General features: G+C 51.5%; 123 protein-coding genes (1 of these 123 cut by a window edge). 48 read left to right on the top strand and 75 right to left on the bottom strand.

What is annotated here, in order from left to right; genetic code table 11:
• Positions 1-25: 25 nt before the first annotated feature.
• The 10 genes from IZU99_03685 to IZU99_03640 form a co-directional block, all read right to left on the bottom strand.
• Positions 26-898, bottom strand: a complete 873-nt coding sequence (locus IZU99_03685) for a hypothetical protein (GenBank protein ID UOO38366.1) — start codon at positions 896-898, stop codon at positions 26-28.
• Positions 895-1,830 (bottom strand): hypothetical protein, encoded by a 936-nt coding sequence (locus tag IZU99_03680; protein ID UOO38365.1) that lies wholly within the window; start codon positions 1,828-1,830, stop codon positions 895-897. The genes IZU99_03685 and IZU99_03680 overlap by 4 nt, the downstream gene beginning before the upstream one ends.
• A complete protein-coding gene (locus IZU99_03675) occupies positions 1,827-3,158 on the bottom strand; it encodes a CpaF family protein (GenBank protein ID UOO38364.1) in 1,332 nt (443 codons plus the stop codon). Before IZU99_03675 ends, IZU99_03680 begins: the two co-directional genes overlap by 4 nt.
• Positions 3,155-3,910 (bottom strand): hypothetical protein, encoded by a 756-nt coding sequence (locus IZU99_03670; GenBank protein UOO38363.1) that lies wholly within the window; start codon positions 3,908-3,910, stop codon positions 3,155-3,157. Before IZU99_03670 ends, IZU99_03675 begins: the two co-directional genes overlap by 4 nt.
• Entirely contained in the window at positions 3,888-4,655 is a 768-nt protein-coding gene (locus IZU99_03665) for a hypothetical protein (GenBank protein ID UOO38362.1), read from the bottom strand. Before IZU99_03665 ends, IZU99_03670 begins: the two co-directional genes overlap by 23 nt.
• 13 nt (positions 4,656-4,668) lie before the next feature.
• Complete coding sequence (locus IZU99_03660; protein UOO38361.1) at positions 4,669-5,031, bottom strand: hypothetical protein; 363 nt, start codon at positions 5,029-5,031, stop codon at positions 4,669-4,671.
• A gap of 52 nt (positions 5,032-5,083) precedes the next feature.
• Positions 5,084-6,025, bottom strand: a complete 942-nt coding sequence (locus IZU99_03655) for a helix-turn-helix domain-containing protein (GenBank protein ID UOO38360.1) — start codon at positions 6,023-6,025, stop codon at positions 5,084-5,086.
• A 72-nt stretch (positions 6,026-6,097) separates the two neighbouring features.
• Positions 6,098-7,036 carry a ParB/RepB/Spo0J family partition protein gene (locus IZU99_03650; protein ID UOO38359.1) on the bottom strand — a complete coding sequence of 313 codons (939 nt, stop codon included), beginning with the start codon at positions 7,034-7,036 and terminating at the stop codon, positions 6,098-6,100.
• Positions 6,993-7,814: a ParA family protein gene (locus IZU99_03645; GenBank protein ID UOO38358.1), complete on the bottom strand. Its 822-nt coding sequence runs from the start codon at positions 7,812-7,814 to the stop codon at positions 6,993-6,995. Before IZU99_03645 ends, IZU99_03650 begins: the two co-directional genes overlap by 44 nt.
• A 119-nt stretch (positions 7,815-7,933) precedes the next feature.
• The gene (locus IZU99_03640) at positions 7,934-8,320 is read right to left on the bottom strand and encodes an RNA methyltransferase (GenBank protein ID UOO38732.1); all 387 of its coding nucleotides are present in this window, start codon (positions 8,318-8,320) and stop codon (positions 7,934-7,936) included.
• Positions 8,321-8,644: 324 nt separating this feature from the next.
• Between IZU99_03640 and IZU99_03635 the strand changes: the two genes are divergently transcribed.
• The gene (locus IZU99_03635) at positions 8,645-9,616 is read left to right on the top strand and encodes a hypothetical protein (protein ID UOO38357.1); all 972 of its coding nucleotides are present in this window, start codon (positions 8,645-8,647) and stop codon (positions 9,614-9,616) included.
• A 45-nt stretch (positions 9,617-9,661) separates the two neighbouring features.
• On the opposite strand, the gene IZU99_03630 is transcribed toward IZU99_03635, so the two are convergent.
• Positions 9,662-9,808: an integrase gene (locus tag IZU99_03630; GenBank protein ID UOO38356.1), complete on the bottom strand. Its 147-nt coding sequence runs from the start codon at positions 9,806-9,808 to the stop codon at positions 9,662-9,664.
• Between the two features lie 211 nt (positions 9,809-10,019).
• Between IZU99_03630 and IZU99_03625 the strand changes: the two genes are divergently transcribed.
• Both IZU99_03625 and IZU99_03620 read left to right on the top strand, forming a co-directional pair.
• Positions 10,020-10,319, top strand: a complete 300-nt coding sequence (locus IZU99_03625; protein ID UOO38355.1) for a nitrous oxide-stimulated promoter family protein — start codon at positions 10,020-10,022, stop codon at positions 10,317-10,319.
• 104 nt (positions 10,320-10,423) lie between these two features.
• Positions 10,424-10,786, top strand: coding sequence for a hypothetical protein (locus IZU99_03620; protein ID UOO38354.1), 363 nt, complete (start codon positions 10,424-10,426; stop codon positions 10,784-10,786).
• 103 nt (positions 10,787-10,889) lie between these two features.
• Here the strand turns inward: IZU99_03620 and IZU99_03615 are convergent, their stop codons facing one another.
• The 6 genes from IZU99_03615 to IZU99_03590 form a co-directional block, all read right to left on the bottom strand.
• Entirely contained in the window at positions 10,890-11,648 is a 759-nt protein-coding gene (locus IZU99_03615) for an ABC transporter permease (protein UOO38353.1), read from the bottom strand.
• Entirely contained in the window at positions 11,638-12,411 is a 774-nt protein-coding gene (locus IZU99_03610) for an ATP-binding cassette domain-containing protein (protein UOO38352.1), read from the bottom strand. The genes IZU99_03615 and IZU99_03610 overlap by 11 nt, the downstream gene beginning before the upstream one ends.
• Positions 12,411-12,779, bottom strand: a complete 369-nt coding sequence (locus IZU99_03605) for a DUF1048 domain-containing protein (GenBank protein UOO38351.1) — start codon at positions 12,777-12,779, stop codon at positions 12,411-12,413. Before IZU99_03605 ends, IZU99_03610 begins: the two co-directional genes overlap by 1 nt.
• Positions 12,780-12,783: 4 nt before the next feature.
• Positions 12,784-13,104 (bottom strand): helix-turn-helix transcriptional regulator, encoded by a 321-nt coding sequence (locus tag IZU99_03600; GenBank protein UOO38731.1) that lies wholly within the window; start codon positions 13,102-13,104, stop codon positions 12,784-12,786.
• Between the two features lie 172 nt (positions 13,105-13,276).
• Positions 13,277-15,418: a ferrous iron transport protein B gene (gene feoB / locus IZU99_03595; protein UOO38350.1), complete on the bottom strand. Its 2,142-nt coding sequence runs from the start codon at positions 15,416-15,418 to the stop codon at positions 13,277-13,279.
• Between the two features lie 75 nt (positions 15,419-15,493).
• Entirely contained in the window at positions 15,494-15,742 is a 249-nt protein-coding gene (locus tag IZU99_03590) for a ferrous iron transport protein A (GenBank protein UOO38349.1), read from the bottom strand.
• 127 nt (positions 15,743-15,869) lie between these two features.
• On the opposite strand from IZU99_03590, the gene IZU99_03585 reads away from it, so the two are divergent.
• The 4 genes from IZU99_03585 (at position 15,870) to IZU99_03570 (ending at position 18,734) form a co-directional block, all read left to right on the top strand.
• Entirely contained in the window at positions 15,870-16,349 is a 480-nt protein-coding gene (locus tag IZU99_03585) for a DtxR family transcriptional regulator (GenBank protein ID UOO38348.1), read from the top strand.
• Positions 16,350-16,529: 180 nt separating this feature from the next.
• Positions 16,530-17,321 (top strand): flagellar motor stator protein MotA, encoded by a 792-nt coding sequence (gene motA, locus IZU99_03580; GenBank protein ID UOO38347.1) that lies wholly within the window; start codon positions 16,530-16,532, stop codon positions 17,319-17,321.
• A 6-nt stretch (positions 17,322-17,327) separates the two neighbouring features.
• On the top strand, positions 17,328-18,104 hold the full coding sequence (locus tag IZU99_03575) for a flagellar motor protein MotB (GenBank protein ID UOO38346.1): 777 nt from the start codon (positions 17,328-17,330) through the stop codon (positions 18,102-18,104).
• A gap of 105 nt (positions 18,105-18,209) precedes the next feature.
• Complete coding sequence (locus tag IZU99_03570) at positions 18,210-18,734, top strand: hypothetical protein (GenBank protein ID UOO38345.1); 525 nt, start codon at positions 18,210-18,212, stop codon at positions 18,732-18,734.
• 189 nt (positions 18,735-18,923) lie between these two features.
• Here IZU99_03570 and IZU99_03565 read toward each other — a convergent pair whose 3' ends face one another.
• The 3 genes from IZU99_03565 to rsxC are packed head-to-tail and all read right to left on the bottom strand — an operon-like array spanning position 18,924 to position 22,446.
• Positions 18,924-19,805, bottom strand: coding sequence for a methylenetetrahydrofolate reductase (locus IZU99_03565; protein ID UOO38344.1), 882 nt, complete (start codon positions 19,803-19,805; stop codon positions 18,924-18,926).
• Between the two features lie 57 nt (positions 19,806-19,862).
• The gene (locus IZU99_03560) at positions 19,863-20,480 is read right to left on the bottom strand and encodes a methylenetetrahydrofolate reductase C-terminal domain-containing protein (protein UOO38343.1); all 618 of its coding nucleotides are present in this window, start codon (positions 20,478-20,480) and stop codon (positions 19,863-19,865) included.
• Position 20,481: 1 nt separating this feature from the next.
• Positions 20,482-22,446, bottom strand: coding sequence for an electron transport complex subunit RsxC (gene rsxC / locus IZU99_03555; protein UOO38342.1), 1,965 nt, complete (start codon positions 22,444-22,446; stop codon positions 20,482-20,484).
• A gap of 422 nt (positions 22,447-22,868) precedes the next feature.
• Here rsxC and IZU99_03550 point away from each other — a divergent pair, with 422 nt between their 5' ends.
• Positions 22,869-23,285, top strand: coding sequence for a hemerythrin family protein (locus IZU99_03550; protein UOO38341.1), 417 nt, complete (start codon positions 22,869-22,871; stop codon positions 23,283-23,285).
• Between the two features lie 59 nt (positions 23,286-23,344).
• Positions 23,345-26,404, top strand: a complete 3,060-nt coding sequence (locus IZU99_03545; GenBank protein ID UOO38340.1) for an EAL domain-containing protein — start codon at positions 23,345-23,347, stop codon at positions 26,402-26,404.
• Positions 26,405-26,513: 109 nt separating this feature from the next.
• On the opposite strand, the gene IZU99_03540 is transcribed toward IZU99_03545, so the two are convergent.
• The 4 genes from IZU99_03540 to IZU99_03525 form a co-directional block, all read right to left on the bottom strand.
• Positions 26,514-27,656 (bottom strand): aldo/keto reductase, encoded by a 1,143-nt coding sequence (locus IZU99_03540; GenBank protein UOO38339.1) that lies wholly within the window; start codon positions 27,654-27,656, stop codon positions 26,514-26,516.
• 222 nt (positions 27,657-27,878) lie between these two features.
• Positions 27,879-28,688 (bottom strand): dihydropteroate synthase, encoded by an 810-nt coding sequence (locus IZU99_03535; GenBank protein ID UOO38338.1) that lies wholly within the window; start codon positions 28,686-28,688, stop codon positions 27,879-27,881.
• 14 nt (positions 28,689-28,702) lie between these two features.
• The gene (locus IZU99_03530; protein UOO38730.1) at positions 28,703-29,338 is read right to left on the bottom strand and encodes a cobalamin-dependent protein; all 636 of its coding nucleotides are present in this window, start codon (positions 29,336-29,338) and stop codon (positions 28,703-28,705) included.
• 151 nt (positions 29,339-29,489) lie between these two features.
• Positions 29,490-30,650 (bottom strand): hypothetical protein, encoded by a 1,161-nt coding sequence (locus IZU99_03525; protein UOO38337.1) that lies wholly within the window; start codon positions 30,648-30,650, stop codon positions 29,490-29,492.
• A gap of 239 nt (positions 30,651-30,889) precedes the next feature.
• Here IZU99_03525 and IZU99_03520 point away from each other — a divergent pair, with 239 nt between their 5' ends.
• From IZU99_03520 to leuB, 15 genes are all read left to right on the top strand, one after another.
• Positions 30,890-31,558 carry a TetR/AcrR family transcriptional regulator gene (locus IZU99_03520; GenBank protein ID UOO38336.1) on the top strand — a complete coding sequence of 223 codons (669 nt, stop codon included), beginning with the start codon at positions 30,890-30,892 and terminating at the stop codon, positions 31,556-31,558.
• A gap of 200 nt (positions 31,559-31,758) precedes the next feature.
• Complete coding sequence (locus IZU99_03515) at positions 31,759-32,658, top strand: RluA family pseudouridine synthase (protein UOO38335.1); 900 nt, start codon at positions 31,759-31,761, stop codon at positions 32,656-32,658.
• A gap of 68 nt (positions 32,659-32,726) precedes the next feature.
• The gene (locus IZU99_03510) at positions 32,727-33,956 is read left to right on the top strand and encodes a DnaJ domain-containing protein (protein ID UOO38334.1); all 1,230 of its coding nucleotides are present in this window, start codon (positions 32,727-32,729) and stop codon (positions 33,954-33,956) included.
• Between the two features lie 76 nt (positions 33,957-34,032).
• Positions 34,033-34,599, top strand: coding sequence for a GTP cyclohydrolase I FolE (gene folE, locus IZU99_03505; protein ID UOO38333.1), 567 nt, complete (start codon positions 34,033-34,035; stop codon positions 34,597-34,599).
• Positions 34,600-34,643: 44 nt separating this feature from the next.
• Positions 34,644-35,462 carry a dihydropteroate synthase gene (gene folP / locus IZU99_03500; GenBank protein UOO38729.1) on the top strand — a complete coding sequence of 273 codons (819 nt, stop codon included), beginning with the start codon at positions 34,644-34,646 and terminating at the stop codon, positions 35,460-35,462.
• Entirely contained in the window at positions 35,455-35,817 is a 363-nt protein-coding gene (folB, locus tag IZU99_03495; GenBank protein UOO38332.1) for a dihydroneopterin aldolase, read from the top strand. The genes folP and folB overlap by 8 nt, the downstream gene beginning before the upstream one ends.
• Entirely contained in the window at positions 35,814-36,761 is a 948-nt protein-coding gene (gene folK / locus IZU99_03490) for a 2-amino-4-hydroxy-6-hydroxymethyldihydropteridine diphosphokinase (protein ID UOO38331.1), read from the top strand. Before folB ends, folK begins: the two co-directional genes overlap by 4 nt.
• A gap of 382 nt (positions 36,762-37,143) precedes the next feature.
• Entirely contained in the window at positions 37,144-38,805 is a 1,662-nt protein-coding gene (gene ilvB, locus IZU99_03485) for a biosynthetic-type acetolactate synthase large subunit (GenBank protein ID UOO38330.1), read from the top strand.
• A gap of 15 nt (positions 38,806-38,820) precedes the next feature.
• Positions 38,821-39,321, top strand: coding sequence for an acetolactate synthase small subunit (gene ilvN / locus IZU99_03480; protein UOO38329.1), 501 nt, complete (start codon positions 38,821-38,823; stop codon positions 39,319-39,321).
• Between the two features lie 73 nt (positions 39,322-39,394).
• On the top strand, positions 39,395-40,393 hold the full coding sequence (gene ilvC / locus IZU99_03475; GenBank protein UOO38328.1) for a ketol-acid reductoisomerase: 999 nt from the start codon (positions 39,395-39,397) through the stop codon (positions 40,391-40,393).
• A gap of 150 nt (positions 40,394-40,543) precedes the next feature.
• Positions 40,544-42,205, top strand: coding sequence for a dihydroxy-acid dehydratase (ilvD, locus tag IZU99_03470; GenBank protein UOO38327.1), 1,662 nt, complete (start codon positions 40,544-40,546; stop codon positions 42,203-42,205).
• 59 nt (positions 42,206-42,264) lie between these two features.
• The gene (locus IZU99_03465) at positions 42,265-43,833 is read left to right on the top strand and encodes a citramalate synthase (protein ID UOO38326.1); all 1,569 of its coding nucleotides are present in this window, start codon (positions 42,265-42,267) and stop codon (positions 43,831-43,833) included.
• 107 nt (positions 43,834-43,940) lie between these two features.
• Positions 43,941-45,194 (top strand): 3-isopropylmalate dehydratase large subunit, encoded by a 1,254-nt coding sequence (leuC, locus tag IZU99_03460; protein UOO38325.1) that lies wholly within the window; start codon positions 43,941-43,943, stop codon positions 45,192-45,194.
• 18 nt (positions 45,195-45,212) lie between these two features.
• Positions 45,213-45,695 (top strand): 3-isopropylmalate dehydratase small subunit, encoded by a 483-nt coding sequence (gene leuD / locus IZU99_03455; protein UOO38324.1) that lies wholly within the window; start codon positions 45,213-45,215, stop codon positions 45,693-45,695.
• Complete coding sequence (gene leuB, locus IZU99_03450; GenBank protein UOO38323.1) at positions 45,692-46,765, top strand: 3-isopropylmalate dehydrogenase; 1,074 nt, start codon at positions 45,692-45,694, stop codon at positions 46,763-46,765. The genes leuD and leuB overlap by 4 nt, the downstream gene beginning before the upstream one ends.
• Before the next feature lie 68 nt (positions 46,766-46,833).
• On the opposite strand, the gene IZU99_03445 is transcribed toward leuB, so the two are convergent.
• The 4 genes from IZU99_03445 to IZU99_03430 all read right to left on the bottom strand — a co-directional run bounded on the left by IZU99_03445 (position 46,834) and on the right by IZU99_03430 (position 49,204).
• A complete protein-coding gene (locus tag IZU99_03445; protein ID UOO38322.1) occupies positions 46,834-47,250 on the bottom strand; it encodes a transcriptional repressor in 417 nt (138 codons plus the stop codon).
• Positions 47,247-48,071: a metal ABC transporter permease gene (locus IZU99_03440; protein UOO38321.1), complete on the bottom strand. Its 825-nt coding sequence runs from the start codon at positions 48,069-48,071 to the stop codon at positions 47,247-47,249. The genes IZU99_03445 and IZU99_03440 overlap by 4 nt, the downstream gene beginning before the upstream one ends.
• The gene (locus IZU99_03435; protein UOO38728.1) at positions 48,071-48,748 is read right to left on the bottom strand and encodes a metal ABC transporter ATP-binding protein; all 678 of its coding nucleotides are present in this window, start codon (positions 48,746-48,748) and stop codon (positions 48,071-48,073) included. The genes IZU99_03440 and IZU99_03435 overlap by 1 nt, the downstream gene beginning before the upstream one ends.
• 153 nt (positions 48,749-48,901) lie before the next feature.
• Positions 48,902-49,204 carry a Dabb family protein gene (locus tag IZU99_03430; protein UOO38320.1) on the bottom strand — a complete coding sequence of 101 codons (303 nt, stop codon included), beginning with the start codon at positions 49,202-49,204 and terminating at the stop codon, positions 48,902-48,904.
• A 262-nt stretch (positions 49,205-49,466) separates the two neighbouring features.
• On the opposite strand from IZU99_03430, the gene IZU99_03425 reads away from it, so the two are divergent.
• The 8 genes from IZU99_03425 (at position 49,467) to tlp (ending at position 55,923) form a co-directional block, all read left to right on the top strand.
• The gene (locus IZU99_03425; GenBank protein UOO38319.1) at positions 49,467-50,045 is read left to right on the top strand and encodes a TetR/AcrR family transcriptional regulator; all 579 of its coding nucleotides are present in this window, start codon (positions 49,467-49,469) and stop codon (positions 50,043-50,045) included.
• 155 nt (positions 50,046-50,200) lie between these two features.
• Positions 50,201-50,956: an ATP-binding cassette domain-containing protein gene (locus IZU99_03420; GenBank protein UOO38318.1), complete on the top strand. Its 756-nt coding sequence runs from the start codon at positions 50,201-50,203 to the stop codon at positions 50,954-50,956.
• Positions 50,937-51,854 carry a SufD family Fe-S cluster assembly protein gene (locus tag IZU99_03415; GenBank protein UOO38317.1) on the top strand — a complete coding sequence of 306 codons (918 nt, stop codon included), beginning with the start codon at positions 50,937-50,939 and terminating at the stop codon, positions 51,852-51,854. The genes IZU99_03420 and IZU99_03415 overlap by 20 nt, the downstream gene beginning before the upstream one ends.
• Positions 51,855-51,899: 45 nt before the next feature.
• Complete coding sequence (locus tag IZU99_03410; GenBank protein ID UOO38316.1) at positions 51,900-52,058, top strand: rubredoxin; 159 nt, start codon at positions 51,900-51,902, stop codon at positions 52,056-52,058.
• A gap of 48 nt (positions 52,059-52,106) precedes the next feature.
• Positions 52,107-53,174 carry an MBL fold metallo-hydrolase gene (locus tag IZU99_03405; GenBank protein ID UOO38315.1) on the top strand — a complete coding sequence of 356 codons (1,068 nt, stop codon included), beginning with the start codon at positions 52,107-52,109 and terminating at the stop codon, positions 53,172-53,174.
• A 178-nt stretch (positions 53,175-53,352) separates the two neighbouring features.
• Positions 53,353-54,282: a hypothetical protein gene (locus tag IZU99_03400; protein ID UOO38314.1), complete on the top strand. Its 930-nt coding sequence runs from the start codon at positions 53,353-53,355 to the stop codon at positions 54,280-54,282.
• 103 nt (positions 54,283-54,385) lie between these two features.
• Positions 54,386-55,672, top strand: coding sequence for a cysteine desulfurase (locus IZU99_03395; protein UOO38727.1), 1,287 nt, complete (start codon positions 54,386-54,388; stop codon positions 55,670-55,672).
• A 20-nt stretch (positions 55,673-55,692) separates the two neighbouring features.
• Positions 55,693-55,923, top strand: a complete 231-nt coding sequence (gene tlp, locus IZU99_03390; GenBank protein ID UOO38313.1) for a small acid-soluble spore protein Tlp — start codon at positions 55,693-55,695, stop codon at positions 55,921-55,923.
• A gap of 42 nt (positions 55,924-55,965) precedes the next feature.
• Here tlp and amrS read toward each other — a convergent pair whose 3' ends face one another.
• The 6 genes from amrS to IZU99_03360 all read right to left on the bottom strand — a co-directional run bounded on the left by amrS (position 55,966) and on the right by IZU99_03360 (position 61,285).
• Positions 55,966-56,790: an AmmeMemoRadiSam system radical SAM enzyme gene (amrS, locus tag IZU99_03385; protein UOO38312.1), complete on the bottom strand. Its 825-nt coding sequence runs from the start codon at positions 56,788-56,790 to the stop codon at positions 55,966-55,968.
• Positions 56,787-58,169, bottom strand: coding sequence for an AmmeMemoRadiSam system protein A (gene amrA, locus IZU99_03380; protein ID UOO38311.1), 1,383 nt, complete (start codon positions 58,167-58,169; stop codon positions 56,787-56,789). Before amrA ends, amrS begins: the two co-directional genes overlap by 4 nt.
• 81 nt (positions 58,170-58,250) lie before the next feature.
• Positions 58,251-58,871, bottom strand: coding sequence for a DUF47 family protein (locus IZU99_03375; protein ID UOO38310.1), 621 nt, complete (start codon positions 58,869-58,871; stop codon positions 58,251-58,253).
• A gap of 5 nt (positions 58,872-58,876) precedes the next feature.
• Positions 58,877-59,929: an inorganic phosphate transporter gene (locus IZU99_03370; protein ID UOO38309.1), complete on the bottom strand. Its 1,053-nt coding sequence runs from the start codon at positions 59,927-59,929 to the stop codon at positions 58,877-58,879.
• A gap of 18 nt (positions 59,930-59,947) precedes the next feature.
• Complete coding sequence (locus IZU99_03365; GenBank protein ID UOO38308.1) at positions 59,948-60,394, bottom strand: divergent PAP2 family protein; 447 nt, start codon at positions 60,392-60,394, stop codon at positions 59,948-59,950.
• A 114-nt stretch (positions 60,395-60,508) separates the two neighbouring features.
• Complete coding sequence (locus tag IZU99_03360) at positions 60,509-61,285, bottom strand: HAD family hydrolase (GenBank protein ID UOO38307.1); 777 nt, start codon at positions 61,283-61,285, stop codon at positions 60,509-60,511.
• A gap of 333 nt (positions 61,286-61,618) precedes the next feature.
• On the opposite strand from IZU99_03360, the gene IZU99_03355 reads away from it, so the two are divergent.
• A complete protein-coding gene (locus IZU99_03355; protein UOO38306.1) occupies positions 61,619-62,776 on the top strand; it encodes a zinc ribbon domain-containing protein in 1,158 nt (385 codons plus the stop codon).
• 56 nt (positions 62,777-62,832) lie between these two features.
• On the opposite strand, the gene IZU99_03350 is transcribed toward IZU99_03355, so the two are convergent.
• The 4 genes from IZU99_03350 to IZU99_03335 form a co-directional block, all read right to left on the bottom strand.
• Positions 62,833-63,945: a hypothetical protein gene (locus IZU99_03350; GenBank protein ID UOO38305.1), complete on the bottom strand. Its 1,113-nt coding sequence runs from the start codon at positions 63,943-63,945 to the stop codon at positions 62,833-62,835.
• Between the two features lie 204 nt (positions 63,946-64,149).
• Positions 64,150-65,322, bottom strand: coding sequence for an ABC transporter permease (locus IZU99_03345; protein ID UOO38304.1), 1,173 nt, complete (start codon positions 65,320-65,322; stop codon positions 64,150-64,152).
• Positions 65,309-66,448 (bottom strand): ABC transporter permease, encoded by a 1,140-nt coding sequence (locus tag IZU99_03340; protein UOO38303.1) that lies wholly within the window; start codon positions 66,446-66,448, stop codon positions 65,309-65,311. Before IZU99_03340 ends, IZU99_03345 begins: the two co-directional genes overlap by 14 nt.
• Positions 66,449-66,453: 5 nt before the next feature.
• The gene (locus IZU99_03335; GenBank protein UOO38302.1) at positions 66,454-67,392 is read right to left on the bottom strand and encodes an ABC transporter ATP-binding protein; all 939 of its coding nucleotides are present in this window, start codon (positions 67,390-67,392) and stop codon (positions 66,454-66,456) included.
• Between the two features lie 640 nt (positions 67,393-68,032).
• Between IZU99_03335 and IZU99_03330 the strand changes: the two genes are divergently transcribed.
• Both IZU99_03330 and IZU99_03325 read left to right on the top strand, forming a co-directional pair.
• Positions 68,033-68,641, top strand: a complete 609-nt coding sequence (locus IZU99_03330) for a two-component sensor histidine kinase (protein ID UOO38726.1) — start codon at positions 68,033-68,035, stop codon at positions 68,639-68,641.
• Complete coding sequence (locus IZU99_03325; GenBank protein UOO38301.1) at positions 68,638-69,264, top strand: response regulator transcription factor; 627 nt, start codon at positions 68,638-68,640, stop codon at positions 69,262-69,264. The genes IZU99_03330 and IZU99_03325 overlap by 4 nt, the downstream gene beginning before the upstream one ends.
• A gap of 81 nt (positions 69,265-69,345) precedes the next feature.
• Here IZU99_03325 and IZU99_03320 read toward each other — a convergent pair whose 3' ends face one another.
• The 3 genes from IZU99_03320 to IZU99_03310 all read right to left on the bottom strand — a co-directional run bounded on the left by IZU99_03320 (position 69,346) and on the right by IZU99_03310 (position 73,038).
• Positions 69,346-70,728 carry a PhoH family protein gene (locus IZU99_03320; protein ID UOO38300.1) on the bottom strand — a complete coding sequence of 461 codons (1,383 nt, stop codon included), beginning with the start codon at positions 70,726-70,728 and terminating at the stop codon, positions 69,346-69,348.
• A 164-nt stretch (positions 70,729-70,892) separates the two neighbouring features.
• Positions 70,893-72,047 carry a transglutaminase domain-containing protein gene (locus tag IZU99_03315; GenBank protein ID UOO38299.1) on the bottom strand — a complete coding sequence of 385 codons (1,155 nt, stop codon included), beginning with the start codon at positions 72,045-72,047 and terminating at the stop codon, positions 70,893-70,895.
• A 172-nt stretch (positions 72,048-72,219) separates the two neighbouring features.
• A complete protein-coding gene (locus IZU99_03310) occupies positions 72,220-73,038 on the bottom strand; it encodes a DUF4163 domain-containing protein (protein UOO38298.1) in 819 nt (272 codons plus the stop codon).
• A 723-nt stretch (positions 73,039-73,761) separates the two neighbouring features.
• Here IZU99_03310 and IZU99_03305 point away from each other — a divergent pair.
• From IZU99_03305 to IZU99_03290, 4 genes are all read left to right on the top strand, one after another.
• Positions 73,762-75,177, top strand: a complete 1,416-nt coding sequence (locus tag IZU99_03305; protein ID UOO38297.1) for an MBOAT family protein — start codon at positions 73,762-73,764, stop codon at positions 75,175-75,177.
• Between the two features lie 15 nt (positions 75,178-75,192).
• A complete protein-coding gene (locus IZU99_03300; GenBank protein UOO38296.1) occupies positions 75,193-76,383 on the top strand; it encodes a hypothetical protein in 1,191 nt (396 codons plus the stop codon).
• Between the two features lie 8 nt (positions 76,384-76,391).
• Positions 76,392-77,186: an amidohydrolase family protein gene (locus IZU99_03295; protein UOO38295.1), complete on the top strand. Its 795-nt coding sequence runs from the start codon at positions 76,392-76,394 to the stop codon at positions 77,184-77,186.
• Positions 77,187-77,255: 69 nt separating this feature from the next.
• Positions 77,256-77,651 carry a helix-turn-helix transcriptional regulator gene (locus tag IZU99_03290; protein ID UOO38294.1) on the top strand — a complete coding sequence of 132 codons (396 nt, stop codon included), beginning with the start codon at positions 77,256-77,258 and terminating at the stop codon, positions 77,649-77,651.
• Positions 77,652-77,729: 78 nt separating this feature from the next.
• Here IZU99_03290 and IZU99_03285 read toward each other — a convergent pair whose 3' ends face one another.
• Genes IZU99_03285 through IZU99_03275 form a run of 3 tightly spaced genes read right to left on the bottom strand, consistent with a single transcriptional unit; the run spans position 77,730 to position 79,998 of the window.
• Entirely contained in the window at positions 77,730-78,212 is a 483-nt protein-coding gene (locus IZU99_03285) for a hypothetical protein (GenBank protein UOO38293.1), read from the bottom strand.
• Between the two features lie 43 nt (positions 78,213-78,255).
• Entirely contained in the window at positions 78,256-79,449 is a 1,194-nt protein-coding gene (locus IZU99_03280) for an HDOD domain-containing protein (protein UOO38292.1), read from the bottom strand.
• Positions 79,450-79,491: 42 nt separating this feature from the next.
• Entirely contained in the window at positions 79,492-79,998 is a 507-nt protein-coding gene (locus IZU99_03275) for a nitroreductase family protein (protein ID UOO38291.1), read from the bottom strand.
• A gap of 176 nt (positions 79,999-80,174) precedes the next feature.
• Here IZU99_03275 and IZU99_03270 point away from each other — a divergent pair, with 176 nt between their 5' ends.
• Positions 80,175-80,444, top strand: coding sequence for a hypothetical protein (locus IZU99_03270; GenBank protein UOO38290.1), 270 nt, complete (start codon positions 80,175-80,177; stop codon positions 80,442-80,444).
• A 48-nt stretch (positions 80,445-80,492) separates the two neighbouring features.
• On the opposite strand, the gene IZU99_03265 is transcribed toward IZU99_03270, so the two are convergent.
• Together IZU99_03265 and IZU99_03260 are read right to left on the bottom strand one after the other, a co-directional pair.
• Positions 80,493-80,849: a DUF1634 domain-containing protein gene (locus IZU99_03265; protein ID UOO38289.1), complete on the bottom strand. Its 357-nt coding sequence runs from the start codon at positions 80,847-80,849 to the stop codon at positions 80,493-80,495.
• A complete protein-coding gene (locus IZU99_03260; GenBank protein UOO38288.1) occupies positions 80,846-81,679 on the bottom strand; it encodes a sulfite exporter TauE/SafE family protein in 834 nt (277 codons plus the stop codon). The genes IZU99_03265 and IZU99_03260 overlap by 4 nt, the downstream gene beginning before the upstream one ends.
• Before the next feature lie 193 nt (positions 81,680-81,872).
• Here IZU99_03260 and IZU99_03255 point away from each other — a divergent pair, with 193 nt between their 5' ends.
• Positions 81,873-82,790: a substrate-binding domain-containing protein gene (locus IZU99_03255; GenBank protein UOO38287.1), complete on the top strand. Its 918-nt coding sequence runs from the start codon at positions 81,873-81,875 to the stop codon at positions 82,788-82,790.
• A gap of 9 nt (positions 82,791-82,799) precedes the next feature.
• A complete protein-coding gene (locus tag IZU99_03250; protein ID UOO38286.1) occupies positions 82,800-84,335 on the top strand; it encodes a WG repeat-containing protein in 1,536 nt (511 codons plus the stop codon).
• Positions 84,336-84,597: 262 nt separating this feature from the next.
• Here IZU99_03250 and IZU99_03245 read toward each other — a convergent pair whose 3' ends face one another.
• Entirely contained in the window at positions 84,598-86,616 is a 2,019-nt protein-coding gene (locus IZU99_03245) for a diguanylate cyclase (GenBank protein UOO38285.1), read from the bottom strand.
• 233 nt (positions 86,617-86,849) lie between these two features.
• Here IZU99_03245 and IZU99_03240 point away from each other — a divergent pair, with 233 nt between their 5' ends.
• The 3 genes from IZU99_03240 to IZU99_03230 all read left to right on the top strand — a co-directional run bounded on the left by IZU99_03240 (position 86,850) and on the right by IZU99_03230 (position 88,308).
• Positions 86,850-87,110: an enolase gene (locus tag IZU99_03240; GenBank protein UOO38284.1), complete on the top strand. Its 261-nt coding sequence runs from the start codon at positions 86,850-86,852 to the stop codon at positions 87,108-87,110.
• A 217-nt stretch (positions 87,111-87,327) separates the two neighbouring features.
• Positions 87,328-87,720 (top strand): transcriptional repressor, encoded by a 393-nt coding sequence (locus tag IZU99_03235; protein ID UOO38283.1) that lies wholly within the window; start codon positions 87,328-87,330, stop codon positions 87,718-87,720.
• A gap of 42 nt (positions 87,721-87,762) precedes the next feature.
• Entirely contained in the window at positions 87,763-88,308 is a 546-nt protein-coding gene (locus tag IZU99_03230) for an NADH peroxidase (protein ID UOO38282.1), read from the top strand.
• Positions 88,309-88,489: 181 nt separating this feature from the next.
• Here the strand turns inward: IZU99_03230 and IZU99_03225 are convergent, their stop codons facing one another.
• Positions 88,490-88,930: a zinc ribbon domain-containing protein gene (locus IZU99_03225; GenBank protein UOO38281.1), complete on the bottom strand. Its 441-nt coding sequence runs from the start codon at positions 88,928-88,930 to the stop codon at positions 88,490-88,492.
• A 244-nt stretch (positions 88,931-89,174) separates the two neighbouring features.
• Here IZU99_03225 and IZU99_03220 point away from each other — a divergent pair, with 244 nt between their 5' ends.
• Positions 89,175-89,984 carry a DUF975 family protein gene (locus IZU99_03220; protein ID UOO38280.1) on the top strand — a complete coding sequence of 270 codons (810 nt, stop codon included), beginning with the start codon at positions 89,175-89,177 and terminating at the stop codon, positions 89,982-89,984.
• A 15-nt stretch (positions 89,985-89,999) separates the two neighbouring features.
• Here the strand turns inward: IZU99_03220 and IZU99_03215 are convergent, their stop codons facing one another.
• Positions 90,000-92,381 carry an EAL domain-containing protein gene (locus IZU99_03215; protein UOO38279.1) on the bottom strand — a complete coding sequence of 794 codons (2,382 nt, stop codon included), beginning with the start codon at positions 92,379-92,381 and terminating at the stop codon, positions 90,000-90,002.
• Positions 92,382-92,691: 310 nt separating this feature from the next.
• On the opposite strand from IZU99_03215, the gene safA reads away from it, so the two are divergent.
• Complete coding sequence (gene safA, locus IZU99_03210) at positions 92,692-93,300, top strand: SafA/ExsA family spore coat assembly protein (protein ID UOO38725.1); 609 nt, start codon at positions 92,692-92,694, stop codon at positions 93,298-93,300.
• 118 nt (positions 93,301-93,418) lie between these two features.
• Complete coding sequence (locus IZU99_03205; protein UOO38278.1) at positions 93,419-93,958, top strand: hypothetical protein; 540 nt, start codon at positions 93,419-93,421, stop codon at positions 93,956-93,958.
• Between the two features lie 9 nt (positions 93,959-93,967).
• Here IZU99_03205 and IZU99_03200 read toward each other — a convergent pair whose 3' ends face one another.
• From IZU99_03200 to IZU99_03075, 26 genes are all read right to left on the bottom strand, one after another.
• Entirely contained in the window at positions 93,968-94,702 is a 735-nt protein-coding gene (locus tag IZU99_03200) for a glucose 1-dehydrogenase (protein UOO38277.1), read from the bottom strand.
• Between the two features lie 358 nt (positions 94,703-95,060).
• Complete coding sequence (locus IZU99_03195) at positions 95,061-95,285, bottom strand: hypothetical protein (GenBank protein ID UOO38276.1); 225 nt, start codon at positions 95,283-95,285, stop codon at positions 95,061-95,063.
• 137 nt (positions 95,286-95,422) lie between these two features.
• A complete protein-coding gene (locus IZU99_03190) occupies positions 95,423-95,641 on the bottom strand; it encodes a hypothetical protein (protein UOO38275.1) in 219 nt (72 codons plus the stop codon).
• 20 nt (positions 95,642-95,661) lie between these two features.
• The gene (locus tag IZU99_03185) at positions 95,662-97,026 is read right to left on the bottom strand and encodes a hypothetical protein (protein ID UOO38274.1); all 1,365 of its coding nucleotides are present in this window, start codon (positions 97,024-97,026) and stop codon (positions 95,662-95,664) included.
• Between the two features lie 325 nt (positions 97,027-97,351).
• Entirely contained in the window at positions 97,352-97,816 is a 465-nt protein-coding gene (locus IZU99_03180) for a hypothetical protein (GenBank protein UOO38273.1), read from the bottom strand.
• 9 nt (positions 97,817-97,825) lie between these two features.
• A complete protein-coding gene (locus IZU99_03175) occupies positions 97,826-98,152 on the bottom strand; it encodes a hypothetical protein (GenBank protein UOO38272.1) in 327 nt (108 codons plus the stop codon).
• A gap of 688 nt (positions 98,153-98,840) precedes the next feature.
• Entirely contained in the window at positions 98,841-99,086 is a 246-nt protein-coding gene (locus IZU99_03170) for a hypothetical protein (protein ID UOO38271.1), read from the bottom strand.
• Positions 99,070-99,795, bottom strand: a complete 726-nt coding sequence (locus IZU99_03165) for a hypothetical protein (protein ID UOO38270.1) — start codon at positions 99,793-99,795, stop codon at positions 99,070-99,072. Before IZU99_03165 ends, IZU99_03170 begins: the two co-directional genes overlap by 17 nt.
• A gap of 245 nt (positions 99,796-100,040) precedes the next feature.
• The gene (locus tag IZU99_03160) at positions 100,041-100,439 is read right to left on the bottom strand and encodes a hypothetical protein (GenBank protein ID UOO38269.1); all 399 of its coding nucleotides are present in this window, start codon (positions 100,437-100,439) and stop codon (positions 100,041-100,043) included.
• A 26-nt stretch (positions 100,440-100,465) separates the two neighbouring features.
• A complete protein-coding gene (locus tag IZU99_03155; protein ID UOO38268.1) occupies positions 100,466-101,266 on the bottom strand; it encodes a hypothetical protein in 801 nt (266 codons plus the stop codon).
• A gap of 215 nt (positions 101,267-101,481) precedes the next feature.
• Complete coding sequence (locus tag IZU99_03150) at positions 101,482-101,691, bottom strand: hypothetical protein (protein UOO38267.1); 210 nt, start codon at positions 101,689-101,691, stop codon at positions 101,482-101,484.
• A gap of 19 nt (positions 101,692-101,710) precedes the next feature.
• Positions 101,711-102,535 carry a hypothetical protein gene (locus IZU99_03145; GenBank protein UOO38266.1) on the bottom strand — a complete coding sequence of 275 codons (825 nt, stop codon included), beginning with the start codon at positions 102,533-102,535 and terminating at the stop codon, positions 101,711-101,713.
• Between the two features lie 41 nt (positions 102,536-102,576).
• Positions 102,577-102,945, bottom strand: coding sequence for a DUF2185 domain-containing protein (locus IZU99_03140; protein UOO38265.1), 369 nt, complete (start codon positions 102,943-102,945; stop codon positions 102,577-102,579).
• A gap of 10 nt (positions 102,946-102,955) precedes the next feature.
• The gene (locus IZU99_03135) at positions 102,956-103,789 is read right to left on the bottom strand and encodes an HNH/ENDO VII family nuclease (protein ID UOO38724.1); all 834 of its coding nucleotides are present in this window, start codon (positions 103,787-103,789) and stop codon (positions 102,956-102,958) included.
• 2,562 nt (positions 103,790-106,351) lie between these two features.
• Positions 106,352-107,182 carry a hypothetical protein gene (locus IZU99_03130; protein ID UOO38264.1) on the bottom strand — a complete coding sequence of 277 codons (831 nt, stop codon included), beginning with the start codon at positions 107,180-107,182 and terminating at the stop codon, positions 106,352-106,354.
• Positions 107,183-107,443 (bottom strand): hypothetical protein, encoded by a 261-nt coding sequence (locus IZU99_03125; GenBank protein UOO38263.1) that lies wholly within the window; start codon positions 107,441-107,443, stop codon positions 107,183-107,185.
• Between the two features lie 11 nt (positions 107,444-107,454).
• Positions 107,455-108,162, bottom strand: coding sequence for a CHAP domain-containing protein (locus IZU99_03120; GenBank protein UOO38262.1), 708 nt, complete (start codon positions 108,160-108,162; stop codon positions 107,455-107,457).
• Positions 108,152-108,418 carry a hypothetical protein gene (locus IZU99_03115; GenBank protein ID UOO38261.1) on the bottom strand — a complete coding sequence of 89 codons (267 nt, stop codon included), beginning with the start codon at positions 108,416-108,418 and terminating at the stop codon, positions 108,152-108,154. Before IZU99_03115 ends, IZU99_03120 begins: the two co-directional genes overlap by 11 nt.
• Before the next feature lie 332 nt (positions 108,419-108,750).
• Positions 108,751-108,882 (bottom strand): XkdX family protein, encoded by a 132-nt coding sequence (locus IZU99_03110; protein UOO38260.1) that lies wholly within the window; start codon positions 108,880-108,882, stop codon positions 108,751-108,753.
• Between the two features lie 2 nt (positions 108,883-108,884).
• Positions 108,885-109,073 (bottom strand): hypothetical protein, encoded by a 189-nt coding sequence (locus IZU99_03105; GenBank protein UOO38259.1) that lies wholly within the window; start codon positions 109,071-109,073, stop codon positions 108,885-108,887.
• A gap of 12 nt (positions 109,074-109,085) precedes the next feature.
• Positions 109,086-110,681 carry a tail fiber protein gene (locus tag IZU99_03100; GenBank protein ID UOO38258.1) on the bottom strand — a complete coding sequence of 532 codons (1,596 nt, stop codon included), beginning with the start codon at positions 110,679-110,681 and terminating at the stop codon, positions 109,086-109,088.
• An 11-nt stretch (positions 110,682-110,692) separates the two neighbouring features.
• Positions 110,693-112,702 carry a hypothetical protein gene (locus IZU99_03095; GenBank protein ID UOO38257.1) on the bottom strand — a complete coding sequence of 670 codons (2,010 nt, stop codon included), beginning with the start codon at positions 112,700-112,702 and terminating at the stop codon, positions 110,693-110,695.
• 21 nt (positions 112,703-112,723) lie between these two features.
• A complete protein-coding gene (locus tag IZU99_03090; protein ID UOO38256.1) occupies positions 112,724-113,113 on the bottom strand; it encodes a hypothetical protein in 390 nt (129 codons plus the stop codon).
• Positions 113,114-113,175: 62 nt separating this feature from the next.
• On the bottom strand, positions 113,176-114,228 hold the full coding sequence (locus tag IZU99_03085) for a chitobiase/beta-hexosaminidase C-terminal domain-containing protein (GenBank protein ID UOO38255.1): 1,053 nt from the start codon (positions 114,226-114,228) through the stop codon (positions 113,176-113,178).
• Between the two features lie 19 nt (positions 114,229-114,247).
• Positions 114,248-115,003: a hypothetical protein gene (locus tag IZU99_03080; protein ID UOO38254.1), complete on the bottom strand. Its 756-nt coding sequence runs from the start codon at positions 115,001-115,003 to the stop codon at positions 114,248-114,250.
• 78 nt (positions 115,004-115,081) lie between these two features.
• Positions 115,082-115,343: the end of a hypothetical protein gene (locus IZU99_03075; GenBank protein ID UOO38253.1), read on the bottom strand. It continues 1,442 nt past the right edge of the window; the window shows 262 of its 1,704 coding nt (coding positions 1,443-1,704); its start codon lies off the right edge, out of view — the gene reads right to left on this strand; its stop codon occupies positions 115,082-115,084.

The following is a 115,343-nucleotide window of genomic DNA, read 5'->3' as shown; positions in this document are numbered from 1 at the left end:
CTGCCTTGGTAAGCGGATGGATTGTTTACATGCCCGCGGCTTGCAGGTTCTCCAGAATCATCAGAACCAGCGGCACCATAAACATCAATATCATCAATACTGTGAGAATAAACGAAGCCGTCTTAATGCGTCCGGGCTTCTTCTCCATGACGCGCCGGAGGGCTTCGCGCTCTTTTGTACGCAAATCCTGTTCCAGCACCAGCAGGCTGACACGCTGATCCACGCCCTGATGCACGCCGCAAAGAATCGCGCACAAAGCGGAGAAGGACGGCAGGCCGAGCCGCGCGTCCATTCGGCGCAGAGCCGCTTCCTGATTGCCGGTTTTCATGTTGGCTAACAGGCGGTCAAGCTCCGTACCCAACGCCTTTCCCGCCACGCGGCGGTACTTCTCAAAGAAAGCAAGCAGGTCGCGGCTGTCCTGCAAGGCGTAATTGAGGGTTTCCACAAGGCGCGGAAGCTCCGCTTCGATCTCGCGGTTCAGCGCCTCCGCTTGTTTTCGGATAGACTGTATCGCCTGAAAGTATGCGAGTAGGGCAGCAAAGGCGGTGATAAATGTCAGCCACGGAACGCCCAAAGGGACAAACAAAAGGCCGGTCAGGGCAAGCAGCATGGATTTTGCCATGGCCGCGCCCACATATTCCGATGGGTTTTGTGCCAAACCCAAGCGGGAAAAATCAGCCTCCATCCGCTTTGCCTTGTATTCGCTCATGGGAAACCGTTTTGAGAAAAACCGCGCCACCGGCAAAAGCGCAGACTGCAAGTGCTGGGCTATATCGCGCTTTCCGTGGATATTGCGTATCGCGTTCACCGCTTTGCGGTCGGGCAGCGCCGTTTGCGCAATACGGAACAGACCAAAGGCGATGAGCAGACCGGGCAGTCCGTAATATAGAACTGTCATAGCTTTTCACCGCCTTCCGCGACCACCGGGCGGTATAGCCGTGCCACCCAAACGGCCGTTGCCAGCACAGCGGCCAGTACCACGGCCAGCGTGATTTTCCCCGCCGCCGTCTGCGAGAGCATGGTGTACCAATCCGGCATCATGGCGGCCATCAGGGGGATGGAGCCGAGAACGATCAGAACCGTGAGGATGTAATCGCTGATCTGCTTTTGTATGGCGGTATCCGCTTCCATCTGTGCCCGGCGCATTTCGCCCAACCGGTTCACAATGCCGGGCAGCGCGTACCGGAGTTGCCGGTCACGCTGGCATTGCACCAGCACGTCGCACCAGTCCCGCCAATACCGGTTATCAATCCGGGTGCGCAGCCTTCCAAGAGCCTTTACCACATCGGAATCAATGAGCTGGATTTCCCTATGGAACTGCCGGAATACGCCGTCCAACGGGGTCGGGAGCAGATGCAGGCTGCTTTCCACCGCGCCGATCAGGTCGCCAGAGGAAACATAGCTGTTGGTGACGGTGCCCATTGCGCTTTCCAGCTTTTCGTGCAGGCTTCGGATATAATCGCCGGTGCGGATACGGATCACGATCAGCGGCGAGCAACCAAGACCGACAGCCAGCACCAGTCCGGCAAGAACGTTATCCAACACCAGTCCGATAAGCAGTCCAATGGATGCCAGCAGCACCGCCGCCAGCTTGTATGAGCCGATCTTTTCGCCCATATTGGCTGCCGTCAGCATTTCTCTGGCATTGTCCGCAGCGGCGGCCAGTCGGCCTTTACGTTTGCCGGTGATACGGCGTATTTTCTTTTTCCGTTCATGCTGCCGCTGGAAGGGGTTTACGAGCCAGCCGATCATATCCGAAACGCTGAGGCCGTGCATCAAAAAAAGCCCCGCGATGATGAGCAGGGCACAAAGTATCTGAACGAGAATCATGTCTTTACCTCCCTGAAACGGGCTACGGCAGCTTGTTCCGCGCCGTTTTCCAACAGCGAGTCCGCAAGGCTTTCGGATATGCCGCCCGCCTGAACAAAGCTGCCGGTCGCGGTATCGTAGCGAAAAAGCGTGCTGGCCTGTACCGCGCCGTCCCGCACGCCGGTGGCCTCCACGATCTCCATGATACGGCGTGTGCCGTCTGGCGATTGTTTTTTGAATGCCATAACGGGGAACGCCTCGGCCACGAAGCCCATGAGAATATTGGTAGAGATATGGGTACCCGACATCTGGCACATGGAGAGGATACGCCCATAGGCTTTCCGTGCGGAGTTGGCGTGCAGACTGGTCACTACCGTATGCCCGGTTCGGGCCGCCTCCTGCGCGGTCATGGCTTCCGCGCCGCGCATTTCCGCAACCACGATGATATCCGGTGAAAAGCGCAGGGCTTTGCGCAGCAGGTCGTTCATATCCACGTCGGCGCTTTCCATGTCGCTGGGCCGGGTGCAGGTATGGATCACGCGATTTTGCGCGTTCCCCTGATCGTCCACGCTAAACAAATCCAGCTCCCGCGTTTCCTCTATGGTATAGATGCGCTTAGCTTTGTCGGCAGCCCCCAGCAGATAGGAAATATCGGTGGTCTTGCCGCTCCCGGTTTTACCTGCCAGCCCGATGGATACGCCGAAGTTTATGCAAAGCGCGAGAAAATCCAGCATTTCCGGCGTCGCCGTGTTCCAATCTACAAGCTGCTGTTTCGTCACGCGCGCCATGCGCTGGCGTCGGATCGAGAACACCGCGCCGCTGCGCCTGTCGGTGACGGGCGGGATGATGGCTGATATGCGGATGCCCTGCGTGATGTAGCTGTCCACCGTTGGGTTTGTGCCGTCCAGCACCAAACCACCCAGGCGCACCATCTTGCGCAAGGTATCTTCGGCGTGCTGTGGAGAAAGAAAACGCTCCGGGATTTTTCTCCACCCGGAACGCGTGACGATCTCGATATCCCGCCAGCTATTCCCGTTGATTTCTTCAACGTCCGGGTCGGCAATATACCGATCCAGAAACCCGAAACCCGCCATGTCCCTGTAAATCCGGTCGGTCAGCTCCTGTATGGAGCATCCGTCCACACGCAAATGCTGGGTTGTAACGTATTCTTCGATCAACCGCTTGATGGATTCCGTTGCGGATTTTTCGGTAAGGCTTTGAGCAAGGGTTTCCGCGTGGGTTTCCGACACATAGCCGCGCACCTGTTCCAGCACGGCTTCATAAGCGTCCTTTTCCTGTACGCCGGTGTTCTGTTCTTCGTAAACCAGTTCCCGAAGCGTATGGTTCATGTGCCCACCTCCTTCAGCAGCCCGCAGAGCTTTCGTACCTGCTTGGCGTATCGGGCAGCGGCGCGCGTAGTACCGTCCAGCGGGTCAGCGCCGGTATCCTGTATTTGCCGAAGTTCCCGAACATAGGGCAATTCGGCGGCGAATCGCAAATCCAATATCTTTTCCACGGCATCGACGGCATGGTGATCCACCATGGCCGCAACCGGCAGCACACGCCCCTGGGCGTTCATGGCTTCCAGCAGCGGCTTTACGGCGTTAAACCAGCAGACGCCCTGCACATCCGGCGTAATGAGGACGATCACTTTTTCCGCACGGGCAAGGGCGCAAGGAATAAAGGGGTCGGTGCGCTGTCCCGAAAGGTCAAGGATCACCGTATCCGCAAGCCCCGCGCACTGGCTGATGAAATCCTGTGCCGCGTCCTTGGCTTCCAGCCCGATCTCGTAAGTCATGTATTCGTCCGTATCGGTCAGCCCCGCATAAAACAAACTCTTGCGGCGCGGGTGACGATGCAGGTAATGGGCGATGCCGCCGGTTATGCCGCCGGATATGGCCTTGCCGAGCGACGCATCCCCAGCGAGCTTTTTACCGTTTACCCGCATGGGCAAGGTAGGCTGGGTGAGGTCGGTGTCGAGGATGGCCGTGACGCTCCGTTTGGCAAGCTGCCCGCCCAACGCGTCGCTGAGCGCGCTTTTTCCGGTGCCGTCCCGTCCCCATATGGCGATGAGCATGTCAATCCACCTCCGTTCCCGCAAGAACGGCGTCGGAGATGTATTTCGTTACGGATTCTCCGCGGGCAACAAACGCGATATGGAAAACGCCCTGCTGTTCCAGCTCGGCCAGCCGGACGGCCTGTTCCTGTGTAGCGTAGAAGGACACGGTGACGGGCAGGCTGTTTTCCATATCTTCCTCCGGGTTGGCAGTAACCTCCGCGTCCGCGCCGGTACTGTCGGTTATCATGCAGACCTCGATATATTCCAGCTCGGGGTAAATGACCGCGCCGGAGGAATCGACCGGCTCCGTTTCCGGGTCGATACCAAGCGTCTGGTTTGTGTTGCCTTTGGGAATGGCGATAACCGTCACCACATCACCGGGAAGGATGCGCCCGGAAACACCGGAGGCCAGGGAAGGCAAGGTGACGGATACCACTGTCCTGCCCTTGGCTTCGCCCGCCGAAAGAAGGCTGCGTTCCGGCAACTCCTGAGAAAGCTTTGCGGCGGTGAGATAATCCCCGGCGTAAAGGTCGGCGTTGGCGTATTGTCCAACCGCCGAAGCGATGTCGCGCAGCAGGCCCGACGCTAAATATTCCGGCACGCTCACGATCTCCACCATTTCGGCGGTGATCTGTTCTCCGGCCTGCACGGGCGTTTTCATGCGGACTACGCTGACGGCTGTGTCCTGCCCACCATCAAACAGGGCGGGCAGGGCGACAAAACTGAATAGCAGGCCCAGCAGGATGCACAGGGAGCCGATAATGAGTTTGTTTTTCAATAGCTTCATAACTGTATTCCTCCTAAAGATTTTTGGACTGCGGGTCTTTCCGGCCCTGCCGTTTCACGGTCAGGATGCCGTCCAGCGTCGTGGCCGTGATGTTCAGGCGCTGGGCAACGGCGATGTCGTTTTTCACCTGCTCGTCCACGGTATGCCCGCAGACCACCAGTACATGGGCGCGGCGCAGCAGGTCGCGGGCCATGTCGATACCGTCCTTATGCTCCTGCGGGATATCGTCCGCGAGAAAGAGCGGCAGCCACAGGATCGGGCAGATGGGGGCAAAGCCCGCGTCGTACACGGCCCGGCAGTATTTCGCGGCGGCTTCCGTGTTTTCAAACTCGTTCGCGCCCCAGGGGGCGGTGATGTAGGCAAAGGGTCGTTTCATACAAAGGTTCTCCTTTCTGTTTTGAGGATAAAAATAGGCCCGCGATGAACGTTTACCGTCCCCGTGAGCCGTCGCCATACAGATCGTGATTGACCAGCGCCGAATAATAGCTGTCGATGGTGCTGGGTGCGTTGAACAGGGTAGCCAACAGGTATTTCTTGATGTTGCGAACATAGGTGGTGTTTTTGTCCAGGCACTCAAAAACGTAATCCATGTGGGTGCTGGTCAACCGCAGCAGCTTTTCCTTCACAAGCGAAGCGGGGTAATCGTCCCCTGAAACGCAGATTGTCGGCTTGGTGGAGCAGAGCGTTTCTACGATGAGGTCTACAATTTCATCTAACCGTTCCCGGTTTGTTTTTCGGTCTTGCACCAGCAGGTCGTATTCGAGGTTCTCCAGAACCATTTCCCTGTATCTGGACGCCTCATCGTATCCCATCTCATCCCATCCGGCAGAGTTTTCCGAACCGGTTGCCCGATAGGATGGATTCGGATTTGATGGATAAGGATTTGCTCCATGAGGATTTACTGTTTGGGTATTTTCTGGATAAGTTTTTAATCCCTTAGTATTTAATTGCGTTGGATTTTCCTGTATAGGCTCGGCCAATGCAGGAGAACCCAGCATAGGCTTTTCCTGCGTTGGATTATCCAATGTTGGATTTTCCTGTGCAGGGTTTTCCCCTCCAGGTGGGGCTTCGGACGAATGAGGCTTTTCGTAGATCACATATTCCGTACCCTTGAGCTGCCCTTTGCCGTTGCGTTCTCTGGAACGGATGATATATCCGGCGCACTCCAATTCCCTGACCGCCTCGCGGATCGCGTCGATGCCCTCCACGCTGATAAGGGATAGCCCTTTCAGCGTATAGTCCCAATCTTCCGGCAGGGAGAGCATTAAGGACAAAAGTCCTTTTGCTTTGAGCGTTAAAGCCCGGTTTTTTAAATGATGATTTGCCATAACCGTGTAATCCCTCGTTTTCTCCACGCGAAATACAGCCATAGGCAGGCACCTCCTTTCCGTGGGCGGGCATGAAAAAAGACGTTCCTGTCAGAACGCCCGAAACGCCGCGTGTTACCGTTCCTGTTCCCGCTGTCGGCGCTTTTGCCACTGCTCCAGCAATTTAAAAATGGTTGCCTCCATCTGTTGCGGTGTATATGACTTGGGGAAATACTTGCGGAGCTTGTCGCTCGGCAGCGTTACCTTATCCAGTTCGCTTTTCTTTTCCTCCGACATAATGGCCCGCATCACGTCGATGGAAAGCGTACCTTCCTGACTGAACTTTTTAAGTCGCTGTGCCTGTGAGAGTGAAGGGGTCGCCTGTTCGCTGTCCATTGCGTCCAGCAAAAGCGTCTGTTCTTCCGGCTTAAGATAAGATAGTTCCACAGCGGGGTTAAAGGCGATTTTCTTTGTGTCCACCATTTCAAGAATGATGGGAGTTAACTCGGTTAGACGGATATACCGCTGTATTTGATTGCGACTATCCGGGGCATTTTCAGCAATGATTTCCACACTCCGCTTGCCAAAAGAATTGTGCCCAACTTGGTCACCATTTTCTTTGGATGGTCTGCCAGCCTGTCTCTTGATAGCTTCCAGCTTCAATTTGTAGGCAAAAGCCCGTTCGCTGGGAAGCAAACTGTCTCTCTGTAGATTACTGTCAACCATGATAATTGTGGCTGCATCGTCGTCCAGATTGCGGACGATGACCGGCATAGTTTCCTTGCCAGCCAACTCACAGCCGCGCTTTCGCCGGTGCCCCGCCACAAGTTCATACCCGCCCTCGGCACGGGGGCGCGCAATGGCAGGAACAAGTACGCCGTATTTCTCAATGCTCTCGGCTGTATCCCGCATGGCCTCATCATCCACAACTCTAAACGGATGGTTTTTAAAGGGATAAAGCTCGGCCAACGGCAGTTCCATGACTTTTTCCCGGTTTGCGTCCGCGCGGGATTCTTCCGTGGAAAAAATTTCATCTACCGAGGTCAGCTTTATGTTTTTGGCGCTGCTTTTCAAGCTTTAACACCTCCTTGGTAAGTTCTCGGTACGCCTCAGCTACTTTGCCGTTCGGATCATGGGCATAGATGCTCTTGCCTTCGGCGCTGATTTCGGCGGCCCGGACAGAATGTGGGATATCTGTACCGAAAACTTTGATTTTGCCGCCATAGGTTTCCCGCAGCAGAGCGCTGATTTCTTTGGCGTAGTTAGTACGGGTATCTACCATGGTTAGCAGAATCCCGTCGATCTGGAGCTTGGGGTTGATCTGCCGACGCACTCTGCCCACGGTCTGTAAAAGCTGCTCAAGCCCTTTTGCCGGAAGATACTGTGCCTGCACGGGAATGAGTACGCTGTTTGCGGCGGCCAGCGCGTTGACCGTCAGCATACCCAAAGAGGGCATACAGTCCAGAATGATGTGGTCGTATTGGCGTTTTACGGTATCCAGGTATTGCCTCAGGATGGTTTCACGGCTCATGGCGTTCACCAGCGAAACCTCCATTCCGGAAAGCTCAATGTTTGCGGGCATGAGGTCAACGCCCTCCGCATGACGAAGGATTCCTTCCTCTGGAGATATAGGTTCTTCGGACAATACCTTGCCCATGACGGTTGCCAACGTTACCGGAAGACTGTCCGGTTGAGAGTATCCCAGGCTGATGGAGAGCGAACCTTGCGGGTCGCAATCCACCAGCAGCACCTTTTTCCCTTCCTGTGCCAGTCCGATGCCGAGATTGGCACAGGTGGTGGTCTTGCCCACACCGCCTTTTTGATTGGCGCAGGCAATTATGTTTGCATTCAATTTTCTTTCCTCCTTTTGATTTCAGCGATAAGAACAAGCAACATAAAGCTGATTTGCTATATAAAAAATTGCCCCTTACAGAATGTAAGAAGCAATTTTTATATTCCTATTCAATTTCTCTATATTATTTCAAAATGAGTAAGCGCATCTTTGATAGCATCTACATGAACAGGAGTGGGATGTTTTCTTGGTCTTTTTAATGTTTCAACCGCATTAGGTGCATCGTACATTGGCAAACCTAAACCGCGTTTCACCTCGGCAATATATGCCGTATGAACGTTGAAACCGTATTTTCCGACGATATATTCTTTAATCATTTTGTAAGTAGTTCGTGGTTTTGGCTTGTATGCGTCTGCCCTTTCAGCTATATTATTAAGGGTAAGCCTATTGTCAACCTTACCTAATGGTATCATCCCATCCCCATTGCCAAAGACTACCGTTACGTTAATATAGCTATCTGGAGTTTTGTGGGACTTTGGTAATACCGTTGAGACGGTGGTGTGGATGTCAAGGGTAAAAGATTAAATGTACGGAAAACCCAGTAAATAAGCCATTTCTGTGTTTTTGTGGTTTTCAAACTGTACACTCAAAATGTGATTTTACATGTGCAAGGGAATAAGTCTATCGGGTCGGATTCCGTTCGTGAGAGAACAGGATTAATAACAGCCTTTCACGACAGGACAGAATAGATGTTTTGCGTTTTTGGGGCTTGGTGAGAGAACAGGATAGATGTTTTTTGAGTTTTGGCGTGTGCGTGGGAACAGGTCGAAGTTTTGGCATGCACGTCACTATTTGCAAATACAGTTGTCTGGAAAGGAGGCAATGGTTTAGTGATAACAGTGGATTTTGTTAATGACACACCCAACGAATTAGTGGAAAAATTTTCAGAATATTTTAGAATAGATGCAGGTGCACTAAAGTCTTATTTCTTGACTGTGAATCCGGATACACTTATCCCCGAGGTTATCGTGAAAGAATTCGATTTAAGCCTTAATAAATATAACAGCAGTAATCTTGCAATAATGTGTCGCCATATAACAACAGCCAATGAGGAAGGTCTGAATTTCTTTCGGACAAACGGTATTCTCAATCTGCGAGAAATGCTTCAGAAAAAAACGCCTTTATCTGATTTCCTATTGGAACATGAAATAAGAATTAATGTTGACGAAGCAATCATTGAAGTAAAAAACAAGGAATACCCTATACTCCAAAGCAAAGAAATATGCCCGTACTGCTATACCGGAAAAGAAACAGTGTGTTCTACCTATTCTAGATGCGACTTATTTGATAAGATTACAATATTAGCGACAAAACTATATTATTATGGCGCAACTGTTGAATGCTTTATTAATTCACCATTGTCTAAAATGAAACGGTATTCAACAATTTGCAGGTATCCGGAAATATTAGATACTCTGGATAAAATACTATCCAAGGCAAGAGGCTTATACGATACTACATACGCGCTCTGTATGGACTGGATTGCTGAGAAAAAAGATTGCTACTTGCTTGTATATCCTTCATTATTATCAGATATGGAAACATTTGCGCCTATTTCTTTTCAGGCTGCATACGAAGATATCAAGGGGTGTTTAACGTATTGCGGATATACTTATACTGATTATTATGAAAAGAAAGTTCCACAGAACTTCTTTGATAACTATCACTTTATAAGGAAATTTGTTTCCATTTATTTTTATAACTCTGAAGAATACGGTTCATTATTACCTAATATGTCAGTTGCACCGAAGATTGTTAAATATTATAGAGTGGTTGGAGATAATTTAATAGAAGTTCAATAATAAAAAAGCACTGCTGACATAATTGGCAGTGCTTTTTTATTCCCCTTATTCATCCACATTCACCGTCACGCCGGACTTGAATTCCACAGTGAATTTGTCCTCGTAGACGGTGACTTTTTCAATCAGGCGCCGAACAAGCGGCTCGTCGTATTCGGTCAGGGCGGTTGGCTGTTCCCGTAGGAAAGTGCCCATGTCGGTGATGCGTTTAACACGTCTGCCTAACCCTTTCCAGCGTTTTTGCCTTCTCCCACGAATAGGTGGACATTTCTCTAATGCAGGATATAATGTAAAATAAAATCATCCAGACATATGAATAGCTGATTTTATTTGCAACTGTGATTTTCTTGAACGGGACAGCGGAAAAATGTGCTTAATCATGAGCTCGGATGGAGCGGGCAGGACGATGAAAAATACACGGATTGAAAGTGAAAAAGAAACACTGCGCATTATGATTTCTCTTTATTGTCGCGGCCAGCGGCACGGTGAACCCTTATGCGCGCATTGCCGCGACCTGCTGGACTATGCTGCCAAAAGACTGGAGGCGTGCAGATACGGCAACGCAAAACCAGCCTGCTCGAAATGTACGGCGCACTGCTATAAGCCCGTTATGCGCGAAAACATCAGAAAAGTGATGCGCTATTCCGGCCCGCGGATGATCATCCATTTTCCGCTTCGGGCGCTGAAGCATCTTTTCGGCACTTAAAACGGCGTTTTTAGAACAAAAGGTTTAAATAAGCGATGAGATTTTAATTTGTTAAGGTGGTGTTGATCATCACAGACAAAGCCGGACTGTTGAGGTAAAAGAAATTGGGCAATTATTCGACAGAAGAAATTGAAAATGCGCTGCTCATGGTATCGTCACTGATCCGGCGCTGTGAAAAGCAGCAGCCGAAATTTGCTGTGGGGACGTCTCAGTACACACTCCTTCAAAACAGGATAAAAGCCCTTTACATATCGAAATCATTCTTGCAAGGAGAAAAAATAACCGGCACATACACAAAGGAAGATTTGGCGAAAGCGCTGCCGCCTATCATATCCATCATCAGCAAGTGTGAAAAAGCACAGCTGAATTGTACGGAGGGCACCGCGCAGTACAAGCGCTTTACAAAAATAATCGAGGCCATGACGATCTCAAAATCATTGATTGAAGAAGAAATCAGTGAAAGATAGAAAAAATTAAGTATAACAAGGCACCCGACGTCTGAAGCGCCGGGTGCCTTGTTTGTTTTGTGAACCTGCCAGTGCTGCTGCCAGTCTGAATATGCTGTGACGTTTAGGCGATTTTGCGTTTATACACCATCATGGCGATGATATACGCAACGATCAAAATCCCAACGCACCATATAAGCGCGACCCAGATATCATTGCCAACCGATTGGTTCGTCAAGAGCGCCCGGATGGCGTCCACAATCGAGGTCACCGGCTGGTTTTCGGCAAAGGCGCGTACGACAGGCGGCATTGTTTCGGTCGGGGTAAAGGCGGAGCTGATAAAGGGCAGAAATATGAGCGGATAAGAAAAAGCGGTTGCGCCTTCCATGGATTTTGCCGTGAGGCCCGGCAGAACCGCGACCCACGTCAGCGCCAGGGTAAACAGCGCCAGAATCCCAGTGACGGCCAGCCATGAAAGGATGCCCGCGCCGGAACGGAAGCCGATCAACAAGGCTACAAGGATAATCACAGCAACAGAAATTGCGTTGGAAACAAGCGATGTGAGGACATGCCCCCACAGTATTGACGCGCGTTTGATGGGCATAGCGCTAAAGCGCGCGAAAAGCCCGCCCTGTATATCCATAAACAGGCGCAATGCGGTGTAGGCAATTCCGCTGGCGATGGCCATCAACAGGATGCCCGGCAGCAGATAGGTGACGTAATTCACATTGGGGTCCATACTCATTTTGATTGCGCCGCCGAAGACGTAGACAAAGAGCAGCATCATCATGATCGGGACAATCGCGACTGTGATAATCGTATCGGGGCTGCGCAGAATGTGCCGCATGGAGCGCCCGAACAGGACAACTGTTTTATTTTTCATCGGAAGCACGCTCCTTTTTGCCGACGATGGCGAGGAAAATTTCTTCGAGCGTTGGTTGTTTTTCGATGTATTCGACCGTTGCGGGCGGGAACAGCTGCTTTAAGTCATCAAGCGTCCCGCTCACGATGATTTTACCACCGTGCAGGATCGCGATTTTGTCGGCAAGCTGCTCCGCTTCCTCCAAATGCTGCGTCGTCAGAAATACCGTTGTGCCATTTGCCGCCAGCTCCTTCACCATTTTCCAAACCTCCATACGCGCCTCGGGGTCAAGCCCGGTCGTCGGCTCGTCCAGAAATATGACGGGGGGCGACCCAATAAGGCTCATGGCGATATCGAGCCGACGCGTCATGCCGCCGGAATACGTTCCTGCCCGACGGTCCGCCGCATCGCGGAGGCCAAAGCGCTCTAGCAGTCTGTTGGCAACTTCTTGGGGATTGGCTGTATCGCGTAATTTGGCAATAAGAATAAGGTTCTCCCGCCCGGTTAGAATGCCGTCCACAGCGGCAAATTGCCCCGTCAGGCTGATGGACTGCCGCACCTTGTCGGGCTCGCGCCCGACGTCAAAGCCGCAGACGCGCGCCGCGCCGCCGTCGGGCCGAATGAGCGTTGAAAGGATTTTTACGATCGTCGTCTTTCCCGCGCCGTTTGCGCCCAAGAGGGCGAAAATCTCACCGCGCCGTACTGCGAAATCGACGCCCTTCAGAACGTCCGTCTCTTTGAAGGATTTTCGCAGACCGTTAGCTTCTATGGCTGTTTCCATCATTATGAATCTTTCCTTTTTCCAAGTTTTTTCTGTATGTCGCGGTTGAGCGTTGCACGCCAGTCTCCCGTGTATGTTCTGGCGCTGCGTAAAAGCTCATCACAGAACGAGGCCACGTCCTCGCCGGTCATCTCCAAAACAGGCTTGCCTTCTGCCGCACCGGATTCGAACAGATCGATCAAATCTTCATGAATTTTCAGCATGTCGTAGCCGGCACCTGAGGCAAACATCCACATATGTGACTGAATTTTCTTGAAGACGTATCGATAATCCTCCGGCAGCGCGGCAACCCTCGCCATCTGCTGCTTGTATGCCCGCTTGCTGTCAATCATTTTCTTAATATTAAAATAGTTATCAAAGAATTCAGACATTTGATTACCCCTCCTTTAAATGATCCAATTTTGACACAACGAACTCCCATTTTTCCCAGAATCGCCGCAGCTCTGCACGTCCCGCGTCGTTGAGCATAAAAAACTTGCGCGGCGGCCCCATGTCGGACTGCTTTTTTTCGATGTCCACAAGCTTATTCTTCTCAAGCCGCACCAAAATGGTGTACACCGTTCCCTCCACAACATCTGTAAAACCGAGGGAATTCAACCGCCGCGTGATCTCATAACCGTACGTTTGCTCGCGGCTGATGATTTCAAGGACACAGCCCTCAAGCACCCCTTTGAGCATTTCAGTGAGATTATCCAGTACTATCACCCTTTACTAGTCTATATAACCGATATGAAGTATTACTTACTACCGGTATATCGTACTACATAGTAGCGGAGCTGTCAAGTGGGCTGATAAAATTTTTGAAGCCTGGAAGGCTTGTCCGCCCGCGCCCTTCGGGGCTGCGGCAAGCATCCTATTAAAAGTGCCGTCAGGCGAGGCCGAGAAGACGCGCGGTGTTTGCGACAAAAAAACAAATCGTCAACCCCGTTATTGTCGGCACGGCGACTGACACCGCCGTCCATTTTAAGCTTTGCGTTTCCTTGCGGATTGTCATACACGTCGTGCCGCATGGCCAGTGCATCAGTGAAAACAGCATGACGCAAACGGCCGTCAGCCATGTCCAGCCGTTATGAACAAGCAGCGTATGCAGGTCGGCCAAGCTGCTCAGCTCCGTCAGCGACCCTGTGGCCAAATAGCTCATGATGATGATAGGCACGACGATTTCATTTGCCGGAAATCCGAGTATGAAGGCCATCAGAATAATGCCGTCAAGCCCAAAGAGTTTGGCAAAGGGATCTAGTAATGCCGCCCCGTGGGCTAACAAGCTCATATTCCCGACATCGACATTGGCGAAAACCCAAATGACAAGACCGGCCGGTGCGGCGACGACGACAGCTCTGAACAACACAAACAGCGTCCTGTCGAAGACGGAGCGGACGATGACCTTGCCGATTTGCGGCCGCCTGTACGGCGGCAGCTCCAGGTTAAAGGCAGAGGGCATCCCCTTGAGTATTGTTTTCGACAGCAGCTTTGACATCACAACGGTCATCGTCACGCCTAGGACGATGACGGCCGTCAAAATAAGCGTTGAGACGACGGACGCCCCGGCGCCGCCCATGGCAAAAAACATGGATATAATGGCAATCAACGTGGGGAAACGCCCGTTACAAGGCACAAAATTATTGGTAATGGTCGCAATCAGGCGCTCGCGGGGCGAATCAATGATGCGGCAGCCGATAACGCCCGCGGCGTTGCAGCCGAAGCCCATACACATCGTCAGGGCCTGTTTCCCGTGCGCGCAGGCTTTGCGGAAGAAATTATCGAGATTAAAGGCAATCCGCGGCAGATAACCCGAATCCTCCAGCAGTGTAAACAGCGGGAAAAAAATGGCCATCGGCGGCAACATCACAGAGACGACCCAAGCCAGCGTGCGATAGATGCCGTCGACAAAAACGCCCTTGAGCCACACAGGCGCCGACATCCATACAAATAATTCGTTCAGCCGATTTTGAAGCCAGAAAAGCCCGTCAGCCAGCCACCCGGATGGAATATTGGCGCCTGCCATCGTGATCCAAAACACGCCGAATAACAGTAACAGCATGATGGGAAAACCGGTCAGCTTTGATGTGAGGATTTTATCCATCTTCCGGTCCCGTTCGGCGTGATCTTTTCGGCTGTAGGATATGACGCCGCTTGCAATGTGCTCACCTGCTTTGATCATTCGCGTCACAAGATGATCCCGAAGCACCTCAGCCGAATAGCCGGCCTCTTTTAAAAGCACCTCGGCTTGACATAGGCTCGGCGCGACAAGCCCTAGGAAGTCGCCGCCGATATTGTCTATCAAGGCGCTTTTGAGACTGCTGTCCCCTTCCAGGAGCTTGAGTGATAGCCATCTGCTGCGAACGCGCCTGTCTGTAACACGCGCGATGACGGGCTCCACCATCGAAATGGCCTTCTCGATCTCATCGTCGTAAGTTACCCTTACCGGTGTTGTTTCAACGCTGCCGTCAGCAATCGAGGCCACGGCTTCCATCAGGCAATCAAGGCCTTTCCCGCTGCGGGCAGAAGTCCCAACAACTGGAATGCCAAGGTCAGACGACAGGCGGCCGAGGTCCAGTCGTATCTTCTTTTTGTCGGCCTCATCCATGAGATTGACACAGAGCACCACCTTGTCGGTCATTTCCAAGGTTTGAAGCACGAGGTTCAGGTTTCGCTCAAGGCAAGTGGCATCGGCGACAATGACGACGGCGTCGGCTCCGCCAAAGCAAATAAAGTCGCGGGCAATCTCTTCTTCCGCTGTGTTTGCCATCAGCGAATACGTCCCCGGGAGATCAACCACAATGAAGTTTTGATCCTGAAAACGGCATTTTCCGACGGCGAGCGCGACGGTTTTGCCCGGCCAGTTACCCGTATGCTGGTTTAGTCCTGTCAGGCTGTTGAAAACGGTGCTTTTGCCGACATTCGGATTGCCTGCGAGCGCAATTATTTTATCCTGCGACGTTTCTCTTTCAATATGTAGACCGACGCGGCTTATGACTCCCGCGCCGGTTGATGTGCCAGTGAGTCCCATACGTTTCTCCTTATATGAAGGTGCGGGGCGGCCGCCGCTTTGATATGTACCGTCAAGACGACAGCCGCCCCGCACTCATAATAATACTGATACCACAATATTTTTGGACACGTCTGCCCGCAGGGCAATGACGGCACCCCGTATCGCATATGCAATGGGGTTTCCGGACGGGCTTTTATACAGCGGTTCTATCTCCGTCCCGTCAATAATGCCGAGGTCCAGCATGCGTCTTCTTGTATCACCGTCTGAAAGGAGCTTCGATACATACGCTTTTTGACCAATCGGAAGCTGCGTGAGCGGTATGTGATCGATATTCACAATCATCCTCCTTACGTCCTGTTTTCTGAGTGCGGGTGAATTTTGTTACCCGCTGCTAATATATGGTCATGAATGCGAGCGTGTGACGAATAAACTATACAACCTAGAGATTTTATTTGAAGGGTCTGAGCCTATGAAAGACGAAAGTGTCTCAGATTTTAGAACGGTTCGGGGCTATCAGCTCCTCAATCGGCAGGTGGGTAATTTGACACCCGCGATGGAAGATTATCTTGAAATGACGTATCGGCTGTGCCTATCCAACAGCTACGCCCGCGTCGGGCAGCTTTCAGAGCTTTTAAACGTCCGCCCGCCGTCGGCATCCAAAATGATTTCGAAGCTGACGTATTACGGTTATTTGAAATACGACCGCTACGGCATTATCCAGATGACAGAGCTTGGGCTTGATGCCGGGTCATATCTGCTCAAAAGGCATGAAACGGTCGAGAATTTTTTGCGCCTCATCGGAAACCTCACCCCTTTGAAAGAGGCGGAGCTTATTGAACACAGCTTAAGCCCTGAAACGGTCAATGATCTCAACGATATTCTCACTTTTTTTCAAAACGATGACGACGTCCGCAGAAAATTTTTATCCTTTAAAGAACAAAAGAAATAATAAAGCGCCCACTTAACCGGCAGAGACTTAAAACGTCCCTGCCGGTTAAATTATGCGTTTTTCTCCTATATTTCAGCAGTTTTTTAACGATAAATAATATTGAACACTTTGTCGAAAAATGATAATTTAAAAGGCAGATAACGTTCAATTCGGTTATAATCATAAGGAGAAGCACACCGTATGGATTTGACATCACTTCTCGGCGTTCTCATTGGTTTTATCGCGGTTATCGGGGCCATGATCTTTAAGAAAATCAGCTTCACCGTATTTTTGAATCCGGCGGCTTTTTTTGTTATTTTCGTCGGCACCGCTGCGACAATTCTCAACTCTTTTACTGGCAAGCAATTAAAAAGCCTTGGTGCCTTGTTCGGTATCATCATGAAAAAAACGAAAGGCCTTGAAGAGGTTGAGATCATCTCGACGATGGTGAATCTCTCAACGGCGGCCAGAAAAGAGGGCCTCTTGGCTCTTGAAAAAAATATTGAGGCCATCGATGACCCCTTCATCAAAAAAGCTGTTCGTCTCGTCGTGGACGGCGTGGAGGAAGATGCCATCAGAGATATTCTTGAAGGTGAAATCGCCGCGATGTCGGCACGGCACGAAGAAAACGCCAGTATCTTTTCATCGGCCGGTGCGTATGCGCCGACATTGGGCGTTCTGGGTGCCGTGTTCGGTCTTATCGCCGCGATGTCCCACATTGATAATACGGATGCTATGGCCGAAGCGATTGCCGCCGCCTTTATTGCGACAATTCTCGGTATTTTTACCGGTTATGTTTTATGGAATCCTTTCGCCAAAAAGTTAAAGGTTAAAAGCCACGAGGAGGCGTTTTGCAAATATCTTGTTGTGGAAGGCGCACTGGCCCTCTATCGCGGCGATTCCCCGATCAAGATTAAGGAAAAGCTCATATCGGTTCTGCCCCAGAAGAAGCAGGCAAAGGTCTATGAAGAATTAGAAAAAAGCAAAGGGTGATCTAAAATGTCGAAAAAACAAAATCACCATCAGGAAGAAGAAGCCGGTGAAGCATGGCTTCTGCCGTATTCAGATTTAATGACGCTGCTGCTGGCCGTTTTTATCGTTCTTTTTGCCGTCAGTAAAATTGACCAACAAAAGGCTGTTGCCATGTCCGAATCCTTCAGCCAAGCGATGATGGCCGAGGGCGCAGGTGCCGGGGAAGGCGGGCAAGCTGCAGTATCACCGGGAGAAGCTCCCCCGTCAGCCGACAGTGCTGCCGAGGAAGCTACAAAAGAATATCTGGGCCAGCTGGAGTATGAGAGCCTTGCCGACACGAAGGAAAAGCTCGACCAAATTTTTCAAAGCGAAAATATGTCGTCAACCATTTCGACAACCATCGATATGCGCGGTCTTGTCATTACCATGAACAACGCCATTCTTTTTGATTCGGGCAGCGCCGATATCAAAGCCGATCATATCGACACGCTGAAAAAAGTTGCTGAGGCCGTTAACACGCTGGACAAATATATCCGAATTGAAGGTCATACGGATAACGTCCCTGTCAGCGGGTCGATCTTCCCTTCTAACTGGGAGCTGTCAACTGCCCGCGCCTCCCGCGTTGCGCGCTTGTTTATCAGTGAGTGCAGTATTCAGCCCGACCGGATAGTCGCCGTCGGATACGGTGAATACAGGCCGGTTGCCGATAATTCAACACCGGAAGGACAAGCCGCCAACAGGCGCATTGACATCATTATTCTCAGCGAAAAATATGACAATCTGGAATCACAGGTTGAACCGTAAGTCAACAGGCGCCGCTGCCCTAACAGACATTTCATATCACATGCAAAAAACGGGCCGAACTATGCATTCGGCCCGTTTTCGACATTTCAAGTTTGAGGTGATTTCATGAAAGCACGTAAAATGCTCAGCGACTGGGACGCGCCCTATATTCAGGCACTTGTCACATTAATCGAAACGCAGAGCAAACGGACGCTTGCTGTGTGGGCTCTTGATTATGCCGAGAGCGTCCTGCTGCCGCTCTTCAGCAAGGATTTCCCGGACGATTTGCGCCCAAAAAGCGCGCTGGATGCCGCGCATGCGTGGCTGTCGGGAGCCATTAAGCTGCCGCAGGCGAAAAAGGCCATCCTCGCCTGCCACGAAGCGGCACGCGAAGCGGAAGGGCACCCCGCCGCGCAGGCCGCCGCCAGAGCAATCGGGCAGGCGGCGTCAACAATTCATTCGGCAAGGCACTGTATCGGCCTGCCGCTCTACGGCGCTCTTGCCGTTGCGTATGCCGCGCTCGGACCACATGCGCCGTGGGAACAAATCGAGGGCCGGGCCGCTGAAGAATGCGGTCATATGTTGAAGGCACTGCAGTCTATTGCCGTTCGGAACGAGCCAAACCCCGCGAAGATCGACTGGAAATGCTGAGGCTACACAAACTAAAATAGTCGCTCGGTCCCCTTTGTATTACGTTCGGTCTGCATCTGTCTGGTCTTACTTACGCCGGTTAATGCTATCTGAAACTTCGTTGAATTCTCTGTAAAAACAGGTAAAGCACAAAAAACAGGCCGATAATATCGGCCTGTTTTTGAACGGTATTCGGTGCGCAGCGGCGGCTTAGAGACCGGACTTCTCGAGGATTTCCGGTACCTTGGACTCCCAGCCCAGCGCCATGATGTGAACGCCCTGGCAGTAGTCTTTGCACTGGTTGATGATGCGGGAGGTAATTTCGACGCCCGTGATGCCGGCTTTAGTCTTTTCCTTGTCTGCCTTCAGTTCGTCGAGCAGCTCCTGGGGGACACTGATGCCGGCGACGTTGTCGTTCATATATTTTGCCATACCAGCGTTCTTCGGGATGATAACGCCGAGCATGACTGGTATGCCGAACTGCTTGGCTCTCTCCATGAAACGGATGAATTTCTCCGGCTCAAAAACGGCCTGTGTCTGGAAGTACTCGGCACCGGCCTTGACTTTTGCTTCCATTTTCGCCAGCTGGACATCCGGCGAGTCGCTGCAGGCCGACACGACGGCACCCTTGGCAAACTTCGGGGGCTCGCCTTCCAGAGCGTTGCCGGCAAGATCTTCACCCTGCTCGAGCTTCTTGACCATGTGGAGAAGCGACACGGAATCAAGGTCAAAAACGGGCTTAGCCTGCGGGTTGTCACCCATTGTCGTATGGTCGCCGGTGAGAAGAAGTAAATTGTCAATGCCGAGCATGGCCGCGCTCAAAACATCCGACATCTGCGCAATGCGGTTGCGGTCACGGCACGTCAGCTGGAAAATCGGATTGTTGCCTCTGTCCTTCAGGGCTTTACAGGTCGCCAGCGACCCAAGACGCATAACGGAGGACGGGTTATCCGTCACGTTAACGGCCGTCACCTTATCTTTTAAAAACGTGTCCACTTCGTGAAGCAAATGATCGATATGACACCCCTTCGGGGTCCCTATTTCCGCCGTCACGACAAACTCGCCACGTTGGAAATTCTCGGTAAGTCTCATTTATTATCGCTCCTTTTCTTAATAAACTTTTACTGAAAACAACAACAGCAGATTGTTTTATTTTTCTGCGTCTGGATCGCCGTATTTGCGGACTTTTGCAGCAAACTTTAAAGTATCAAGCTTGTTGAGCTTTTCAAGCTTTCTGTAAATACGTTCCCAGCCGCATTCCATGTCTTTGTCGACTTCACATTTGCCGTTTTTGGCACCGCCGCACTGGCCGTTGACGAGGCTCTTGGAGCACGCAGTAATCGGGCAGATGCCGCCGGTGTAGTTGAGATAGCACTCGCCGCACTGGCCGCAGTCAAATTCCAGCGGTGTGACACCTTGAAAACCGGGAAGCGGCAGCGTGTCGCAGCCCGCGAAAACCTTTTTGTCCCCAAGCGTATCGGCAACGGTCTGCACGCCGACACCACAGGAGAAAACGAGCACCGTATCGGCGTCTTTAATCTTTTCCATGTGCTTTTTGAGCTGGAGGCTCTGATGGTCGGGGTTGCATATGTAATCCGTTGTGACGATTAGCGTCACGTCCTTTTCCGCTGACAGTTCCTTTTCAAGCGCTTCAGCTTCGTGCTCGGGGAAGAAGACTTCTTTGCAGCCGTGGCAGTTGATGATAACGGTTTTTCCTTTTGCCAGAACGGCGATATCTTCTTTTTGTTTCAGTTGGGTAATTAACATCTTATTTACCCTCCCTTATAGCTTTTTTTCCTGTTTTAATCATGCCGAGGATCGGGATTTTGGACGAGCAGATCGTTTCGCAGCATTTGCATTCGATGCAGTCCATAACGCTCTGGTCTTTGAAGCCCTGCCAGTTCTCGGCGCCCGCGTATTTGGTGAAATACAGCGGCTTGAGTTCCATCGGGCAGACGTCGACGCAGCGGCCGCACTTGATACAGGGCGACGGCTCGGTGACGATCGTCTCAATGGCGATGATACCGTTTGTCCCCTTGATGACCGGGACATTGAGATCATTCTGAACAAAGCCCATCTGCGGGCCGCCCATTTTGATCGTGACATCGTCGCCAATAACGCCGCCGCAGTAGTCGACAATTTCCTTGACGGAGGTACCGACCTTGATGATGAAGTTGCCGGGCTTCTTCATCTTCTCACCTGTCACCGTCACAACGCGCTCGACGAGCGGCATGCCCGTCTGAATGGCGTCTGAAATGGCCTTGACGGTGCTGATGTTGCTGACGATGGCGCCAACGTCGGCCGGCAGGCCGCCGGACGGCACGGCGCGTCCCAGGCAGCGCTTGATGAGCATTTTTTCAGCGCCCTGCGGGTACTTTGTTTTCGCAACAACGACCTCGATATTATCGATGTCGGCTGTTTTGGCCTGCAGCACTTCAATCGCGTCGTGCTTATTGTCCTCCACGGCGATAATGCCCTTGGCAGCGCCGGAGGCCTTTAAAATAGCCTTGAGGCCGAAAATAATGTCATCTGCAAAGTCAACCATCACGCGGTGATCGGCCGTCAGTAGCGGCTCACATTCGCAGCCGTTGAGCAAAACCGTGTCAACAGGCTTCGGGGGCTTGAGTTTGACGGCCGTCGGGAAACCGGCGCCGCCCATGCCAACGATACCCTTGTCACGGACGATTTCAACGATCTCATCCGCTGTAAGGCTATCGAGGCTGCCGGCCGGTTTAACCGATTCATGCGGTGTGTTTTTCCCGTCGGACGCAATGACGACGGACATAATATCCGCGCCCGTTATCGGATGCCGACGCGGCTCTACAGCTGTTACCGTACCGCTGACGCTTGAATGAATCGGGCTTGAGATGAAGCCCTTCGCCTCGGCGATTTTCTGGCCGACAAAAACTTGCTGGCCCGCCTCAACAATCGGCTCTGCCGGAGCGCCCGCATGCTGTGACAGCGGAATAACAACGGTTTTCGGATCCGGGAAGCGCACGAGCGAGAGATGTTCGCTGAGCTCTTTGCGCTCGGAGGGATGAATACCGCCGTAATAGCCTTCAAAGCGATCCTCGCGGATGGACTTGACATATGCGCTGATCGTTTTAAAGTTAATTTTCGAATAGTCGCGAAGCTGTGATGACAGATTGGATATCTCGGATGCGCGGCCCAGCTGATCCATCTTTTCATAGATCTTTTGCCAACCGCAGTCCATATTCTTGTCAACTTCGCACTTGCCGTTTTTCGCGCCGCCGCACTGCCCATTGACGAGGCTCTTCGAGCAGTCAACGATCGGGCAGATGCCGCCGGTCAGGTTTAAATAGCACTGGCCGCACGCGTCGCAGCGCGCTGTTGTCAGCGCCATACCGTGGCTGCCACGGCAGGTCATGGAATCGCTTGCGGCGTAAACCGGCGTTTCGGCCAGGTCCGCGACCGTCTGAATACCGAGACCGCATGAAATGACGAAGACGTTTTTCGCTTCTGTCGGCAGGGCCTCCTGAAGCTTTTTCGCCGTCGTCGTCTTGTTGCACAGGAAATCGATTTTTACGCAGCCGACAAGCGTTTTTCCCTGCTCGGCGGCAATTTGCTCGAAAGCGCTGCATTCCGGCTCGTCACCAATTTCAAATTCCTTGAAGCATTTGTTACAGGCAACGACAAAAATATCATTTTTGTCCTGCAGGAACGGGGCAAGCTCTTCCTTTCTTTTTAATTTAAACTTGGTGTAATCCTCCAATTCAATTTTCCCCCCTAAACTTAATGCATTAAATAATACGGATGAATACACAGTAACAACAAATTATGATATCAAAACATCATATCTATAACGCAACCCACCACAACATTTGATTTATATCAAAAATCGCTTTTTATTTCTAGTCTAATTTAACGATTTTTATAAATATAAAATTCAATTTTATAAAATCGAATAAAATTTTGGCAATTTTCGTCTATATAATTCGTCAGAATTAATTTTCAATAATTAAATGCAAACGCAAACGACAGAAGCCGCCGATTTTTTTCCAAGAAAATCCGGCAGCCTCCTTATGCTGCGGTCAATCGCACCGATATACATAATAGAACGCTTAAAGCGGCAGGACGGCCCCGGTTGAATCGGCAGCTCAAGCCGACACGTTGTTTTCGGAGAGGGGATCCCCCATGGCAGTAAGATGGAGAAACAGCACAAGCTGCAATATCAAAGAAATTGACAACCAGCACAAAAAACTCTTTGAAATCAGCTCGAAGCTCAACATTCTAGAGCCCATCTGTACACAAATCGATTTTAAGGATGAAATCCTGGATGTTATTGACCAGCTCAAGGATTATTCCATCTACCATTTTACATACGAAGAATCGCTCATGCAAAAATATCATTATCCGGATTATGAGGAACACCGTGACGCCCACAAAGCGTTTATTAAAAAAATTCTTGACCTTGAAAATGGCGACGTAAATTTCAGCAGCTCGGAATCGCTCCGGCATATTATTGATTTCATCAACGGCTGGGTTATGGCGCATATTTTAAAAACTGATATGAAATATAAAGACTTTTTCAACAATCTCGGCATTGAATAAAAGGCGACAAATTTTCATGACGGTTTGGACTTCTAGTATGAATTGGATGGGTGATTTTTTTGAGTGCCAGTGTCGTGCTCCGAATTTTGTTTTATTATTCCGGTATTATCAGTTTGATGATCGGCGGCTTTATTCTATACCTCGCACCAAAAAAAAACCTAAACAGAATTTTCTTTACCCTTTGCATCGCATTAACCTTTTGGGCCGTCGGCTTTTCAATGGCGATTAACGCCCCCAATATGGAGACGTGTCTTCTTTGGAGAAGGGTTAGCGCCGTTGGTTGGGGCTCCCAGTTTGCCGTTTTGCTGCATTTTGCCCTCGTTTTCTCTCAAAAGGAGGCACTTCTGAAAAAATGGTGGCTTTATCCGCTTCTATATGCGCCCGCCGCCATAACAGTTTATGTTTTCGCTATATCCGGCACCATGGCCGCTCAGCTTTATCGGTTTGTTGAGACAGCGGCTGGGTGGGCTAATGTCGCAAACAGCAGCGTTTGGGACTGGGTCTTTAGCATCTACTACGTCGCTTACATGATGTGTTCGCTCACACTCATCTGGCTGTATGGCAGGCACGCCGCATCACGCCGCATCAAAAAGCAGGCTGACGCCATTGTCTATTCGTTTTTGGCAGCATTTATTATCGGTTCCATAACAGATATTTTTGGTAACATCATTTTTTCGGATAACATCCCGCAAATCGCCCCCATCATCATATTGGTGCCGATCGTTTTCATCTACTATTCAATCATTCAGCATGGTCTTATGACATCAGAGCCTTTCAATCAGGCTGAATTGATCTTAACAAAATCGACTCAAGGAAAAGTCTATCAGTTCTTGTCCATCGCGCTCATACTCGGGAGCGTCCTGAGCGTTGTTTTGCAGTTAACTGGTTCTGAGAATATCTACCGCTCTTTGCTTTCCAGCTGCTCTATTCTGATATTTGGTATTGCCATATATGTGATTAGAATGATCAAGGTCAGAAATTATGTGAAAGATATCGTCCTGATCGGTATCATCTTTGTCACAATCCCTGGGATCATATTGTTATTTGCCGATTACGGCAGCGTGACAGTTTGGTCAGTTTCATTCCTGTTCATCGTCATTTCAATGGTTTTTAACAAGCCGGTCGTTTTATTGTCAATATCCGTGTCAATCCTCTCGACACAGGTTTTGATCTGGCTGCTGACACAGGAATCAACGGTAGTAATCGGCAGCGCCAATTATATCGGGCGTCTTGCCATCTTGTGCTTCACCCTTGTCATCGCTTACTATATCAATAAAATCTACATTAATAGACTTAAGCAGAATGCCGACCAGCTGCGCCTTCAAAAATTCATTTCCGAGATATCGTCTGATTTTATTAACGTCAACGCGTCAAATATCGATGAAAAAATGAACTGGGTTATCCGAATTGTCGGGAAACTCTTCGCCATTGACAGCATCAGCATTCTCTTGGTCGACACGGAGCGTTATACGGTTGATGGCACAAATATCTGGAATGTCAACAAAATGCAAATCGGCACAAGTTTTTCGTATACCATCGCACAGACGGATATGGCCTGGCTTTTTAACCATCTCTCAAACAATGAGCCGATCTATATCCCGGACGTTTCGCTTTTGCCGGAAACTGCAATCAGCATCCGAAATAAGCTTCAGGCAGAAAACACCCGCGCGCTCATTGCGATCCCAATTGAGGAAAAGACGAACACCATCCGAATTATGCAGTGTAATACCGATAACAATTCGCGGTCATGGGTGGATGACGAGCTGCGGATTTTAAAAATTATCGCTAATATTTTTAATGATGCCCTATTAAAAATTGAAGCTGAAAAAGAAATCAGCTTTATGGCCTATCACGACCATTTGACAGGTCTGCCAAACAGGCGCTTATTCCGTGATCGGCTCGATCAGGCCATCGCACTGGCAAAAAGGACGGAAAAACTGCTCGGCGTCATTTTTATCGACCTCGATTCCTTCAAGACAATTAACGATACGATCGGGCACGAAGGCGGCGACACCCTTTTGAAGACCGTTTCCGACAAGCTTGTCAAATCCGTCCGATTATCCGATACAGTCTCGCGTTTCGGCGGGGACGAGTTCTTAATCCTGATTAATAATATCGCACGAGACGAGGACATCGTCTTCATCGCCGAGAAGATTATGGAGGTTTTAAAGCAGCCTTTTAGTCTCGACGGGCAGGAATATAACCTTACAACGAGCGTTGGTATCTCCATGTATCCGTTTGACGGGACCGATATGGACAGCCTGATCAGAAACGCCGATATCGCCATGTACAAAGCCAAGGAAAACGGAAAAAATCAATTTGTCATTTGCACCACAGCGCTTAAAAACGAAGTGCTTCGCAAAATTAAAATTACCAACAGCCTGTATCGCGCTTTAGATCGTGATGAGCTCTATTTGAATTATCAGCCGCAGGTCAGCCTAACGACTGGTGAAATTATCGGTGTCGAAGCGTTAATCCGGTGGCGTCACCCTGAGCTCGGGCTCGTTTCACCAGCTGTTTTTATCCCAATTGCTGAGCAGATCGGCGTGATTGGCGACATTGGCGAATGGGTGCTGGAGGCGGCGTGCCGTCAGGCAAAGGCCTGGCAAGACGCAGGATTAAACCCCGGAACAATCGCTGTCAACGTATCGGCCTATCAGCTGCGCAACCAGAATTTTACCGAGAATCTGCACAAAATCCTTAAAAAGACAGGTCTCGCTCCAGCGTTTTTGGAAATTGAAATCACCGAAAGTGCCGCGATGAACGAAACAAGTAACGTTTTGGGCCTAATGAACTGTCTCAGAAGTCTCGGCATCCTGATCGCCATCGACGATTTCGGGACGGATTACTCCTCTTTAAGTCGTTTAAAAGAGCTGCCGATTGACAAAATCAAAATCGACAAGCAGTTTGTTGACGGCATCGAAGACAGCGAGAAGGATCAGGCCATTGTCCGAACAATTATCAACCTCGCTAAGAACCTCGATTTAAAGGTTATCGCCGAAGGTGTTGAAAACGCTGAGCAGCTGGCGTTCTTAAAAGCGGAGCAGTGCGACGATGTGCAAGGCTTTTTCTTTTACAAGCCGATGAGCGCCGAGGACATTGAAAACAACCTCCGATAACGATTGATCCGAAAAAAGCTTGTATGCCCCGAAACCGGCATACAAGCTTTTTTAAACATTTTTTTCCTGATACTCTAGCCCCCATAGCGATGCGCCAGATGTAACGCTGTCACTGCGTCACATATCTAATGAATGACTCCATATCCTCGGAAAGCTCGGTGTGCGCCAATTGCAGCAGCTCGGGAATCGCAAGCGTCTGCGGGCAGTGCTCCATGCACAGACCGCACGCGACGCACCGGTCGGCACCGGTACCTTCGGGCAAAAACGTTTCCTGATAGACGAGCGGGTCGATTAAGGACGGTTTTGAAAACTGAAAGCTGTTAAAAAGCTTGAAGATTTCGGGGATGTTGACGCCCTGCGGGCAAGGCATGCAGTACCGGCAGCCTGTGCAGCCGATGCTGCGTCTGGCATCATACGCCTCTTTGATCTTTGCAATGAGCGCCAGGTCCTCGGCGTTCATGACGCCGGGCTTACCCTCTTCAAAAATTCTCAGGTTATCCTTGAGCTGATCCATCGTGCTCGTGCCGCTTAAAACAAGCGTCACCTCCGGCATGTTGTACAGCCAGCGGAAGCACCACTCGACAAGCGGCCTTTTTTCGGGATATGCGGCAAGCATCGCCGAGACCTCTGGAGGGACATTGCCCAGGATTGCCCCGCCGCGCAGCGGCTCCATGATGACGACGGCGAGGCTCTTAGCTGCTGCGTATTGAAGCCCTTCAAGGCCGGCTTGCATGTGCGTGTCGAGGATATTAAGCTGAATCTGTGACATTTCCCAGTCATAGGCATCGACGATCTCTTTATAATGCTCCAGCGTACTATGGATGGAAAACGCCTTGTGGCGGATTTTCCCCTTTTCGATCATCTTATCTAAAAACTTAAGGCCATCGTACCGCTTCACCTTCTCCCAATTATCCGGGTAGAGATTGTGCAGCAGATAGACATCGACATAATCCGTCCCAAGGCTTCGGAGCTCCTCGTCGAGGTATTTTTCAAAATCCTCATGTTTTCCGATCTTCCAGATCGGGCTTTTCGTGGCGAGGTACGTTTTTCCGCGGTAGCCGTCTTTCAGCGCTTTGCCTGTCGTGACCTCACTGCCCTCATAAACATAAGCCGTATCCAGATAATTGACGCCGTTGTCAATAGCATATCGGACCATGGCGATGGCTTCTTTTTCATCATCGGGAAAGCGCATGCAGCCGAGGCCGAAACGCGATACCGTCATCCCTGTTTTTCCATAAGGCGCATATTCCAAAATTCTCACTCCATTTCCAAATCATGATCCTCTATCAGTATACATCTTCAAGTATATAGGAAGTCAAGAGGTGCCATGATGATATTTAATACCGGTACTATATGGCAATACAAACTGCCATAGCTGGACGATGAGCTATGGCAGTTTGTATAACCAGAGGGATATCATATGAAAATAAGGCGTCCTTATTTCATAAGCTTTTTGCCAGCACTGCGAGACGACTTATTTTTTTGCCGTGGCAAGCTTTCCTTCTCTGAAGGCCTTGTTGTACTGGCGGCAGAAGCGGTCGCGCCCTAACAGCGCGTCCGTCGCGAAAATGGTGCCGATAATATCTTTGTTTGCCGGGTCGGCAATAACGGAGTCAAGGCCGGACATCATCGACATCGTCAGAAAGCTGCGGTTTACGAGCTTCCGCTCCGGCATCGCAAAGGAGACATTGGAGAGCGCCGCCGTGATGTTGACCGTTGGATACTTTTCCTTGATGCGTCGTATCGCCTGGCAAAACTGGACGGCCGAGTCGTTAACGGCCGAGAGCGCCAGCACCAACGGGTCGATATGAATCCGCTCCGGCCCGACGCCGTATTCCGCCGCCTTTTCAACAAGGTCAAAGGCGATGCGCACCTTGTCGTCTGCCGAGGCGGCGATGCCGCCGTTATCGCAAGCCAGCGCGACGACCTGCCATTCCGGGTTGTCTCTCAAGAGCGGCAGCAGCAGCTGGCACTTCTCCCCTTCCATCGAGATGGAATTGAGAAGACCCGGCTTTTTGAGCTGGGGGAAAATCCGAATCAGCATAATGGGGTCCGGGCTGTCAATGCAAAGCGGCTTCGTCGCGTGTTTCTGAACGATGTCGAGAAGCCAGCAAAGCGCGTCATACTCTTCCTCCGGGGAGGTCCCTGCGCAGACGTCCAGATAATCCGCACCATTCTCCTCCTGCGCTTTGACGAGGCCGACAATATACGCCTCATCCCGATTTTTGATGGCTTCCGCCGTTTTAGGGATTGCGCCGTTAATTTTTTCACCAATTATGATCATGAGGACACCTTTTCTTATTTTTTAGACCAAGCCGTGCAGACGCTCACCGTCTTCTGCGGATTGATTGCCCACTCGTCGGCACCGGTGCCGATGCAAGCCTGCTCGGTAACAGGCGCGCCGCCGATAATAATTTTAACCTTGTCACGCATCCCGGCGGCTTTGAAGGCATCAACAGTCGCCTTCATGGAGTCAAGCGCCAGCGTCAAAACACCGGAGAGGGCGATAATATCGATGTTCTCTTCTTTGGCCGTTTTGACGATCACTTCAGGCGGCACGTCAATTCCTAAATCCAGTACCTCGAATCCGGAGGATTCCAGCTGCGCTTTGACGATGTTCTTACCGATATCGTGCAAATCCGCCTTGACGGTGCAGAGAATCACTCTTCCGGTCTTCTCGCCGCCGCCGCTGCTCAGCGCGGGCGCCATAATCTTGATGGCCTTTGTTAAAATATCACCGGCATAGATGAGGTCGGACACAAAGTAGTCCCCCGATTCAAAGCGGCTGCCGACCGTTTCCATACCGGCCTTGCAAGCCTCAACGGCTTCCGCCGCGCCAGCGCCGCCGTTTGCCATAATCTCTTGCGCCATGTCAACGACAATGTCTTCCTCCAGGTCTCCCATTGCCGTCTGGAGCTTATTAATATCAATCATCATAGAACCTCCCAACCTGTTTATAAAATAAGTAATAATGTATACAGCTGCGATATTGCGTATTTCAGCCCGTCGTCAGGCGGCAGCATTTCGTTCATTGCTTCCTGCAGCAATTCATAATTTGTTTTCTCAGCCATCCTGCACTCTCCTTTTAATGATAAACGCCGTAGTCGTGAATGAATTCATTAACTGCTCGATAGTTTTCTATCTTGACATCGTTGGGCGAAATGAGCTGTTTGCTTGTGGAGATAAAAAACCCGCCGCCCGGGGCGCACTCGTCGATTAAATACTTGGCGGCGTCGATGCATTGCTGCTTTGTCCCGTCTCGGAGCAGGCTGACCGGGAAACCCGCGCCGACGCAGGCTTTTCCGCCAAGCCGTTTCTTTGCGGCGACGGCGTCAGAATTCTCCAGCTGCATGATGAAAAGCTTATCCGGCAGCTCCTCAAAAAACGGCATAAACCGATCCCATTCGCCTTCCAGAACAGCCGCGACATGGCCGCCTCTGGCATGGACATTGAGAAGGTATTCTTTATAAGTCGGCCAGTAAAACTCTTCAAACTGCTTGATACTCAGAAACGTCGGCATATGTAGGGGCGTTAATGTCCATGGGAAGCGCGGGAGCTGCGGCATGCCAAGACCAGAGAAGGTCGCCGACAACTGAATCGCTGCCTTCACGGCAATTTTAAACGCGTCTGCATGGCGCCTGATGTCATACATCGTCTCAGAAAATCCTCTGAAATAATCGAAGAACCAGTCAGCCGGGGCAATGCTCAGCCCCATTGTGCACATTGGCATGCCAAGCTTTTCTTTGAAATACGCTGTAGAGTCCTCGCTCTTTTTTGCATACGCCAGCACTTCGCCGAGCGACGCGGCGATCACTTTTTTCCGCTCTTCGGCCGTGCCGCGGAGATTTGGGAACTTTCTGACAAAGTGCACGTTGTAGAGATAGGCGTACGGGTCTTCCGCGAACACCGTTAATTCTTCCGCCGTCATCGGGCAGAATTCCTTGTGCTGAAGCGTAATGCCGTCGTCTGCCGTGAAGTAGTCGTCGTTGCCAAGGATATTGTCGACTCGAATAGGATGCGTGATCATGCTGATAAAAGCGGCGTCAAAATAGACATCCTGATGGACTTTTGCCATTGTTTCAATTTCGAACTGGGGATTTTCCGTACATTGGGCAAGCGTTGCCCCGGCATAACCGATCGCATAGTTCTCCATAAAGGAGATCACCGGGACCCTGTCGGGCTGCGCACACTCAGCCGCCGCCATGACGCGATTGAGTCTTTCCTGGTATAGAAGCTCGTTTTCCATATACACTCCTCCTTGACGAAATAATTTTAGGAACCGCGGTCGCTTTTAATGTAAACCACGGTTCCTAAAAAGTCAATATATAATGTGCGAATATACGGATGTGTTTTGTAACAAAATACAAAATTGGTTTTTAGTTATTTTCACAGCGCCACGTTCTCGCTTCGCCGCCAGCCAAAAGCTTGATAAACCCCCTCGATATGTTATAATAAAATAAACGTTTATATCTTAACGGGGGACCAATGAAGCATAAAAACAGCAAAAAAAGCATTATAGAGAAAAATGCAATTCAGTTGTTTTACGACCTGGGTTACAGCGACTGCACCCTCAGAAAACTGGCGTCTGCCAGCGGCGTGACGCACTCGACGATTTTAAAGCATTTTAACAGTAAGTCTGAATGCGCCGACCTGCTTGTCAACAAATACCACAACAGTCTCATTGAATTGGTAAAAGCTTTCAGCGGTGCGCACGACATTTTTATAGACGCCCGGACGGACAAGGTTCTTTTTTACTGGTGCCTGCACCATCGGTACATCATCACGGATGACAAGTTCCGCAAATTCTTCACAGAGTATTATAAAGGCGATTACAGACCGTTCGTCCAGGTCCACTATCAGCTGACTGAAAAGATCTTTGAAGAGCTGTATGACGTGCAATTTGATGAGCCGGAATATTTGAAGGATATCATGATTTACGCCTTGGCGGCGGCGGAGCTTGAGCTTGTATTTCTCCTTGACGACGGCCAAATCTACTACAAAGAAGCAAACAGGCTGCTCATTGAGTTTTTTTCCCGTGTATTCCGCTTTATCAGCGTCTCCGAAAATGACTTTTATGCGTTTATTGACCGATTCGGCGACCGATTGGACGCGTCCCTGTCACACATTACCGCCTGCCTGGCAGCGGACGAATAACGTCGCGGCTGTTGACGGCCGCAATGAACCGACGAATATGTAAAGACAAAGTATCGGCAGGTTCTTTGTCTTTTTTGTTATACGCACCGCCCAGCCGAGCGGTTTCCGGCACCTGGGCCAAATGGTGCCATCCGGCACGATGCCAGTTTGGTCTGCTTTTTAAACTTCCTTGATTTTCGCGCTGAAAGTTGGTAATTTAAGTGATACAAGACACATCAAATAATCGAAACAATACCTCAGACGGGCTGTCGTTTCCCGTGACAGAACAGAGCGGGCTGCTGGACTTTCTGCTGCAGCATATAACAAAACTGTCGCGAAACAGCGTGAAGTCGCTTTTGACACGCAAAGTTGTTTTTGTCGACGGCAAGCGTGTGACGAAACATGATTATCCCCTGAAACCGGGTCAGACCGTTCACGTCGCCAAATCATCCGGCAGCGTTGAAAAGAACATGCCGGTGATTCTTTATGAGGATCAGGACCTGCTTGTCATCAACAAGCCGGCCGGTCTTTTATCCATCGCGACTGATACAGAAAAGGACATGACGGCGTATCATCTGATGACCGACTATGTGCGCCGGAGCCATCCAAAAAACCGCCTTTTCATCGTCCACCGGCTCGACCGCGAGACGTCCGGCGTTTTGCTGTTTGCCAAAAACGAACGGATGAAGCAGGCGCTGCAGGACAATTGGGAGGCCCTCGTGAACGAGCGGCGCTATACCGCCGTCACAGAGGGCTTGTTTGACAAGAAAGAAGGTACCGTCCGCTCCTGGCTTAAGCAGACGAAAACACTCCTGGTGTACTCCGGGAAAGCGGGAGACGGGCTGGAAGCCGTCACGACTTATCGCGTTATTCGTGAATCGGCGGAATATTCGCTCGTCGATATCCTGCTTGAAACGGGCCGCAAAAACCAAATCCGCGTCCACATGAAGGAACTGGGGCATCCCGTCGTGGGTGACACCAAATATGGCGCGAAAACAAATCCATTTAAACGGCTCGGGCTTCACGCAAACGTCCTTGCGCTTTCGAAGCCCTTTTCCAACGAGCCGATGCGTTTTGAAGCGCCGGTGCCCGGCCGTTTTATGACGCTTTTTCAGCGCTGACCGGCAACGCATCCTTTTTCCGGGGCAGCCTGTGAAGGAACGAACAAGTAGACAAGGTGGATCGACGCATGATGCTCTCCGAGGATTTTTATACGATCCTGCAGGTCCATTTTTTGGCCGAGCCGGAGGTCATTGAAAGCGCCTACAAACGGCTGGCGAAAAAATACCATCCGGACGTGAGCCGCGTGCCGGGCGCGGACAGCCGAATGCAAAAAATTAACGAGGCGTATGAAACGCTGCGCGATGCCGATAAAAGATGTCTGTACGACCGGCAGCGCCGCCCGGCGCGGGAGCCCGGTGTTCACGCGCCATTCAAAACCGCGGACGCCGAAGCGCGGACAGCCGGAAAAAAAGAAGATGACGCAGTGCCGCCCGGCGCACGGGAAGCGCTAAGAGCGTATTTCGACGCCATTACAAGCCGGGATTTCTCCGGCGCATACGCGCTGATCACGTCAGCAGACAAGAAGAACATTTCGGAAGATGATTTTATTCGCTGGCAAAGCTGCGTCTCGCGCGTTTACGCGCTGAGCGCTTACATGATTGCCGGTGCGCAAGCGGCGCGGGCTGTTGCCCCGGACGGCCGGGCAGCCGTTCTGTCGGTTGCGTTTTCCGTTTTGACGACGGAGCAGAACGCCATTATCGGCCGGATCGAAAAGGACACTGTCGTTAAAAAAGTGCTTCTTGAAGAAAGCGCGTGGCACGTCGCCGTCGGGTTCGACAATGTCGCCCCATATATCGAGCGTTTTGAGGCGTTAAACGGTTTGCTCGCCGCGAAGTCGGCCATCAGCGACATGGTGGAGCATTACAGCCAGAAGGATGCCGCGACGGGCCTCTTTAACAGAAAAGGCTTTTCGGAGGCCGCGCAGCGAGAGGTTTGGCGGTATAACCGCTATGGCAACGTTTTTTCCGTCTTGCTCTTAGAGGTTGACGTGAGCGATCCAAGCCGCTCAAAAAACAAAGCCCTTCACTCGGACGCCGCCGAATGGGCGGGCAAACTGCTTTGCCAAAGCTTCCGTAACCTTGATATTCTTGGCCGATGGGGCGAGACGGGTTTTATCATCCTGATGCCGGAAACAAGGCTTTCCGGCTGCTTCGAGGCTGCGAAAAAAATCCTGTCTGTTTTCCAGTCGCAAAAGCTTGTACATAACCGCAAAGCTTATCACGTGAAGCTGAATATCGGGATTGAAGAGTTCAACGGCTCGTTGGAGGACACTATCCGCAATTTGAACACCTATATCGGCGCGGCCGGTAAAACAAAAAGAAACTGTATTGTTTACTTTAGCGGCATTTACGAGTAAAATAGGCGTTGAAACGCATCATAAAACAAAATCGGCGGATTCAATCCGTCCGACGATATGATCTACTGGAGGAAATATGGAAAAGCAGAGAATTGAAAACGCCGTGCGGGAAATCCTTTACGCGATCGGTGAAGACCCAGAGCGGGAAGGCCTCGTGGACACGCCGAGAAGAATTGCCAAAATGTATGAGGAGATCTTTTCCGGCCTTGCCGAAGACCCCGAAAAGCACCTGGAGATCTTCTTTCAGAAAGAAATGTATGAGGAGCTTGTGCTCGTCAAGGATATCCCTTTCTATTCGACGTGTGAGCACCATCTCGTCCCCTTTATCGGGAAGGCGCATGTTGCCTATATCCCCAAGAATGGCAAGCTGACAGGCCTTTCAAAGCTTGCGCGTGTCGTGGAATCCGTTTCCCGCAGGCCGCAGCTTCAAGAGCGCCTCACCGCAACCGTTGCCGACACGATTATGAAAAAGCTGGAGCCGTACGGCGTCATGGTCGTTGTTGAAGCCGAGCATTTGTGCATGACGATGCGCGGTGTCAAGAAGCCGGGCTCCGTGACGCTCACCTCCGCGATCCGCGGCATTTTTGACAACGACCCCAAGGCGCGCGCCGAGGTTTTGTCAATGATCAACAGCGGGAGATAACGGCGGCAATGAACGGGTTAAATTTATCGGCGCCGGTCAAGCGAATGTCCTTTTGCGGCCATGAGCTCGTCTTCGGCGAGCGGACGCTTATCATGGGCATTTTGAACCTCACGCCCGACTCGTTTTCTGACGGTGGGGACTTTGTCTCTGTTGACGCGGCCGTCCATCACGCAAAAAGGATGCTCGCCGATGGCGCCGATATCATCGATATCGGCGGCGAATCGTCACGCCCCGGACACACGCGTATCGATGCCGCGGAGGAGCTCCGGCGCGTCATCCCCGTCATCCGGGCGCTTCATCAGGAGACGAACGCCATCCTGTCGCTCGACACGATCCGTGCCGAGGTCGCCGAGGAGGGCGTGAAAAACGGTATACACATTTTAAACGACATCTGGGGATTTCAGGAGGACCGGCAGCTGGCCGCCGTTGCCGCGCGGTACAAAACCCCCGTTGTTCTCATGCACAACCAAACCGGCACGGACTACGCCGGCGACATGGTGGCGGAAATTTGCCGCTTTTTAAGGCAATCCGTCCAGATTGCGCTTGATGCCGGCGTACCGGACGACGCGATCATTTTGGACCCCGGTATCGGTTTTGGCAAAACGCCAGAGCAGAACATGACTCTTATGAGCCGCCTGGCTGAAATCAAGGCGCTGGGCTATCCTGTGCTGCTCGGCGCGTCACGTAAATCCATGCTCGGCCGCATTCTCGATCTGCCGCCGAAGGAACGCGTGGAAGGGACAATCGCAACGACCGTCTTGGGCATTGCGCAGGGCGTTGATATTGTCCGCGTGCATGACGTGACGGAAAATCTGCGTGCCGCGAAGGTGACGGATGCGATCGTGAGGGGTTTTCATGGATAAAATACTGCTGTCAAATCTTGTATTTTTCGGCCATCACGGCGTTTTGCCTGAGGAGCAGGCGCTCGGCCAGCCGTTTGAACTGGACGTGACGCTTTATATGCCGCTTGACAAGGCGGGCCGGTCGGACGACCTTGCCGACACGGCCGACTATGCCGCCGTCTACGCTGTAATCCGCGACGTTGTGACGAAAGAGCGGTATGCGCTCATTGAGGCATTGGCCGAACATATCTGCGACGGCATCTTTAAAGCCGCACCGCCAGTTCAACGGGTTTCCCTGCGCATAAAAAAACCGCAGGCCCCGATTGACGGGATATTCGATTATGTCGGTGTTGAAATTGAGCGGGACAGGCCATGAACCGACTTTTCTTGAGCCTCGGCTCCAATCTCGGCGACAGGGCGGCAAACATACAGCAGGCTCTCACGCTTTTATCGGAGCAGATTCATATTATTCGCCGCTCCCCTTTTTACGAGACGGAGCCTGTCGGATTTAAGGACCAGCCCTGGTTTTTGAACATCGCCGTGGAGGCGGAGACAACGCTGGCGCCTTTGGCACTGCTTTGCGTCACACAGGGTGTTGAGCAGGAGATGAAGCGGGTCAAGACAATTGTCAACGGGCCTCGGATTATCGATGTGGATATCCTATTATATAATAACGATCGGATCGTCACGGAACAGCTTGTCATCCCCCATCCAAGAATGCTCACGCGCGCGTTTGTTTTGAAGCCGCTGTGTGATATCGCCCCCAGCCTTGTGCTCGACGGCAAAACTATTCGCGAGCACGCCGAAAGCGTCAAGGGTGAAGACGTCCGTCTCTTTGACGGGCTTGACCGGGTCAATGCTATCATCTCAGACCCGGACTTTATCACCTATACGGAAAAGAATATCAAGGCGGAAGCCTCGCGTGAATTCTGCCGCCACGACCTGCTGCACGCCTTTGATGTGGCGCGGATTGCCGCCATCCTCAATTTAGAGGAGCTTCACGGCTTTAAAAAAGATGTCTTATACGCGCTGGGTCTTTTACACGATGTTGGCCGCTGGCGGGAATATGACAGCGGCGTTGATCATGCCGCGGCCAGCGCCGAGCTGGCCGAACCGATTCTCTCGCGCTGCGGCTTTGACAAGCCGGAGACGGACGCCATGCTCCGGGCCATTGAAAGCCACCGGAAACCCACGGGCGACGAAGTACTGTCCGGCCTTCTATACCGCGCCGACAAGCTCTCGAGAAACTGCCGTTTCTGCAAGGCGATCACCGCTTGCAAGAAGTATCAAAACGGGGAAACGCCGCGCTTTCGCTATTGAACGCTGCCGCGTTGCTGCTTTTATTGAATTTTTCGTACCTTCAGCAGAAACATTCGGCCAAAAAAAGCGTATTCTATTGCAAAATGTATATTGACTTTGAATTTTTATCATGATAACATTGTCATAATCATCATACGCGTTAGGAGTTATGTGCGTGTCCGCTTTTTTTACTTTTGAAATCATAATTATTAGCGTACTTGTACTCGGTGTAATTATCCGGGTTATTAGTCATGTTAATATGAAAGATTTCGCTGTTTAAGAGGGCAGAACATAACGACTCCCATGAAACGGAGCCCTGCAGTGAAAACAACTGCGGGGCTTTTTGGTTTGTTTGACGATTTATATGAGTATAACACTAATGAATTAAAGGAGGACGGAGAACATGTTGTTAACAGGCGCGCAGATTCTAATCAAAACACTCATCGAGCAGGGTGTTGACACCGTATTTGGCTATCCGGGCGGAACGGTTATTAATATTTATGATGAGCTTTATAAAAACAGCGATAAAATTCATCACTATACAACAAGTCATGAGCAGGGCGCTTCGCACGCCGCCGACGGTTACGCCCGCGTGACCGGCAAGACGGGTGTTGTGATCGCCACCTCGGGCCCGGGCGCGACGAATCTCGTGACGGGCATTGCAAACGCCTATCTCGATTCAACACCGATGGTTGCCATTACCGGCAACGTCGCCACTAATATGCTCGGACGCGACAGCTTTCAGGAGGTTGACATCTCCGGCGTGACGATGCCCATCACAAAGCACAATTATCTCGTTAAGGACATCACGAAGCTGGCGGAAACAATCCGCGATGCGTTTGCCCTGGCGATGGAGGGCCGCCCCGGCCCCGTGCTCGTTGATATCACAAAGGACGTTCAGACCGGCAAGACGGAATACGAGCCGTCCCCCGCTTCGGCTGCGGGAACGCCGCCTGAAATCAGCACGATGCAGCTCAACGATGCCGCGCAGCTCATTCGCGAGGCCAAGCGCCCCTATATCTATTGTGGCGGCGGCGTCATTGCCTCCAACGCCTCCGAAGCGCTGATGGCCTTTGCTGATCAGATTGACGCGCCTGTCGGCCTGTCTATTATGGGCCTCACGGCCGTCCCGTACGCGCACCCCCGTTATCTCGGTATGGTTGGCATGCACGGCCGGTACGGCGCGACCAAGGCGCTGTATGAAAGTGATTTGCTCATCGCCGTCGGGACGCGCTTTTCCGACCGCGCCACCGGCAATAAAGTTGAGTTCATGCGCGACCGAAAGGTGCTGCAAATTGATATCGACCCGGCTGAGATTGGCAAAAACATCGGCGTCACGTCCTGCGTCATCGGTGATGTCAAAGGCGTCTTGTCGGCTTTAAACGCGCTTTTGCCGCAACTGGAACACAAGGACTGGATGGAGCGCATCCAGTATATGAAGGAGCATCCGGACAACAACCTTGAAATGAACCCGATGCGCCTGACGCCGCAATCTGTTATTGAGGGCGCCTGCCGTAAAAACGGCGACAATGTTGTGGCAACCGACGTCGGCCAGCATCAGATGTGGACGACGCAGTATTACCAGTTTAAAAAGCCGCGCACCTTCGTCACAAGCGGTGGCCTCGGCGCCATGGGCTTCGGCATGGGCGCGGCCATTGGGGCCTCGATCGGCGCCGGCTTTAAAAGAACGATTCTCTTTACGAGTGACGGCAGCTTCCACATGAACCTCAGCGAGCTGGCAACGGCCGTCACGAACAAGCTCCCGCTCATCATCATCGTGCTCAATAACCGCGTTCTCGGCATGGTTCGCCAGTGGCAGACGCTCTTCTTCGACGGCCGATACTCCAACACGACGCTTGAGCGCCAGACGGATTTCGTTAAGCTTGCCGAGGCCTTCGGCGCTGTCGGCCTGCGCGCGGAGACGAATGCCGAATACGAAAAATGCCTTGAAGAGGCGTTTGGATACGACACGCCGGTGCTCATCGACTGCACCATCGACAGCGACGAGCGCGTTTTGCCGATGATTCCGCCCGGCGGCAGCATCAACGACATTATCTTGAGATAAGGAGGATTTAAGAAGATGCAAAACCCATTTATCGTTTCGCTTCTCGTGGCCAATCACTCGGGCGTTTTAACACGTGTCTCTTCCCTCTTTTCAAGAAGGGCGTTCAACATCGACAGCCTGACCGTTGGCGAGACGGATGACCCGACGCTCTCGCGCATGACAATCGTCTCTTGGGGCGACGATTACATGAAGGACCAGATCGTCAAGCAGCTGCAGAAGCTGCAGGATGTTCGAATCGTCCAGCTAATGGACTCCGACCAAATCGTCGTCCGTGAGCTGATGATTATAAAGGTCCGGCTGACAAAAGGCCAGCTGCCGGAGGTGATGGAGGCCGTCAACGCTTACCGGGCCAATGTTGTCGACTTGTCCCCCGAATCCATGGCGATTGAAATTACCGGCGAAACCGTCAAGCTCAACGCGTTTTTAGACTATATGCGCCAGTACAGCATTATCGAAATGACGCGCACAGGCCCCACGGCCATCGGTAGAAGCACGTATTGCCTTGAAAACGACTGACACACGGCTGCAGGCGGGAAACGAACCCGCTTCAAGATAAGCGAATTCACTAAATTTTAGGAGGAAAAATAAAATGGCCAATATGTATTACGAAAAGGACTGCGACTTCAGTGTCCTCAAAGGAAAAACCGTCACGATCATCGGCTACGGCAGCCAGGGCCACGCCCATGCACTCAATTTAAAGGACAGCGGCGCCAACGTTATCGTTGGGCTGTATGAAGGCTCCAAATCCTTTGACACCGCGACGGCCGCAGGCCTCAAAGCCATGGTCACAGCCGACGCCGTTAAAGCGGCCGACATTGTCATGATCCTCGTCAACGACGAGAAGCAGGCGGCGCTGTATAAAAACGACATCGCCCCCAACCTGAAAAGCGGCGCGGCGCTCGCTTTCGCCCATGGCTTTAACATCCACTACGGCCAAATCGTTCCTCCGGCCGATATCGACATCATCATGATCGCCCCGAAAGGCCCCGGCCACACCGTTCGTTACCAGTATGAAGAGGGCAAGGGTGTTCCCTGCCTCATCGCCGTGCAGCAGAACGCCACCGGCAAAGCGCGCGATATCGCGCTGGCTTACGCCTACGGCATCGGCGGCGCGCGCGGCGGCATTTTGGAAACAACCTTCCGCGAGGAGACGGAGACAGACCTCTTCGGCGAGCAGGCCGTTCTCTGCGGCGGCGTCACCGAGCTGATGAAGGCCGGCTTTGACACCCTTGTCGAGGCGGGCTACCAGCCGGAGAATGCCTATTTCGAGTGCGTGCACGAGATGAAGCTCATTATTGACCTCGTCATCAAGGGCGGCCTCAACTTTATGCGCTACTCCATCAGTGACACGGCGGAATACGGCGATTACACCATCGGCAAGCGCATCATCACCGACGAGTCGCGCCGCGAGATGAAAAAGGTACTCTCCGAAATTCAGGACGGCTCGTTTGCCCGCAACTGGATTCTTGAAAATCAGGCCAACCGCCCCTTCTTCAATGCCCGCCGCCGCCAGGAGCAGAGCCTTCTCCTTGAAAAGACAGGCGCCGAGCTCCGCGCCAAAATGAGCTGGCAGAAGGAAGGCAAATAGGAACTGCTGTATTCGGCTAGGGTGCTTCCAGCCATCCTTAAAACGAAAGATGCGACGGGCGAACACAGTTCGCCCCTACGGTCACCCCGTGTAGGGGCGATTTGTAATCGCCCGTTGACCTTTCTGACTCCACTGAAAGGACTCCTGTATATGAACAGTGACAAGATCAAGGAAGGCGTCGCCAGAGCGCCGCACCGGGCGCTCTTGAAGGCAACAGGCCTGACCGGCACGCAGATCAAAAAGCCGCTCATCGGCATCGTCAATTCGTTTAACGAAATCGTGCCGGGCCATATTCACCTGGCGACGATTGCCCGCGCCGTCAAGGATGGCGTGCTTGCCGCCGGTGGTACGCCGATTGAATTCAACACCATCGGCGTTTGCGACGGCATTGCCATGGGCCACGAGGGCATGAAGTATTCCCTCGCCTCCCGTGAGCTCATCGCCGACAGCATTGAGTGCATGGTACGCGCGCACTGCTTTGACGCCCTCGTCTTCATCCCCAACTGTGATAAAATCATCCCCGGCATGCTGATGGCGGCCTCAAGGCTCAACCTCCCCTCCATCTTCATCTCCGGCGGGCCGATGCTGTCGATTAACGACACAAACGGCGCGGCAATGGACCTCAACAGTGTTTTTGAGGCTGTCGGCAGCTATAACGTCGGCAAATTTGACGATCAGCAGCTTGGGTATTACGAGGACAACGCTTGCCCCGGCTGCGGCTCCTGCGCCGGTATGTTTACGGCAAACTCCATGAACTGCCTATGCGAGGCCGTCGGCATCGCCCTGCCGGGCAACGGGTCAATCCCTGCTGTCTACGCCGCGCGCACGCGCCTTGCCAAGGCGGCCGGTACAAAAATCATGGAGCTTTTGGAAAAGAACATCCGCGCGCTCGATATCCTCAATGACAAAGCCTTTACGAACGCTCTGACCGTTGATATGGCGCTTGGCTGCTCGACGAACACGATTTTACATCTGGCGGCCATCGCCAATGAGGCGGGCATTGATTTCAGCCTGCCGAAAATTAACGATCTCAGCCGGAAGACGCCGAACCTGTGTAAGCTCGCCCCGGCGGGTAAGCACCACCTGCAGGATTTAAACGCCGCAGGCGGCGTGCAGGCCGTGATGGCCGAGCTCAATAAAAAGGGCTTTCTTGACACAACGGTGATCACCGCAACGGGCCGGACGCTTGGGGAAAACCTCGCGGCGGCGCGCAATCTCGACAACACGGTGATCCGCGACATTGACAATCCCTACTCTCAAACAGGCGGTATTGCGATCCTCTTCGGCTCGCTTGCCCCCAACGGCGCCGTCGTCAAGCGCAGCGCCGTGTCGGACGATATGCTGGTGCATCGGGGCCCGGCCCGCGTCTTTGACAGTGAGGACGCCGCCAGAGACGCCATCTTTGGCGGGCAAATCAAGGCCGGCGACGTCGTTGTCATCCGGTATGAGGGTCCGTCCGGCGGCCCCGGTATGCGCGAGATGCTCTCCCCCACCTCGGCGATTGCCGGTATGGGGCTTGACAAATCTGTCGCGCTCGTGACGGACGGCCGTTTCTCCGGCGCCACGCGCGGGGCTTCGATCGGCCACGTCTCGCCGGAAGCGCAGAGCGGCGGCAACATCGCCTATGTTCTGGAAGGCGACATGATCGCTATCGACATCCCGAATTATAAGCTTGACCTTGAGATTTCTGAGGAAGAGCTTGAAAACCGCAAAAAGACAATATCCATTCAACCGAAAAAAGAGTTCGGCGGCTATATCGGGCGCTATATGCGTTACGTCTCCTCCGCTGAAAAAGGCGCTGTTGTCAACTAATCCGATTGACAGCATGCTTTATTTTCTCAAACAAACAGTAACAGAAAGGAGGGATCACGGTGCAAAAGCTTGAAATGTTCGACACGACGCTGCGTGACGGCGCACAGGCGGAAGGCGTTTCCTTTACCGTTTCGGATAAGCTGGCCATTGTCAAAACGCTTGACGATTTCGGCATCCGTTATATCGAGGCGGGCAATCCCGGCTCGAACCCGAAGGATATGGAGTTTTTCAGGGCGGTGCAATCGCTCCCGCTGAAGAACGCGCGCCTTGTCGCCTTTGGCAGTACAAAGCGCAAAAACGTCACCGTGGAGGATGACGCAAATGTGGTCTCCCTTCTGGAGGCCGGCACCGCATGCGTATCGATCTTCGGAAAATCATGGGACCTGCACGTCACCGAAATCCTGCATGCGACGCTTGAGGAAAATCTCGTCGGCGTCCGCGAGACGCTTCAATTTTTCAAGGAGAAGGGCAAGGAGGTCATTTTTGACGCCGAGCATTTCTTCGACGGCTACAAAGCAAACCCTGATTATGCCATGCGCGTGCTCAAAGCGGCAAAAGACGGCGGCGCCGATGTTCTTGCTTTATGCGACACAAACGGCGGGACGCTGCCGATGCAGGTTTACGAGATCGTCAAAACGGTTTGCACGGCTTTCCCGGACACGCGGGTCGGCATCCACTGCCACAACGACTGCGGCTGTGCCATTGCCAGCTCCATGATGGCCGTTGAAGCCGGAGCCTGCCATGTGCAGGGGACGTTTATGGGCATCGGCGAGCGCTGCGGCAACGCCGACCTCTCCGTTATTATCCCAAATCTGCAGCTCAAAGCCGGCTATCCCTGCGTTGACGGCGGCCTTGAAGAACTGTGCGCCACGGAGATTAAGCTCTCCGAGATCGCCAACATGGCTGTTGCCAAAAGTAAGCCCTACGTCGGTGAGAGCGCCTTTGCCCACAAGGGCGGCATGCACATTGACGGTGTTGACAAGCTCTCCCGCTCTTTCGAGCATGTTGATCCGTCCCTCGTCGGCAACAGCCGCCGCTTCCTTCTATCCGAGGTATCGGGGAAGAAGGCCGTTTTGCTGAAAATCAAGGACATCGCGCCCCATCTGACGAAGGACAGCCCGGAGACGGCGCAGATTTTAGAGCGCCTCAAGGCGCTTGAGCACGAGGGGTATCAGTTTGAGGCGGCCGACGCGAGCTTTGAACTGCTCGTGAAAAAGATCATCGGCACGTTTAAGCCGCACTTTGACCTCGACCTGTACAAGGCCAGCAGCGAGTCTCCCGTCCCGGAGGGCGAGATGAATTCCATCGCCATGATCAAAATCAAGGTTGACGGTAGCACCGAAACGACAGCGGCCGTCGGCAACGGCCCCGTCAACGCGCTTGATCAGGCGCTGCGCAAGGCGCTGTGTGTCTTCTACCCTGTTTTATCGTCCGTCCATCTTTTTGATTATAAGGTGCGCGTATTGGAAACCGGCTTTGCGACCGGTTCGCGCGTGCGCGTGTTGATTGAATCGACAGACGGGCACCGAAACTGGATCACCGTCGGCGTGTCGACCGACATTATTAAGGCGAGCTTTGCCGCCCTGGTCGACTCGCTGGAATATAAGCTCTGCCTTGATGAGCATTAAAAACCTGTTCAAAGGCGGCAGCACATATAAATACCCCTGTCAACGGAACTGCGCATGACAGGTCACCAGAATCTTTGCCGGGCGCAGCGGCGGAATGAGGCTAATTTATGGGAATGACGATGACACAAAAAATCCTGGCTGCCCACTGCGGTGAAAAAAGTGTGACGGCCGGGCAGATCATCATGGCAAATCTTGACCTCGTCCTCGGTAACGACATCACAACGCCCGTTGCCATCAACGAGTTCAACAAGGCGGGCTGCAGCTGCGTCTACGACCAGAACAAGGTCGTTTTCGTCATGGATCACTTCACACCGAACAAAGACATCAAAGCGGCCGAGCAGGCTAAGCAAATCCGCGAGTTTGCAAACGAAAAAGGCGTTGTCAACTTCTTCGACGTCGGGACGATGGGCGTTGAGCACGCCCTCCTCCCCGAAAAAGGGATGGTGATTTGCGGCGACCTCGTCATCGGGGCCGACAGCCATACCTGCACCTACGGCGCGCTCGGTGCGTTTTCGACGGGCGTCGGCTCGACCGATATGGCCGCCGGGATGGCGACCGGCAAGGTCTGGCTTAAGGTGCCCTCGGCCATTCAGTTTAATCTGACGGGCAAGCTCCGCAAGAACGTCTGGGGCAAGGACGTTATTTTGCACATCCTGGGGCTGATCGGCGTTGACGGCGCGCTGTACAAATCGATGGAATTCTCCGGCGACGGCGTCGGAACGCTGTCGATGAGCGACCGCCTCTGCATCGCCAACATGGCCATCGAGTGCGGCGCGAAAAACGGCATTTTCCCTGTCGACGAAAAAACGCTGGAGTACGTCAGCGCCCGCTCGACGAGAAAACCCGTTGTTTTCGAGGCCGACCCCGACGCCGTATACGATCGCGTGATTAACATTGACCTGTCACAGGTTAAGCAGACGGTTGCCTTCCCGCATCTCCCTGAAAACGCGCGGACCTTTGACGATATGCCGGACGTGAAAATCGATCAGGTCGTCATCGGCTCGTGCACAAACGGCCGTCTGGAAGACCTCGTCATCGCTGAGGAGATTCTCCGCGGCAAAAAAATCGCCAAGCATGTGCGCTGCATCGTCATCCCGGCGACACAGCAGATTTATTTAGACGCGATGGAGATGGGGCTTTTAAAATCCTTTATCGAGTCCGGCTGCGTCGTCTCAACGCCGACGTGCGGCCCTTGCCTCGGCGGCCACATGGGCATTCTCGCCAAGGGTGAGCGCTGCGTGGCAACGACGAACCGTAACTTCGTCGGCCGGATGGGCCACCCCGAAAGCGAAGTATACCTGGCAAGCCCCGCCGTCGCCGCCGCTTCGGCGCTGGCAGGCAAAATCGCGCCGGCGGAATAAGACAGGAGGACATAAATTATGGTACTGACCGGTAACGTCATCAAATACGGGGATAACGTGGATACGGATGTCATCATCCCCGCCCGCTACCTCAACACGGCAAACGCGCAGGAATTAGCCGCGCACTGCATGGAAGACCTGGACAAAACGTTTGTCCAGCGCGTCAAAAAAGGCGATATTATTGTAGCGGGGGCGAACTTCGGCTGCGGCTCCTCCCGCGAGCACGCGCCGCTCGCCATCAAAGAGTCGGGCATCGGCGCCGTTGTCGCCAAGAGCTTTGCCCGCATCTTTTACAGAAACGCCATCAACATCGGCCTGCCGATCATTGAGTGCCAGGCTGACATCAGTGAAGGCGACACGGTGGAGATCGATTTTGATAACGGCGTTCTCAAAAACGTGACGACAAACACAACGGCGCAGTTTACCCCCTTCCCGTCGTTTTTACAAACGATCATCGGCGCGGGCGGCCTGCTCGCCGCCATCAAGGAGGGCGCGGTATGAATTACACCATCGCCGTCATCGAGGGCGACGGGATCGGCCCTGAAATCGTCGGCGCCGCCATGGCCGTTTTAAACGCCGTCGGCAAAAAGTTTGACTTAAGCTTCACCTTCAATAAAGTCCTCGCGGGCGGCGCGGCTATTGACGCGACAGGCGCACCGCTGCCGGATGAGACGGTGAAGGCGTGCCTTGACAGCGACAGCGTTTTGCTCGGCGCCGTCGGCGGCCCGAAGTGGGATACGCTCCCCGGCCATCTCCGCCCGGAGAAAGCGCTGCTCGGCGTGCGCAAGGCGCTTGGCCTTTATGCCAACATCCGCCCGGCGAGACTGCTCGACGAGCTGAAAGAGGCTTGCCCGCTTAAAAAAGAGGTTGCCGACAACGGCTTTGACATGGTCATCGTCCGCGAGCTGACCGGCGGCATGTACTTCGGCGAAAGCGGCCGCCGCGACGGCGAGAGCGGCCAGGAAGCGTATGACACGGAATGCTACAGCGTCAAGGAAATTGAGCGCATCGGCGTCATCGCCTTTGAGCTTGCCCGCACACGCGGCAAAAAGCTCATCAGCATTGACAAAGCAAACGTTCTGGAGAGCTCCCGCCTATGGCGCGAAACGATGCATCGCCTCGCGACGCAGTATCCGGACGTTGAGATCACCGATATGCTCGTTGACAACGCCGCCATGCAGCTTGTTAAAAATCCGAAGCAGTTTGACGTCGTCGTCACCTCCAACATGTTCGGCGACATTCTGTCGGACGAGGCTTCTCAGATTACCGGCTCTATCGGCCTTCTGCCGTCGGCCTCACTCGGCGAGACGAAGCGCGGCATGTATGAGCCGATTCACGGCTCGGCCCCAGACATTGCCGGTCAGGACAAATCAAACCCCATTGCAACGGTTTTGTCGGTCGCGATGATGCTCCGTCTGTCCTTCAATCAGGAAGCGGCGGCCAAGTGCGTGGAGGATGCTGTTTCCCGCGTTCTTGCCAAGGGCCTGCGCACGGCCGATATTGCAGCTCCGGGTGCCGACACCCTCTCCTGCAGCGCTATGACAACGGCGATTTTACAGGAATTGAATTAACCGCCCATATAAAAAATCCGCCCGGAAATCCGGGCGGATTTTTGCTTTGCGTTTTCCGTAACACTGCTTCAGCCGCGCTTTCTTTTCCCGCAGTCTTTGCAGTAGCCGTACATCTCGACGCGATGGCCGAGCACCTGAAACGCGTCGTCCGAGAGCTTCGGCTCGAAATCAGCGAGCGGACAATTGTTGATCGCGACGATTTTATGGCAGTCCACACAGACGGCCCAATGGCGGTGGCTGTGGCGGTTGCGCTCAAAAAAGGCCATATCGCTGTCGTGCACGGTTGTCTTAACGGCAACGCCGTGCGCAACAAACTGCTCTAAAACCCTGTAGACCGTTGACAGGCAGACGGGGGCGGACAATTTTTCAAGCTGCTTGTGGATGTCCATCGCCGGCAGCGGCGAGGCGGCGTTTTCCAGCACCGACAGGACGGCCATGCGCTGCTTCGTCTTCTTCATGCCGGGCGGCCAGTGATCGTCCGTCATGTCACAGCGCCTCCTTCCAAGCGCTTGGCGACCGAGGCAAAGCGTTTGAACACGATGACGAGCACGAGAACGGCAACGGAGACAAGCGCTGTGAAGCCGCCGGGCGCAACACCGAGATAATATGACAGAAAAAGCCCCAGCAGAATGTCTGTCATCGAGAAAATGACGGAGAATACGAGTGTCACCTTGAAACCCCGTTGAAGCTGCAGCGCCGCGGCAACCGGCAGGGCGATCATTGAGCTGATAACGAGGACGCCGACGATACGGATCGTCACCGAAACGGCCGCCGCCACCAGAATTGAAAAAACATAATTGATGAGACGGACATGCACGCGCGCAATTGCTGCCGCCTCTTCGTCAAAGGCAATATAGAGCATCTGATGATACAGCAGCAAAATTATCAATACCGATATAAGGCTTAAAATCATGACCAGAATCATATCCAGCCGTGTCACCGTCAGGATACTGCCAAACAAAAAGGCATCGGCATTGACATGCAGCTTGCCGGAGCTGATGACGGAGATCGCAATGCCGACGCAGAGCGCAAGGACGACGGATAAAATAAGATCCGTATTTTTTTTGAAATACCCTCTTAAAAACTCAATCAGCGCGCCGCTGGCGGCTGTAAAGACAAACGCGCCGAGCACCGGGTTTTGACCCCCCAGAAGCCCGATTGTCACCCCAGCGAGAGACGCGTGGGAGAGCGTGTCCCCAATCATCGAATAACGGCGCAGAACGAGAAAGATGCCGATACTGGGGCAGAGCAGGGCGATAAAAACAGAAACGAGAAACGCGTTTTGCATAAATCCGTATTGAAGCATCACGAGCCCTCCCAACTGTCTAAATTCATGTTCGTAAATTCCGCCGTAAACTGCGCGGGCGTGCACATATGGCCGTGTCCTCGGTCGAGATGGTAGATGAGCGTTGAGTTTGCAACCGCAGCGACGAGGTTGTGCTCCACCGAGACGACGGTGAGCCCTTTCTCCCTGTTGAGACCGCTGATGAGCCTGTATATCTCACGGCGGCTGCCGGGATCGACGCCTGTTGACGGCTCGTCCAGAACGAGCAGCGCCGGGCTTCCCATCAGCGCCCTGGCAAGCAGCACCTTTTGGCTCTGCCCGCCGGACAGATTGCCCATGAGCGCCTGCGCGTGCACGGCCATACCCACCCGCTCCAGGCTCTCGAGAATAACGGCCTTCTCCCGTATTTTTAAAAGCCGTCTGTAGGAATCGAGCATTTCATACACCGTGATCGGGAAGCCCGCACGCAGGAAATCACTTTTTTGCGGGACATAACCGATCCGCACGGTCTGCCTTTCAAGCTTTCCTGCCGTCGGCTTCAACAAGCCGAGAATGAGGCGGATGAGCGTAGACTTCCCGCACCCGTTGTCCCCGACAATTGAGACATATGCCCCTTTGTTAAGTACCAGATTGAGCCCCCGGAGCACATATGGCTCTCCGCCCGTATAGGAGAAATAGAGATTTTCTGCCTTGACCATCATTCCACCCGTTTCGCATCCGTAATCATAACGTCATTTTCCAATTAAAACTATTATAGACGCAAATGCGAATCATTTGCAAGTAATACGCAAAAAAAGACGCCGCGTCCTAGCAGTTATCACGCAGCGTCCTAAGAATTTTTTTCGGTTTATTTAAAGCTCGCAGTCGACGACCGTTCTTTTCGTGCTTGCCTCTTGGACAAGCGGCTTAACTGCTTCATGAGCCGGATGCTTTTGATACGCGTCCAACGCAGCTTTTGATTCGAATTCTGAATATAAAATAATATCAGCACTGTCCACCGTTTGTGAAAAGTCCAGCCCGACTTCAATCGTCACCATCCCGGGTATTTTACCGCGCAGCGCCTCGAGCTGCTCTTTAATTGCCTTTGCATTTTCTGTTTTAGATTTTGAATTGGCTGTTTCTTTTAAATGCCACATAACGATGTGTTTGATCATAATTTGATCTCCTGTTTCCGTTTGCTCCCATAATAGCAATGATGATCCGAGACTTCAACCCATTCATACAATTCCGCTGCGTATATCCACAAATCAAATTAACATCATCATTAAAACAAATGTTTAATACATTTGTTTTATGCCGATTTTCTATTGAGGAGCGCCATTAAATCAGATCAGGTTAAAATCATCTCAGAGTCGGCAGCGTCTTGAATATTTCCCGGCAATCCGTTACAATAACAGACAAAGATGGGGTGATTGCATGGACGGCGCAAAACTGCGCATCCTGGAGGCGGCCATTGCGGCTATTGAGGAATACGGCTTTAAAAATATTACCGTTCGGCGTATTGCCGCCAAGGCAGATGTCAACGTGGCGGCGATCAATTATTATTTCCGCACGAAGGAGCAGCTGCTTGAGCAGGTCATCGCGCTCACGCTTGAAAACACCTTTGACTGGAGCGACCTCGCTTATGCCGATAATCTCCCACCAAAAGAGATGCTTTTCGCCGTCATTGATCATCTCAGCCGGAATGCACTCAATTATCCGGAAATTACACGCGCCCATTATTTTGAGGCGATGGTAAACGGCCACACGGATACACAGGCTGTGAAGGCACTCAATGGCTTTATGGAAACACTCTTAACAAAGCTTCTCGCAAATGGCTGCACAATCCCCGAAAAGTCGCTTCGGCTGACTGTTACACAGGTTTTTATGGCTGGTCTCTTTGCCGTTGGCGTCGCGCCCGCGATGTTTGACGCATTTAGCGGCATTCAGATGGCAAATGACGGCGACAGGCGGCAGTTTCTGCGCCATCTGATTGACGGTCTGATGGCAGAATGATGCAATTTTTGTTTGATTTCACTGTGATTTCATGACAGATGCACACGGTTTTTTATGCTATAATTTAAATATAAGCAGTGTTTCCGAGACGCAAGGCATCCCAGTCGGCCGCTTTAAGTTATACGGTGCAGAGGATAGCAGAGGAGTGATTCAATATGCTGAAGCTTGTTGATGTTGGCGTCACGGCAGACAGTGAACACGGCAGCGTTCAGATTTTGAAGAATGTGAATCTGACGCTGGACAATAAAAAAATCTATGTCATGACCGGCCCGAACGGCGGCGGCAAAACGTCTCTGGCGAAGGCCGTTATGGGCATCTACAAAACGTCGTCCGGCAAAATCTTTCTCGATGGAGCGGACATTACCGGGCTGTCCATTACGGAACGGGCACGCCTTGGCATCGGCTATGCCTTTCAGCAGCCAGCCCGCTTCAAGGGCCTGACGGTCGGGGCTTTTCTAAAGCTTGCCTCGGGGCCGGACAGCACGGTTGACCACTGTTCCCTGCTCTACGACGTTGGTTTGTGCGCGCAGGATTATATCAACAGGGAAATTAACGCCAGCTTTTCAGGCGGCGAGCTTAAGCGCATCGAAATCGCCAGTATATTAGCGCGCAACCTGAAGGTCGCGCTCTTCGACGAGCCGGAGGCCGGCATTGACCTGTGGAGCTTCCAGCGTTTGACGGAGACGTTTAAAACGCTCAACGACAAATATGACACGACAATTGTCATCATTTCGCATCAGGAACGCATCCTGCGGCTGGCCGACGCCGTTATCCTCGTCTCAAACGGCGGGATTGAGGGCATCACCACACAGGAAAAATTCCTCGGTGATATCGTGGATATCGACAATGCCTGCCGGTGCCGGATTGGCTGCGTCAAGGAGGGAAAAGCAGATGCTGACTGCAGTCGATAAAAAATTGCTTCAAGAGGTCGCCGACCTGCACGAGATTCCGCAGGGGGCGTACAATATCCGCAAAAACGGAAAAGGCGTCGGGCGGAACACGACGGCCAATATTGACATCGTGACAAAAAAGGATAAACCGGGCATCGATGTGATCATAAAGCCCGGAACGAAAAATGAGAGCGTGCATATCCCCGTTATTTTATCTGAGCAGATGGACGACCTTGTATACAACACCTTTGAGGTCGGTGAAAACGCCGACGTGCTGATCGTCGCCGGCTGCGGCGTCCACAACACCGGCAGCAAAAAAGCCGAGCACGACGGCGTCCATGAATTTTTTGTGCGCAAGGGCGCCAAAATGAAGTACGTTGAAAAGCACTACGGTGAAGGCGACGGCAGCGGTTCGCGCGTTCTCAACCCGACGACGATTATTGAGGTGGAGGAAGGCGGCGTTGCCGAACTCGAGATGAGTCAGATTAAGGGCATTGACTCCGCCAAACGCGATACGCTTGTCCGGCTTCACAAAAACGCCCGCCTGATCGTCTCGGAACGGCTTTTGACGTATCAGGCGCAGGATGCGGAATCAAATATCACCGTCGAGCTTTTGGAAGACGGCTCATCGGCGCAGGTCATCTCCCGCTCCGTCGCACAGGATACATCGAAACAGGTGTTTCATCTCAACCTGCGCGGCCACGCCGACTGCCGCGGCCATATCCAGTGTGACTCCATCATCATGCACGACGCGCACGTCTCCTCGATTCCGGAGATTACGGCGCTGCACGCCGACGCACAGCTGATTCACGAGGCGGCCATCGGTAAAATCGCTTCCGAGCAGCTAATTAAGCTCATGTGCCTGGGTTTGACGGAAAAAGAAGCTGAGGAGACAATTCTCAAAGGTTTTCTAGCGTAAAACGCGCATTTGCGCACCATCATATTTTAAATGGAGGAATTGATTATGAAAAAATATATCTGCCCCGTCTGCGGTTTCATCTACGACCCCGCCGAGGGCGACCCCGACAGCGGCATTGCACCCGGAACGCCTTTTGAGGACCTGCCGGACACCTGGGTTTGCCCCGTCTGCGGCGCGGCGAAAGCCGACTTCACGGAAGCATAAACCGTTGGTCCGACTGAGTGTCGCTTCAATACAAAAGAGGTGATAAACATGATATTTGAGCAGCTCAACCCGCACTACTGCCGAACGTATCTGATCAGCTCTGACGAGGACAGCCGCGTCGTCCTCGTTGACCCTGTTCTCGACCATTTTACGGATTATTTGGCGCTTTTGAAAGCCAGACGGCTCACGCTGACCCACGTTATTGATACGCACACGCATGCCGACCACATCTCCGCCTGCCCGGCACTGAAGGACGCTTTAGACTGCGCGTATATCATGCACGTCAACGCTCCTGCGATGTGTGTCACCGACCGTGCCAAGGACGGCGATACGCTAATGCTCAACGGTATTCGTTTCGATGTCGTGGCGACGCCCGGCCACACGGGTGATTCCATCAGTCTGATCGTCGGCGGGAAGCTTCTGACGGGCGACTGCCTTTTTCTTGACGACAGCGGCGGCGGGCGTGACGACCTGCCCGGCGGCAGTGCGGCTGCGCATTGGGAGAGCCTTTCAAAGCTCTCGGAGCTGCCGGATGACCTGCTCGTGTGCCCGGCGCACGAGTACCACGACAGGCGGCTTTCCACGCTCGGTCATCAAAAGGAATCCAACCCGCACTTAAAAGCGCGGACGAAAGAGGCCTTTGTGCAGTACATTGAGGACCTGCGCCTCGGCCCCGCCGACTGGATGGCCGACGTCCTGAAAGCAAATTATGCCTGCGCGCGTGACCCAAAGGGCGTTTGGATCCCCGCCGATATTGCCGCCTGCGAGCTCAAGGGCACGATGGACAAAAGCGTCAATGAGCTCGCGGTAACGATGATGACGCCGCAAGAGCTGCGGGAAGCGCTGGCGTCGGGCGCTAAACCGCTGCTGCTCGATGTCCGGCAGCCGGAAGAGCTCGTCTCAACGCTTGGCGCCATCGCGGGCGTTGTCAACATACCCATTGGCGAGCTCAGCGCGCGGCTTGGCGAGCTGGAAGCTTACAACGACAAGGAAATCGTCGTTATCTGCCGCTCCGGCGCGCGTGCCACAACGGGCGCGCAGATTTTAACGAAGGCCGGTTTCAAAAATGTGAAGGTCCTGCGCGGCGGCATGCTTGCCTGGAATTTGATGTCATAGCACTTTTGTCTACAATGCCGGTGTCCCGTGACACCGGCATTGTTTTGCCTTTTATCAGCAAATCCACCAAAACTGTGCCCACAGCAACACCCGCAACAGGCATTTTCCTGTGAATAATTTCTGACGCCGGTTGAAAACTATAACAATTATCCAAATTCTGTATCACAAGGAGAACGTTATGCCGGAACAGGATATCCAAAACGCTCTGTCGCCGCGTTCAGCCTATCAGCTGGCCGAGGTCGTTAAAACGCCGCCGCAGTACAGCGCCATTACGCCCCGATGGCTTTCAAAATTTCTTGAGCTCAAGCCTGTTGAAACGGGCATATTCCGACTCAACAAGGTGAAAAACACCGACACAGCGCTTGATTTTCTCTGCACGCAGGCCAACAGCGCCGACATTCCCGAGGGTTTTTTAGACTATGAGCTCTCCCCGCGCGAATACATCCTGACATCGGTTTCAACGATTGTCAAAATCGGTACGCGTGTTTCAGACCTCTACAGCAAACCGTTTGATCAAGTCAAGGAGCAGCTGCGCCTCGGCATGGAGACAATTAAAGAGCGGCAGGAGCATCTCATCATCAACAGCGACGACTACGGGCTGCTGAAAAATATTGACGCCGCGCAGCATCTGCGCTCGCGGCATGGCGCGCCGACACCGGATGATTTCGATGCGCTGATCGCCAAGGTTTGGAAGGAACCCTCTTTTTTTCTCGCTCATCCGTTGGCCATTGCCGCGTTTGGCCGCTCGTGCACGCGGCGCGGCGTCCCCCCTGTCGCGACAACGCTTTTCGGCGCGCCGTTTCTCACGTGGCGCGGCATTCCCATCGTCCCGTGCGACAAGCTGCACGTACGCGCGCCGGACGGTGATGGCAACGGCAAAACGGACATTCTTCTTATCCGCAGCGGCGAGAGCCGCCAGGGCGTTATCGGACTGTATCAGACGGGGCTGCCGGGCGAGCAGTCTGCCGGACTCTCTGTGCGCTTCATGGGAATTGACAATAAGGGCGTTGGCTTTTATCTGCTGTCCATTTACTGCTCGGCCGCTATTTTGACGGAAGACGCCATCGCCGTTTTGGAAGACGTCGACACAGGATATGGCGATGACTGAATGTGACGCGCAGGCTGCTGCGCGGCAGCTCACGGAAGCGGCGCTCCAAGCTTATCCCGAATTTTTCACCCCTACACCGCCGTGTGCCGAAGTGCCCTGTTTCATGCCGGGCAGCGGCGCTTTGTTCAATGCCGCCGCCATTCGCAACGATTTCCCGATTTTACACAAGCGCGTGGGCGGAAGGCCGCTCGTCTGGCTCGACAACGCCGCGACGACGCAAAAACCCGCCTGCGTTATCCGTCGTCTCGTCCGTTTTTATGAAGAAGAGAATTCAAACGTCCATCGCGCGGCACACACGCTCGCGCAGCGCGCGACGGCGGCGTATGAGCAGGCGCGCTCTACAATTGCCGCTTTTCTTGGGGCTCAGGCGGACGAAATTGTTTTTGTGCGCGGCGCGACGGAGGGTATCAATCTCGTCGCGTCGTCTTATGGCACAGCGCGCCTTGATCCCGGCGACGAAATTCTTGTCTCCGGCCTCGAGCACCACGCCAACATCGTGCCTTGGCAGTTTGTCTGCCGGAAAACGGGCGCCCTCCTCCGGGAGATTCCCATTGACGACGGCGGCGACATCGTCTTATCCGAATATGCGCGCCTTTTGACGCCGCGCGTCAAAATCGTCGCCGTGGCGCACGTCTCAAACGCCTTGGGGACGATTTTGCCAATTGCGGAAATGACGGCGCTGGCGCACCAAGCGGGCGCCGTTGTGCTCGTTGACGGGGCGCAGGCTGTCTCCCACCTGCCGGTTGATGTCCGCGCGCTGGACTGCGACTTTTATGTTTTTTCCGGGCACAAGCTCTTTGGGCCAACCGGCATCGGCGTGTTGTACGGCAAAAAGGCGCTGCTGGACGCAATGCCGCCCTATCAGGGCGGCGGCAATATGATTGAAAGCGTCACACTCTCGGAAAGCCGCTTCCAAAGCGCCCCCCAGAAGTTTGAAGCCGGAACGGGGAATTTAGCCGGTGCCGTTGGCCTCTCCAGCGCCATCGATTATGTGACAGGTATCGGGCTTGAATGCATTTCACAATACGAACAGTCGCTTCTGGCATACATGCTTGAGGAGACGCACCGCACGAGCGGCGTTTTGCTCGTCGGTCATCCGAAGCATCGTGCAGGCGTTGTGTCCTTTTCTGTTCCGGGCAGGGACGCCGCCGATATTGCCCATGCCCTCGACCGCGCGGGCATTGCCGTGCGTGCTGGGCATCACTGCGCGCAGCCCGTTTTAAAACGCTTCGGGCTTGACGGCACTGTGCGCGCCTCGCTTGCCCTCTACAACACCTTTGAGGACATCGATCTGTTTATCTATGCGCTCCGGGATGCGGTATCCCCCTCTCCAATTTTTTCCTATGATATCGGTTATCACGCGGCAAATACTATGTTTGACAGAACCTGACATCAAGGAGGGCTGAAAAAGTGAAACATAATCCCGACAACAGGGCCGATAACGTCGCGCATATCCAGAAGAGCATCGACGATACGGTTCGGAACATCCGCGAAACGGACAAGACGCTGCGCGCGACCTCGAATGACAAAACGCGCGAGGAACTCTCGGACAAGAATGAGCGGCGCAAAGAGGCGCTTGAGAGCTTCCGCCGGGAGATTAAGGACGAGGCGGCGCATCTAAAGGGCAAAAAGAACTTCTGACGATATAAAACAGCAAATTTAAGGCCGGTGATCTCACCGGCCTTAAATATTGCCTAGGTAGACGTGACGGAGGTGTTGCCTTGCGATTTCTCCGAGCCTTTGAAGCGTTTCAACGGGCGTGGGGCTTTTATCGGCGTATTGATAGCGGGGGAAAAAGCGGGTCAAATGGAGTGGAATGTCGGGTGAAACGGTACCAAGCCACGATGCCAGAGACAGTATCTCGTCCTCCCCGTCATTTTCGCCGGGGATGATGAGCGTCGTTACCTCGACATGGCACTGCCCGGCTGATATGGCAACGGTCCGTTTAACCGTCTCTAAGTCGCCTGAGAGCTTTTCGTAAAACGCCTCGGTAAAACCCTTGAGATCGATGTTCATGGCGTCTACAAGCGGCAGGAGGGCGCGCAGAGGCTCTTCACAGACATAGCCGTTTGTGACGAGGACGTTTTTGAGCTCATGCGTCTGCGCCAGGCGCGCGCAGTCCAAGACATACTCATAGCCGACAAGCGGTTCGTTATACGTATACGCAAGGCCGATATTCCCCTGGGGGCGGAGCGCCAAGGTATAGTCGATAAGCTGTTCCGGCGGCCAAAAGGCCGTTTCAGCCGTCATATCGGCCATCGAGATGGTACAGTTTTGGCAGAACGGGCAGCGCAGATTACAGCCGAAGCTTCCGACGGACAGGATGAGGCTGCCGGGGAGAAAGCGTTTGAGCGGCTTTTTTTCGATGGGGTCAAGGGCCAGACTCGTGAGCCTGCCGTAGTTGACGGCGGTGATTTTTTCGCCCGTGTTGCCTCTGGCATGACAAAAGCCGACATGGCCTTCTTCGATAAAACAGGCATGCGGGCAGATATCGCACGCTATCTTCACGTGTGGCGCACCACCTCAAAGCGCTCGAGGCTGACTTGTTCCCCCGGGCGAATCCCGGCCTTCTGCCGCGCGATGTCAATTTGCGCTTGGACGGTATCAACACCCTCCAGGTTCGGCAGCAGAAGACCGCGGCGGCGGCCGGCGGTGACGATGACGCCGTAGCGCCGAACGTCCAGCTCTTGCGGTGACGCAATTGGCTCCGGCGGTGAGAGCACGTCCACGCTGTAGACAAGACTGCTGAGCTCTTCCGGGCGCACCGCCTCAAAACGCGGGTCCTCCGAGCAGGCGCTGACGGCGTTCTTTAAAATTTCCTCGGCAATGCACCCCGTCACGGGCGCAATCGTGCCGATACAGCCGCGCAGCTGCCCGTCTTTTTTGATCGAGACAAAGACGCCGGCGCGCCGACGTCGCATTTCCTCCGGCAGCTGATCGGGGAGGTCTGCGCGTTTGCCGGTTTTGACGAAGCGTTCAATAGAAAGCCTCGCCAGGCGTACATACGGATCCGCCGCGTCGCGCAGCGCCCCGAGCCGCACGGCTTCGGCTTTGATAAAGATATCGAGAAAATGACGATTGGGCTGGGGTCCTTTCGGGATAAAAGACGCGACGCCGTAGCCGACGCCGAACGGCCCCTCGTAGGACAGAAGCTGAGCATCAACCGCCTGCCCGTCGAGCGCGCCCGCCATGATGATAAACGAGCGCAGGCCGCACTCGGCCGCCTTATCCGCGATGGCCGGAGGTATGGACAAAAAGCGCAGGAAATCGCCCGCCGCCATCGCGCCGGTGATCTCCTGATCGAATAAAGCACCCGCCGCGTCAAAGCCGTACGGCCCGCTTTCCAAAAGCTTGTGCGACAGGTCACCGCTGGCGAGCATCACGACGCTGCGCCCCAGTTTTTCAGCGGCTTTGCGCACGCACATGCCGAAGCGGTAGTGCTGCGCAAAAGACAGGCCAGACAGACCGACACGCACGAGGCGGTAGTTTTTGTACTGCTCGTTGACAAACGACAGCGGGATCATGGCCCCGTGGTCAAGCGTTTTTTCCCGTGTGCCAAGTGTCCCGGCCGCAAGGCCGTCTGCCAGCGCCTCTTCTTCAAGCGCCGCGATAAACGCCGTATCACAGTCGGCGTGCAGTTTGACGCCGGGCGCCGAGAAACGGCCCATGTCGCCTTCGGCACGTTCGCCCGGCGATATGTGGATATAGTCGGCATAAGTGACGCTGTGCGGCGTTGTGAGGACAATCGTCTGCGGGGCAAGCTGTGCAATCATTTGGGCGGCCTTCCGGCAGGCGTCAATCGTTTTTCGCAGCTTTTTTTCTTCGCCGCGCCCGATTTCCGGCAGGATAATCGGCGGGTGCGGCATGATAAAGGCGCCTGTAATCACGGTGTGACCTCCTCAAAAAGCTTCGCATTTCGTATTCTGCCGCGAACACCCCGTCCTCATTCGCCGGACAAACCGCCCAGCTCAAACGAGGCGGACGATAATCCTGTGGAGAATGTCGACAGCGTCCTCCAGATTTTTTGACGCATCCTTCAAATGATGGTAAATCTCCCGGCGGCGCAGTGCCCCCATGGCATCGCCGCTTTGAAAAGCATCCAGCATTCCGGCGCGGTAGAGCGCCTCTGTTTCAAGATGCGTTGCCCGAATGGCCGGAATATACGCCTCGGCCTTGTTCGGTGCTGTTTTCAGCATCCGGACGGACGACAAAAAGGTGTCTGACCCGAGCTGGAGCTTTTCCGCCATGCCAATGATAATTTTATCAGGCTGCATGTCAAACGTCTGCATCGCCGTCAGTGTTGATTCGGCGTACGCCAGCACCTTGTTCATTGTACGGGAAATGTAATAAATGTCGCCACGATCAAATGGTGTTGAAAACGCCTCCACCAGTTGGCGTTCCAGCTCCTTGCGCGCGCGGTCGGCTTCGTTATACAACGCCTGCATCGTCTCGGCATCTACCACACTGCCGCCGTCAAGCCAGCGCAACAGCGCACCGACGGCGCGGCTGTTTAATTCCCCCTGCTCCTCCAGAAGCTTGATAAAGTCATATTTCACCGGAAAAAGCCGTGCAAAAAAGCCTGTGTTCATTCTGCTCACCTCATAATTGCCCTTGATAAGACGCTCATGACAAGATAGACAACAGCCGCCGCCGCGCCGGCAGCCGGAATGGTAATGACCCACGAGACGATAATATCCTTAACAACCTTCCAATTGACCATACGAAAATTATCAGCCGCGCCGACACCCATAACGGTGCCGACGACGACGTGCGTTGTTGAAACAGGTGCGCCCGTGGCGTTGGCAAAGAGCAGTGACATGGCCGAAGACAGCTGGGCGCTGAGACTGTGCACCGGTTTGAGTTCATAGATGCCTCTGCCAACTGTTTTCATGATTCGCCAGCCGCCCAAAAGCGTCCCCAAAAACAAAAAAGCCCCGCTGCCAAGCCGCGCCCAGATTGGAACGGTGCTTGCGGAGGCGCCGCCCCCGGCAGCAAGAGCCAAGATAATGAGACCAAGTATTTTTTGTGTATCGTTCGCCCCATGGGAAAATGACAGACCGGCTGTAACGACCCACTGCAGGCGTTTGAGCCATTTGTTTGCGGCAGCTTTCGCGTTTCTTAAAAGAAGCATGGCGGCTTTTTCAGCGGCAAACGCCAGCACAAAGCCTAAAAGCGGCGATAAACCGAGAGACACGACGATTTTCACGATGCCGACAAACTGGTGCCCCGCCGCCGCCAGCTCCCGAACGCCCCACAAAACATGGCCGGGCCCTGATGAAACGATAACCGCGCCGACAATCCCGCCGATCAGCGCATGTGTTGAGCTTGACGGCAGGCCAAACCCCCATGTGACGGCGTTCCAGAGCGTCGCACCGATAATGGCAGCCAGCAGTACATAAAGCAGCGGCACCGACGCCGGAAGATCAATGACGGACGAGATGGTGTTAGCAACCAAACTGCCGCCGAAAACGGCCCCGGCAAGCCCGAAGAACGAAGCAAGCAAAACAGCAATGCCCGGCGACGCCGCACCGCAGGCGATAAACGTTGCCACAACGGAGCTTGCGTCGTGCAGGCCGTTGGACAGCGCAAATATAAGACCTGCCGCGATTACGGCGACAACAATGACCTGAACCGTTCCTTCCGCCATATGCCTGAAACAGTCCCATCAGAAAACGAGCGCGATCATGAGACCTAACGCCGCCCCGGCAAACACCTGCATCGGCGTATGGCCAACAAATTCCTTCAGCTTTTCCTCTGGCGTTAAGTCCTGCCCGAAGGAATCAATAAAGGCGATCATCTGGTTGAGAACCTTTGCCTGTTTACCCGCCTCCAGTCGAACGCCCATGGCGTCGTGCATAACGATAAAGGCCAGCATGGCCGAAATACCAAACTGATAAGAGGACAGCCCGTAATTCAACGCGCATGTCGCAGCAACGGCCGTCACCGTCGCCGAGTGGCTGCTCGGCATGCCGCCGTCACCAACGAGGCGTGGCAAATCGAGCTTTTTGTTGACAACAGCATGGATGAGCGTTTTCAGCACCTGAGCCGACACCCATGCGATGGAACCATTGATGATGATCGCGTTTCTCACAAGCTGCAAAAACCAGTCCATACAGGCTGTCATCCTTTAAAAGTAGTTTCATCATGATACCACAGGCACGCGCAAAAAACAATGAGAAAGCACAGACGGCGTCAAATGATGGCCGCTTTTGTATGCATCGGTGCGTTACGAAAGGGGGATTTCCCCAACGCCGCCCAAGACAACACGCGGCCGATAGGGGTACTTTTCCATGATTTTCTCCGTCGTCACGCCGGAGAGAACGAGTACGGTATCCAAGCCGCTTTCGATACCGGCAATGATATCCGTATCCATGCGGTCGCCGATCATCGCCGTCTCTTCGGAATGCGTGCCGAGCAGGCTAAGGCCCGTCCGCATCATCAAGGGGTTCGGCTTTCCAATGTAATAAGCGCTTCGCCCAGTCGCCAGCTCAATCGGCGCGACAAGCGCCCGGCAGGCGGGGATAATGCCGTTTTCACTCGGCCCCGTCAGGTCGGAATTTGTTCCGACAAGCTTGGCCCCTGCCAAAACGAGGCGGACGGCGAGACAAATTTTTTCATAATTATACGTGCCTGTCTCCCCAACGACAACATAATCGGGGTTAATGTCATTACTGGTGATGCCGGAATCATGCAGCGCGTTAAATAAGCCGGGCTCACCGATGGCGTAGGCGCTGCAACCGGGATGCTGGCGACTTAAAAATTTTGCCGTGGCGAGCGCGCTCGTATAAAAATGGCTTTCATCGACATCCAGCCCCATACGATAAAGCTTTTGCTGCAGCTCCCTCGGTGAGCGGCCGCTGGCGTTTGTGAGAAAAAGGAACTTTTTATTCTCCCTGTAAAGCCAGTCCACAAATTCCTTGACCCCAGGCAAGAGCCTGTCCCCATGGTATATTACGCCGTCCATATCGATAATATAGCCTTTTTTCCCTCTGATAATATCCATTATAGTCCTTTCCGCGCCGCCGCCGGCGCGCTTTGTTCTCCTGCCCTTCATCGTCACATTATAGCGTTTTATTTTCATCGCCGTCAATCAGAATGCCGTTAAATATGACCTCTGCGCGGTACCGTCTCCGGTTTTTGTGCTGCCGATGCGGAATTTCAACGTCATCGGACAATATGTTCAAAACATACAATAAAAGTAGAAATTGAGCAGAAAATCGTACTTAGGACTTTACATCGAATTGGCCGATATGATAGATTCAAATATATACATCCTAATTTTGACCCGATGCGACACTACTTCATTGTCAATAAAGATTGAGGGGGAGCAATCATTATGAAATTCTGTCCAAACTGCGGAAAAGAACTGGGCGACGAAGCTGTCTTCTGTACGGGCTGCGGGGCCGGTATCGGTAACGCCGCGAGTTCAAATCCGCCTGCTTCAACAGGCGGCGCTTATGACGCTTCGAACACAGCCAGCGCTCCAGTTCAGAACGGATCAAACCAGCAAGGCGGGGCACAGCAGGGTCCGGCGTATTACCAAAACGCGCCCCAGGGCCAACCGTACTATCAAAACACGCCGCAAGGTCAGCCGTACTATCAAAACGCACCGTATCCGGGCGGCCCGGCATACCCCGGCGGGCCCGGCGGCGGGAAAAAAACACTGCCGATCATCATCGCCGTTGTGGCGGCTGTTGTCGTAATAGGCGGCGTGATTACAACATTTCTGCTCCTGTCCAACAAAAACAACACGAGCCTCGCCGGAGGCCCCGGCACCTCCACCAACGTTCGCCCGCCAGCCGACACTGCAACACCGGTTGTGACGGATATGAGCATTCCGCAGGCACTTGCCGACTTTGATACGGCCACCGCCGACAACATTCTGGCTGCTTTTGAGGATATCGGCCTCGACGCCAACGCCATTTCAAATTTCGATACTTATTCAGAAGCTGACGTCGGCACTGTTTACACCTTCACTTATAAGGGTTCCGTCGTTGATTTGCTCGTCTACAGCGACGGCTCGGTGTACAGCATTGAGACTAAAGGGACGCAGGTCTATCTCGAAGGATATGAGTCCTACTCTATGTCCGATTATCTCGGCGGAACAACGCATTACGACGAGAGCTATCCGGACAGCGGCTATGTATTCTACAAGGATGAGCAGGATATTGACGGTGCGCTTTTAGTTACAACGAAGCCCGGTAACGACTATGCCGTGGAAATCATCAGCTCTGACGGCCAAACGCTCATCAGCGCCTTTTACATACAAGGCGGCGAGACGGAATATCTGATGGGCCTTCCGACTGGCACCTATGAAATCAGATATGCTGCCGGTCCAACCTGGTATAACACTGACGAGCTGTTCGGCGATGGCACGGTTTATTTCGTCCTTGACAGCCAGGTAACCGTCACGAAGTCGGAAGACAGCCTCATTGTCCTCGACGCCGCGGGCAGCGGCACATCGGCCTCACCGATTACTTACGACGAGTTTTAATTTCATCAGACAAAAAACCGACCCCGCGCTTTTAAGGCGCGAGGTCGGTTTTTTATCTAAGCGATATGGGGCTTTGCGTCATCGTTGTTATTTTCACGGCGCGGCCGGAGCCAGAAAACCGTGATGCCCAGCGTATAAAGGGCGCAGGCCAGATAGAGAAGGACCCTCACGTATGGGACAAACAAAAGGATTTTGACAGCGGCGGCGCCAAGGCTTGAAGACAAGTAACGATTGAACCGCGGCAGTAAAAGCCGCCCGAGAACGATGCCGGTTACAGCTGGTGCCAGATAAAGCACAATACCGTAGATGATTAAAACGACGATGCTAAGAGGGATGGCCACGATTGTCACCATACAGATGAGCGCGGCGACCGGGATGACAATCAGCGCAATCAGACCGAACAAAAGCGCTTTTCCCCACCGCTTTTTGAATTCCACGGCGCGCTGCTTGAAATAGCCGCCTCGGAACAGCGTCAAGAAAATGGCCAGCAAAACGTTTGTCACAATGCCGAGGATGCCCATGATGACAGCCATTCGGCTGATACCGCGTACAGCGTTTGATGCCTTTTCATTGTTCCGTTGCATCACGCGCTGAAAGGTTACCTTTGACGCGTCGATCGTCGGCGGAAGCTCGGGCTTGACGGTTGCGTAAATCGTGACATGGCCGCCGACGGTTGCACTGCGGCCAAAGGTGATGTGGTCGCTGCGGATTACAGCGTTGTTCAAGATGCTGCCGTCTACGGTGACGGTCGTTCCCGCCATATACAGGTCCGTCGCCGTGCCGCCAAAATTGAGGCTTGCCCCGGCGAGGTATACGCCCTTGGCTTCCGTCCCGGCGCTGATTGTCACGTCGCTCCCCGCACCGTAAATGTTCCGGGCGCTTTTCGCGCGCACGGTGACGGTCTGCCCCATAGCGAAAATATTCTGGACGGCGTTATCGTCGGTAATGACGATGCTGCGGCCGCCGGCGATAATGTCCCCCGTGACGCCCGCTTCGAGCTTGACGGTCTGCCCGAAGGCGACATAGTCCCCCTGGACGCTTTTGTCTGCAATGACGTCCCCGGCCATGTCAAACTTATTCCCGGCGCTGTCAAAATTGGCAGCTGAGGCTGTTCCGGCGAGCGATAATATGGTAATAACACTGAGTAGGAGCGCTTTGATCGTTCTCATAAAATCTTCCTTTATTCGAGATAATACCGGCTTTAGTATGGCTGTTTCAGCACTTTTCATGCCGATGAAGAACGGCACAGATTTTACCATCGTCTGCCTTTGGGTATATATGGCGCAAAAATACGGTGCAAGGCCTTACCCTTGCACCGTATTTTTATGATGCGCCGAACGCATTGATGACAGCGTGTTCGCCGTGCTTGTGGGTCAGCTCTCCAGACTGCGCTGCTGCTGCTTTGCGACGGTGAGCGCAACGATCAGGAGCGCTGCGGCAAACCCGAGCTGGATGAGCATATCGGAAAGGATCGGCCTGATACGCGTCAAGTCAAACGACGAGAGGCTCCGAATGGTGTTGACGGCACTGACATACCAGTAACCGGGCGTTAAGCTTGCAATTTTCAATACGGTGCCGCTGAGCAGCTCCTGCGGTACAAAAACGCCGCTGATAAAGCAAATGCTGAGGGAGACGATGTTTGTAAAGGCCGCCTGCGCAGTAGGACTTTTGATGAACTTGCCGCCAAGAAACCCGATGGTCAGACAGACGATAGTAAAAACCAGCGCATTGAGACACAGGAGCACAGCACCGCTATCGAGCGTGAATCCGCCGAAAAGCCCAAGCGAGAGGGCGCAGAGTGCAGCCCAGACAGCGAGGGCAAAAACGGCATTGCCCAAAAATAGGCTCAGACTCAGGCGCAGCGGGCGCAGCGGTGAACAGGCGTTTCTTTTTCTTATTTCACCGTCGTTAAAAGCCATTGTGACCGTTGTGATGCCCATGATGAGCGTTCCTAAAATGGCATACGCCGCGTATTGAAAGTAGTCGGCAAGACCCGCTGTTTTTTGATGGCCGGCGCTTGACGCCATGTCGATCCGAACGCTTTCATCGAGGTTTTGGAGCGTTTTCGTAACAATCTCCTGCTCGCTCAGATTCGGAAGGCTTTTATGATACAGCCGGACGACGTTTAAATACTTGTTGACGAGCATGTCGATGCTGACACTGCTTGTTGACATCGCCTGCGTCGTTTTTGCGAGCGTGACGGTGTCCGCGCCGCTCATAAAACTCTCCTCAAAGCCGCTCGGCACACGGAGGATGTACGAAACCTTACCGTAAAAGAGCGCATCCTGCAGGCTTTCCTTTGTGTCAGCCACTTGGACGAGCTGCGCGTTATTGGCCAGATATGACTTGAGGCCGCTCACAAGGGCATTGTCGCTATCATCACTGATAAAGGCGATTTTGACCATCGTGGCATTGAATACCTGCGTTGTCTGGCTGCCGGTCAGACTCGAAATGATGACCGAAATGGCAATAAACATGCCGAAGTAAATCAGCAAACTGGGCAGATACTTTCTGATAATTTTCAGATATGCTTTAAAGACTGGCATACTTCCGCCCCCTCGTTACAAGATACACGCCGATGGAAAAGACAACCGAGAACGCCAGCATGAGAGCGATATTGAGGAAGAAGCGCACGTTCGCGCCATAGCAATAAAGAGCGTAAAAGGCATCTGAAATAAGATTTGCCGGATTGATATAGGCCATAATCGGCACGGCGTTGACAACGAGGTACTTGAGCGAGACGTTGACCATACCCGCCAAACTGGAGAGCACGAGGCTCACCGCCAGCGTTACCGCCAGGCGCACGCCGTTGTTTTTCACCAAGGCCGCGACAAATGCCCCGAACGAAACACCCATGAGACTGGCGAAAAAGCATGTCAGAAGCACATAGCCGAGCTGCGTCCCGAAACCGACCTTTAACACAAGGGCGATAAACGCCACGACAAGGACAAGCGATAAAAAGTGGATCAAAATGGCGGCGCAGACCGATGCGGTGAACGCCTTCATTTTGTGAACCGGCGCAAGATTGAGGCGCGTGGCGTGCGGCGAATTATCGGCCTGAATATCCTCTATTTCTTTGATCCCCCAAAAGCTGCCGAATAGTGCCGCCATCGCCAAGAGCCCGTAATAATAGACGGCCAAAGAGTCGGCCTGTGTTTTGCCGGATACGGCACCCTTGATGTAATTGGCGCTCCCGTCATAGCTCAGCGTTGCGGCGGCGGCGGGGTTTTCTCGGACAATCGTCGTCACGGCCGAGCCGACCTGTGTGACGCTGTCCATAAATTCCTTGATAAAGGACTGGTCGAAACCGGAATCCTTGACAACGACGTGCGCGCCGCCGTCAAAGACGATATAGCCCTTGATCTGATTGCTTTCGAGATCTGCCTGCGCCGTTTCAAGCGTCGTATACGTCACATGGAAGAGCTTTTCCTGATTGTCACTGTTATCGTCCGACACGGCTTTGAGCGTCTCTGCAACGGCTGTTTGGCTTTTATAGGCCGCGTTGTCAACAACGTCGATGGGGATGCTTTTGAAGGATTCCGCACTGGCGAGATTAGAAAAAGCGAGCGAGAAAACAAACGCCAAAAACATGGGGTAAATGAGCGTCCAGAAAATCTCGGCCTTGCCTTTTGTCAGGATTTTCAACCTGTATTTAAACACATGCCCAAACATGGCCGTCACCCCTCGTCCCGCAGCTGCTTGCCGGTAATCTCCAGGAACACGTCGTTGAGCGTCGGCAGCTCGCAGTAGATTTTGCCGTAGGCAATGCTGTTGGCGTTAAGATAGTCAAGGACTGCTGTCAGGTTGTTTTTGCCCCGCTCCGATTTAACGACAAGGTCTGATCCGATGATTTCAGCAGAGCCGATATGCCCAAGCGCCTTGATGCCGCCGAGAACGCTGGAATCGGGATTTAGCAGCTCGGCTGTAATCTTTTCCCCAACATTGATCATACCTTTAAGCTCGTTTGTCGTACCGGTCGCGATTGTTTTGCCCTTATCCATGATGGCGATGCGGGAGCAGATCTGCTCGACCTCCTCCATGTAATGCGAGGTATAGATGACGGTGGCACCGTCTTGGTTGAGCTTTAAAATGCCCTCAAGAATGCTGTTGCGGCTTTGCGGGTCAACAGCGACGGTCGGCTCGTCTAAAATAATGAGCTTCGGCTTGTGGGCAATGCCGCAGGCAATGTTCAAGCGCCGCAAAAGGCCGCCGGAGAGCTTCTTCGGCAAAAACTTGCGGAAGTTTTGAAGCCCCACAAATTCGATAGCCTCTTCAACGAGCGCTGCGCATTTCTTTTTATCGGGGACGTACAGCCCGCAGAAATACGCAATGTTCTCCGTAACCGTCAGTTCCTTGAAAACGGCGACATTCTGCATGACGATGCCGATATCCCGTTTTGCGTCATACGAGTCTGGGTTCATCGGCTTATTAAAGACCTCGATCGTGCCCTTATCGTATTTGAGCAGCGACAGAATGCAGCCGATGGCCGTTGTCTTGCCCGAGCCGTTGGGGCCTAAAAGCCCGAACACCTCACCTTCCTGCACCTCGAGATTAAAGTGATCCAGGGCAATCAGGTCGCCATAGCGTTTGACGAGGTTTTGCACCTTGACTATCATGTGGTTTTCCCCCTTTGCTTGATAGTGCCATCATACTGCAAACAATCGTCACAGGGCAGTGTAAACCCTCCTGAAATCGGTATGACAAATGTCATATTCGCTGTCGCCGTGCGATTGCAAAAGGTTTGTGCTTCTGTTAAAATAGCGCTGTCAGAGATTTCCGGGAGGGGGCGGGGCCGTGGACAAATATATCGACAAGCTCACCGTGTTCGTCCTATGCGGTGTTTTGTACGCGAAGGATCACATGGGTCTTTATCTCATTGTACCTTTACTCTGCGTCATCATCATAAGTGCCCTCATAAGCTATCTGGACGACGAGCGTGCAACGCTTGCGGGGCTTCTTTTTTTCTGTGTCTTATGTGCTTTATTCCCGGTGTTTCTCTTCTTTCTGCCCGTCATTTTCTACGATGTTTATTTCACAAAATATCAGGCCGTGCTGGTTTTTTCAGTCATCCCCGCCGGTATGGGCTTTTCGTCCCTGCCGGTTGACACCTGCATTTTTATCGTCCTGCTGGCCGGACTTGCCTTTTACATCCGGCGGCGGACACGGTCTCTGTTGACCGTTCAAACCGCTTATATTAGCTTGCGGGACAGCTCTAAGGAATTCTCGCTCCGACTGGAGCAAAAGAATAAGGACCTGATGGACAAGCAGGATTATGAACTGAGCCTGGCAACGCTGACTGAGCGCAACAGAATCGCGCGGGATATTCATGACAGTGTCGGCCACGTGCTGTCAAACGCCATTTTGCAGACAGGCGCGCTTCTGGCAACGTGCCGGGATGACGCCCTGCGCGCAAGGCTGACAACGCTGAAGGAGACGCTCACGAGCGGCATGACGAGTGTCCGCGAGAGCGTTCACGACCTGCACGACGAATCGGTCGACCTTTCCCTTGAAACGAAGCGCCTGACGGACGGCTTTGATTTCTGCGCCATCACGCTCGACGCTGATTTAGACGGCAACCCGCCGAAAAGCGTCAAATACACGCTTTTGTCGGTCGTGCGGGAATCGTTGTCAAACGTCATCCGCCATTCAGACGCCACCCACGTCGCCGTGACGCTGCGGGAGCACCCGGCATTGTATCAGCTTATCGTCAAGGATAACGGCACGCATAAAAAGACGCCGGGAGACGGCCTCGGTCTGAAAAATATCGCCCAGCGCGTCGAGAGCCTTGGCGGTATCGCCCACACGGGCTTTGACGGCGGCTTTACCGTTTTTGTCTCTATTCCTAAGCGAGGTGATTTGCCATGAACATTGTGATCGTTGACGACGACAGGCTTGTCGGTATTTCCCTGAAAACAATTATTGAGGCCGAGGCTGGATTCACCGTTGCCGCTGTCGGCACAAGCGGTGAAGACGCCGTCACCCTGTACGACAGCGTGAAACCCGATATTCTCCTCATGGACATCCGCATGGACACGATGACAGGGCTCGACGCGGGCGCGCTAATCCTGAAAGCGCACCCGGAGGCAAAAATTCTCTATCTCACAACGTTTTCGGATGATGACTATATTATCAAAGCCCTGAAGATCGGCGCGCGCGGTTATCTGCTCAAGCAGGATTTTGAGTGTATTGTCCCGGCGCTGAAAGCGGTATACACCGGGCAGAGCGTTTTCGGCGAGGATATTGTTGCAAGGCTCCCCGGCCTGCTCACCCAGACGAAGAAAACAGACCTTGCCGAATTCGGCCTCACCGACAAGGAGACGGAAATAATCGCCCTCATCGCCGAGGGCCTTTCTAACCGCGAAATTGCCGCCGCTCTATATTTAAGCGAGGGCACCGTCCGTAACGCGGTCAGCGTTATTATGGATAAGCTCGGCTTCAAGCGCCGGACGCAGCTGGCGATCTTTTATTATAAAAACGCCCGGGGGTAGAAGGCAGCATCAAAGTTTACATAAGATAATAAATAAAAAAGGTACAGAGACTCTGTACCTTTTTACTGTTTAATAGGCTTTTTATGTATTCATCCGATTGGCGCTGTCGAAAGCCAGTGGGCTGCGCTCGCATTCGTCGTCGTCCATGGCGATCTGGCAACAGTAGCGGCTGCCCTTCATGCGCTCGGAGGCGTAGCACAGGCCGTTTGTGCGGCTGTCGAGATACGGGTGGTCGATCTGGTCGGGGTCGCCGATGAGAACGATTTTGGTGCCCTTCCCGGCGCGCGTGACGATGCCCTTAACCTGCTTTGGCGTTAAATTCTGCGCTTCGTCAATGATGACCCAGTTTTTCTGGATCGAGCGGCCGCGGATGTAGGCGATGGCCTCCGTTGTGACGATATTGCGGTGAAACAGCTCGTCAACTTTGTCCCTGAGCTCGTTTTCGTTTTTATAGCGCTCATTCTCGTCGCTGTCCAGAAGAATCTCCAGATTGTCGATCACCGAGCGCATAAACGGCGCGAGCTTCTCCGTTTCGCTGCCGGGCAGATAGCCGATATCCTCATCAAATTTGACGTTGGGACGGCAAACAAGAATCTTGCGATACTGGCGCTCCTTTATGGCCATAACTTTGTGCAGGCCGACGGCGAGAGCAAAGAACGTTTTGGCCGTCCCTGCGGCGCCCTTGACGATGACAAGCGGCATATCGTCGCAGCTCATCATCAGAGCCTCCTGCATAAACTTCTGCCCGACGTTACGCGTCTTGACGCCGAAGGGGCGTTCCTCAAGATACTGGAGCGCGACGATTTTTTCACCGTCAAACCGGCCGAGTGCCGAATGCTTTATGCTCTCGTTGCTGACGAGGACGATGAATTCGTTTAAAACCGGCGTATACGGCAGCGCTTCGCCGGTATCGGGGTCAACGGCGGCGGCGTATTTCACATCCAACGAGCCTTTTTTATAAAACTCATTGAGCTTTTTCGTCGCGACATATAGCGTCACGCGCCCTCTGTACCCCCTGTCCGGGGTGTCGACCTGCTCGTTTTTATAATCCTGCGCCGGGACGCCGATGATATCGCATTTGATGCGCTGAAAACCGTCCTTCGTGACGAGAATGGCCTTTTCATGCCGCTGCACCAGGCCTTTACAAACCTTTAAAATCCTGTTGTCAGCTTTTCCGGCATGCCAGGCCTCGGGGAGCGTGACATCGGTAAAGTTGAGCTCAACGCGCAGGCAGCCCCCGCCTGGGAGCGGCACGCCGCGTGTCAAATCGCCCTTTTCACGCAAATCATCCAAGAGCCGCGCCGTTTGACGGGCGTTGGCGCCGAGCTCGTTCATTTCCTTTTTCATACGGTCGAGTTCTTCGAGGACGACCTCTGGAATGACGACGTCATTATCGCCAAAAGCGTAAATCGCGTGCGGTGTCTGCAGCAGGACATTGGTATCAAGGATATATGTTTTTTTCACAGGTCCGCCCCCATATGTTGTGAGTATGCTGTTATTTTAACACTTCGATATGCGAAAACTGTTAGACGGATGTCAGATGTCTGTAAAAAAGCCTGCGTTCTCTCATGCTATATTTTTCGGCGCATTTTACACGATCTTTAGCAAGATACCGGTGTGAAAAACGGTCACCATATTCCTTGAATTTCTCCTGCGTCATGGTCGGTAAAAAAGGCTGCCGAGTCAAAATATCGGTTACCCTTGCTGCCAAACGTCGTGTCGGCGTTGACCCATCTGTCGTTTTTGTCGTCATAGATCTGATTCCACGAGTGCTCAAGCCAAACGCTGCCGTTGTAGCCCTTGCCGGTCACGAGACGAACCTTGATGCCGACAGCCCGGCACATGGCAACGTATAAACAGGCTTTGTCAAAGCAGATGCCGCGACGCGAATAAAACGCCGCGACAGCACCGGATGGCGCCGTCCAATCGTTTGTCATAATTGAAGCCGCCTTATCGTTGTCATAGGCGATGTTATCGGCGACCCATTCATAGAGGATTTCGCCTTTCTTGTAAGCGCTCCCGGCAGCGCCGACAAGCGATATAGCCATATTGTCGATATCCGGGTCCGACGTGACGGCATCGTCGACCAGAACACCGTTAATATAGACCCGGACGAATAGCCGCCGCCCTTCCGGAGAGAGACAGTCGACGGCTTTGTCAACCGTCTCGTCAAGTGCCGCCGGAAACCGGCGGACGATGTTTGACGTCAAAATCGGCTGGACGGCGAAATCGTCGACGAGGCGGTAGACGGCGGAGCCGGAAATCGCACTGCCAAGCGTGGCATTACCGGAAATGCCGGTATAAAAATTACACAGCAACGTCACCAGCAACAGAAGCCAAACAGCTTTCGGCAGCTGCCAGAGCGAACCGGCAAGACGCCTGAAAAGAGCGCATCCGGAGGTAGTGACACGGCCGAGCTTGTCCGACAGGGGACGGAGGACCCGTGTCACGAACGGTGAGGCCAAAAGCTGCAGCGCACCGTTAAGCCCAACGAGCAGCAGAATCGCGAGGACAATCGCCGCTAGGACATCACCCCCCGATAGCGTCTGCCCCAGAAACGGAATGTCGGCCAAAAAACGAGGCAAATCAACACCCGACAATAATAGCCCCAATAAAAGAACAGACAGCCATGCCGAGACTATAAAAATGACGGCACTGAGCGTCACATTCAACGAGTAATAAATCCGCTCGGGGGTTAGCGGGCGAAAAAGGCCGACCAGCAGCGGTACAAAAAATGCGGCACCCAACAAAAAAGATATGAAATTACCTTGAAAAATGGCCATAACAATGCTCCAAACGTCAACTTGTAAGCTCTTGTTATTATGCCGTTTTTCTCTTTTTTCCAAACAGCGGCGTTCCGGCAGCCGTACAGCCGCCTTAGCCATTGAGTAAAGCAAAGCCGCCGAACGCTGTCCGGCGGCTTTGCTGACATTTTTAATCTTCTAAATCGTTACATTAATCGCCGGTGCCGACTGCCTGCCAGATCGGGCTGCTCGTTTTAAAGGCAGTCAGCTGCTGATAGGTGAGCAGGATCTCGACATGGTCTCCCATCACATGTGGCACAGAAACGGAGACCATCAGGCCTTCATCGGTCAGGTAGGAGGCGGTTGCCCAGCCTGACGTGTCGGCATTTTTCAGCTGCTCGAGCCAGCTCTCTGTATCCATCCCGCCGAGGACTTCACGGATGGCGTCCCGCGTATCGTCCGTCATGTCAAAGCCCATGGAGCTGTAGGTCCCGTTAATTAGCGCGGTGACGAAGCTTTCATCGATTTTAACGAGGTCTTTGAGCTTAACTGCTTTAACATTCTTGGCGTCGATCGTCACGGCATACAAAAAGAGATTCGGATGCGCCGCGCCAGTCACCTCGCTGTAGCCGTCAAAGCTGATGCTAATAACGTCTGGACTGTTGTAGGTCACCGCGTACGTCATCTCATAGTCAGCCATATCGCTGCTTTTAACCTCGTCAAGATCGCGCATGGCGGCCTCATAAATCAGCTTATTGAGCTTATCTTGCTTTTCCGTGTCGGACAAGTTTTTGATTTGCGGATATTTGAGTGAAATGACACCGTCGGCATACGTCTTTTCTTCAAACTGGTAGCCGGAAGCCGGGACGATATCAGTCGGCGATGCACTTGGTGTTGTGGACTCCCCAGTCTCACCTGATGTCTGCTGCGGGCTTGACGATGCGTTTTCAGCTGCTTTTCGGCAGCCGCCGAGAACGAGCGCTGCTGCCAGAAGCAGAGCCAGCAGAAAAAGGCCTTTTGCATTTTTCATGGTATCGCACCTCTTCATTTAAGTTTATCTCTATTTAAGCAAACCGCAACCCACTTGTCTACGAGAATTTTGCGTTCGGCACCAGATTAATGTTTGTACAACATTAAATTATATGTTAAAAAGACGTCTTAACAGCATCCGAAAACAAAAAGAACCGCACCCGGTTTTCAGGCGCGGTTTTCTAACGCTTGATTAAATTCTGCCTGTTTCAGGAAGAGGTTTCTACTTAACGTACGTTAGTATTCTGTTATAACGTTTGTTAAATATCAGTTTTCCACCATATGCCCACGGGTTATCCCCATTTGCCTGTTATCAACGCCGGTAAGGCCTTATAAAGGTCACAAAACAGGTGTCGGCACGGTTCTGGCGTTAACATAATTTTATACGAAAAGTTCTTTCGTATAAAAGGCGTCGTTTCTTACATTTTATACCGTTTTTATTCCGTTCGTCTATAACGTTGCATTTGTAACATGATTATGTTTACTGGCGGCCCCAGTTGGCCTCAATTTTTTATTATATATTGTTTATCGGTTTATTCATGCTGAACTTTAATGAAAATGCGGCTTTTTCATTTTCTTTTTTCCCGGCATGGTTTCAGGCGTTTGCGCCCGGCTCAGGCATATCTTGAAGCCTAAACGCCTGTTAAAACCGTTTGACAACCTTTATGTGAGCGCATATACTGAAGCTGAATTTTAGCGATCTTTACCATTGCAGGAGAACGACATGGTATTTTCCAGTATCGGTTTTCTTTTTATCTTTCTCCCCGCGCTTTTGATCCTATATTTCATCATACCGCGGCGCTTTCGTGAAGCCAGAAACGTTGTGCTTCTTGGCTTCAGCCTTTTCTTTTACGCCTATGGCGGGCCGCGATTTCTGCTGGTAATGCTCGCCTCTATTTTTTTAAACTACGTCTGCGGTCTTTTCGTCTCAAACCGATACGGTGAAAAGACACGCCGGTTTTTTTTGCTGGCGGCCATCGTTTTAGGCCTTGGCCTGCTTGGCTGGTTTAAATATGCACGATTTTTTGCCGAAACGATTAACGCCCTTGGTACGTCTCTCCCCCTCCCGGCGGTAACGCTTCCGATCGGCATTTCTTTTTTTACGTTTCATGGGCTGAGCTATATTATCGACGTCTACCGCGGCACGGCGCAGCCGATGAAGAATCCGCTAAAGGTCGCCTTATATATTTCCTTGTTCCCACAGCTTGTGGCCGGCCCGATTGTCCGCTATTCAACGATTTCAGACCATTTGACCGTCCGGCATGAGAACCTGGCCGATTTTTCCGAAGGGGCCATGCGCTTTGTTTTCGGGCTGGCGAAAAAAATGCTGCTCGCCAACACCCTCGGCGTCATTGCCGACACCGTTTTCGCCCGGCCTGACGGCGGCTTGTCGACCGGCCTTGCCTGGCTCGGCGCACTGGCATACACCGGGCAAATCTATTTTGATTTTTCTGCATATTCGGATATGGCGCTCGGCCTTGGGCGCATGTTCGGCTTTCATTTTCTCGAAAACTTTAATTATCCGTACATCGCCGCCTCCATTACGGACTTTTGGCGGCGCTGGCACATTTCTCTGACAACGTGGTTTCGCGATTACGTTTATATCCCGCTTGGCGGCAATCGCTGCGGGCGATGGAAAAATGTTCGCAACATCGTCATCGTCTGGCTGCTAACCGGCTTCTGGCACGGCGCTGCGTGGACTTTTATCGCCTGGGGCCTTTACTTCTGCGTTTTGCTGCTGGGCGAAAAATTTCTCTGGGGCAAGTTATTAGAAAAAAGCCCTTCCCCGCTCCGCCATATCTATACGCTCCTCCTCGTCGTCATCGGGTGGGTTTTCTTCCGGGCAGACACGTTTGGACAGGCTTTTCATTTTATTGCCGTTATGTTCGGCGGCGGCGCACCTGAAAGCGGGCAGACGCTGTATCTCCTTTATGAATACTGGCCGGAGCTCCTCGTCTCCGTCATTGCCGCCATGCCGGTTAAAAACGCTGTACAAAAACGGCTTGAAAAAGCGCCATCTATTTCTGGCCGACTGCTGCTAGCGGCAGGCCCCCGTCTTCTGGCGCTTTTTTTGTTTGCCCTATCGTATTTAAAATTGGTTGTCGGTTCATTCAACCCATTCATTTATTTTAGGTTTTAAAGGAGGCGGGGCTGAATGAAGCTTCAAAAGGCATCTAACGCGCTATTCCTTTTTTGTTTTCTTACCTTCATTTATATTGGTGCCGCGGCGACCCTCCTCAAACCAAGGGCGGATACCTCCTATTTCGAAAACAGGCCGCTCGCTGCCGCCCCTGTCCTGTCATCATCGTCTTTCATCGACGGGAGCTTTTTTGCGGCGTGGGAGACGTATTTGAAGGATCATGCCGCCGCACGTGAAACGCTTTTAAAAGTGGGTACCATGATCGACTTAAACGTTCTGCACCGCCCCGTTGTCAACGACATTGTTCCGACAAACGGCCTGCTGCTGAGCTACAACGACTATAAAGTTGTCGACAGCGCCAAAATCGAGGCTGCGTCGGCAGCAATGGCCGATAGTATGAAAGCCCTGAAGGACATGATGACGCAAGACGGCGGCACCTTTTGTTTCGTTGCTGTTCAAGGTCAAACCGATTATGACAGCCAAGAATATCCGGCATATTTGGACAACGGCGGCGCCCTTGCCGACACCGTTGTGACGGATTTCAAAAAGGATATGGCCGACCGCGGCGTGCCGTTTGTGGATCTGGGCGATGTTTTTGATGATCTCGGCCATCCGGCAGGCTATTATTCAAAGTCTGACCACCACTTCACCTTTGAAGGGGCTTTCAGCGCCTATCAGGCCATTATTCGGCAGATTGAGCATGATAGCGGCAAATCGCTGCCGCAGCTCACGTCTGACGACATCACGTTTGAAACGCTGCCGAATCCTTTTTTAGGCTCACGCGCCCGAAAGCTGTTCAATCTGATCGACACAAACGAGCATGCCGTTATCGGCACGCTGAAAAACCCGATATCTTTTACCCGCGTCAATAACGGTGTCACGGTACCGGCAACGGTTTACGCGCTGCCCGCGTCACCGGACGAGACGGTCTCATACACCGTCTACATGGGTGGAGATATTGCTGAAACGGTTATCCGCACTGACCGCCCGGCGCTGCCCAATGTTCTAATCGTCGGCGACAGTTACACAAACGCCATTGAATGCCTGATGTATACAAGCTTTAATGAAATACGCTCGCTTGACCTGCGCCATTATACCGCGATGTCGCTTGCTGACTATATTAAACAATACAAACCGGATGTCGTCATCATGATACGGGACTATAGCGTCCTTGTCACGCCGGGCGGCAACGGGACTGCCTTCTAGGAGCCGCTATGATCATTGATTTCCATACACACGCTTTTCCCGACAGCCTGGCGGACAAGGCCCTGGCGCTCCTGCTGGCGAATATTGAATCGGCTTTTACGCCGGTAACGGATGGCACGGTGAAGGGCCTGTTACAGCACATGGCGAAAACGGGTGTCGATCTTTCTGTTCTTCAGCCTGTCGTCACCAAACCGTCACAGTTTCGCAGCCTCAATGAATGGGCAGCCGCTGCCGCCTGTGACAAGATTGTCCCCTTTGGCGGCGTGCACCCATTGACGGACGATTACAAGCGGGATATCGACTACGTCGTCAGCCTTGGCCTCAAGGGGCTGAAATTTCACTGCGAATATCAGGACTTTGTTGTCGACGATCCGAAAATGCTGCCGATCTATGACTACGCACTGAGCCGCGGCTTGATTTTACTGCACCACGCCGGTTTCGACCCCGGATTCCCGCCGCCGTTTAAGTCAACACCGCAGCGCTTTGCAGCCGTGGTCGACGCGATGAAAGGCGGCGTCATCGTGGCGGCCCACCTTGGCGGTCACGGCCAGTGGCACGACGTATTGCGCCACCTTGCCGGGAAAAACATCTATTTTGACACGGCAATGGGCTTTGAGTATTTTTCAAATGATCAGTTTCTCCAGATTGTCGCCGCGCACGGGGCCGACAAGGTCCTGTTTGCCTCTGACTCGCCGTGGTCAGATGCGGGCAGCGAGCTTGAGGCGCTTGAGGCGCTGCCCCTGAGCCGGGCGGAGAAAGACCTCATCCGCGGCGGTAACGCAGCACGGCTGCTGGGATTTTAAGTCATTGCGCAAAATAAATCAAATAACGCTTGACAAACGGGTCTATACTATAAAGTGAGGTGATGTTTCATGGATTACGAGCATGAGCTGCGCGCTTCTTTGGATTATATTGAAGACAACCTCGAGAGCCCGATTGGGCTGGAGGATTTGTCTCACATTGCTTATCTGTCCAAATACCACTATCACAGGCTTTTCCATCGCATTATCGGTGAGCCGGTTCAGAAATATATTTCAAGGCGGCGGATGGAAACCGCGGCCTCGGCATTGTCAGGCAGCGACGAGCGTATTATTGACATCGCCCTGAAATATCAATTTGGCTCACAGGAGGCCTTTTCACGCGCCTTCAAACGCCACTACGGCGTCTCGCCCGGCTATTACAGAAAATCCTCCGCCCCGAATCTGCCTGTCGCGCTGCCATCCGGCTGCGTGCGCTGCGGGACGCGGTCCGGCGGTAAGGCAGCGTAGTCATTTCGTTATAATAAAGCCCCGAAGGCAGCCTGTTACCGGCTGGCCTTCGGGGCTTTTTCATAGAGTTGCGAACTTTCAGTGCTCCTGTCTCGACGCGCCGCTGTTTCGGGCGGCCTCCGCCCTGTCCTTCTCCGCCCATTTATTCGAGAAAACAGTTTTTCGATAGACAACAAAGCGGCAGAACAAAAACTCCGTGACGAAGTTTATCACCATCGTCCCAAACAGAACGATAAAATAGTTCCAACCGGTATCTGTCAAATATTGTCCCCACCAGGTCGACAGCGGCGTAAAAACCGCATAATATACGGCAACCTTTGACATAGCTAGCGGAATATTGGCCGCCGACTTAAACGTAAAGCGCCTGTTGACGGTGAAATTATAAAGAACGGACAAAATGAGCGCTAAAAGATAGGGCATCCAATAGCTGTTTTTGATAAGAAGATGCAAAACCGCGAAGCTCAAAATCTGAATGACCCCTGCCGATACGGAAAAAAGCGTAAACTTGATAAACTGGACGGCGTATTGGCGCGGCGTCAGACGCAGTGTGCTTTCTGTCAATTTCATCCCATTCTTTTAAATCAATTCTTTTGTCGGCTGCATATCAATAGTCAATAGAGCGCGCCCATTCGAGGGCTTCGAGATAGGTGATCATTAGAGTTTCCTGCACGGCCAAATCCGGTTTGTAAACGCTTTCAAATTCTTCCCACCGGCCTTTTTCATACGCTTTGAGCATCGACAGCATCGACCCGAGCACACCGCCGCCCATGAGCGCATCCTTGACCTCATCGGTCAGCGGCAGGTCCGCGAGAAGCGTATTTTGATCTCTGTGAAATATAACGTCAAGCAGAGAAAAAATACCCGTAAAAAAGGCTTCCGATCCTTTAAGCTGTATGTTGTCACGGATGGCCAGAAGTTCGAGCTGTTTGCCGCGTATGAGCGACCGCGTGACAAGCTCCAGATTTTCAGACCGGCGCATTTCCTGTACCATCAGCGCCGAGACAAACTGATTGAGCTCCTGCAGGCCGAGAATCGTTACCGCCTGGGAGATTGTTTTCACCTTGAAATTTGGCGCTATATAGGCAGAATTCACGAGCCTGAGCAGCCTATACGTAATATTCAGGTCGTGCTCAACAATGTTTGTGATGGCCCTGACGCTCGGCTCTGGGACGCTGAGCTCACTGAGTAGCCGGAGTATAGTCGCATTAAAAGCTTTCATGCCAATAGGGCCGACGGGCGGCGGCGACAAGAAAAAATCACCCTGGAAATACGAAATGCCTATAGCAAGAGCCTTTTTATAATCATCCCATGTCTCGATCTGATACGCGTTGAAGCGGATACGGTCTTGATGTTTTTGAATGACATCATAAAGCATGTTCGGGTCCTGTGCCTTAAAATCGACTCGAACGATATCGACAAACGCGGCTATTTTCGGGATAAACTCGAGTGGACCTTCGTATGATACGCGATACCCATAACTGCCAATTACTTTGCAGTCACGCAAAACAGTCGATTCGCTGTTGTCCCCCGCCACATAACAGATGAATGTGTCTTCCCGCGGGAACAGCGGAATGAGTGATTCAATCAGTTCTTCCGAAAAGTCGACAAGCGCTTTCGGCCTGTCGGGCGATTCGTCAAAGCCGTCAAAACACAGCCCGCGATAGCGCGTCTCGGCATCTTCCGGTTCGCGGTAACCGGCATAAAAGTGGTCGCTGAGTTGACGGCAGTAATGCAGTTTGTAGCCGAAGATGTTTCTCCCTTTGTCAAACACAGGATGCCTTGCAATATAAAATTCCATAGGCCACCTCCCGTCAGCCCGGCGCTATACGCGCGGCCTTTGTTAAAATGTATCGATGCCGACTATTTCGCGACGTGCCTTTCGTGGCCGCGCCGCAGGCTGCTCTGCCGGATATCCGAGCGGCGTAACCGCCACCACGGCAACATCATCCGGTATGTTCAGCGTTTTTTTAATTGCGTCTGCAAAGAAACGGCCGAGCCAGCAGGTGCCGAGGCCGAGCGCGTGCGCCTGCAGAATCATAAAGGCCATTGCTATGGCAGCGTCAACCGTATCGGTCGGTTGGCCGCAGGCCATCAGACGGCGGTTTGAAGCACATACGACAAGGACACACGGCGCTTGGCCGACAAAGCTCTGGCCGTCTGATGCATCCATCAGCTTTTGAATTTTTTCCCGATCGCGCACAACGATAAAACGCCAGTTCTGCGCGTTCATTGCCGACGGGGCAAGACGCCCCGCCTCTAAAATCGACGTCAGCTTCTCTTCCTCAACGGGCTTGTCCGAATATTTCCTGATACTCCGTCTTGTTTTAATGGCTTCAAAAACGTCCATGCTGTGCCTCCTGAATCCGTGCCTTCGGTGAAAATACAGGGATTCCTTCATGCCCTCATTTTACTGGAACAGACGAATAATGTCAATTTTTAAAGCAATGTCGTCTCCTTCGTTGTATAAACAACAGACTTTTTTACTTAAAACGTTTAATATGATGCTCAGAGGAGGTGACCGATATGTTAAGCGGATGTCACGGAGCCGACAAGCTGAAAACACCAACGCTTGAAATCAGGATTTGCCCGGAGTGCGGCAACGAAATTGAGATTTTCTCAATCGATACCGAGGTGCCGTGCGACAAATGCGGTTTTGTCGCCTATAACAGCATCCTCTCATGCGTCTGCTGGTGCAAACACGCCAAGCTCTGCGTCGGTGAAGAGCTTTACAACAAAATAATGGCGCAAAACAAGGACGCGCCAACATCACAGGATAATAATAAAAAGGTATAACTCAAGAATCTTCTCCAGGAGCATCCGGAGAAGATTCTTTTTTTGCCGCTATTCGGTTTTACCAAGAAAAAGACTGATGAGCAATATGATCAAAACGATCGCTGTAATAATGGTATATGCCTTATCCCTTTGCTGGATAAAGAAAATCATTGAGGCGCCGACGCGCACAAACGGCGTCAGGATTAGAATGAAGAGCCCCGTCAGGATGACGGCGTACGGCTTTAGTGCCAGCAAGCCGGTGACAATCGCCGGCAGGTCGACCGGATACGCATTGCCTTCATAACCACTCACGCCCGTTGCCAGAAATAAAACAAGACCGGCGAAAATAACAGCAGCACTTAAAAGGACGCCTACCTGTAACAGGGCAGCAATTGCACGCTCTGTCCCCCGGATGTCTTTTTTCAACGGAACATAACCCCCTTGACGATCATTTGAATCGAGACGATGGCGAGCACCGGGACAAATATGAGCCGGACAGCGCCGCTTTTCAGAACCTGCATCACACGCGTGCCGACTGTTGCGCCCAGCAGAACACCGAGGGCAACCGGGGCCGCAATGTGGGGGTCTATATCACCGCGGAAGAAGTAAACACCCGCACTGGCCGCCGCCGTAACGCCGATCATAAAATTGCTCGTCGCCGTTGATACCTTCATCGGCAGCTTCATAAACAAATCCATCCCCAGTACCTTAAACGTCCCGCTGCCGATGCCGAGCAGACCTGACAGCGTCCCGGCCAGAACCATCATGCCGAGACCGCCGTAAACGCCAGCCACCTTATAGGGCACGGTTTGATCAATACTCTTGTCATAATACGCATCACAAAGCTGAAGCTTTTCTGCCAGCGGGTGCGGTACTGCAGGCGCTTTATGGCCGGCACGCAGCTTTTTGAGCATCATCACGGCAGAATAGAGCATCAGGATGCCGAAAACGATGTAGAGAAATTTTGGATGAATGAGGCCGCTTAAATATGCCCCGGCAATCGCGCCAACCGTTGTGCCAAGTTCCAGCAGCATACCGATGCGGATGTTCGTCAGGCCATCCTTCAGATACGCGATGGCGGCACCGCTCGATGTGGCGATGACGGAGATGATGCTCGCCCCGATGGCGTATTGAATATCAATCCCGAACAAGAGCGTTAAAGCCGGCGTGATGATAATCGCACCGCCAAGGCCGAGCAGGGCGCCGATAAACCCGGCGGCGATGGCAATGAGCAGGATATATAGAATCGTCTGCATAGGTATTTTTGACCTTTCTGCGTTTGTCCTTATCATATCACGTTCCGTAACCGCTTTGTAGGACAGTTTGCTGTTATCGAATATTTACTTTTTGTTGCATGAATGACCTTTACTAAAACTGGATTTTCAGGTATTCTGATACTTGGCAATGAATTCCTTATACATACCATCACCGCAAAAGGGAGGAAACGTCATGAAAAAAATTATTCCACTTGTCCTGCTTATGGCACTGATGCTGCTTTTGAGTTCCTGTTTCTTTAAAAACCAGAATACAGCCGGGCCGTCACCGTCCGGCGCGGCTACGAACGATTTTGTTTTCACGCGGGACAATTTCCCGAAAATGGACGGGTCGACCTCTACGATTCCGCTGGGGCAGGCGATAGCCAGCGTTCTGCTTGGTGAGACACGCCAGCAGGTTGCCGATTTGGCGCAGTTTAATAAGACAACACAATCTTATCGCAATCTGATGAACGGCGACGCTGATATCGTGATTGCCGCCGAACCGAATGCAGACGTTTTTCAGGAGATGAAAGATGCCGGTTTTGCATATGAGATGACGCCCATTGCTATCGACGCGCTCATTTTTGTCGTCAATGCCAATAACCCCGTCTCTAACCTGACAACGGAGCAGGTACGGAAAATCTATTCCGGCGAAATCACGAACTGGAAGCAGGTCGGCGGCAGCGATGCCAAAATCGAGGCCTTTCAGCGCAACGCCGAGTCCGGCAGCCAGGCGCTGATGGAAAAGCTCGTCATGAAGGATCTGAAAATGGCTGAGGCACCAAAGAGCTATATGATCAGCGAGATGGAAGGCCTTATGACGGCCGTTAAAAGCTTTGATGGTTCGGCCTCTGCCATTGGCTACTCCGTTTATTATTATGCCAACGACATGAAGATGGCCGACGGGCTCAAGATTCTCTCCATTGACGGCGTCAGCCCGAGCGACGAGACGATTGCCGCCAAGCAGTATCCGTTCTTAAATCCGTATTATGTCGCCATTGCATCAGACGAGCCTGAAAAGAGCCCCGCCCGCGTTTTGTATAACTGGCTGCTCTCACCCGAAGGGCAGCATCTCATCAAAACAGAGGGCTATGTGCCCGTATCGGGTTAGGAGCGGCTGATGAAAGGAAAAATTCGTCGCTTTTGGCCGGTCTTTCTCCTGCTCCCTGCTCTGCTTTTATCCGCCTGCAAGAATAACGGCGCCGCGCCCACCCCGGCGGCAACAGACTGGCATTCCGGCGTTAAAACAGATTATTCAAAGCTGGCATCTTACACCGCGCCTGCGGAAAAATACACGCGCCTCAAAGACGGACCACTGGCGGCGTTGACGCCATCAGCCAGCTACGGCAGGCTGCTGCCGTATGCCGGGCAGCCTTTATACACCGACAGTGGCTATGTGCTGACATACTCATACGGCCTAATAACTGAAAGCGGCATGATTGTAACCGACCCAATTTACGAATCCGTCTTTGAAGGTTACGGCTATCAATACGGCCGCTATGACGGTATCGACACCGCCAAGGCGTATAATTTATCAAAGATTATTGGAACCGTCGATGAAGACAATCCCCGCGAAAGTATCCGCTATGCCGCCTGCGCGCTTGACGGCAGCTGGATCACCCCGTTTGATTACCAGCATATCATTTATATGGACAACGTCATGCTGCTCGTACGCAATGACGACAAAAACGATATCGATGTGATGAATTACAGCGGCAAGCTGCTGTATAACATCAAAGCGCTTTCCTGCTATGATCTGCTCCCGTCTGACGCATCATACACCTTTCAATACGGCGGCGGCTTTTTAGCAGTCAAGCTTGATGACGGCAATGCCGCCTTTATTGACGTTTTGACCGGCAAGGTAACCTACACGGCATATACAGATGCGTATGCCTTTTCTGAGGGGTACGCCGCCGTCCAGAAAGACGGCCTATATGGGTACATCAGCACTGATTTTAGTATGCTCATCACACCGCAGTTTAAAGACGCCCAGCCTTTTGTCAGCGGCAAGGCCATTGTCACGCTGGCAGACGGGACGTATGCCGTTATCGACACCGGCGGGAAAACGCTCATTAAAAACAACTATGCCATCAGCTTATGGGGAAACGGTATCTACAGCTTTAATAACGGCAGCTATAACCAGACGTATTATGACAGCAATTTTAAAAAGATTTCGCCCGATAATCCGGAAGCGATTCTCCTTTCCGACGGCTGGTTTTACGCAAAAACAAAGGACGGCACTGTGCTGAGTAAGGGGTCGGAAAAGCACACATATCCCGGCGACCTCGATATCGGTGCCGTTGTGGACGGCCTTGTCAGCTACAATGTCTACAACGACGATACGTGGTCGGAAGGCGTGATGACGCTTGACGGTAAAACAGTTATTCCGCTGACAACGAGCGCCAACATTCAGATCGCTCAAAGCGCGAGCGGGCAGATATTCTTCATCATCAATGAATACGGCGATTACGCTGACGTAATGGCCTATCAAATCCTCACCAGAGACGGAAAAACGATTGCCGCCGGAACCGGATACGCCAATTTTGACACGACGCTAGATCTTTTTGAAATTAACAGCAATCTGAGCTACGCCTATCTGAACACCGCCGGTGCCGATGTGTTCCGCCTTTCTCATCTGGCATACCTGCCAGACTGACCAGGCAGCGCCGAGGCAGGGCTGTTTCTCGCCATAGGCACTCTCCTCACGCTCCTCCTTGTCCTCATCGTCGCGGTGCTTTTGGCTGCGTACATCCGCCACTATTATTTTCTCGAAAACACCGTGCAGGCCTGGTACCGGCTGTATGATGAAATGAATGACCAAAGCAGCAGGACATCATAGGTCTTATCGGGCTGCACATTGATGCGGTAAAAAGTCAATCCCCGGCAGCAGAGCTGCCGGGGTTGTTCGTTTATGAACCTTATGGCGTTGAATTTGACATCATATTAATAAAGACGTCAACAATTTGCGGGTCCAACTTCACGCCGGCCTTCTCCTGCATCCGCTTGAGGGCTTCTTCTTGACTGAGCGGGTCATCGCTGTATGTGCTGGTGAGAGAATCATATTGGTCGGCGACCGCGACAATCCGGGCAACGAGTGGAATCTCGCTGCCTTTGAGGCCTCTCGGATAACCGTTGCCGTCCCACCATTCATGGTGGCTATAGACACTGTCGGCAAGGTTCAGGGTGTTGTCAAACAGGTTGAGGATTCTGTAGCCGACAGCTGGATGCTGCTTGAATTCAACGGTTTCCAGTTCATTGAGCGGACCGACCTTGTTGAGAACATTGTTTGAAAAGCAGATTTTTCCGATGTCGTGTAGAAAACCGGCGCTGCGGAGCTGCGTGAGCTGCGTTTCCGGCAAGTTGAGTGCCTCGCCGATGGCGGTACACAGCTGGCTGACATTTGTCGAGTGCTGCTCCTCCCGCGGGCTTTTTACATAGAGCGACATGATGATAGCGTTAATCATATCGGCGTTGACTTTGGTGTGGTTAAGCGCCTTATCCTTATACATTTCGCTCTCGGCATTTTTAATTGTCACATCAATTTTCTGCTGTATGGATGTTTTTGTATCGCAGCCGAGAGACATGCTGCATTTGATCGCGTTGACCTTGATACGGCTCAACGCGTCCTTCATGCGATTGACAATATGGATGGCGTCTTCATGAGATGTTTTGGGCAGCAGAATCACATATTCGTCGCCGCCGAGACGGGCGATCACATCATCCTCGCGGCACGTTTTCTTCAGAACGTCCGCCGCCTTGACGAGCAGGTCGTCACCGGCGTCGTGGCCGAAAATATCGTTTGTCAGCTTCAAGCCGTTTAAGTCGCCCATGATAACGGAAACGGGCAGCTGCTGTTTCGTGTCAATTTTACTGATGGCTGTTTCAAAATAACTTCGATTCAGAAGGCCAGTCAGTGAATCGTGCGAACTGAAATAAGCAATCTGCTGCTCATGCATTTTTCGAAGAGAATTATCCTGAAATGTCACAACGGCCCCAATCATCACACCGTCTTTATACTGCGGATAAGAATTATACTCGACGTCAAAACAGTTGCCGCCGGCCGTCCAGAAAACCTCGTCGTCGGCATGCGTGGCGATGCCTTCCATACAGGTTTGATTGATCTTGCAGTCTTGCTTGGGGATGGGTTTACCGTCGCGCTGCTTGCTGTGTATCAGTTCGTGCATATCTTTTCCAAGCAGCTCCGCTTCTTCCCTGTAGCCGAGCATTTCAAGGCAGCTGGCGTTGCAGAACGTGCAGGCGCCTTTTAAATCAATGCCGAATATTGCCTCAGCCGTCGAATCGAGAATCAGCCTAAGACGGTCCTTGCTCTCACGAAGGGCTGCGTTGGCCTGTTCCAGCTCGGTATTCTTGAGATAGACGGCGTCTCCGGCCTCTTTCCAGCTTATTTCATAATACATCATCATTAAAGCCAGCGGGATGAAGGATAGAGCGCTGTGAACACTGATGATCAGCGTGAAAACGCACTCACCCCAGCTTTGATACGTGAAAAATAAAAACGCAAACAGATAAACGACAAAAATTCCGTAAATCAATGGCGGCGTTTTATAACCGATGATGAAATAGACCAGCAGCGGCAAGAGGCAAATAAGTACGAGAACAACGTTTTGATGCCCGAGCCAAAATAAAACGGCTATAACGGCGGCGCAGAGAAGCATTACCATGGCACCGGAAGCGGCTTTTAAATGATTCGTCCGATGAAAATATGTCAGCAGGAGCGTGCAGGCGACAGCCGAAACGATATGAATCCCTGCCAGCGGAATCAAGCCAATTAGCAGTTCAACAGCGGCAAAGAAAACATTGATCAGGATAAAAAAGAATAAAACAATATTCAGCAAATAGACAAATTTATATTCAGGGTCAATCGGCTTAAAGCTGCCATGGTTTGTCATCAGCTGTTTATAAAATGATAACCCCATTCATTGCCCTCCCGCATATTTTTCCAGTGCTATACACTTATGCCATTTCGTGTCATGTAACCCGTTTGACTCGTGACCTTTATGTTATTATATTCTCATATTTTTTTCAATAAAAATTTCGCTTTTTTCTAAAAATACCCTTTTGATTTTTGAGCACCGACCCTTTTTGTTCTGATTTGGACACGTTCGGCATACATAAATACTACAAGCCATAAACGGAAGGAGCTTTTTTCATGGACTTCGGGTTTACTTCTGTCGCCGCTATCACCGTGATCTGTTATCTGCTCATAGAGATTATTAAAACGACGCCGCTCAATCGAAAATGGCTGCCGATTATCAGCGGACTGACCGGCGGGCTTTTGGGCGTTCTCGCCATGCTCATCATGCCCTCTTATCCCGCTTCTGATTATTTAAACGCCGTTGCTATCGGTATTGTCAGCGGGCTTGCCGCTACCGGCGTCAATCAGGCGGCACGACAACTGAAGGGCAGCTAAACAAAATCTCCAAGTAACATGACCGTATCATGAAACGCACCTGTACAGACGGCCGCGTGCCGCTGACGGGTGCATTTTTTTCGCCTTGTTTAAGATACGCCGTTTGTGACGATATTACAAAACGGCAGTTTTTTTATAAAAGCCTCTTTACAAAAATAAAAATATCTGTTATCTTAATAACAAGAATTATTCTTATTATTATTTCGGGGGCCGCCTCATGACAGCAACAGTCAAAAAACACAGCCGCAAGCGTGACGCGGTGCTTGAAAAAATCCGGTCGACGACGACGCACCCATCGGCGCTCTGGGTCTATGAAGAGCTCCGAAAGGAGATTCCTGACCTCAGTCTGGCGACGGTCTACCGCAATATTGCCGCCTTTAAAGAGGAAGGCAAAGTGATAACCGTCGGCGTTGTGGGTGGGCAGGAGCGCTATGACGGCACGGTGACGGAGCACACCCATTTTATATGCCTGTCCTGCGGGGCAGTGCGTGATATCGAGGTGTCTGTTTCACCTTCCTTAAACGATGAGACAGCCAGCCAAAACAACGTTGATGTTTTGTTCAGGCAACTCACTTTTTACGGTAACTGTGAAAAATGCGTCAGTCCATGATCTGACGATTTTAATATTTGAATTATTATTGGAGGTCATTATATGAAAAAGTTTGTATGCGGTGTTTGCGGTCATGTCCATATGGGCGATACGCCCCCCCAGTCCTGCCCCGTCTGTGGTGCTCCTGCTGAAAAATTCGTCGAGCAGGGCGATGATATGCTTTGGGCTGCCGAACATGTTGTCGGCGTTGCCAAGGGCGCGCCGGAGGATATCATCAACGATCTCCGGATGAATTTTACCGGCGAGTGTACGGAGGTCGGCATGTATCTCGCGATGGCCCGCGTTGCCTACCGCGAGGGCTATCCTGAAATCGGCGCCTTCTGGGAGAAGGCCGCGTTTGAGGAAGCCGAGCACGCGGCGAAATTTGCCGAGCTTCTCGGCGAGGTTGTCACCGACAGCACCAAAAAGAATCTTGAAATGCGTGTCAATGCTGAAAACGGTGCCACAGGCGGCAAAACCGACCTCGCCAAGCGCGCCAAGGCCCTTAATCTCGATGCCATTCACGATACCGTTCATGAGATGGCACGCGACGAAGCCCGGCACGGCAAGGCGTTTAAAGGCCTTCTCCAGCGTTATTTCGGTGCATAAAATACTCCTCCTTTTTTATTAACCAAAGGCGCGATGCTTCCTGCAGCATCGCGCCTTTGGTTAATTTATTAGCACGACATGCGTAGTGTGAAGGCATCGTGGCGTGATGGCGCAAACAAAAACAGCGCCGGAAATATGAACGTATCCCCGGCGCTGTGATTGTAATTCTTAATTCCGGTAATCAATAATAATAACTGCTCGCGCTGCCAATCGCACTCATTATTGTACCCCAGAAAAATAGTAAAAATACAATACCTAAGGCTAATCCGATAGCTAAAACAATAAGTACTGCACGGGCTAAATTGACATATGATTGTTTATAATTTGGCCCCCCGACCGCCACAACAATCGTATATATCAAACCAACCAAAGGCCCTACGAAAGGAATTATCCATAATACCCAAAACAAGACATACTGACCAATCGAAACAGGTTCCAAATTATTTTTTGGTGCAACGGTTTGCGCATAGACAGGCGGCTGCTGATAATAGGGCTGCTGGTAGGCTTGCTGCGTGGGCTGCGGTGCCGCCTCGGCGACCGGTTCAAAGTTAGCCCCGCCGCACTTGAAGCAAAACTTCAAATCGTCGTTGAGCGTCTGCCCGCATTGCGTGCATTTCTTCACGTTAATCCCTCCAAAATTTATTGATCCCATGCCTGCTTGATTTCTAATCAACTATATGTTTATTAATGCGCAAATACGCCTTGTCTCATGTTATCATACCGGGGCGAATATTGCAAGATATTGGGTTAATCAGGTGTTTATTGTCACGCATTGGTCAGATTGGCCACTGCCATTTTTCGACATTATAGCTTGCATCGATCCTCACCATCGTGTAAAATGCTGACAAAGAATGGGGGAATCAGTCATGTGGACGAGAGAAGACCTTAAAAGTAACGCCAAAGCAATTTTAAGAGTAACATACTGGGAGACCTTTGCAGGTTACTTAATCATGATAGCCATATCGTTTGCGGGGGGCATGATGGTGTCTTTTATGCCTTGGCTCTCCGGCCTCGGCTCGATTGCGCTCAACATTTTTGTCACGCTGCCGCTGTCGGTTGGCATGAGCTTTTTCCTGCTGCAAAACCGCCTGGCACCGCCCGTCATCCGGAATCTGTTTGTCCCGTTTGAAAGCGGCTATTATTGGAAGGTCGTCGGCGCCACGGCATGGATGTATCTGTTTATCTTTCTCTGGTCGCTGATTCTCTTACCCGGTCTCATCATCCTCTTCACCGCTATATTCTCCAGTACTCTGCCGTATACCATGATGTACGGGGATTTATACAGTACTGGCTGGAGCCTATCTGCTGGGTATGGCGGCTTTCTTGCCGTCAGCATCCTGCTTATGATTGCCGGATATATTGTCGTTATAATAAAATCCCTGTCCTATAGCATGACGCCATACATCCTGGCTGACAATCCGAGCATCGGGTATGACAGGGCGCTCAAGCTCAGCATCGCCATGACATACGGGCACAAATGGAACATGTTTGTTCTCGGCCTTTCTTTCCTTGGCTGGCTGCTGCTCGGTACACTGGCGCTCGGCATCGGCACCTTATTTGTCATGCCCTATGTACAGGCGACATATGCCGAACTCTACGTCAGGCTGCGTGACAACGCCGTCAGATATGGCCTGTGCACACCGGCAGAGCTGAATCTTTATATGCCGGGGGCTTAATGGTCGTCCGGCCGCTTACAACAAAACCAGCTCTTTGCTGCTCAGAATTTTCTCAAGCTCTTCCGCCGGCATCGGTTTATAGAAATAGTAGCCTTGAACCTCGTCACAGACGCGTTTTTCAAGAAATCTCATTTGGTTTTCTGTTTCAACGCCCTCGGCAATCACCTTCACCCCGAGATTGCTTGCCAGATTGATGATGATTTTTGCAATCGCCTCGTCCTGTCGGCTGACGGAAATGCCGTGCACAAATTGCATAGCCATTTTGATGCGATCAATCGGCAGCTGCTTAATGCGCGACAGGGACGAATATTCCGTTCCAAAATCGTCGATGGCGATGGAGACACCCAGATTTTTAAGTTCCCTGAGCACGCTGCTGATATAGTCTGTTTCCTTGATGGCAACGCTCTCCGTAATCTCAAGCTCAAGATACTGTGGGGAAAGCTCTGTTTTTTCCAGAACACCTCTGATTTCGTTGACGAGATTCAAGTTGTGGAACTGTTCAACGGACAGATTGACGGCCATTCGAACGGGCTGATATCCCGCCTCCTGCCATTTTTTATTCTGGCGGCAGGCCGTTTCGAGAACCCATCGTCCAATCGGATTAATGAGGCCTGTCTGTTCAGCCAGCGGGATAAAAACACTCGGTGAAACGAGACCCATCTCCGGATGCACCCATCTGGCAAGCGCCTCGACGCCGATAATTTCCTTCGTTGTAATGCTGACAAAGGGCTGATAATACAAGACAAGCTCGTTCTTTTCAAGCGCTCTGTACAGCTGATTCGTCAGCTGTACTTTTTTTTCGATTTCCGCCTTCATCTGCACGGTGCAGAAGGCGGCCTGATTTTTCCCGAGCTCTTTGGCGTTGTACATGGCGAGATCGGCGTTCTTTTTTAAATCGTTTGACTTTTCGCCGTCTTCCGGATAAATGGCAATACCGGCGCTTGCCGTTACAAAGAATTCCTGATCACGGACCTTAATCGGCCTTTTGAAAACAGCCATGATTTCACCGGCTATTTGAGTAAGCTGTTCGTTGTCTTGGATGCCGCGGAGCATAATAATGAACTCATCACCGCCAAACCGCGCGACGACGCCCCCGTCAGCAACATAGCAGGAAAGGCTCTGAGCGACTTGCTGAAGCAGTGCGTCGCCGCCCTCGTGGCCCATCGTATCGTTGACGGCTTTAAAGGCGTCCAGATCAATGAAAATGACGGCGATTTTCGAATGCGCCTGCCCGGCTTCCGTGATGGCCTGATCAAGCAGGCGGTTGAAGAGAAACCGGTTGGGCAGACCCGTCAGCGCATCGTAAAACGCCATATAATTGATTTCTTTTTCATAGCGGATCTTGGCAAACGCATCACCCAGGAAATTGGCCATAATTGTTGTGATCTTTAAATGATTGTCGTGCCACTTTTTTTCGGCCGTTCCGGAAACAAAAACCAGAATGCCATAGACGACGTCGTTATTAACAATCGGTATTGACAAAATCGATTTGATGCCAAACCGTGCCAGCGCTTCTTGTTCGGCCGGTGTGCAAAACAGACCGATGTCGTTAAGGCCGCCTTTCTTTTTGCTGATCTGCTCCTGCCAGCACGGGAAGCGGTAAACGGTGAAATCAACGGGTTGACTGGATATGTCTTCCAATTCTTTCGAACGCCACTTATAGGCGCATGTCAGCGTCTTCGCGTCCGGTGACAGGACGAGAACACCGGCGCGGTCAGCCTGCAAATACTGCCCCAGCCGCTGAAGCATCCCGTCGACCTTCTCATCAAAATTGTCGGCGCAGACGGAAATAAAATCGGCGGAAACCTGAGATATGAGCTCCGATTCGCCCAGATAACCAATGATCTTTTTATGACGTTCAATACTGATATACTGAACACCCGATGCGATGATAAACAAAAACGCAAAGGCAAGGAACTGGGAAATGTAGTATTCTGTTCCCATCACGAATGAAACGTCGGCAACCGATGCATAAATACCGAGCACAACGAGTAGCAGTGAGACGAAAGTGATCATCAGTCTGTTATTCCTGGCAAGCGCGATCAAAATCATAATAAAAGAAATCGTCCATACCGTCGGGCCAATGATCATGTAATATCGAATGACGAGAAAAACAAGCAGAAGCATCAAATAGCCAATAATGACAAAGTACTTAATCCGCTGCGCCATAGACAGCTTTTTGACAATCTGCATGCAGACAGCAAAAAACAAAAAGATCAGGCTGTTCGTGAACGCTGCCGCCACGTTGGAATTCTCTATCAGCACAAACACAACATAGTTGACAAGCGAAGCAAAAATAAGCAGCGGAACGGTGATCGTCAGCGTCATCTGATTCTCATGATGGAGTGATTCCATTTCGTTCCGCGATGTTATGTAAGCGTTTAGTAAACTTTTCAACAGCTTCACCTTGCATCTATCGTCCCACCGCATCGGGCTAGACGTTAACTCATTTATTTATTTATCGGTATTTCTCACATAATTCTCAATTGTTATTTCTGCCAATTTTTTAACAGATTTTTCTCTAGTGATCGCGCGATTTTGAAAATTCCGCTCGGCTACAGGCCAAAACGTGTGAAAATAGCCATTATACAGTATTTTCCCCAGCATTTTAGCGGCTATTTAAAACGATTGCGCCTCAAAATGCAACGATTATGCCAATACTATGATTGGAGGTGCAGTAATGAATTTCTTAAAAATAAAAAAACTGATGGTATCTACGCTGGCAATGGCGCTTCTTCTTGTCATTATACCGCTCAGTGCCGCTGCCGCGGGTGCGACATATACGGTCGTCCCCGGTGATACGATGTGGAAAATCGCCGTTAGATATCAAATTGGCGTCAGCGAGCTGATCGCCGCCAATCCGCAGATCAAAAACCCCGCGCTGATTTATGTCGGCGAAAAAATCTATATCCCGAGTATCGACGACGTGAAGGCGCTTGAGCAGCAGGTCATCGACCTTGTTAACCGCAATCGGGTCTCGGCAGGCCTTGCGCCGCTGGCCGCCAACTGGGAGTTGAGCCGCGTCGCCCGATATAAATCACAGGATATGATTAACAAGGGCTATTTCGGCCATACGTCACCAACGTACGGGTCTCCGTTTAAAATGATGGAGGACTTCGGCATTCATTTCACGGCGGCCGGTGAGAATATCGCCTATGGGCAGCGGTCACCGCAGGAGGTTATGAATGCCTGGATGAATTCGCCGGGGCACCGCGCCAATATCATGAGCCCGATCTATAACCAGATCGGTGTCGGCGTCGCCAAGGCTTCCAACGGGACGTTTTACTGGACACAGGAATTTATTAAAAGTGCATAAGAAGAAAACCACGGGGCTCGGAAAACGTCCCCGTGGTTTTTTATCACGATTTTCAGCAAAATCCGCGCCCGCCCCGACATAAAATAGCACCATCCCGAAGGCGGAAAGGGGGCGCGTCATGCCGTTATCATTTAAGCTTTGTGTCGGTGCATATTTTGCCGCCACCATGTGCGTTCTTTATGCGTTTGGGCTGTTCATCCCGGCTTTCGGCACGATTTCTTGCACCGTTGGGACGTTTTTAATGGCGCTGGCCGGTATCCTGTTAGGAAAAAAGGCATTAAACGTCTACGTCACTGCCGGTGCCATGCTTTGTGTCATCAGCCCTCGGTATGCGGCCGAATTTTTAATGACAACCGGCTTCGTCGGCCTGATCCTTGGGATTGACGCCAATAAGAGGCGCGCCTTTTTCCTCGCGACAGCCGGGATGCTTTTCGGCCTGCTCGCGATGACGTATCTTATCGGTTCCGCCACGTTCGGCCTAGCACTTGAGCTGCCGGTTTACTCCTGCATCCCCATCTATACGGTCTTTTCAGCGTCTTACAGCGCGCTCTGGCTGGTTATTATACCGCGTCTTAAAACAAAAGCCTTCTTCCGTATTTGCCGGTACGCGCCGGACGCAGAAAAGGAGGCCGTTTTCAGGCCTCCAAAAATTATTTAACGCCACGCGTCACATGGCTGTCGCGCCGCCATCAATGATTAAATTGCTGCCGGTGCAAAAAGACGATTCATCGCTGGCAAAGAATAAAAAGCCATTGGCGATCTCTTCCGGGGCCCCAGCCCTGCCCATCGGGATGGAATTGAAGAATTTCATATCATGATCAGGGTCATCGTCACAAATCGTCATGCCAGGCATAATGGAATTGACGCGCACGCCCTGATCGGCGTATTCACCGGCCAAGGAGCGCGTAAAGGCCTTAATCGCGCCCTTACTGGCAGCATAGGAAGCAACGCTGTGAATCCCCGTCTCCCCGCAGGCGGAGGAGGCGTTGATAATAGAACCCTTTTGCTGACGGATCATATATGGCAGAACCTCGCGGCACAGGATCAAATAACTTTTGATGTTGACATTAAAAATGTCCTCATAATCGCGAATCTCGTCAAAATCGGCGTCCGCCCCCAAGTGATCGGCATTGTTGACGAGCACGTCCACGCGCCCATAAGTGCCGATAGCCGTATTGACGAGGTATTGCAGATCTTCCGTTTTCGTCACATCGGTCTGAACGAACAGGACATCGCCGCCAATCGCTTTCAGATCGCTTTCCAGCGCCAAGCCGGGTTTCTCGCGGCGGCCGGCAAAAACGACTTTCGCGCCCTCCTTGACGAACAAGGCGGCGATAGCCCGCCCAATACCCGTCGTAGCGCCCGTGACGATGGCAACCTTGTTATCCAGCCTCCCGGCCATAACAGCCCCTCCGATTTGCATATTATGGGCATATAATACTATATATTGGTATCAATTGCAAGTATATTATCAAATTATAGTATATATTGTCGCATTTTCTGATACCGCGTCTCTAAAAAGCGGTTACGGTGCCGTTACGTTTTTTGCGTTGGCTGCTTGCTGCTCTGTAATCAGCTTTTCAGACGTCTGCCGGATGGATTCGACGGATACGGGATGTGCTTGTCATGCTGTGTGCGGTTCGCTATGTGGGTACGCCCCTCACGCCATCGCTACTCAAAAACAAAAGCCCGGCGGTCGCCGGGCTTTGTTATGTTAACTGTTATTGAATTTACCTAAGAGGCGTGGGGTGTGAAGTTGCCTAAATCTCTGAATCATAAGAATCTTCTCCGAACACTCCCTTATCGTGATAAGTAATTATAATGTTATATGCAGTGTCTAGATTACTAATTATATCTTGAGCCTCTTTTGCTGAAATCTCGAGATTTTTCATTTTAATCATTAGTTCTCCTGCATCATATCTTAGATAATATTTGCCATTGTTACTATACAATTCTATTCCTTCATCTTCCATGATTGTTTGCATATAAGCTTTCTCCATTTGCCAACATATGTTGAAAACCTATTACTTAAAGTAAATACTTTTCCCACAACTTGCTTTAAAATTAAGTATGTGAAATGCCGCATGAAACCAAAGCTTGAAAAGGGGTTGCAAGTAAGCCCCTATACATCTTCTACATTCTTAAATAACCCCATGTTTTTATATTTCATAAGAACATCATATGCTTTTTGAGGGCCTTGTTGTGCAAGTGTAGCATCGCTCATAGATATTTCGGCTTCTACGAGTCTGCTCGCCATTTCTCCAGAATCAACACAAATAAAATATTTGCCCGAACGCTTAAAAATTTCCACACCGTAATCATCGAAGATTTTCGTTTCCACAATTTCATCTCCTTCAAATGTTATGTAAGCGGTCTTACGATATATTGCCCTGGCGCTGGTGAATCAATAATGATCTCCGGAATTTTACCACTGGTATATCCTCCAGGAACCCATTGGGCGTTCGCACCAAATTCATTACCGCTTGGCATCCGTAAACCAGTCGGATTCGCAATATCAACCCGCACAGGGTTTTTTCCTAAAGAACCAGGGGCGAGCCCAAGTAATTGCTCAAGTTTTGATATGTCCCCGTTAGCCTTGGCTATCAAATCGTTTGCTACCGATGACGGCATAACAAATGTTCCGTCGGGAGGGCCAGCAAAGCCAGTAGGAGCTTTGTATTTGATTTTAGTAACCCCGTTATTAAAATTTCCTAAGTGGTTCGCAATATATTCTTTGCTTAAATATGTTTTGGGATTGGGCCTTGAACCAGGAAGAGATTTGAGGATCTCGTCAACCTTTGTTTTTGGTATTCCAGCTTTATTCAGGCCATCCCCCGCGCCGTCTATACCTTTACTATGTACCGCCTCGTCGTAGAGCTTCTCTAATGTGTCAATGCCATTATATCCCTGTCCTGCGCTGTTTTCAACCGGTTGCGCGCTGACGGTATCAGCTCCCACGCCATTTGCCTGAACCTTCTCCCGATAGACATCCGTCAGATCACGATTCCTGTTTTCCGCCGCGAGATTTTGCGCGTTGACTGCCTGCTGCTCTGCAATCAGCTTTTCATACGTCTGCCGGATGGATTCGACGGATACGGGATGTGGCGTGAGTGGGATGGAGGCGTTTTGCGCAGTTTTTTCAGCTTGAGCGTATGGCATTATTACAGGACTCTCTGAAGCAACTACGGGCGTCGTCATCCCTGTATTCGCTCTCGGCGCCGTTAAACCGCCGACGAAGCTGCCGCCACTGCCCATAGCGAAGCCGGAGAGCCCACCTTGAAGACCCGCAACGAGCGTGTCTTGAATATATAGCTTATTAAACGCATCGCGCTCTGCCTGGCCACGGCTCTTCCCATCGGAGACATACTGCTCGACAAGCCGGTTGTATTGAGATTTGTCACCCATGATCGCTTCGTCTGCGACGGTATTGATATATTGACCGATTACTTCCTGCGCAGCTTCCATCCCGGCCTGTTTGCCGCCGTCGACGAACACCCTTTTTGCGGTGGCTTTCAAACCCTGTTTGAGTGTGTTTTTGCCGCCCTTCATGAGGGAAAACAAGTTGTCGACCGGGATTTTTTCGGTCAACAGTTCGACAGCCCCGGCGACCGTCGCCAACTCAAATGCTTGATCGGTCGTTGCGCCGTTTTGAAGTGACTGCAAGGCCGTCTGCCCGGCAGCGGAAGTTGATAACACAACAAGCGAACCTGTTGCCCCAAATGGCAAGGTAATAGCCACTTGACCCAAACTGAGCGCGGCGTCGGCAACACAAAAGCCCGGCCAACGGCCGAGCTTTTGTTATGTTAACTGATGTTGAGTTTAAGCCTGTTTCGCGCTAAGAAAGTCTGTTGTGAATATGACCCGATTTCTTTCAAAACCATCGTGACCATGTGGTTGAAACCATGCAGGTTAAAGGCTTTATGCCGCTTTCGCGGCACAAAGCCGGAAAACACCGATCGGCAAAGCCGTTCGGGGGTTGCGGGTGGTAGAAGGATTTGTTATGCTGGTGCTTTACAAAAGTGAGTGTTTCCAAGGAATAAGGTCACTTTTATTATCTGTCTTCTCTGACGATTACCGGATAACCCTGTGCTCTGAAATACGGCGCCAAAAACTTCGTTACATGACGACTATAGTCACCATCATCTGGATATCCTTGCAACCAAGACTTATTACCAGTCAAAACGTCTTGGCATTTGTTCACAAGCCACGCAGCAGCAGTTCTCAGATCAGCAGATACGCGCTCATCTAGCGAATTTGGATCGCCATAATTTGCAGAATCCTCAGATGTAAACCTTTCTTCCATAAGATACATGAGCGTATAAGTGAGCACATTGCCGGAATTATCTATCGCCACATACCAAACATCCGCTCCATCTCTCGGATCGACAAAAACCCAAAATGCAAAGCCCTGACCAATCAGAAAAAACTCATCGCCATCTAAAGCAGCAAATTTCAGACCATACTTTTGAGCTACTGGTGTCAGCATTTTTCGTGCAATCTGTTCAAAGTCTTTCATTAATAATCGTCACCGCCTTATCATCGTATTTGTTGCATTATCGTAAACATAACCATTTTTTCTGAGATAGTTATATTCACGACCGAAACCACTAATTTCACTCTTATGTGTTTTCGTATTAAATCTATAAAGGTATTTTCCTTCCGGTTTCGTTGCCAGAACAATATCATCACCGCGCTTGATTGCTTCATCAAGCCATGGTTTGTTGATCTCGTTCCAGAACTGGTCGGCACTTTTGTACATATCATCCGGCACGTTAAGGACATTAAATCCGCCTTTTTTCGCTCCGAAATAGGTTGCCTTCACATTACCCATTTCGTTCACGACATTTTTCATGTCCTTATCATAACTGCCCAAGATGGTAGTCGTTTTATCTGGGTTGGCTTCGAAAATTACTCCAGAGGAAGGCTTGTATTTGATCTCGGTAATTATTTTCCCTACGTCCCACGCGCCCTCAGTACCTTTACTATGTACCGCCTCGTCGTAGAGCTTCTCTAATGTGTCAATGCCATTATATCCCTGTCCCGCGTTCTTTTCAACCGGTTGCGCGCTGACGGCGTCAGCTCCCGTGCCCTCCGGCTGAACCTTCTCCCGATAGATGTCGGCGAGATCACGATTCCTGTTTTCCGCCGCGAGATTTTGCGCGTTGGCTGTCTGCTGCTCTGTGATCAGCTTTTCATACGTCTGCCGGATGGAATCAATGGATGCGGACGGGGTTGTCTTGTAGTAGTCGGTTCGCTATGTGGGTACGCCCCCCCACGCCATCGCTGCTCAAAACAAAAGCCCAGCAAAAGCCGGACTTTTGTTATGTTAACTGTTTAAATTGTGGTTAAGGCGCTCGGATTGCAAGTGCCCAAATGTGGCGCACATAATTATACTGTGTGGACTTACATACAGAACCTTTCGGGGCCGGATTAAATTATTTAGCGCGAAAATGCTGCATGGGTAAGGGGTCTTAAAAGTTTCGAGCGCCCCCTTAGATCATTACTCAACTGATATAAAACCGTACTGTCAGATAGCACAGTTATTCAACAATCTCTGACGGAGGATAACGTTTCAGCTCTTGCCTTATTAGCGTTATTACTTCTTTCTTAGTCTTCGCATCTATTTCTAAGTATTCAGATCCATCCCAACCTTTGATGGTTTTTGCGTACAACGCTACTCCGCCAACAAGAGGTTCGGCATTCATGGTTATACTCTTGCCCATGAATTTTCCTTCCTCAAACGTGACAGTAATTCTATCAGGTCCTGGATTACCTCGAATTTTCATATCTACCTCCGAAAAAAACAGTTTCTGATAATGTTTCGGGGTCAACAAGTATTATTTTGGAAACATAAGGATTGTCCAATAACCTTGGCAACTCAATGGTCCGCCAAATGCTGTTTTGGCGCTGGGTTGAGCCAATAAGCGCATGTACTTCTCCGGAAACTTGACCGGCGAATTTTTCAGATGCACACTCCCAGGCTTTCATCGAATTTGGATCGGTAATATCCCACGTTGGCATTTCAATTCCTTGACTTTTCATAAGACTTTCCAACGTAGTTCCTCCATTTTTGGCGGCATAGTCAATTGCAAAATCTTTTCCACCAATGCCGTTAGAATCTCCAGACCAGAAATATGCCGTGTTTGGCTCAGTTTTAAGCTGTTCATCTTTGAAATAATAACCAGTCTCCCCCGCGCCTTCTATACCTTTACTATGTACCGCCTCATCGTAGAGCTTCTCTAAAGTATTAATGCCATTATATCCCTGTCCTGCGCTGTTTTCAACCGGTTGCGCGCTGACGGCGTCAGCTCCCGTGCCCTCCGGCTGAACCTTCTCCCGATAGATGTCGGCGAGATCACGAACCTTGTTTTCCGCTGCAACATTCTCCGCGTTGGCTGCCTGCTGCTCTGCAATCAGCTTTTCATACGTCTGCCGGATGGATTCGACGGATACGGGATGTGGAGTGTGCGTATGCGGAAGAGCGGCTTTCTGCACGCGGTGTCAGCGCAAAACAAAAGCCCGGCCAACGGCCGGACTTTTGTTAGCGCCGGGGTAAGCAGCCCCGCCGCGGCGAATAGCTGCCCTCAATGCGGACTGATGGGCGATTTCAAGTGGGTTGAGGATTTTGCCAAGGGAGTAGTTGCTGGGATTGAAAGGCAAACGAATGCCGGATACTTCCCTCAAAAAAGTAATTTAAGGGGTTGCGGACGGGGGCGAAAAAAGATAATGAACTTCTCAATCTAATCATTGTACTTCTTAACCATTTTAATGATTTCTGATATATTCTCTCGCAATTTCTCCGGATCTCCTAATTGATAATACCCTTCAATGCCCCTATGAATAATTGCATTCATTGTTGGGTGGTAATTTCTTTCCGTACATCTAATTAAGAAATCGCAAAATTGAGCAGCAACAGCTGGGTCATATTGAAACTTCTGCACTAGCATTGCAATCATTGCACTTTGAATTTGAACTGCGCTTATCTGAGTTTTTAACGAATATCCATTTAAAATTCCAAAACAAAAAGCACCCAATATTTGCTTTTCTTGCTCATTTATTTTAGAAATATCCATCTCTAATGTACGAATAATTTTGTCTACGATTTCACTTGTTGCTACAAAATATTCCGTTTCTTCCATCTTATGTCCTTTCCGCATTTGCATTGTTATTTTCTGAAATTTATCCTTCCTGGAATTCTGGGAACGAAGGAATCACCTACTAATCCATATTGTGATTGCTGTTTAATTGCATTTTGAACTGCAATCTTCGCTTGAGCATCTGATAATCCCGCTGCGCGTAATGAATTATATAATGCCGAGTTATAAGCCGAAATAGTTGGGGTATCTCCATATAGGTCACCTTGAGATCTGAAATTATTCCAAAAACCTTCCAGATTTTCATGTGCCGAATAGTGTGGGCTTCCGACATCTTTAAATGCGTTACCTTCTAATTCCACGCTCAATCCATCATTTTTAGGTATTACATCTCTAAAAGCAGCATTTTGGTTCAAGTGATGGGCTTGTCCTGTTACATCTGGATTATTCCGCATATTTTTATAAGTATCTATCAGAATGTTGGAACCAGAACCAGTCTCCCCCGCGCCGTTTACACCTTTACCATTCAAAGCCTCATCGTAGAGCTTCTCTAATGTGTTAATGCCATTATATCCCTGTCCTGCGCTGTTTTCAACCTGTTGCGCGCTGACGGTGTCCGCTCCCGCGCCTTTGGTTTGAACGTTTTCACGATAGACGTCGGTCAGGTCACGAACCCTGTTTTCCGCCGCGAGATTTTCCGCGTTGGCTGCCTGCTGCTCTGCAATCAGCTTTTCATACGTCTGCCGGATGGATTCGACGGATGTGGACGGGTTGTCTTGTAGTGGGCGGCGCTTTATTGGTACGCCCTCCCACCGTCGCTGCACAAAAACAAAAGCCCGGCCAACGGCCGAGCTTTTGTATGTTAACAGCAAGTTTATATACCCGGGTCGCAAGCGGCCCCGGTGAAACGTACATCGGCCCGCAACGCGGGCTGAATGGCGCTCCCTTGCGGGGTCGGATTTTATGCGGTGGGGTTGTAAACAGGACTGTGAAGCGCCGGAACCGAGCAAAAACCCAACATCATCAAATGTATCACTGTAGACATAAGCGCCCCCTTGCGCAAGACGTACACAATTGTACACTCACTTTAAGAATCTTCGCCGTATATTCCCTTATCGTGATAAGAAAGTATGATGTTATAAGCAGAATCCGGGTTATTTACTACATTTTTCGCCTCTTCTGCCGAAATCTCCAAATTTTTCATCTTGATCATTAGTTCTCCCGAATCATACCTTAGATAATATTTACTATTATCCTTATACAACTCTATTCCTTCATCTTCCATGATCTTCTGCATATAAACTTTCTCCCCTTAATCAAAATAGATGTCTAAAGGTGTATGTCCCAATTCGTGCGGGATCAATTACGGTTTCTTTGATGCCGCCTACTGTATATCCTCCGGGAAGCCAATATTCCGGAAATGCACCAAGTTCATTTCCTTGAGGAAGCCTTAAACCTGAATAATTATGTATTTCTACAATGACAGGATTCTTTCCTAAATATCCTCTGTCAAATCCCAAGGCGTCTTCAATTTTGAAAATATCTCCTTTATTTGATTTGATAATATCATTTAATTGGTCTCCAGACATTACGAATGTACCGCCCTTGCCACCGATTGTTCCTGTCGGTTCAGTCGGCATTATTTTTACTAACCCAAAATCCTTAAATGATTGCATGTGCTCTTCGATATATTTACTGCTTAAATAAGTCTCAGGCTTTGGTTTTTGACTTTTAGGTAATGATACAATTTGATCTATTTTATCTTGAGTAAGACCTTCATTATCAAATTTTTGTCTTATTTCTTCTGTAGAGGGAATCAGTTTCGATTTTAAGCCATCCCCCGTGCCCTCAGTACCTTTACTATGTACCGCCTCATCGTAGAGCTTCTCCAAAGTATTAATGCCATTATATCCCTGTCCTGCGTTGTTTTCAACCGGTTGCGCGCTGACGGCGTCCGCTCCCGCGCCATTTGCCTGAACCTTCTCCCGATAGACGTCGGCGAGATCACGAACCCTGTTTTCCGCCGCGAGATTTTGCGCGTTGGCTGCTTGCTGCTCTGCAATCAGCTTTTCATACGCCTGCCGGATGGAATCGACCGATGGAGAAAGGCGGGTGGTCGTGCGCGACCTCCCGCCAATCACTTCGCCCAGCAGTGCTGGGCTGTGGGAATTTCAACTAATGACTAATCGCGGTTTCGCTTGATTAGCATTGGTTTTCCTCCTAAGGGATCTACAATCGGAACTCCTGTATGATCATCATTATATGATATTTCCTCATCGCCATACTCGATTGTTATCTCCGTACCATATGGCATCCACATCAAAGATAGTAGTATGGGATCAATCTCGACTATTGAATCAAAATCTACTACAGACCAATTGCTGGTGTCGGCTAAGTACTCTTCTGTATCAATTTCAGAGAAAAACCGCCACCCATTATCAACATCGCGAGATCCCTCTTCGCGAATGCACCATTTAATTCTACCTTTTTTTTCAACTACGTTTTTTGTGGTCAAACATTTCCCAAATTCAGGGTGTGGCGTGTTATTCAATATGAGCCTCCTATTCATATTTATGACTCCTATTCGTACTCGGTAGCTCTGGTCTATAGTTTGCAGGATTTCTATACCATCCTAAAAATTCCTGTTGACTTATTTCACCTCTTATATAACGGTCACGCATATCGGAGTATTTTTCTTCCGGAATATGCCCCATATCCCATTGTCCCTGCCTCGGCTTTGTTTTATCCCATGATATGCTTCCACCAGCAGGATCTGGGGCTTTGCCAGTCGTTGGATCTTTGTAATTGTTCCAAACATCATCAACTTGAGTTTTTCCATACTTTGGTCTGCTCGTGGTATAGGGCTTTGTCGGTGCATCCCCCGCGCCCTCAGTACCTTTACTATGTACCGCCTCGTCGTAGAGCTTCTCTAATGTGTCAATGCCATTATATCCCTGTCCTGCGCTGTTTTCAACCTGTTGCGCGCTGACGGTGTCCGCTCCCGCGCCTTTGGTTTGAACGTTTTCACGATAGACGTCGGTCAGGTCACGAACCCTGTTTGCCGCCGCGAGATTTTCCGCGTTGGCTGCCTGCTGCTCTGCAATCAGCTTTTCATACGTCTGCCGGATGGATTCGACGGATGCGGGATGGGAATCACCCGCCGCATTGACTTTCCTGACATTTTGTGGTATATTAATGTTCGTGGCAGGAGTCGCCGCCTCTATCCCGCGTGGGTAGCCTTGGCTATCGCGCGGTTGAGGTGTCGCGGCTCCTGTCAGTTCATTTGTTGCGTAGTATAGCTTGTTCCCTTGGGGGGTAACGTTCACTCGAATTTTTGCCACTCCCGGTTGATTGCCTGCTAATGTCGCCGTTTCAAACCTGTCTGTTCTTTGAATATCGCGAGTGTCTTTGTTGGTCGGTTCGCTTGCAATATATTTTGCATTTTCGACAACCTCATTTAATTTCTCAAGTACGGCAAGCGTTTGGGCATTGACAGGCTGACGCGCAATGATCTCTCCAATTCCTTTTGAACTTATGCCAATCTTATATTTCAGTTCGTTTATTACAGTATTTTTATTTGTAAAAGTCTGCCCCATAAAGAGGTTTTTTAGAATATATTTGTATTTGATTCGCGCTTCTGCAGAACTTAAGCGATTAATATATGCCGATATTTCATCTATTTTTTCTTGTGGGATTTCGACAATTTTATATTCTGCATTATTAACGCGCGCAGGATAATCGCGAGAAACAGCAATCGCCGACTGCTCCTGTAGTAATGGTGCCACGGATGGCATCTCCCCAATCGCATCCTGCCATGTTATTGTCGGGGTATCCGGCGTTGCGGCGTTTACTTTGCTTACCTTTATGCCGCCTTTAATGCTAGCTAATCCGCCCAATATACCACTGGATACCGCACTGGCGCCGGCAGCTGTAATGACGTCTTGGATATAAACCTTGTTAAAGGCGTCGCGCTCCGCCTGTTCACGGCTCTTTCCATCAGAAATATATTGTTCGACAAGCCGGTTATACTGAGACTTATCGCCCATGATAAGGTTGTCGGAAAGAATATTTGCGTATTGACTAACCGCCTCCTGCGCAACGCCCAATACCGCTTGTTTGCCTGAATCCGCAAGCGCTTTTATAGCAACGGATTTTAATCCCTGTTCAAGCGCTTCTTTGCCACCGTCGAGAAGGTTGAAGAACCTACCGACCGGAATCTTGTTCGTCAAATACTGGACGGTTCCGGCGACCGTCGACAGCGCGAACGCCTGATCGGTCGTCGCGCCGTTTTGCAGCGCCTGCAAGGCTGTCTGCCCCGCGGCGGAAGACGACATGACAACGAGAGAGCCTGTTCCGCCAAGTGGGATGGTTAGGGCAAACTGACCCAAGCCGAGCGCGGTGTCTGTAATGAGCTTTTGGGTTTCGTTCATATTGCGCGTGATGCCGATTTCTGTATCTTGAACCTCATGCGCACCCTTAAACCAAATGCTGTTCTCGTCGACGGGTGTATAATCGCCGGTTAAATTATTACTGATAGATTGTACACCCGTAGCAACATACGCCGCCGGAGCTAACAATGATGAGCCGATATTCATCACACCGCCGATTATTTTGTGCTTGTTGGCAAAGTCCTGTACCAGCTTTGATTCTGCAGCCTGACTTTCGGCGTTCAGGCCGCGCTTTATCGTATCATAATAAGCTTTTGCGTTGTCCCAGTCACCCTTCGCCGCGTAGTATTCTAGGATGAGCTTTTGAGGGTATGTGACGTATTCCAGCTCATGATATTTATCATTCAAGAGATATCCGACAAAGTCTCGGTCTTTGCGGTCAATTTCTGCCCGGTAATCAAGGTCTGCAAGATATCTTATTTTATCCTTCAGCGCAGAATCTTTACCATCGTCCCAGTTGATGCCGCCGTTTTCAGCTTTTTGAACAGTCCCAATAAAATCGGCGTTGTTGGCAGCTGATTCATATTGTGCACGCTGTTTGGACTGTTCCTGTGCGTAATATTGGTTTTCGAGGTCGTACAACAGCGAGGCGATGTTGTTTAATTCGGTTTGGGTGTCAGCGTCAATCATTGGCGTGTGTTTATAAATGAATTCTTCTTGTTTTTTTAAATCTGCTTTTTTAGAATCGTACTCTTCCTTTGTAATCTCTTTGACTTCACTATTGGACGGCTCGATAACCCCGGTGTTGTCCGATGAGTTTGCTGAAGCATTTTGCGCTTCTAGTGCGGCTTCAACGGAGGTCTGATATTGTTGTTTTCTAGCCTCCTCATCCGTCTTATATTGTTCTTTTAACCGCTCATCGGAGTATTGCATATCCGTAAGTTGTTTATCGAGGTCGTGGAGTTGTTTTTGCAGCTTGCCGGTGTCGCCACCGGTATATAAATCAAACGCAAAAGGATCAATTAGAGCGTCGCCCACTTTTTCCCAGAACGTTTTGGACTCAAGCTTCTTTTGAGCCCCTGCTCTCTGTTTGGTGAGGTCGCCGTATTTCTTATAAAATTCTGTAGTAGACGGTGCAGTAACCCCGGTGTTGGCTGAGGTTGTGGTAGCATATTTTTTTATAACATCCTGATCTTTGTTTTTAATGGCGTTTTGTAGTTCTTTTAAATTAAAATTGTTTTTCGACGAGTAATTAACTAAACCGATGTTTAAGAAATCGTTAGCTAAGTTCATACAACACCTCCATGGGCATTTACCAAGACGCCCCACCACCGCCGCCGTCGCTTTTTACGCCGCTATTTGAATTTTCCGACGTTTTTTCGACTTTTCTGAAGTAAATCACACCGTTTATAACCTCGTATGTTACTTCTCCGCTCTGTACCAGCTGTTCAAGGCGTGTCTGGTTGATTGGCCCATATCCAAGCGAGAGAACACTTTTTATGTCAATTCCAGACCAATCTTCCTTTGATGCCGAAGTCGACGAATACCCCCCGCCAGAATACCCTGTCCTCATACTATTTTTTTTTTAGCTTTTTCGTTGGCTTTTGCAATCGCCTCTGGTGTCCACCAGGGGGACATGGAGGAATAGTCGCCCGTATAGTCAGCGTAATAAAGCGACCGCTCATAGTTGGTCGTATCATTCCGGTATTCGAGCGAATCATTGTACTGCTTCAACGCCAAGGCGTTAGCCTGATCTGTCTGATACTTGTTATACAGGGCGTTCGCCTTTTCAAAGTCACCTTGTGCAATAGCGGCGGCGACATTGTTTTTATACGTCGTCTCAAGATTGGCCATCTGTAAATCCATATCGGACGTGGCCTTTGCCTGCTGCTTGTCCAAACCGCTCAAATTGCCCTGCAAGGTGTTAGAAAACGCAAGCTGCGCCTGCCCGCCGGTGCCGGAATTGAGGCCGTTTGCCGAAGCGTATTCGTTGAAATTTGCCTTTTGGATTTCGCCCTGAGAGGCTGTTGTATTCTTCGCGTCCTGATACACGCCGGGTATCTGCGACCGCGCCGTGTTGAGCGTGTTAACGTTTTGGTCATAGGCTGACTGCAGCGCCGCCTGCGCGGCTTTCGTTTTCGCGTCGTAGATTTCGTCGATGTATGCATTGCTGTCGGGATTTTTTTCTATTCTGTCAGTGCTCCTGTTGGCTCGCGGATTGTAATCTGGGTCAAGCACGCCGCCCGTTTCGGTCATCTTATAAAACCCTTGTGCGGACGGAACATGAGAGCCGATATCAATTCGCTGCGTTCCAGCCTCATCTTTGTATGTTTTGTTGTCAATGATATAACCTATTTGAATACTACCATCCGGGCCATAGTAGGACGTTTGCGTTGCCATTTATTCACACCTCGATTTTTCAATTACACAAATTCGCGTTTCATGATCGTTTAACGTATCATCCTGCCTGCAATTATGCTGCCACAGGCGGGTATGACTGTCTGAATTCTTTTCAATTAACTCGTCCAGATTCTTTTGAAATGTTTCTACGGCGCACGTCAGCTTTGTAATGCTCGTGTTAAGTTTTAACATCGGCGTCACGATAGAAGCAATCAACCCGATCAGCGCAACGATAACGCCGACAACAGTCCATTCAGTCATACCCATTACCTCTATTTGCTTAAAATAACCGCCAGCGCTTCCCTTGTCACTGGTTTCTGCCAGCCATAGTTGCCCTGCCCGTCTCCGTTGAAGACACCTTTGGCTTTCATCGCTTCCGTCGCCTCCCGCGCCCATGCGCTGGGCTTGTCCCCCGTACCCGCTACGCTCAAATACTTGTCCATGTAGTCGCAAAACTGCTCGTATGTCATGTCTTCCTCCTCATACGCGGGGCTGCCATAGCCCAAAATCTTCTCATAGGACAGTGGATAGCTTTTCGCAGCCACACCACCGCCGTTTGCTATGAGTGTCGAGCCGCCGGAAGTGTTGCCCTCAATAGTCATAACCTTGCTGCCGGAAACGCCAGTTACGATGCCGACGTGTGCCGGGGTTTCGCCGTCGTGCGTAAAATAGATGATGTCTCCGGCGGCAGGCGTATACTTTCGGTCGTGCCAGCGCCCGGCGTGTTTAAACCACGAAACGCCCATCGCGCAGGACGCATGCTTTGGGATAATGCTTGTCGGTATCCCTGCCTTCTCGGCGCAGTAGGATACGAACATTGCGCACCAGGCAAATCCGTTCATTTCATACCACTGGCCGAAAATTGTAAAGTTCCCGCTCCCGGCGTTAGCTGTGAAATCTTCAAGCTTTGCGTTTGATTTTTTCTCGAGGTACCCGACGTAGCCGCGGGCGACATCGACGAGCTTTTGGCTACTCACCATCGCCCATATCCTCAACGTCGATCTTATCCGCTACGTCCTTGACCTCGCTGACGACGTTTTGGATGGCTTTCGCATCGACGTACCCCTCCATGATGAGATAGCCGAGAATGGATGATATAATCGCCGCAATGCCCTCCGTCTTGCTGCCAGACGTGACGAGCACGATACCGGTCACAACGCCCCCGATGGCCATGAGGAATTTTCGGCTCGTGATTTTCTGAAGAATTGTCTGCATACTATCCTTTCTGCGGTTCAAATCCCGCCCGCCGCCCAACAGATGTATGGGCTTCGCCCTAGACCCGTTCAGGCTTTTTTGTAGGGGCGGATTCTATATCCGCCCGTTTTATGTCCGCCTCTTGTTGCAAACTTTTTGTAGGGGCGATTATGAATCGCCCGCGTTCTTAATTCGCGTCCCTGTGCTTATTTTCCGAGTGCTTGAGTCCTGCCAGAGCGCCGAGCTCTCCTGTGGTAAAAGCAAACCATGAAACGATGAGGGTCGTAGGCTCTGATGCCGTGCGGAGGAATATGTATAGGACGGCTGCTGTGAATACAGCGTTTACGAAGATGATCCCGGCGACAATCAGTTTACTAAACCGCATAGGTCTGGCCCGTGATTTCTTCATACTGCTCCGTCGTGACCCAGTCTTTCACGACGGCGTTTTTCAAACCGTCAATTGTCAGCGTCCCCGCGTCAAAGAGTCTTTTCAGTCGTTCGAACATCTTCACCCCTCCAATGCGGCAATCGTCAGCACATCAACGGCAGCGGAAAGATCAGCATTCTGCTGTGTGAGCGCGGCGATCTGCTTGTCCTGCTCGGTTTCGATTTTGCGATACTGCCGAACGCCGTCAATTTCGATCTCGACGTATCCTTTTCTTTGCGGTAATTGAGGCTCGATAATTGGTCTGCTCATGTTTTTACCTCCTTATAAAAGAGCTTTGATATAGGTGTATACGTTATCATCGTTAAACATTGGAAGACGTTTTGTGGGGCAATAAAGTATTGAGGTACCGTTTCTGCCAAAAACGAAATAACTACTGTCTTTATAAAAAGTTCTTAGGCCATGCCCGGCATTAAAAACTATCATACCCCATAATTTTTTAATGTCGTCGGTATGATACATGACAGCAAATCCGCCGGTACTATAGTAATACTGGCACAAAAAATAATATCTGCCGTCAAGATATCTAAATTTTGAATATGACCCTAATCCGGCGCCAGTCATTGAATATGGTACATCTTCATCAATGATGTTTTGGTTAAACGCCGATGGTTCATCTGTTTCACAAAAATAAACCGAAAGAAACATTGAATCATACACGTTCTGAAATAAGACAATAAGTATCCAACGTGTTCCATCGTGTATTATTTCAGATAAGTCTGAGGTAGCAGATGATATAGAAATTACCGAACCTCCTGATCCGCTAACTCTTGCTGCCGCAGTTGTCATCTGCCAAACTTTTACTGCATTCGAATAGGAATACGCCACCGCTATATACCCATTGGCGTACTCCATACTGATGTCGGTTTTTGAATTGCTTTGAGTTACCCCCGCAGTATAATTGCCATTTAATGTATTGCTATAATAAATGGTAGAGAGGTTGGTTGAACCATTATGTGATACCACATAGTAGTAATTTCCGTCATACACTATGTCGTAAGCAACCTGCGCTGTAGATGAAATAACCGTTAAATATGTCCACGCTCCAGTTATATCCGTGCAGTAAGCAATTTGCTGTGCGGATGCAGTTGCTCCGACTACAACTAGTTGACCGTTTATTATTTTAATTCTTTTCGTGCTGGTAAAGCCAGTCAATTCAACATAAGTCCATGCTCCTGTAGGGTCGTCCGTATAGTATACTCTATTACTCCCAAGTCCTACGAAGTAGTTTCCAAATTTTAAAATATCATCACATTGGGCAGTTGTTAAACCTGCTGTTAAATCCTCACTAGGGCAATCTTTTATGAGTGCCGCTAAATCAGGATATGTTGCAGCATCAAAGGACGCCCCATTGCAGAGCAACCCCTTGCTACCCCACGGATTAACTAATGCTTGTTTGACAGTGCCTACTGCATCCGCGTTATCCACATACCCCTTCGTCGCAACATCTCCGTCATCCTCCGGGTCGGCCACCTTCAGCCTGCCGTTTTCGTCGCGCTTGGCGATGGTGCCTGGCGTCGCTTCGCTCGTTCCGGTGGGGTCTTGCCAGCCGAAGTCATAGTTATCCCCGGAGTTTTTCGTTAAAAGCTGCCCTGTCCCGCCACCGGCAGGGAGGTTGCCAGACTGTATTTCCGCCGCCGCGACGGCGTCTGTTAGATTCTGCGCGATATCGGCAAGGTCTGTTGACCGCTCTGTCGCCAATTCGGGAACCAGTGTGTCGTTAATATAGCTTTTAATCGCATTCCCGGCCTCATCAAACTTCTCTTTAAACGCCAACGGCGTGAGGCCGCCTTCATCGTTCGGCTCGTCGTCGAGCACAGCGATGATGTTGAGGTCGTCGGTTAATGGTGTTATCGCCATGTGTTGCCCTCCTATTTGATTTCGCCCATTGAGCGTACTTTAAAATCTGCCGAGAGAATTGTCGCGGTGCTCCAATCGGTATTGCTTTTGAAAATCAGCTGATAGTAAGCAAACTTTTTCGCCTTGAGCTTCAATCGCCGTGTCTGCGGCTGCCGGTTCGTCCCAAAGCTCCAGTGCGCGAAATTGGCGTGTTTAAAGGTCCCCAGCCCATACGAAACGGTTCTTTCCTCAAAGTCGCTTTTCAGGTTCGTGCGAACCGTTACAATAACGCCCGCAAATAGCTCCGGCTTGAGCGTTATAAACAGCTCGGAAGCGTACTTGCGCATAAAATCTGCCCCAAAATCCATTGCACCGGACTGCCAGTAAGCATCAATTGGGGCACCATCGTCATTATGGTAATCGCGTGAAAGACGAAGGATGCGCCCGTCTGATGTGCCGCCGTAAAGCTCGCCGCGATACGACAGAAGAACACTTGGCGAAAAATCCGTGTAAAAATACCACGCGTCGGCAGCGTAATTGTGGACGGCCGCCATCCCGCCGTACAGAACATAGTATTCATGATTGTATTTGTCGACAAACGTGACGGCGTCTGGCAGAGCAAATCCCGACAGCGTGTTTTCAACCCGCTCGGAGATGCGCATGGCGTTGCGCTGGTCACTCGTCACATTGCCTGTTGTCGAAGTTGGCCGCCACTCGTAAATCGTCTTGCCATCCAGCGTGCGCGGATAGTTGACGACATTCTGAACTTGACCCGGCGCGTCGTTGCCGATCCCTTTGTTCACGGCGGTGCAGAAAAACGAAGCCGTGACGGCCCCCGTGGCTAGCGTCAGCGTGCCATATCCAATAGCGTAGGAGGAATCCGTTTTAAACGCCATGAGCTGGTTGTAATGACGGGTCATTCCCGTGAGCGGCGTATTCGCGTCGCCGACGTTAATGACGTTTAAGTCCGGGAAATATTCCGCCGTTGCCGAACCATTGTAATCAAGGTCGCTGTAAAACGCCTTGTTGGACCCGTCGCCGTAGAAGAAGACTCTGTTGTCAGTCGCGCCGTTATAAAGCTCGGCGTATTTCATGGCCTCAATCTGGCTTCGAAGCGTCGTCGGAACTGAATAGCCGATTTCCAGCGTATTCGTCCCCGTCAAAGGTGCGTTTAACTTCACTTCCGTCACGACGATATTGTTCGTGCCGGTAGACGGGGCGGTTGTAAACGTCACAATGCCGGTCGAGGAATTGTACGTCCACGCGGTGTTTATGGCACCGCCGATTGTAATCTGGCCCACGCCGGATATGCTGTTTTTGTTTGCCAATGTAAACGTTGTTATCGTGCCGTTGCCTGAAAACGTCTCCGTTAGCGTCGTAAAGGTCACTTTTCCGTTTGCCAGGTCAACCGTATAATCTGTTGTCAGCGTGTAATTTGTCCCGGATGAAAGGTTTTTGACGTAATCAACACTTGAAAGCCCCTTTTCCGGAAGCTGAAAAACATTGGCTGTCCCCGTTGGGGAGAAATGGACTTTTCTCAGGCCATTGAGCATATTGACGCGCTCTAACGCCGTTCCGCCGCCCGTCGGCACCGTCGATACAAGAATGAGCGGCCTATACCCCATAACCTCAGCGAGCGTTGTACCGTCCCACACCTTGTATTTTTGGCCGTTGAGCATATAGAGCTTTTCATCGTATCCAAAAAACGTTACGGTATCCGACGTGTCAAACACCCCGACGGCCGTTGCTGTATTCTCTTCAAGATCGAGCGTCCATATCTGTCCGTCGCAGGCGGCGACGATCGACTCCCTTCCGCTGACATACCCTGTCCACAAGGATTTAACCGGCGCGTTTGCGATGGTGAAAAGCGACTTCATCCCCGGTCTGATTTGCAAAGACCCTTCATTCGTCACCCGGAAATTTCGCATTTCAGAGGCCTCGCCCATTTTTAGGTTCGTGTCGCCGTCCGGGTTTTCATTGACGCCGAGCCACCGCTTAATGGCGATGATTTTGTCCGATGTATTTGTCGAAATTCGTGCCATTTCGTCACCACACTTTGTCCGTCATATCCGAATCTCACCGTACAGATTTTCTATACTTTCCGTCCGTCGGGGCATGGTCTGCCCGATTTTGGTCATCAGCTCTTCATAGCGCTGCTGAAAAAAGGACGCCGTCGCCGGGTTCTCCTCCAGCAGCAGATGTGCCGCGAGGCCATACGGCATCACCGACTGGGCGAGGCCGTCGTCCAGGTCGATCGGGCTTAGAAAATCCTGTATCGCGCCGCAGACCGGCCGCTTCCCCTCTTCGGCCTCAAATGTATCGCTGTAACGATACAACTCATTTCGTAAAACCGTTAACAGGGCGAGTGCTCTGTTTTTAAAGGCATCCAGCTGATCCGTCTCATCCATAAGAGCCAGCGCGCTGTAAAATACTTCCTGCGCTGTCGTTGCCATCTAACCACTTCCTCTTTTGGTTTTCTCTGCCCCCGCCGAATCGGCGGGGGCTGTTTATAACGTTATGCGGTATACGTATACTCCTTGATCGGCGAATTGACAACGCCTGCTGCAAGGCCGTAAGCTCTTAGCGTCTGGCCTGCCGTCAGCAAAACCGGCGCCGAGTATGTAGATGCCGTCCCCGACGTTTTCGGATTGGAGCCGTCCGTCGTATACTTGATCGTCGTTGCATCCGCGCATGTTACGGTTACCGTTGACGTACCCGTCATGGTCGGTAACGGCAGCATGCCGGAGGCCGCATGCACGTAAATACCGCTGACCTTTGCGTCCAATACAAAGGAATCGTGATAGAAACGGCACTCGCCGACATCCGCGTCATACCCGAGCGGGTTTTTCTGCACACGCATTGTCTTCAGCTTCATCGGGTCAACGGTCGCGTCCTTATATTTAATAAGGAAATTTACCCCTGCGGGCAGATAGCTGTCGACAACGGGGACAACGTCCATGCCGTCAATACGGCCGACGACGCCGTTTTTGACGGCCTCCTCGCCAAGCGAATCAATCCCCATGATCTCGCTGGAGAGTTTCGTCTCAATGTAGACCGATTCTGCGATCAGCAGGACGCGGTTTTTCTTAGGGACGAGCTTGTTGCTCATAGCAGCCCCTGCCGTCACAATAGCCCGCATGACGGTGCTCGTCGTGAGCGCCGTTGTGTTCAAAACACCAAGACCTGCGCCGTTTGCCCATTTGGCCAGGCGGTACATATCGATAGTGGGCGTGCAGACCTCGTCCCAGTTGGATTTCAGCTGCTCGTTGCAGTGCTTAATGTTGAGCTGGTCGGCGGCGTTGCCGTGATCGATGGAAAACGTAAACGCCTTGTCCTGGCTCATCGTCAGCGTCTGGATGGTATCGCCGAGCTCGGCAATCGTGCCGAAGCGGCCGCCGTCGGCCGTGCGGCTGTAATCGTTGAGCGTGACCTTGTCAACGGTGTAGATTTTGATACTCTGCGCGCCGTCAAAGTCATATTTTTTACCGGCATATGCCTCGGTCACGGACTGCGCCTTAAACCGCTCGGCAATTAGCGGTGCGTATTTCGTCGTCAAATTAACGGACATTCATATTCCTGCCTTTCCTTTAATCCTGATACCAGTCGTCCTCGATTTCCCCGCGTGTTCTCAGAAGACCGGCGCTCTGGCGGGAACCGGCTGCTCGACGCCTGTTCTCGTCATCTTTTTGCTGTGATGCGAGCTGCGCTTTCAGGTTCCTGTTCTCGTAACTCTGATAAGCACGAAGAAGGCTTTTCCCTGACTGAACGCTTTCCCAGACTTCACCCGGAATCGACTTTGGGTCAAGGTCGCTGTATTCGCTTAAAAACTCGGTAACTTCCCGGTCACGCCGCGCGCGTGCCGCCTGTGCGTCAGGCTGCGTGATCCCCTCCGAGTGATGAGCCGTTTCGTTAGCAGGCTGCTTGGTGCTGTCTGAAAGCGCTGTTTCGGCCTGCCTCATAAAACTGTCAAGGCTCATGCCGGTGCGCTGGGCGATACCTTGAAGCAGATTTTTGTAGGTGCTGTTCTTTTCAGCTTCTTCAGTAAGCTGCTCGGCGCGGCTTCTGATACGGTCGTAGTCTTTTCCTTTCTGCGCCAGTGTTATGACCTCGTCGCGCGTGACATCGATTTCCTCTCCCATGTATTTAAGCTTGAAGCTCTGGTCGGCTTCCCGCTCGTTCGGCAGAGGCTTACCGTCGTCAGGCGTATTGTCCCAGTCGTTCTGATCGCCGGGCTGCATCGACGCGTCGTCCCCGTCCTGCCAATCCCCGCTTAGTAGCGCCTCGTCAACAGCGGAAAAACCCGCCTTATCCTGTGGTAGCGTCATCGTCAGTTCTTCTTCCATTGTACCCTCCTCGCCTCTGGTCGGGCGATTTTTATCTGCCGGGACGGGTCTGTCCCATGCATGCTGCGTCGCGTGATGTCATCTTAATCCGGGCGCTGTCGGTGGGCGTTGCAAGAGCTGTTGCAGTTGTTCGGCTTGCGCTCCGATAGTGGGCATCCCCGGCCGGCTCATGGCCGGCTGCACCATCGCACCGGCGGTATTTCCCATCCCGAAAGGTGCCGTCATGCCCGGTTGGGCGGCACCTGCTTTGGCGCTTTCAAGCTTATCAAGCAGCTCCTGCTTTTTGATGATATACCCATCCGGCACGCGCTCCAGGTAATCAATAAGATCAATTTTGCCG

It is taken from the genome of Oscillospiraceae bacterium CM (assembly GCA_022870705.1).
In the GTDB taxonomy this organism is placed as follows: domain Bacteria; phylum Bacillota; class Clostridia; order Oscillospirales; family Oscillospiraceae; genus Sporobacter.
This window is presented reverse-complemented; position numbering and strand designations above follow the sequence as displayed.

What these genes read in the sequence shown, in the direction of transcription:
- IZU99_03685 (UOO38366.1), bottom strand. Translation starts at nt 898, where the DNA reads ATGACAGTTCTATATTACGGACTGCCCGGTCTGCTCATCGCCTTTGGT.
- IZU99_03680 (UOO38365.1), bottom strand. Translation starts at nt 1,830, where the DNA reads ATGATTCTCGTTCAGATACTTTGTGCCCTGCTCATCATCGCGGGGCTT.
- IZU99_03675 (UOO38364.1), bottom strand. Translation starts at nt 3,158, where the DNA reads ATGAACCATACGCTTCGGGAACTGGTTTACGAAGAACAGAACACCGGC.
- IZU99_03665 (UOO38362.1), bottom strand. Translation starts at nt 4,655, where the DNA reads ATGAAGCTATTGAAAAACAAACTCATTATCGGCTCCCTGTGCATCCTG.
- IZU99_03660 (UOO38361.1), bottom strand. Translation starts at nt 5,031, where the DNA reads ATGAAACGACCCTTTGCCTACATCACCGCCCCCTGGGGCGCGAACGAG.
- IZU99_03655 (UOO38360.1), bottom strand. Translation starts at nt 6,025, where the DNA reads ATGGCTGTATTTCGCGTGGAGAAAACGAGGGATTACACGGTTATGGCA.
- IZU99_03630 (UOO38356.1), bottom strand. Translation starts at nt 9,808, where the DNA reads ATGGGCACTTTCCTACGGGAACAGCCAACCGCCCTGACCGAATACGAC.
- IZU99_03625 (UOO38355.1), top strand. Translation starts at nt 10,020, where the DNA reads ATGAAAAATACACGGATTGAAAGTGAAAAAGAAACACTGCGCATTATG.
- IZU99_03615 (UOO38353.1), bottom strand. Translation starts at nt 11,648, where the DNA reads ATGAAAAATAAAACAGTTGTCCTGTTCGGGCGCTCCATGCGGCACATT.
- IZU99_03610 (UOO38352.1), bottom strand. Translation starts at nt 12,411, where the DNA reads ATGATGGAAACAGCCATAGAAGCTAACGGTCTGCGAAAATCCTTCAAA.
- IZU99_03605 (UOO38351.1), bottom strand. Translation starts at nt 12,779, where the DNA reads ATGTCTGAATTCTTTGATAACTATTTTAATATTAAGAAAATGATTGAC.
- feoB (UOO38350.1), bottom strand. Translation starts at nt 15,418, where the DNA reads ATGGGACTCACTGGCACATCAACCGGCGCGGGAGTCATAAGCCGCGTC.
- IZU99_03590 (UOO38349.1), bottom strand. Translation starts at nt 15,742, where the DNA reads ATGATTGTGAATATCGATCACATACCGCTCACGCAGCTTCCGATTGGT.
- IZU99_03585 (UOO38348.1), top strand. Translation starts at nt 15,870, where the DNA reads ATGAAAGACGAAAGTGTCTCAGATTTTAGAACGGTTCGGGGCTATCAG.
- motA (UOO38347.1), top strand. Translation starts at nt 16,530, where the DNA reads ATGGATTTGACATCACTTCTCGGCGTTCTCATTGGTTTTATCGCGGTT.
- IZU99_03575 (UOO38346.1), top strand. Translation starts at nt 17,328, where the DNA reads ATGTCGAAAAAACAAAATCACCATCAGGAAGAAGAAGCCGGTGAAGCA.
- IZU99_03570 (UOO38345.1), top strand. Translation starts at nt 18,210, where the DNA reads ATGAAAGCACGTAAAATGCTCAGCGACTGGGACGCGCCCTATATTCAG.
- IZU99_03565 (UOO38344.1), bottom strand. Translation starts at nt 19,805, where the DNA reads ATGAGACTTACCGAGAATTTCCAACGTGGCGAGTTTGTCGTGACGGCG.
- IZU99_03560 (UOO38343.1), bottom strand. Translation starts at nt 20,480, where the DNA reads ATGTTAATTACCCAACTGAAACAAAAAGAAGATATCGCCGTTCTGGCA.
- IZU99_03550 (UOO38341.1), top strand. Translation starts at nt 22,869, where the DNA reads ATGGCAGTAAGATGGAGAAACAGCACAAGCTGCAATATCAAAGAAATT.
- IZU99_03535 (UOO38338.1), bottom strand. Translation starts at nt 28,688, where the DNA reads ATGATCATAATTGGTGAAAAAATTAACGGCGCAATCCCTAAAACGGCG.
- IZU99_03530 (UOO38730.1), bottom strand. Translation starts at nt 29,338, where the DNA reads ATGATTGATATTAATAAGCTCCAGACGGCAATGGGAGACCTGGAGGAA.
- IZU99_03525 (UOO38337.1), bottom strand. Translation starts at nt 30,650, where the DNA reads ATGGAAAACGAGCTTCTATACCAGGAAAGACTCAATCGCGTCATGGCG.
- IZU99_03520 (UOO38336.1), top strand. Translation starts at nt 30,890, where the DNA reads ATGAAGCATAAAAACAGCAAAAAAAGCATTATAGAGAAAAATGCAATT.
- IZU99_03510 (UOO38334.1), top strand. Translation starts at nt 32,727, where the DNA reads ATGATGCTCTCCGAGGATTTTTATACGATCCTGCAGGTCCATTTTTTG.
- folE (UOO38333.1), top strand. Translation starts at nt 34,033, where the DNA reads ATGGAAAAGCAGAGAATTGAAAACGCCGTGCGGGAAATCCTTTACGCG.
- folP (UOO38729.1), top strand. Translation starts at nt 34,644, where the DNA reads ATGTCCTTTTGCGGCCATGAGCTCGTCTTCGGCGAGCGGACGCTTATC.
- folB (UOO38332.1), top strand. Translation starts at nt 35,455, where the DNA reads ATGGATAAAATACTGCTGTCAAATCTTGTATTTTTCGGCCATCACGGC.
- folK (UOO38331.1), top strand. Translation starts at nt 35,814, where the DNA reads ATGAACCGACTTTTCTTGAGCCTCGGCTCCAATCTCGGCGACAGGGCG.
- ilvB (UOO38330.1), top strand. Translation starts at nt 37,144, where the DNA reads ATGTTGTTAACAGGCGCGCAGATTCTAATCAAAACACTCATCGAGCAG.
- ilvN (UOO38329.1), top strand. Translation starts at nt 38,821, where the DNA reads ATGCAAAACCCATTTATCGTTTCGCTTCTCGTGGCCAATCACTCGGGC.
- ilvC (UOO38328.1), top strand. Translation starts at nt 39,395, where the DNA reads ATGGCCAATATGTATTACGAAAAGGACTGCGACTTCAGTGTCCTCAAA.
- ilvD (UOO38327.1), top strand. Translation starts at nt 40,544, where the DNA reads ATGAACAGTGACAAGATCAAGGAAGGCGTCGCCAGAGCGCCGCACCGG.
- leuC (UOO38325.1), top strand. Translation starts at nt 43,941, where the DNA reads ATGGGAATGACGATGACACAAAAAATCCTGGCTGCCCACTGCGGTGAA.
- leuD (UOO38324.1), top strand. Translation starts at nt 45,213, where the DNA reads ATGGTACTGACCGGTAACGTCATCAAATACGGGGATAACGTGGATACG.
- leuB (UOO38323.1), top strand. Translation starts at nt 45,692, where the DNA reads ATGAATTACACCATCGCCGTCATCGAGGGCGACGGGATCGGCCCTGAA.
- IZU99_03445 (UOO38322.1), bottom strand. Translation starts at nt 47,250, where the DNA reads ATGACGGACGATCACTGGCCGCCCGGCATGAAGAAGACGAAGCAGCGC.
- IZU99_03440 (UOO38321.1), bottom strand. Translation starts at nt 48,071, where the DNA reads ATGCTTCAATACGGATTTATGCAAAACGCGTTTCTCGTTTCTGTTTTT.
- IZU99_03435 (UOO38728.1), bottom strand. Translation starts at nt 48,748, where the DNA reads ATGGTCAAGGCAGAAAATCTCTATTTCTCCTATACGGGCGGAGAGCCA.
- IZU99_03430 (UOO38320.1), bottom strand. Translation starts at nt 49,204, where the DNA reads ATGATCAAACACATCGTTATGTGGCATTTAAAAGAAACAGCCAATTCA.
- IZU99_03425 (UOO38319.1), top strand. Translation starts at nt 49,467, where the DNA reads ATGGACGGCGCAAAACTGCGCATCCTGGAGGCGGCCATTGCGGCTATT.
- IZU99_03420 (UOO38318.1), top strand. Translation starts at nt 50,201, where the DNA reads ATGCTGAAGCTTGTTGATGTTGGCGTCACGGCAGACAGTGAACACGGC.
- IZU99_03415 (UOO38317.1), top strand. Translation starts at nt 50,937, where the DNA reads ATGCTGACTGCAGTCGATAAAAAATTGCTTCAAGAGGTCGCCGACCTG.
- IZU99_03410 (UOO38316.1), top strand. Translation starts at nt 51,900, where the DNA reads ATGAAAAAATATATCTGCCCCGTCTGCGGTTTCATCTACGACCCCGCC.
- IZU99_03405 (UOO38315.1), top strand. Translation starts at nt 52,107, where the DNA reads ATGATATTTGAGCAGCTCAACCCGCACTACTGCCGAACGTATCTGATC.
- IZU99_03400 (UOO38314.1), top strand. Translation starts at nt 53,353, where the DNA reads ATGCCGGAACAGGATATCCAAAACGCTCTGTCGCCGCGTTCAGCCTAT.
- IZU99_03395 (UOO38727.1), top strand. Translation starts at nt 54,386, where the DNA reads ATGCCGGGCAGCGGCGCTTTGTTCAATGCCGCCGCCATTCGCAACGAT.
- IZU99_03375 (UOO38310.1), bottom strand. Translation starts at nt 58,871, where the DNA reads ATGAACACAGGCTTTTTTGCACGGCTTTTTCCGGTGAAATATGACTTT.
- IZU99_03370 (UOO38309.1), bottom strand. Translation starts at nt 59,929, where the DNA reads ATGGCGGAAGGAACGGTTCAGGTCATTGTTGTCGCCGTAATCGCGGCA.
- IZU99_03365 (UOO38308.1), bottom strand. Translation starts at nt 60,394, where the DNA reads ATGGACTGGTTTTTGCAGCTTGTGAGAAACGCGATCATCATCAATGGT.
- IZU99_03360 (UOO38307.1), bottom strand. Translation starts at nt 61,285, where the DNA reads ATGGATATTATCAGAGGGAAAAAAGGCTATATTATCGATATGGACGGC.
- IZU99_03355 (UOO38306.1), top strand. Translation starts at nt 61,619, where the DNA reads ATGAAATTCTGTCCAAACTGCGGAAAAGAACTGGGCGACGAAGCTGTC.
- IZU99_03350 (UOO38305.1), bottom strand. Translation starts at nt 63,945, where the DNA reads ATGAGAACGATCAAAGCGCTCCTACTCAGTGTTATTACCATATTATCG.
- IZU99_03345 (UOO38304.1), bottom strand. Translation starts at nt 65,322, where the DNA reads ATGCCAGTCTTTAAAGCATATCTGAAAATTATCAGAAAGTATCTGCCC.
- IZU99_03340 (UOO38303.1), bottom strand. Translation starts at nt 66,448, where the DNA reads ATGTTTGGGCATGTGTTTAAATACAGGTTGAAAATCCTGACAAAAGGC.
- IZU99_03335 (UOO38302.1), bottom strand. Translation starts at nt 67,392, where the DNA reads ATGATAGTCAAGGTGCAAAACCTCGTCAAACGCTATGGCGACCTGATT.
- IZU99_03330 (UOO38726.1), top strand. Translation starts at nt 68,033, where the DNA reads ATGGACAAGCAGGATTATGAACTGAGCCTGGCAACGCTGACTGAGCGC.
- IZU99_03325 (UOO38301.1), top strand. Translation starts at nt 68,638, where the DNA reads ATGAACATTGTGATCGTTGACGACGACAGGCTTGTCGGTATTTCCCTG.
- IZU99_03315 (UOO38299.1), bottom strand. Translation starts at nt 72,047, where the DNA reads ATGGCCATTTTTCAAGGTAATTTCATATCTTTTTTGTTGGGTGCCGCA.
- IZU99_03310 (UOO38298.1), bottom strand. Translation starts at nt 73,038, where the DNA reads ATGAAAAATGCAAAAGGCCTTTTTCTGCTGGCTCTGCTTCTGGCAGCA.
- IZU99_03305 (UOO38297.1), top strand. Translation starts at nt 73,762, where the DNA reads ATGGTATTTTCCAGTATCGGTTTTCTTTTTATCTTTCTCCCCGCGCTT.
- IZU99_03300 (UOO38296.1), top strand. Translation starts at nt 75,193, where the DNA reads ATGAAGCTTCAAAAGGCATCTAACGCGCTATTCCTTTTTTGTTTTCTT.
- IZU99_03295 (UOO38295.1), top strand. Translation starts at nt 76,392, where the DNA reads ATGATCATTGATTTCCATACACACGCTTTTCCCGACAGCCTGGCGGAC.
- IZU99_03290 (UOO38294.1), top strand. Translation starts at nt 77,256, where the DNA reads ATGGATTACGAGCATGAGCTGCGCGCTTCTTTGGATTATATTGAAGAC.
- IZU99_03280 (UOO38292.1), bottom strand. Translation starts at nt 79,449, where the DNA reads ATGGAATTTTATATTGCAAGGCATCCTGTGTTTGACAAAGGGAGAAAC.
- IZU99_03275 (UOO38291.1), bottom strand. Translation starts at nt 79,998, where the DNA reads ATGGACGTTTTTGAAGCCATTAAAACAAGACGGAGTATCAGGAAATAT.
- IZU99_03270 (UOO38290.1), top strand. Translation starts at nt 80,175, where the DNA reads ATGTTAAGCGGATGTCACGGAGCCGACAAGCTGAAAACACCAACGCTT.
- IZU99_03260 (UOO38288.1), bottom strand. Translation starts at nt 81,679, where the DNA reads ATGCAGACGATTCTATATATCCTGCTCATTGCCATCGCCGCCGGGTTT.
- IZU99_03255 (UOO38287.1), top strand. Translation starts at nt 81,873, where the DNA reads ATGAAAAAAATTATTCCACTTGTCCTGCTTATGGCACTGATGCTGCTT.
- IZU99_03250 (UOO38286.1), top strand. Translation starts at nt 82,800, where the DNA reads ATGAAAGGAAAAATTCGTCGCTTTTGGCCGGTCTTTCTCCTGCTCCCT.
- IZU99_03245 (UOO38285.1), bottom strand. Translation starts at nt 86,616, where the DNA reads ATGGGGTTATCATTTTATAAACAGCTGATGACAAACCATGGCAGCTTT.
- IZU99_03240 (UOO38284.1), top strand. Translation starts at nt 86,850, where the DNA reads ATGGACTTCGGGTTTACTTCTGTCGCCGCTATCACCGTGATCTGTTAT.
- IZU99_03235 (UOO38283.1), top strand. Translation starts at nt 87,328, where the DNA reads ATGACAGCAACAGTCAAAAAACACAGCCGCAAGCGTGACGCGGTGCTT.
- IZU99_03230 (UOO38282.1), top strand. Translation starts at nt 87,763, where the DNA reads ATGAAAAAGTTTGTATGCGGTGTTTGCGGTCATGTCCATATGGGCGAT.
- IZU99_03220 (UOO38280.1), top strand. Translation starts at nt 89,175, where the DNA reads ATGTGGACGAGAGAAGACCTTAAAAGTAACGCCAAAGCAATTTTAAGA.
- safA (UOO38725.1), top strand. Translation starts at nt 92,692, where the DNA reads ATGGTATCTACGCTGGCAATGGCGCTTCTTCTTGTCATTATACCGCTC.
- IZU99_03205 (UOO38278.1), top strand. Translation starts at nt 93,419, where the DNA reads ATGCCGTTATCATTTAAGCTTTGTGTCGGTGCATATTTTGCCGCCACC.
- IZU99_03200 (UOO38277.1), bottom strand. Translation starts at nt 94,702, where the DNA reads ATGGCCGGGAGGCTGGATAACAAGGTTGCCATCGTCACGGGCGCTACG.
- IZU99_03195 (UOO38276.1), bottom strand. Translation starts at nt 95,285, where the DNA reads ATGCAAACAATCATGGAAGATGAAGGAATAGAATTGTATAGTAACAAT.
- IZU99_03180 (UOO38273.1), bottom strand. Translation starts at nt 97,816, where the DNA reads ATGAAAGACTTTGAACAGATTGCACGAAAAATGCTGACACCAGTAGCT.
- IZU99_03175 (UOO38272.1), bottom strand. Translation starts at nt 98,152, where the DNA reads ATGAAAAATGTCGTGAACGAAATGGGTAATGTGAAGGCAACCTATTTC.
- IZU99_03170 (UOO38271.1), bottom strand. Translation starts at nt 99,086, where the DNA reads ATGAAAATTCGAGGTAATCCAGGACCTGATAGAATTACTGTCACGTTT.
- IZU99_03160 (UOO38269.1), bottom strand. Translation starts at nt 100,439, where the DNA reads ATGGAAGAAACGGAATATTTTGTAGCAACAAGTGAAATCGTAGACAAA.
- IZU99_03150 (UOO38267.1), bottom strand. Translation starts at nt 101,691, where the DNA reads ATGCAGAAGATCATGGAAGATGAAGGAATAGAGTTGTATAAGGATAAT.
- IZU99_03130 (UOO38264.1), bottom strand. Translation starts at nt 107,182, where the DNA reads ATGGCAACGCAAACGTCCTACTATGGCCCGGATGGTAGTATTCAAATA.
- IZU99_03125 (UOO38263.1), bottom strand. Translation starts at nt 107,443, where the DNA reads ATGACTGAATGGACTGTTGTCGGCGTTATCGTTGCGCTGATCGGGTTG.
- IZU99_03120 (UOO38262.1), bottom strand. Translation starts at nt 108,162, where the DNA reads ATGGTGAGTAGCCAAAAGCTCGTCGATGTCGCCCGCGGCTACGTCGGG.
- IZU99_03110 (UOO38260.1), bottom strand. Translation starts at nt 108,882, where the DNA reads ATGTTCGAACGACTGAAAAGACTCTTTGACGCGGGGACGCTGACAATT.
- IZU99_03105 (UOO38259.1), bottom strand. Translation starts at nt 109,073, where the DNA reads ATGAGCAGACCAATTATCGAGCCTCAATTACCGCAAAGAAAAGGATAC.
- IZU99_03100 (UOO38258.1), bottom strand. Translation starts at nt 110,681, where the DNA reads ATGGCGATAACACCATTAACCGACGACCTCAACATCATCGCTGTGCTC.
- IZU99_03095 (UOO38257.1), bottom strand. Translation starts at nt 112,702, where the DNA reads ATGGCACGAATTTCGACAAATACATCGGACAAAATCATCGCCATTAAG.
- IZU99_03090 (UOO38256.1), bottom strand. Translation starts at nt 113,113, where the DNA reads ATGGCAACGACAGCGCAGGAAGTATTTTACAGCGCGCTGGCTCTTATG.
- IZU99_03085 (UOO38255.1), bottom strand. Translation starts at nt 114,228, where the DNA reads ATGTCCGTTAATTTGACGACGAAATACGCACCGCTAATTGCCGAGCGG.
- IZU99_03080 (UOO38254.1), bottom strand. Translation starts at nt 115,003, where the DNA reads ATGGAAGAAGAACTGACGATGACGCTACCACAGGATAAGGCGGGTTTT.